Source organism: Microbacterium hydrocarbonoxydans (assembly GCF_000956475.1).
Lineage (GTDB): Bacteria > Actinomycetota > Actinomycetes > Actinomycetales > Microbacteriaceae > Microbacterium > Microbacterium hydrocarbonoxydans_A.
The window spans coordinates 1-115343 of the sequence record NZ_JYJB01000006.1 but is presented as its reverse complement, the minus strand read 5'-3'; the positions used below and the strand labels follow the sequence as shown (position 1 = coordinate 115343).

The 115343-nt window shown below is 69.1% G+C and carries 94 protein-coding genes and 1 rRNA gene (1 of these 95 running past the window's edge); 43 read left to right on the top strand and 52 right to left on the bottom strand.

Translation table 11 applies throughout. From position 1 onward, the window contains the following. Both RS84_RS04205 and RS84_RS04200 read left to right on the top strand, forming a co-directional pair. Window positions 1–169, top strand: partial view of an RICIN domain-containing protein gene (locus tag RS84_RS04205; RefSeq protein ID WP_052676203.1) — the end only. Its footprint begins 1997 nt before the window's first position; only the last 169 of its 2166 coding nucleotides appear in the window; the start codon falls outside the window, past its left edge; its stop codon occupies window positions 167–169. Between the two features lie 109 nt (window positions 170–278). After that, window positions 279–584: a MazG nucleotide pyrophosphohydrolase domain-containing protein gene (locus RS84_RS04200; RefSeq protein WP_045256512.1), complete on the top strand. Its 306-nt coding sequence runs from the start codon at window positions 279–281 to the stop codon at window positions 582–584. A gap of 90 nt (window positions 585–674) precedes the next feature. Here RS84_RS04200 and RS84_RS04195 read toward each other — a convergent pair whose 3' ends face one another. Then, window positions 675–1988, bottom strand: coding sequence for an HNH endonuclease signature motif containing protein (locus RS84_RS04195; RefSeq protein WP_045256511.1), 1314 nt, complete (start codon window positions 1986–1988; stop codon window positions 675–677). A gap of 314 nt (window positions 1989–2302) precedes the next feature. Here RS84_RS04195 and RS84_RS04190 point away from each other — a divergent pair, with 314 nt between their 5' ends. Continuing rightward, window positions 2303–3058, top strand: a complete 756-nt coding sequence (locus RS84_RS04190) for an alpha/beta fold hydrolase (RefSeq protein WP_045256510.1) — start codon at window positions 2303–2305, stop codon at window positions 3056–3058. Window positions 3059–3077: 19 nt separating this feature from the next. Here the strand turns inward: RS84_RS04190 and RS84_RS04185 are convergent, their stop codons facing one another. Next, the gene (locus tag RS84_RS04185) at window positions 3078–4289 is read right to left on the bottom strand and encodes a serine hydrolase domain-containing protein (RefSeq protein ID WP_200891969.1); all 1212 of its coding nucleotides are present in this window, start codon (window positions 4287–4289) and stop codon (window positions 3078–3080) included. A gap of 44 nt (window positions 4290–4333) precedes the next feature. Here RS84_RS04185 and RS84_RS04180 point away from each other — a divergent pair, with 44 nt between their 5' ends. Continuing rightward, window positions 4334–4825 carry a MarR family winged helix-turn-helix transcriptional regulator gene (locus tag RS84_RS04180; RefSeq protein WP_045256508.1) on the top strand — a complete coding sequence of 164 codons (492 nt, stop codon included), beginning with the start codon at window positions 4334–4336 and terminating at the stop codon, window positions 4823–4825. A gap of 28 nt (window positions 4826–4853) precedes the next feature. On the opposite strand, the gene RS84_RS04175 is transcribed toward RS84_RS04180, so the two are convergent. From RS84_RS04175 to RS84_RS04155, 5 genes are all read right to left on the bottom strand, one after another. Further along, on the bottom strand, window positions 4854–7271 hold the full coding sequence (locus tag RS84_RS04175; RefSeq protein WP_082062027.1) for an RICIN domain-containing protein: 2418 nt from the start codon (window positions 7269–7271) through the stop codon (window positions 4854–4856). 80 nt (window positions 7272–7351) lie between these two features. After that, window positions 7352–8695, bottom strand: a complete 1344-nt coding sequence (locus RS84_RS04170) for an ABC transporter substrate-binding protein (RefSeq protein ID WP_045256507.1) — start codon at window positions 8693–8695, stop codon at window positions 7352–7354. A gap of 82 nt (window positions 8696–8777) precedes the next feature. Beyond that, window positions 8778–9677 carry a carbohydrate ABC transporter permease gene (locus tag RS84_RS04165; RefSeq protein ID WP_045256506.1) on the bottom strand — a complete coding sequence of 300 codons (900 nt, stop codon included), beginning with the start codon at window positions 9675–9677 and terminating at the stop codon, window positions 8778–8780. After that, window positions 9674–10576 carry a carbohydrate ABC transporter permease gene (locus RS84_RS04160; protein ID WP_045256505.1) on the bottom strand — a complete coding sequence of 301 codons (903 nt, stop codon included), beginning with the start codon at window positions 10574–10576 and terminating at the stop codon, window positions 9674–9676. Before RS84_RS04160 ends, RS84_RS04165 begins: the two co-directional genes overlap by 4 nt. Then, a complete protein-coding gene (locus tag RS84_RS04155) occupies window positions 10573–12666 on the bottom strand; it encodes a beta-galactosidase (RefSeq protein ID WP_045256504.1) in 2094 nt (697 codons plus the stop codon). The genes RS84_RS04160 and RS84_RS04155 overlap by 4 nt, the downstream gene beginning before the upstream one ends. A 122-nt stretch (window positions 12667–12788) precedes the next feature. On the opposite strand from RS84_RS04155, the gene RS84_RS04150 reads away from it, so the two are divergent. Next, the gene (locus RS84_RS04150; protein ID WP_045256503.1) at window positions 12789–13820 is read left to right on the top strand and encodes a LacI family DNA-binding transcriptional regulator; all 1032 of its coding nucleotides are present in this window, start codon (window positions 12789–12791) and stop codon (window positions 13818–13820) included. A 45-nt stretch (window positions 13821–13865) separates the two neighbouring features. Here RS84_RS04150 and RS84_RS04145 read toward each other — a convergent pair whose 3' ends face one another. From RS84_RS04145 to RS84_RS04135, 3 genes are all read right to left on the bottom strand, one after another. Continuing rightward, complete coding sequence (locus RS84_RS04145) at window positions 13866–17855, bottom strand: Ig-like domain-containing protein (protein ID WP_052676202.1); 3990 nt, start codon at window positions 17853–17855, stop codon at window positions 13866–13868. A gap of 215 nt (window positions 17856–18070) precedes the next feature. Continuing rightward, a complete protein-coding gene (locus RS84_RS04140) occupies window positions 18071–20983 on the bottom strand; it encodes a carbohydrate binding domain-containing protein (RefSeq protein WP_052676201.1) in 2913 nt (970 codons plus the stop codon). Between the two features lie 92 nt (window positions 20984–21075). Then, the gene (locus RS84_RS04135) at window positions 21076–23346 is read right to left on the bottom strand and encodes a glycoside hydrolase family 43 protein (protein ID WP_235281382.1); all 2271 of its coding nucleotides are present in this window, start codon (window positions 23344–23346) and stop codon (window positions 21076–21078) included. Window positions 23347–24114: 768 nt separating this feature from the next. On the opposite strand from RS84_RS04135, the gene RS84_RS04130 reads away from it, so the two are divergent. Continuing rightward, complete coding sequence (locus RS84_RS04130; protein WP_045256501.1) at window positions 24115–24717, top strand: HD domain-containing protein; 603 nt, start codon at window positions 24115–24117, stop codon at window positions 24715–24717. A gap of 149 nt (window positions 24718–24866) precedes the next feature. Here RS84_RS04130 and RS84_RS04125 read toward each other — a convergent pair whose 3' ends face one another. After that, on the bottom strand, window positions 24867–26144 hold the full coding sequence (locus RS84_RS04125; RefSeq protein WP_045256500.1) for an FAD-binding protein: 1278 nt from the start codon (window positions 26142–26144) through the stop codon (window positions 24867–24869). Between the two features lie 74 nt (window positions 26145–26218). On the opposite strand from RS84_RS04125, the gene RS84_RS04120 reads away from it, so the two are divergent. The 5 genes from RS84_RS04120 to RS84_RS04100 all read left to right on the top strand — a co-directional run bounded on the left by RS84_RS04120 (window position 26219) and on the right by RS84_RS04100 (window position 32107). Further along, window positions 26219–27265 (top strand): LacI family DNA-binding transcriptional regulator, encoded by a 1047-nt coding sequence (locus tag RS84_RS04120; RefSeq protein ID WP_045256499.1) that lies wholly within the window; start codon window positions 26219–26221, stop codon window positions 27263–27265. A gap of 102 nt (window positions 27266–27367) precedes the next feature. Continuing rightward, window positions 27368–28705 carry an extracellular solute-binding protein gene (locus RS84_RS04115; RefSeq protein ID WP_082062026.1) on the top strand — a complete coding sequence of 446 codons (1338 nt, stop codon included), beginning with the start codon at window positions 27368–27370 and terminating at the stop codon, window positions 28703–28705. Next, the gene (locus tag RS84_RS04110; protein WP_045256497.1) at window positions 28705–29652 is read left to right on the top strand and encodes a carbohydrate ABC transporter permease; all 948 of its coding nucleotides are present in this window, start codon (window positions 28705–28707) and stop codon (window positions 29650–29652) included. Before RS84_RS04115 ends, RS84_RS04110 begins: the two co-directional genes overlap by 1 nt. Next, entirely contained in the window at window positions 29652–30557 is a 906-nt protein-coding gene (locus RS84_RS04105; RefSeq protein WP_045256496.1) for a carbohydrate ABC transporter permease, read from the top strand. The genes RS84_RS04110 and RS84_RS04105 overlap by 1 nt, the downstream gene beginning before the upstream one ends. A gap of 26 nt (window positions 30558–30583) precedes the next feature. Then, on the top strand, window positions 30584–32107 hold the full coding sequence (locus RS84_RS04100; protein ID WP_045256495.1) for an alpha-N-arabinofuranosidase: 1524 nt from the start codon (window positions 30584–30586) through the stop codon (window positions 32105–32107). Between the two features lie 121 nt (window positions 32108–32228). Here RS84_RS04100 and RS84_RS04095 read toward each other — a convergent pair whose 3' ends face one another. From RS84_RS04095 to RS84_RS04055, 9 genes are all read right to left on the bottom strand, one after another. After that, complete coding sequence (locus tag RS84_RS04095) at window positions 32229–33227, bottom strand: arabinan endo-1,5-alpha-L-arabinosidase (RefSeq protein WP_152641744.1); 999 nt, start codon at window positions 33225–33227, stop codon at window positions 32229–32231. Then, the gene (locus RS84_RS04090) at window positions 33203–34702 is read right to left on the bottom strand and encodes an alpha-N-arabinofuranosidase (RefSeq protein ID WP_045256494.1); all 1500 of its coding nucleotides are present in this window, start codon (window positions 34700–34702) and stop codon (window positions 33203–33205) included. The genes RS84_RS04095 and RS84_RS04090 overlap by 25 nt, the downstream gene beginning before the upstream one ends. Window positions 34703–34809: 107 nt before the next feature. Then, window positions 34810–35757: a carbohydrate ABC transporter permease gene (locus tag RS84_RS04085; RefSeq protein ID WP_082062025.1), complete on the bottom strand. Its 948-nt coding sequence runs from the start codon at window positions 35755–35757 to the stop codon at window positions 34810–34812. Further along, entirely contained in the window at window positions 35757–36689 is a 933-nt protein-coding gene (locus RS84_RS04080; protein WP_082062024.1) for a carbohydrate ABC transporter permease, read from the bottom strand. The genes RS84_RS04085 and RS84_RS04080 overlap by 1 nt, the downstream gene beginning before the upstream one ends. A 55-nt stretch (window positions 36690–36744) precedes the next feature. Continuing rightward, on the bottom strand, window positions 36745–38079 hold the full coding sequence (locus RS84_RS04075; RefSeq protein ID WP_045256493.1) for an ABC transporter substrate-binding protein: 1335 nt from the start codon (window positions 38077–38079) through the stop codon (window positions 36745–36747). A 192-nt stretch (window positions 38080–38271) separates the two neighbouring features. Further along, entirely contained in the window at window positions 38272–39531 is a 1260-nt protein-coding gene (locus tag RS84_RS04070; protein ID WP_045256492.1) for a family 1 glycosylhydrolase, read from the bottom strand. A gap of 8 nt (window positions 39532–39539) precedes the next feature. Continuing rightward, window positions 39540–40409: a carbohydrate ABC transporter permease gene (locus RS84_RS04065; protein WP_082062023.1), complete on the bottom strand. Its 870-nt coding sequence runs from the start codon at window positions 40407–40409 to the stop codon at window positions 39540–39542. After that, on the bottom strand, window positions 40406–41347 hold the full coding sequence (locus RS84_RS04060) for a carbohydrate ABC transporter permease (protein WP_045256491.1): 942 nt from the start codon (window positions 41345–41347) through the stop codon (window positions 40406–40408). The genes RS84_RS04065 and RS84_RS04060 overlap by 4 nt, the downstream gene beginning before the upstream one ends. Before the next feature lie 53 nt (window positions 41348–41400). Continuing rightward, on the bottom strand, window positions 41401–42666 hold the full coding sequence (locus tag RS84_RS04055) for an ABC transporter substrate-binding protein (RefSeq protein ID WP_045256490.1): 1266 nt from the start codon (window positions 42664–42666) through the stop codon (window positions 41401–41403). 167 nt (window positions 42667–42833) lie between these two features. Between RS84_RS04055 and RS84_RS04050 the strand changes: the two genes are divergently transcribed. After that, window positions 42834–43841: a LacI family DNA-binding transcriptional regulator gene (locus tag RS84_RS04050; RefSeq protein ID WP_045256489.1), complete on the top strand. Its 1008-nt coding sequence runs from the start codon at window positions 42834–42836 to the stop codon at window positions 43839–43841. A gap of 21 nt (window positions 43842–43862) precedes the next feature. Here the strand turns inward: RS84_RS04050 and RS84_RS04045 are convergent, their stop codons facing one another. The 7 genes from RS84_RS04045 to RS84_RS04015 all read right to left on the bottom strand — a co-directional run bounded on the left by RS84_RS04045 (window position 43863) and on the right by RS84_RS04015 (window position 52153). After that, window positions 43863–44876: a LacI family DNA-binding transcriptional regulator gene (locus RS84_RS04045; RefSeq protein ID WP_045256643.1), complete on the bottom strand. Its 1014-nt coding sequence runs from the start codon at window positions 44874–44876 to the stop codon at window positions 43863–43865. Window positions 44877–45087: 211 nt separating this feature from the next. Beyond that, window positions 45088–46509, bottom strand: a complete 1422-nt coding sequence (locus RS84_RS04040; RefSeq protein WP_045256488.1) for a hypothetical protein — start codon at window positions 46507–46509, stop codon at window positions 45088–45090. Window positions 46510–46693: 184 nt separating this feature from the next. Continuing rightward, entirely contained in the window at window positions 46694–47827 is a 1134-nt protein-coding gene (locus RS84_RS04035) for a bifunctional 2-methylcitrate synthase/citrate synthase (RefSeq protein WP_045256487.1), read from the bottom strand. A gap of 2 nt (window positions 47828–47829) precedes the next feature. Continuing rightward, window positions 47830–48732, bottom strand: a complete 903-nt coding sequence (gene prpB, locus RS84_RS04030) for a methylisocitrate lyase (RefSeq protein ID WP_045256486.1) — start codon at window positions 48730–48732, stop codon at window positions 47830–47832. A 100-nt stretch (window positions 48733–48832) separates the two neighbouring features. After that, complete coding sequence (locus tag RS84_RS04025) at window positions 48833–50365, bottom strand: MmgE/PrpD family protein (protein WP_045256485.1); 1533 nt, start codon at window positions 50363–50365, stop codon at window positions 48833–48835. Beyond that, on the bottom strand, window positions 50362–51021 hold the full coding sequence (locus tag RS84_RS04020; protein ID WP_045256484.1) for a GntR family transcriptional regulator: 660 nt from the start codon (window positions 51019–51021) through the stop codon (window positions 50362–50364). The genes RS84_RS04025 and RS84_RS04020 overlap by 4 nt, the downstream gene beginning before the upstream one ends. Window positions 51022–51148: 127 nt before the next feature. Continuing rightward, window positions 51149–52153, bottom strand: a complete 1005-nt coding sequence (locus tag RS84_RS04015; RefSeq protein ID WP_045256483.1) for an EamA family transporter — start codon at window positions 52151–52153, stop codon at window positions 51149–51151. 39 nt (window positions 52154–52192) lie between these two features. On the opposite strand from RS84_RS04015, the gene RS84_RS04010 reads away from it, so the two are divergent. From RS84_RS04010 to RS84_RS03995, 4 genes are read left to right on the top strand one after another with little or no spacing between them, the layout of a single operon-like run. Beyond that, window positions 52193–52729 (top strand): CGNR zinc finger domain-containing protein, encoded by a 537-nt coding sequence (locus tag RS84_RS04010; protein WP_045256482.1) that lies wholly within the window; start codon window positions 52193–52195, stop codon window positions 52727–52729. 46 nt (window positions 52730–52775) lie between these two features. Then, window positions 52776–53681, top strand: coding sequence for an ABC transporter ATP-binding protein (locus tag RS84_RS04005; RefSeq protein WP_200891968.1), 906 nt, complete (start codon window positions 52776–52778; stop codon window positions 53679–53681). Next, complete coding sequence (locus RS84_RS04000) at window positions 53678–55288, top strand: ABC transporter permease (RefSeq protein WP_045256481.1); 1611 nt, start codon at window positions 53678–53680, stop codon at window positions 55286–55288. The genes RS84_RS04005 and RS84_RS04000 overlap by 4 nt, the downstream gene beginning before the upstream one ends. Window positions 55289–55306: 18 nt before the next feature. Beyond that, window positions 55307–55777, top strand: coding sequence for a GbsR/MarR family transcriptional regulator (locus tag RS84_RS03995; protein ID WP_045256480.1), 471 nt, complete (start codon window positions 55307–55309; stop codon window positions 55775–55777). A 36-nt stretch (window positions 55778–55813) separates the two neighbouring features. On the opposite strand, the gene RS84_RS03990 is transcribed toward RS84_RS03995, so the two are convergent. Next, on the bottom strand, window positions 55814–58105 hold the full coding sequence (locus tag RS84_RS03990; protein WP_045256479.1) for a glycosyl hydrolase family 95 catalytic domain-containing protein: 2292 nt from the start codon (window positions 58103–58105) through the stop codon (window positions 55814–55816). Window positions 58106–58227: 122 nt separating this feature from the next. Between RS84_RS03990 and RS84_RS03985 the strand changes: the two genes are divergently transcribed. From RS84_RS03985 to RS84_RS03955, 7 genes are all read left to right on the top strand, one after another. Then, entirely contained in the window at window positions 58228–59499 is a 1272-nt protein-coding gene (locus RS84_RS03985; RefSeq protein WP_052676221.1) for an ABC transporter substrate-binding protein, read from the top strand. An 88-nt stretch (window positions 59500–59587) separates the two neighbouring features. Then, window positions 59588–60502: a carbohydrate ABC transporter permease gene (locus RS84_RS03980; protein ID WP_045256477.1), complete on the top strand. Its 915-nt coding sequence runs from the start codon at window positions 59588–59590 to the stop codon at window positions 60500–60502. Further along, the gene (locus tag RS84_RS03975; RefSeq protein WP_045256476.1) at window positions 60502–61356 is read left to right on the top strand and encodes a carbohydrate ABC transporter permease; all 855 of its coding nucleotides are present in this window, start codon (window positions 60502–60504) and stop codon (window positions 61354–61356) included. Before RS84_RS03980 ends, RS84_RS03975 begins: the two co-directional genes overlap by 1 nt. 1 nt (window position 61357) lies before the next feature. Further along, window positions 61358–63268 carry a hypothetical protein gene (locus RS84_RS03970; protein WP_045256475.1) on the top strand — a complete coding sequence of 637 codons (1911 nt, stop codon included), beginning with the start codon at window positions 61358–61360 and terminating at the stop codon, window positions 63266–63268. Further along, entirely contained in the window at window positions 63265–64047 is a 783-nt protein-coding gene (locus RS84_RS03965) for a dimethylmenaquinone methyltransferase (RefSeq protein WP_045256474.1), read from the top strand. The genes RS84_RS03970 and RS84_RS03965 overlap by 4 nt, the downstream gene beginning before the upstream one ends. Continuing rightward, window positions 64017–64946 (top strand): aldo/keto reductase, encoded by a 930-nt coding sequence (locus RS84_RS03960; protein ID WP_045256473.1) that lies wholly within the window; start codon window positions 64017–64019, stop codon window positions 64944–64946. Before RS84_RS03965 ends, RS84_RS03960 begins: the two co-directional genes overlap by 31 nt. Continuing rightward, complete coding sequence (locus RS84_RS03955; RefSeq protein WP_045256472.1) at window positions 64931–65749, top strand: amidohydrolase family protein; 819 nt, start codon at window positions 64931–64933, stop codon at window positions 65747–65749. Before RS84_RS03960 ends, RS84_RS03955 begins: the two co-directional genes overlap by 16 nt. A 109-nt stretch (window positions 65750–65858) precedes the next feature. On the opposite strand, the gene RS84_RS03950 is transcribed toward RS84_RS03955, so the two are convergent. The 3 genes from RS84_RS03950 to RS84_RS03940 are packed head-to-tail and all read right to left on the bottom strand — an operon-like array spanning window position 65859 to window position 71201. Beyond that, window positions 65859–66512 carry a GntR family transcriptional regulator gene (locus RS84_RS03950; protein WP_052676220.1) on the bottom strand — a complete coding sequence of 218 codons (654 nt, stop codon included), beginning with the start codon at window positions 66510–66512 and terminating at the stop codon, window positions 65859–65861. A gap of 19 nt (window positions 66513–66531) precedes the next feature. Further along, a complete protein-coding gene (locus tag RS84_RS03945) occupies window positions 66532–67137 on the bottom strand; it encodes an SGNH/GDSL hydrolase family protein (protein ID WP_045256471.1) in 606 nt (201 codons plus the stop codon). Then, window positions 67128–71201, bottom strand: coding sequence for an Ig-like domain-containing protein (locus tag RS84_RS03940; protein ID WP_045256470.1), 4074 nt, complete (start codon window positions 71199–71201; stop codon window positions 67128–67130). The genes RS84_RS03945 and RS84_RS03940 overlap by 10 nt, the downstream gene beginning before the upstream one ends. Before the next feature lie 264 nt (window positions 71202–71465). Here RS84_RS03940 and RS84_RS03935 point away from each other — a divergent pair, with 264 nt between their 5' ends. The 6 genes from RS84_RS03935 to RS84_RS03910 all read left to right on the top strand — a co-directional run bounded on the left by RS84_RS03935 (window position 71466) and on the right by RS84_RS03910 (window position 79736). Then, window positions 71466–72386 carry a carbohydrate ABC transporter permease gene (locus RS84_RS03935; RefSeq protein ID WP_045256469.1) on the top strand — a complete coding sequence of 307 codons (921 nt, stop codon included), beginning with the start codon at window positions 71466–71468 and terminating at the stop codon, window positions 72384–72386. Next, entirely contained in the window at window positions 72383–73291 is a 909-nt protein-coding gene (locus tag RS84_RS03930) for a carbohydrate ABC transporter permease (protein WP_045256468.1), read from the top strand. Before RS84_RS03935 ends, RS84_RS03930 begins: the two co-directional genes overlap by 4 nt. Before the next feature lie 42 nt (window positions 73292–73333). Further along, on the top strand, window positions 73334–74656 hold the full coding sequence (locus tag RS84_RS03925; RefSeq protein ID WP_045256467.1) for an extracellular solute-binding protein: 1323 nt from the start codon (window positions 73334–73336) through the stop codon (window positions 74654–74656). Between the two features lie 10 nt (window positions 74657–74666). Beyond that, window positions 74667–76481 carry a BNR-4 repeat-containing protein gene (locus tag RS84_RS03920; protein ID WP_045256466.1) on the top strand — a complete coding sequence of 605 codons (1815 nt, stop codon included), beginning with the start codon at window positions 74667–74669 and terminating at the stop codon, window positions 76479–76481. Window positions 76482–76524: 43 nt separating this feature from the next. Then, on the top strand, window positions 76525–78777 hold the full coding sequence (locus tag RS84_RS03915) for an FAD-dependent oxidoreductase (RefSeq protein ID WP_045256465.1): 2253 nt from the start codon (window positions 76525–76527) through the stop codon (window positions 78775–78777). A gap of 68 nt (window positions 78778–78845) precedes the next feature. After that, window positions 78846–79736: a LacI family DNA-binding transcriptional regulator gene (locus RS84_RS03910; RefSeq protein WP_235281381.1), complete on the top strand. Its 891-nt coding sequence runs from the start codon at window positions 78846–78848 to the stop codon at window positions 79734–79736. Window positions 79737–79738: 2 nt separating this feature from the next. Here RS84_RS03910 and RS84_RS03905 read toward each other — a convergent pair whose 3' ends face one another. After that, a complete protein-coding gene (locus tag RS84_RS03905; protein ID WP_045256464.1) occupies window positions 79739–80512 on the bottom strand; it encodes a DeoR/GlpR family DNA-binding transcription regulator in 774 nt (257 codons plus the stop codon). Between the two features lie 143 nt (window positions 80513–80655). Here RS84_RS03905 and RS84_RS03900 point away from each other — a divergent pair, with 143 nt between their 5' ends. Next, the gene (locus RS84_RS03900; RefSeq protein WP_045256463.1) at window positions 80656–81657 is read left to right on the top strand and encodes an acetylxylan esterase; all 1002 of its coding nucleotides are present in this window, start codon (window positions 80656–80658) and stop codon (window positions 81655–81657) included. Here the strand turns inward: RS84_RS03900 and RS84_RS03895 are convergent. The 4 genes from RS84_RS03895 to RS84_RS03880 form a co-directional block, all read right to left on the bottom strand. Then, complete coding sequence (locus RS84_RS03895) at window positions 81654–82016, bottom strand: VOC family protein (protein ID WP_045256462.1); 363 nt, start codon at window positions 82014–82016, stop codon at window positions 81654–81656. The two genes, RS84_RS03900 and RS84_RS03895, sit on opposite strands and share 4 nt — an antisense overlap. 82 nt (window positions 82017–82098) lie before the next feature. Beyond that, window positions 82099–82518 (bottom strand): RbsD/FucU family protein, encoded by a 420-nt coding sequence (locus tag RS84_RS03890; RefSeq protein WP_045256461.1) that lies wholly within the window; start codon window positions 82516–82518, stop codon window positions 82099–82101. A gap of 10 nt (window positions 82519–82528) precedes the next feature. Continuing rightward, window positions 82529–83491 (bottom strand): aldo/keto reductase, encoded by a 963-nt coding sequence (locus tag RS84_RS03885; RefSeq protein ID WP_045256460.1) that lies wholly within the window; start codon window positions 83489–83491, stop codon window positions 82529–82531. Further along, window positions 83478–84767, bottom strand: coding sequence for an L-fuconate dehydratase (locus RS84_RS03880; RefSeq protein ID WP_045256459.1), 1290 nt, complete (start codon window positions 84765–84767; stop codon window positions 83478–83480). The genes RS84_RS03885 and RS84_RS03880 overlap by 14 nt, the downstream gene beginning before the upstream one ends. A gap of 140 nt (window positions 84768–84907) precedes the next feature. Here RS84_RS03880 and RS84_RS03875 point away from each other — a divergent pair, with 140 nt between their 5' ends. The 3 genes from RS84_RS03875 (at window position 84908) to RS84_RS03865 (ending at window position 87739) form a co-directional block, all read left to right on the top strand. After that, on the top strand, window positions 84908–85768 hold the full coding sequence (locus RS84_RS03875; RefSeq protein WP_045256458.1) for a fumarylacetoacetate hydrolase family protein: 861 nt from the start codon (window positions 84908–84910) through the stop codon (window positions 85766–85768). After that, window positions 85765–86556 (top strand): SDR family NAD(P)-dependent oxidoreductase, encoded by a 792-nt coding sequence (locus RS84_RS03870; protein WP_045256457.1) that lies wholly within the window; start codon window positions 85765–85767, stop codon window positions 86554–86556. The genes RS84_RS03875 and RS84_RS03870 overlap by 4 nt, the downstream gene beginning before the upstream one ends. A 175-nt stretch (window positions 86557–86731) precedes the next feature. Beyond that, a complete protein-coding gene (locus tag RS84_RS03865) occupies window positions 86732–87739 on the top strand; it encodes a hypothetical protein (RefSeq protein WP_052676200.1) in 1008 nt (335 codons plus the stop codon). A gap of 100 nt (window positions 87740–87839) precedes the next feature. On the opposite strand, the gene RS84_RS03860 is transcribed toward RS84_RS03865, so the two are convergent. From RS84_RS03860 to RS84_RS03840, 5 genes are read right to left on the bottom strand one after another with little or no spacing between them, the layout of a single operon-like run. Next, entirely contained in the window at window positions 87840–88700 is an 861-nt protein-coding gene (locus tag RS84_RS03860; protein ID WP_045256456.1) for a carbohydrate ABC transporter permease, read from the bottom strand. Next, complete coding sequence (locus tag RS84_RS03855) at window positions 88690–89637, bottom strand: carbohydrate ABC transporter permease (RefSeq protein ID WP_045256455.1); 948 nt, start codon at window positions 89635–89637, stop codon at window positions 88690–88692. The genes RS84_RS03860 and RS84_RS03855 overlap by 11 nt, the downstream gene beginning before the upstream one ends. Further along, window positions 89634–90908 carry an ABC transporter substrate-binding protein gene (locus tag RS84_RS03850; protein WP_045256454.1) on the bottom strand — a complete coding sequence of 425 codons (1275 nt, stop codon included), beginning with the start codon at window positions 90906–90908 and terminating at the stop codon, window positions 89634–89636. Before RS84_RS03850 ends, RS84_RS03855 begins: the two co-directional genes overlap by 4 nt. A gap of 13 nt (window positions 90909–90921) precedes the next feature. Then, on the bottom strand, window positions 90922–92520 hold the full coding sequence (locus RS84_RS03845) for an FAD-dependent oxidoreductase (protein WP_045256453.1): 1599 nt from the start codon (window positions 92518–92520) through the stop codon (window positions 90922–90924). Continuing rightward, window positions 92517–93554, bottom strand: a complete 1038-nt coding sequence (locus tag RS84_RS03840) for a LacI family DNA-binding transcriptional regulator (protein ID WP_045256452.1) — start codon at window positions 93552–93554, stop codon at window positions 92517–92519. The genes RS84_RS03845 and RS84_RS03840 overlap by 4 nt, the downstream gene beginning before the upstream one ends. A 141-nt stretch (window positions 93555–93695) precedes the next feature. On the opposite strand from RS84_RS03840, the gene RS84_RS03835 reads away from it, so the two are divergent. Beyond that, window positions 93696–96308, top strand: coding sequence for a hypothetical protein (locus RS84_RS03835; RefSeq protein ID WP_200891967.1), 2613 nt, complete (start codon window positions 93696–93698; stop codon window positions 96306–96308). A 49-nt stretch (window positions 96309–96357) separates the two neighbouring features. Here the strand turns inward: RS84_RS03835 and RS84_RS03830 are convergent, their stop codons facing one another. Then, window positions 96358–97218: an amidohydrolase family protein gene (locus tag RS84_RS03830; RefSeq protein WP_045256451.1), complete on the bottom strand. Its 861-nt coding sequence runs from the start codon at window positions 97216–97218 to the stop codon at window positions 96358–96360. Between the two features lie 47 nt (window positions 97219–97265). Between RS84_RS03830 and RS84_RS03825 the strand changes: the two genes are divergently transcribed. The 3 genes from RS84_RS03825 (at window position 97266) to RS84_RS03815 (ending at window position 99683) form a co-directional block, all read left to right on the top strand. After that, the gene (locus RS84_RS03825) at window positions 97266–97943 is read left to right on the top strand and encodes a FadR/GntR family transcriptional regulator (RefSeq protein WP_045256450.1); all 678 of its coding nucleotides are present in this window, start codon (window positions 97266–97268) and stop codon (window positions 97941–97943) included. A 32-nt stretch (window positions 97944–97975) separates the two neighbouring features. Further along, window positions 97976–99034 carry a PLP-dependent cysteine synthase family protein gene (locus tag RS84_RS03820; protein WP_045256449.1) on the top strand — a complete coding sequence of 353 codons (1059 nt, stop codon included), beginning with the start codon at window positions 97976–97978 and terminating at the stop codon, window positions 99032–99034. A gap of 142 nt (window positions 99035–99176) precedes the next feature. After that, window positions 99177–99683 carry a glycine cleavage system protein R gene (locus tag RS84_RS03815; RefSeq protein WP_045256448.1) on the top strand — a complete coding sequence of 169 codons (507 nt, stop codon included), beginning with the start codon at window positions 99177–99179 and terminating at the stop codon, window positions 99681–99683. A 110-nt stretch (window positions 99684–99793) separates the two neighbouring features. On the opposite strand, the gene RS84_RS03810 is transcribed toward RS84_RS03815, so the two are convergent. Together RS84_RS03810 and RS84_RS03805 are read right to left on the bottom strand one after the other, a co-directional pair. Further along, window positions 99794–100807, bottom strand: a complete 1014-nt coding sequence (locus RS84_RS03810; RefSeq protein ID WP_045256447.1) for an aldo/keto reductase family protein — start codon at window positions 100805–100807, stop codon at window positions 99794–99796. An 82-nt stretch (window positions 100808–100889) separates the two neighbouring features. Continuing rightward, window positions 100890–101144, bottom strand: coding sequence for a DUF4242 domain-containing protein (locus tag RS84_RS03805; RefSeq protein ID WP_045256446.1), 255 nt, complete (start codon window positions 101142–101144; stop codon window positions 100890–100892). Window positions 101145–101268: 124 nt separating this feature from the next. On the opposite strand from RS84_RS03805, the gene RS84_RS03800 reads away from it, so the two are divergent. Then, window positions 101269–102201, top strand: a complete 933-nt coding sequence (locus tag RS84_RS03800) for an AraC family transcriptional regulator (protein ID WP_045256445.1) — start codon at window positions 101269–101271, stop codon at window positions 102199–102201. 42 nt (window positions 102202–102243) lie between these two features. Here the strand turns inward: RS84_RS03800 and RS84_RS03795 are convergent, their stop codons facing one another. Next, window positions 102244–103797: a DUF4407 domain-containing protein gene (locus RS84_RS03795; RefSeq protein WP_082062021.1), complete on the bottom strand. Its 1554-nt coding sequence runs from the start codon at window positions 103795–103797 to the stop codon at window positions 102244–102246. Window positions 103798–103901: 104 nt separating this feature from the next. Here RS84_RS03795 and RS84_RS03790 point away from each other — a divergent pair, with 104 nt between their 5' ends. Continuing rightward, window positions 103902–104384, top strand: coding sequence for a SixA phosphatase family protein (locus RS84_RS03790; protein WP_052676199.1), 483 nt, complete (start codon window positions 103902–103904; stop codon window positions 104382–104384). A gap of 119 nt (window positions 104385–104503) precedes the next feature. On the opposite strand, the gene RS84_RS03785 is transcribed toward RS84_RS03790, so the two are convergent. After that, window positions 104504–105070, bottom strand: a complete 567-nt coding sequence (locus RS84_RS03785) for a TetR/AcrR family transcriptional regulator (RefSeq protein ID WP_045256635.1) — start codon at window positions 105068–105070, stop codon at window positions 104504–104506. Window positions 105071–105134: 64 nt separating this feature from the next. Here RS84_RS03785 and RS84_RS03780 point away from each other — a divergent pair, with 64 nt between their 5' ends. Next, a complete protein-coding gene (locus RS84_RS03780; RefSeq protein WP_045256444.1) occupies window positions 105135–105764 on the top strand; it encodes an NAD(P)H-dependent oxidoreductase in 630 nt (209 codons plus the stop codon). A 138-nt stretch (window positions 105765–105902) separates the two neighbouring features. Here RS84_RS03780 and rlmN read toward each other — a convergent pair whose 3' ends face one another. Beyond that, window positions 105903–107237, bottom strand: coding sequence for a 23S rRNA (adenine(2503)-C(2))-methyltransferase RlmN (gene rlmN / locus RS84_RS03775; RefSeq protein ID WP_200891966.1), 1335 nt, complete (start codon window positions 107235–107237; stop codon window positions 105903–105905). 69 nt (window positions 107238–107306) lie between these two features. On the opposite strand from rlmN, the gene RS84_RS03770 reads away from it, so the two are divergent. Next, window positions 107307–107834, top strand: a complete 528-nt coding sequence (locus tag RS84_RS03770; RefSeq protein WP_045256443.1) for a hypothetical protein — start codon at window positions 107307–107309, stop codon at window positions 107832–107834. A gap of 67 nt (window positions 107835–107901) precedes the next feature. Continuing rightward, the gene (locus tag RS84_RS03765) at window positions 107902–108651 is read left to right on the top strand and encodes a sulfite exporter TauE/SafE family protein (protein ID WP_045256442.1); all 750 of its coding nucleotides are present in this window, start codon (window positions 107902–107904) and stop codon (window positions 108649–108651) included. 165 nt (window positions 108652–108816) lie between these two features. Here RS84_RS03765 and RS84_RS03760 read toward each other — a convergent pair whose 3' ends face one another. From RS84_RS03760 to hutH, 4 genes are all read right to left on the bottom strand, one after another. Next, window positions 108817–109746 (bottom strand): agmatinase family protein, encoded by a 930-nt coding sequence (locus RS84_RS03760; RefSeq protein WP_045256441.1) that lies wholly within the window; start codon window positions 109744–109746, stop codon window positions 108817–108819. A 72-nt stretch (window positions 109747–109818) separates the two neighbouring features. Further along, window positions 109819–110982, bottom strand: coding sequence for an imidazolonepropionase (hutI, locus tag RS84_RS03755; RefSeq protein ID WP_045256440.1), 1164 nt, complete (start codon window positions 110980–110982; stop codon window positions 109819–109821). An 81-nt stretch (window positions 110983–111063) separates the two neighbouring features. Beyond that, window positions 111064–112719 carry a urocanate hydratase gene (gene hutU, locus RS84_RS03750; protein WP_045256439.1) on the bottom strand — a complete coding sequence of 552 codons (1656 nt, stop codon included), beginning with the start codon at window positions 112717–112719 and terminating at the stop codon, window positions 111064–111066. Next, complete coding sequence (gene hutH, locus RS84_RS03745) at window positions 112716–114281, bottom strand: histidine ammonia-lyase (RefSeq protein ID WP_045256438.1); 1566 nt, start codon at window positions 114279–114281, stop codon at window positions 112716–112718. Before hutH ends, hutU begins: the two co-directional genes overlap by 4 nt. A 52-nt stretch (window positions 114282–114333) precedes the next feature. Between hutH and RS84_RS03740 the strand changes: the two genes are divergently transcribed. After that, window positions 114334–115113 carry an IclR family transcriptional regulator gene (locus RS84_RS03740; RefSeq protein WP_200891965.1) on the top strand — a complete coding sequence of 260 codons (780 nt, stop codon included), beginning with the start codon at window positions 114334–114336 and terminating at the stop codon, window positions 115111–115113. A gap of 112 nt (window positions 115114–115225) precedes the next feature. On the opposite strand, the gene rrf is transcribed toward RS84_RS03740, so the two are convergent. Further along, a 5S ribosomal RNA gene (gene rrf / locus RS84_RS03735) occupies window positions 115226–115342 on the bottom strand. Window position 115343 lies beyond the last annotated feature (1 nt).

Sequence of the window (115343 nt, the reverse complement as noted above, 5' to 3'; positions counted from 1 at the left end):
CGTCTCGACGACGGCGGGTTCGTACGGATCGAAGTCTCTGACCGTGGCCGCCGGTGATTCCGCTTCTGCGTCTTTCAACGCGCGGACGAATGCGCTCGCTGCGGGTTCGGTGCAGCTCACTGTGCCCGGGGCGACGTTCACGGCGGCGTATCCGGCGAAGACGTGCTGAGCATGTGACAGCGATCGAGTCGCGCAGATGGCCCTGTTTCGAGTTGAAGCAGGGCCATCTGCGTGCTTCGAGTCCGCATGGTGTCAGTGGATGCTGCCACCATGCGGGGATGGATATCAGACGGTTGCAGGACGAGATCGAGGCCGTGTCAGCGCTCTATGCCGAGCGATTCGGGATCGATCGCGTCGACGACTGGCTGATGCTCAAACTCGGCGAAGAGGTCGGCGAGCTCACCCAGGCGTATCTCTCGCAATCGGGGCGGTCGCGTGATCGGGGTCGCACGGAGGCCGAGCGCGAGCAGGACTTCCGGTCCGAGCTCGCCGATGTCCTCGCCCAGGTGCTGATCGCGCAGAGGTTCGACGTCGACCTCGTCGATGAAGTGAGTCGCAAATGGCTCGTGCGGCGGCGGGAGTAACGCAGGCCGCGTCCTGCGCAACGTTCAAATGGGGCAACGCTCCGGTGAAGTCCTCGAGAGGCAAGATGCGCGCTCCAGCGCGCCGTTCGTTCAGAAGGGTGGTGGTTGGTCGTCGTTCACCGGTGTGCGGGTGTTCGGTGGTGGGGGTGTGTCGAGGTAGATCTTGCGTGTGGGGCTGGTCCAGGAGAAAGTTCCGCCGTCGAGTTGTTCGACGGTCCAGGGTGTCTGGTGTTTCAGGACGTGGTGGCGCCTGCACAGGGCGCCGAGGTTGTGTGCGTCGGTCGGGCCGCCTGTCGCCGCATCGGTCGTGTGGTCGATGTCGCAGTCCCGGGCGAGGTACCCGCATCCGGGGAACCGGCATCGCTGGTCACGGGCTCGCAGCCACCGCCTCAGCTCGGCGGAGGGCCGGTATCGGTCGACCGCGAGGACGGCGCCGGTGATCGGATGGGTGAGCACACGATCCCAGCCCGGAGCGTCCGCCGCGAGGCGTCGGGCGGTGGCCCCATCGATCGGCGTGCTGCCGTCGAGCTCCGCACACGGCCCGGTCACACCCAGAAGCGCCGTCACCGGGATCGTCACCGACACCGCACCGGTCACGTCGGCGAGCAGCCCGTCCGGGTCGTGTCCGGCCGGCGCGCCGGTGAGCAGCAGATCGAGGGCGAGGTCGGCGCGGATCTCGTCGAGGCAACGATCATCGCCCGCCTCCCGGCGTGCCGTCGCGTCGGAGAGGATGCCGAGCCCCATCGCGGTGAGCCGGTCCGACGCCCCGTGGATCAACGCGGCCGGCCCGAGCACACTGAACTCCGCCATACCGTCGGCCCGGTCCTTCACCCAGATCCTGCGCGCCCTGCGCGCACCGCGGTGCCGGTCTTCGAGGCTTCGCGGGCGACGGCGCTCAGCCGCCCGGCGGGCGGCCCGCCCGACCCGAGACGGAGACAGCCCCGGAACCTGAACAAGGCCGACCATCTCCTCGGCGTACCCGTCGCGGTCGGACTCGTCATCGAGATGAGCGCCCGCGTCGACGATCGCCCTCGCCTGACCGGCGGTGACCACGCCCGCACCCTGCGCCCGCCACACCGCGGGGAACAGCGTCACCTTCGCATCCGCATCCACCATCCGTCGCTGGATGGAACGGTCACTGGACTGCAACGCGACCGCGAACTCCGCAGCGACCGCCCGCGCGGCGAGATCCATCGCATCACCCGCATACGAGTCGGGAAGGCCCGGATCTACGGCAGCCGCCGCATCCGCCCCGATCTCGAACGACAGCCGCGCCCCGACCGCCAGGAGCCCCTCCTTCACCGCGAGCAGCTGGCTGATCGTCCGGTCGACATCGACGAGCATCCCGGTGACCGCGCCCAACACGCCCACCTGCTCGTCGCTCAACTCGACCAGAACCTTCATATCCCCATCATGCTCGGGACCACCGACATCCCCCGCCCAGATCAGACCCGAAAACGCACCCGAAGATCACGGAAACATAACGAACTTCGAACCCATCCGTTTCGTCTCGCTGCGCTCGCTCAACGACCAGGGGCAGGAGACCCGCGCCGACTCACGTGACGAAGTCAGGCGGAACCTGCAGATCGAGACGAATGCGCGCGACCAGCCCTCCCGCTCGGCGTGTCGGCACGTGGGATTCGCGAAGATGTTCTCTGGTTCGCACGCGTCTCCGTGCGCCGCGAGCCCTGGCTTGCAGGAAGAGACAGGAGAGTGCCATGCGTCAGGTGGAATTCGACCACGCCGGAAGCCGCATCCGGTGGACCGAGGTGCCAGGAGCAGAACCCGCGCGGGTGTACCTGCACGGCCTGGGCTCCATGTCCGCGGTGTATCACGCGCATGTCGCCGCACGCCCGGAGCTGTGCGGCCGCCGCAGCCTGTTCCTGGATCTTCCCGGCCATGGGATCAGCGATCGTCCCGCCGACTTCGGCTACACGCTGGACGACCACGCTCACGCGGTCGCCACAGCCATGGACCACGCGGGCGTCGCCGCGGCTGAGCTCATCGCCCACAGCATGGGCGGTGCAGTGGCTCTCGTGCTCGCGCACCGCCGGCCCGATCTGGTGTCCCGATTGGTGCTCACCGAGGCGAATCTCGACCCGTTCCCTCCGCCCTCAGCGGGGAGCAGCGGGATCGCCGCGTTCGACGAGGACGAGTTCGTGGACAGCGAGTTCGCGCGGGTGCTGGAGCGAGTGGGTCCGGAATGGGCCGCGACGATGCGCTTGACCGACCCGCGAGCCCTGTACCGCACGGCGGTCGGCCTCCGGAAGGGCTCCGAGCCGATGATGCGCACCATCCTCGAGGAGGCCGCGATCGATCGCATCTATCTCCAGGGGGAGCAGACAGGGGCACTCGAGGGCCGGGAGGGGCTGGAAGCCGCCGGCGTGCGAGTGGTGACAGTGCCCGATGCCGGGCACAACGTCATGTTCGACAATCCCGACGCCTTCGCTGCGGCGATCGCCGGGCGATTCTGACAGCGGGTGCGACGCCCGGTCAGCGCACGGCGTGTGCCGGACTGTCCACGACCTCGGCAAGTCGAGTGACAGCGCTCACGAGCCCACGGTTCTCGGCAGCGCCGCCTCCGCCGCCTAAGGCGAATCTCCGGCGCGCATAGCTGTAGGCGATGCCCGTCTCCGGATCTGCGAACGACTGCGCTCCGACGGCGCCGCTGTGCCCGAACGCGCGGGGGCTCAGCGAGGGATAGCGGGACGCCTGCGCCTCGAAGCCCAGAAGGAAATGGCCGGCTTCCCCCGTCACGAGATCGACGCCGCTGCCGTGGGGGCGCGTGAACTCCTCGATGGTCTCCGGAGCGAGCAGCGGCCGCCCGCCGTCGATGCCGGTCGTCGCGGCCGCGTACATGCGGGCCACGCCGCGGGCCGTCCCGATGCTCCCCGATGAGGCCGGCCCGCGCCTGTGCACCACCGGATCGTTCCCGAATGCGACCAGATCGGTGGGCTCCGGGGCGTGGAGGTTGAAGGCGATCGCGGTGAGCGAATCCGCCGGTGGCCGTGGGGTCGCACCCCGCTCGGCGGCGGTCAGCGGCGCAGCCTCGAGGAACCTGGGCTCCTCCGCGACCGGGAGGCCGAGATGGAAGTCGAGATCGTGGGGCCGGCGGATGCGCGCGTCGAAGACCTCCTGCAGCGTCTGGCCGGTGGTCCGGCGCACGAGTTCGCCGACCAGGGCGCCGATGACGAACGCGTGATAGCCGTGAGCGGTGCCCGGCGCCCACCACGGCTCCTGGCCGGCGAGGCGCTCGGCGAGCCGACGGTCGTCGGAGAGCTCGTCGACCGTGAACCCGCCTGGCACGCCGATGAGCCCCGCCTGGTGTGCGGCGAGTTGGCGCACCGTGATCCGGTCCTTGCCGGCGACCGCGAACTCGGGCCAGTACTCCGCCACGGGTCGGTCGAGTTCGATCACCCCGTCCTGCACGAGCAGTGCCAGCACGAGGAACGCCGCCCCCTTGCCGGTCGAGAACAGCGCGAGAAGCGTGTCTCCGGTCATCAGTCCCCCGGTCCACAGGTCGGCGACGGGCCGCCCCCGGTGGTACACCGCGAGCTGGGCCTGAAGCCCCGGCTCGTTCGCGGCCGCTTCCGTGAGCGCGTCGCGAAGGGGCGCGAACCCGATAGACGTCCACCCCTGGATCTCGGCTGCAGACACGATCATCATCCACCTCTCGCCGGCGCTCGACCATCGGCGCCTCGTCACGTAGAATATAGTCATATTCAGTGACAGTCAAGAAAGGTGACTAAATGGCGAGACAGAGCCGCAGCGCTCGGAAGAGCCAGGAGCCCGACATCGGGATCCTCGCCGCGCGGATGCTGCATCGCTTCCAGCGGGCGATGTTCGACAGACTCGCGGACGAGGACTTCGGCGATCTTCGACCGCAGCACGGGGCCGTGCTCGCCCACCTCGACGAAGAGGGCAGCCGCGCCGTGGACCTGTCCCAGCGATCCGGTGCCCACAAGCAGGTCGTGAGCAAGCTCGTCGAGGAGCTGGAGGTTCTCGGCTACGTCACCCGGCAGCCCGACCCGGCCGACCGACGGGCGAAGCTCATCGTCCCGACCGAACGAGGGCTGCGACAGATGCGTCGCTCCGACGAGATCGCGGCGAGCATCGAGGCGGGCCTGCGTGACCTGATCGGAAGCGAGCGCTTCACCGCCCTGAAATCCGACCTCCAGCGCCTCGCGTCCGGACCACCGGAGCAGAGTGCGGGGGCAAGAGCGTCGCGCGGGACCCGCTGACAGCCGATCCCGCGCGACGCAGGACTCATCAGCCGCAGGTCTTCGCCGCGAACGCCGCGTCCGCGGCATCCGTCACTGTCACGATGCCCGCCGGCGCCGACGCCAGCCGGGTCGAGAACGACAGGGCCTTCACCGCCCCGGCGGCGATCTTCACCGCGGGCTTCGCTCCGTACGGCGTCGTCACATCCACCGTCACGGCGTCCGCACGCGGGTTTGTCACAGTCACCGCCACCACGACCTTGCCCGCGACGCATCGAGGGGAAGCCTCGGCGGTGAGCGGCGCGGGCGAGGTCGTGGCGACCGCGAACGCGTCCCATACCAGCGGCGACTCGTCGAACTGCACCGCGAGCCGGAGATCCGCACTCGGCGTCAGGTCAGCGGGAAGCGTCAGACTCCCGCGCTGCTGAGCGTCCAGCTGCACCGACCCTACGAGCCGCGCCACCCCCGCCTCGTCAAGCAGGTAGGCGGTCCCGACCGCGGATGCGTGTCGAGGAGCGCCCGAGGCGAACGCGACCGACGCGTCGATCGTGATCGTCGCCCCCGCTGCGACCGTGTCTGCCGGCACCAGATCGGCGGATGCTCGAACCGGGGTCAAAGCCGCGGATGCCGGTGCCTGCTGCACGAGCTCCCACTCCTGGGAGCCGTCTGTCGTCGCGTTCTGCAAGGTGAGGAACGCATCCGTCGTCGACCCGGTGATCAGGAGCGTCGCGTTCTTCGCGGCCTGCAGCTTCATCCGCCCTGCGCCGGCATCCACGACGATCCACGGTCCGGTGCTCCCCTCGTCGACCCACTGCCCGATCCGCTGACCGGCCGTCGCGCTGCCGGTCCAGATGGCGGCCGCCCGGCCGCCCGAGGCGTTGAGCAGGGTCTTCGTGCCGTCCGGCTTGGTGGCGAGGTGCCAGAGCTGCGTGGCATCCCCCGCCCGCGCCGTCTCGAGCCGCACATCGGGGACATCGCGCGCTCCGAGGTTCGCATCGTTGCTGTGCCCGCCGGTTCCGATCACCTGGCCGGTCTTGCGGTTCACGAGCTGGTAGTACGCACCTTCGCTCCGCCCGATGTCGACGTGCGCGCGCTGGATCACCGAACCCGCGGTCGCACCTCCCCAGGTGGCATGCAGGATCACGAGGCGGCCGGTGCCCTCGACGTACTGCATGGTCCGGCTGTATCCGCCGCCGACGGTGGTCTGATACTGCACCCACTGCCCGGTGCTCGAGCCTGAGGCGTTCACCCACACGCTCCCACTGCCCGACGCGTTGTACGCGATCCGCCCGTCGGGAAGCGTCGTGATGACAGGGCTGCCGCCTGTCGAGAGCGTCCTGCTGCCCGCTTCGACCGGAAGCGTCGAGATCGGGATGCCGTCGGCGTCCCCGTCTCGGAAGAACCCCATGGGGTCGTCGGCGATCTTGTAGCGCACGTTGTCGCCTCCGCCGAAGTACTCGAAGGTGAGGAACCACCGGCCGTCGCTCGTCTCGGCGACCGTGGTCATCCCCGGACGCCCCTGGCCGATCACGGTCCTGCCGTCAGGCATCGAGCGGCTGCCGCCGGACACATCCACGACCGGTGCACTCCACGACGCTGCGGTGCCGTCCCAGGTGCGATGCACGAGGATCTGGTTGCCGGAGTCCGGCGCTGTATCGTTGTCGGCGGCGAGCGCCGGCACGCCCGTCGCGGGGTCGTACCCGGTGTAGTCGTTCTCGTCGGAGTAGTAGGCGACCAGCATCCCGTCGCGTGCCAGAAGGTGCGGCTCCCAGAGCGGGTCGACCTGTCTGGCCGTGTTCTTCGCCGAGATCGCCGAACCGATGTTGCCGGCCGAGCCGCCCTGCCATCCTCCGGTGGCGATGATGTCGACGAACGACCAGTCCTGGCCCTCGTCGGTGCTGGCGTAGAGCGCTATCGCCAGATCGCGCCGGTCGCCGTCGTTCGTGGGCTCCCAGTTCGGATCGGCGGCCTTGCGCTCCACGTAGTACTCGTCCTCGCCCGAGACGACGGTCGCGAGCAGCACGGTGCCTGCGGAGAGCGACCCGACGTCCTGCGGCAGCACGTAGAGGTAGGGATTGGTCCAGTTGCTCGTGTACTTCGCGACGGCCGGGTCGTCGGACATGAAGGCCGGGGCCGCCACCTCGGCGAGCGGCTGCCAGGTCTCGCCGTCGTCGTCGCTCTTCATCACGGGCAGCGTCTGCCCGACGGCGGAGCCGGATGCCGGCACGGTCGACTTCTCGTAGGCCATCAGCAGACGGCCGCTGTCGAGCTGCGTCGACTTGGGATAGATGATGCAGTTGCCGCGGCCCTTGAGACACGGGTCCGAGCCGAGAGCAGCCACTGTGCCGGGGGCCGCGTCGTAGGCCTGGGCGGTCGCGACGGGGGCGAGGGATGCGCCGAGCAGCGCTGCGGTCGCACCGAGCGCGCCGAAGATCCGTCGCAGGGGTCGGGACTTCGTCGTCTTCATTGCCTCTCCTTCGAGGTGGTGAGTATTTCGAGATGTGATCGAGAACGGCCCGGGCGGTCTCCCGCCCGGGCCGCCCGGTGCTACTTGTTGACGTCGAAGCCCTGATTGCTGCCGTAGCCGACGAGGTTCTTCTGCCATGCCTCGAGACCGGCGTTGAGGTCGCTGCGGTCGTTGTAGGCCTGGCCCACGGTGTCGGGGAACACGCTGTTCGCGTAGACCTGGAACGGCAGGTACTCCCAGCCCTCCGCGACGTTCTGCGATGCGTCCACGAGCACCTTGTTGATCTCCTGGCCGCCGAAGTACTCCGGCGTCGCGTTGAGGAATTCGTCGTCGTTGAGCTGCGCCACCGTCGACGGGAAGCCTCCGCTGCCGAGGAACACGTCGATGCTCTCGTCCGAGCTGTTCAACCACCGCAGGAAAGCGGCGGCGAGTGCCGGGTTCTTGGATTGCTTGACCACGGACTGCGCGCTGCCGCCGTTCTCGGCCGTCGTCGCCGAGCCGTCGTAGCTCGGCAGCGGAGCGACGCGCCACTGACCGGCGCCCTCCGGCACCGAGCCCTCGAGGATGCCCGGCATCCACGCCCCGGTGATGAGCGTCGCGATCGAGCCGTTGCCCAGGCCCTTCCACCAGTCGTCCGTCCAGGTCGCGATGGGTGACAGCAGCCCGGGCTCGAGCAGCCGATTCCAGGTGTCGGCCCATTTCTTGGTGCCTGCGTCCTGCAGGTCGATCGTGACCTTCGTGCCGTCGGTCTTGTAGGGCCGGCCGCCCGCCTGCCAGATCAGCGGCTGGGCGAAGCCGGGGTCGCCGGCGTCGTTCGTGATGTACTTCGACGGGTCTGCTGCGTGCAGCGCCTCACCTGCTGCGACGTACTCGTCCCACGTCGTGGGGACCTGCAGTCCGTACTGGTCGAAGATGTCCTCGTTGTACAGCATGACCATCGGGCCCGAGTCCTGCGGCAGTCCGTACAGACCGCCGTTCAGGTTCACGGCCGACCAGGTCGACGCCGTGTACTCGTCTTCGAGGTCGGCGAGTCCGTAGCCGCTCAGATCGAGCAGCCCGTCTGAGAGCGCGAACTGCTGCAGGGCGTAGTACTCGATCTGCGCGACGTCGGGTGCGCCGGATCCGGCGCTGATCGCGTTCTGCAGCTTCGTGTACTCGTCGGTGGCCGTGCCGGCGTTGACTACCTTGACCGTGACGTTCGGGTACTCCTTCATGAACGCCTTCGCCTGGTCCTCGCCGGAGGGCGTCCAGGTCCAGTACGTGATCTCGCCGCCCTTCTCGAGGGCGGCATCGAGATCGGATGCCGTGCCGCCCCCGCCGCCGGTGCCACCTGCCGGCGAGCAGGCTGCGAGGGAGAGCGCGGCGACCCCCGCGAGGGCGAGACCGGCGACCAGACGGGTGCGCCGTGAGTTCTTGTCGTGCATGTGCGTGCCTTTCACTTCATCGTGTGCGGGTGCAGGACACCCTTGGGTGTTCCGGACGGATCGGGCTCGTCCGGGAGTCGGCTCACTGCTTGACGCTTCCGGCGCTGAGGCCGGATTGCCAGAAGCGCTGCAGGAACAGGAAGATCGCGACGATCGGGATGATCGTGAGGAGCGATCCGGTGATGACCAGGTTGTAGATCGGCTCAGCCGCGACCCCCGATGCCTGGGCGCTCCACTGGTTCAGGCCGACGGTGAGCGGGTACCAGGCGGGGTCAGACAGCATGATCAGCGGCAGGAAGTAGTTGTTCCACGTCGCGACGATCGAGAACAGCGCGACGGTGACGATGCCGGGGGCGAGCAGGCGGATCGAGATCGTGAAGAACGTGCGCATCTCGCTCGCCCCGTCCAACCGCGCCGCCTCAAGCAGCTCCGTCGGCACCGAATCGATCGTGTACACCCAGATCAGATACAGCCCGAACGGGCTGATCAGCGACGGGATGATGATCGCCCACGGCGTGTTCGTCAGCCCCATCTGGCTGAACAGCAGGAACGTCGGCACCGCCAGCGCCGTACCCGGCACCGCGACGGCGCCGAGCACCACCGCGAAGTACGCTCTGCGCCCCGGGAAGGCGTACTTCGCGAGGGCATACCCGGCGAGCGTGGCGAGCAGCGTGGCACCGCCGGCGCCCACGATCACGTACAGCAGCGTGTTGCCGAGCCAGCGCACGAAGATGCCGTCGCGGTATGTGAGCGTGGCGCCGATGTTGTCCCACAGTGCGAAGCGGTCTCCGAACCACAGGCCGAACGAGCTGAACAGGTCGGCCTGCTCCTTGGTCGCGTTGATGACCAGCCAGGCCAGGGGAACCAGCGCATAGATCAGGAACAGCAGCATCACCACCGTCAGCGCGACAGATTTGCGCGGCTTCGCGACGGAGAAGCGCGACCGCGCCTTCGGGTTGACGGTGCGCAGCGCGGTGGTCATCGGTCCTCCTTGCGGGTGCCGCGCAGCTGCACGACGTACGCGATGATCGCGGTGATGAGCCCCATCACGATCGCGACGGTTGCGGCGTAGTTGTACTGCTGTCCGGCGAACGACAGGTTGTAGGCGTACATGTTCGGCGTGAAGTACGACGTGATCACGTTGTTGGCCAGGGGCTTCAGCACGTTCGGCTCGTTGAACAGCTGGAACGAGCCGATGATCGAGAAGATCGTCGCGATCACGATCGCTCCGCGCACGGCGGGCAGCTTGATCGCCTTGACCACCTGCCAGCCCCGCGCCCCATCGATCTCCGCCGCCTCGTACAGGTCGACCGGGATCGTCTTGAGCGCCGAGTAGAAGATCAGCATGTTGTAGCCGACGAACTCCCACGTCACGATGTTGCCGATCGACGCGAGGATCCATGAGGCCGAGAAGGGACGGATGACATCGGCCCCGAGAAGATCGTTGAGATCGGCCGCGAGGCCGAAGTTGCTGCCGTACATGAAGCCCCAGATCAGCACCGCGACGACGGCCGGCACCGCGTAGGGCAGGAAGATGACCATGCGGAACAGCCCAGACGCGTACAGTCGCGCGCTGTCGATCGCGAGCGCCGCGATCAGCGCGAGCACCAGCATGATCGGCACCTGGACCAGCAGGAACAGGAGCACGCGCACGAATCCGTCCCAGAACTGCGCATCGCTCAGCACCGCGACGTAGTTGTCGACGCCGACGAAGCTGTTGCCGCCGATCAGCCGATTCTGGAACAGGCTCAGATACAGCGCGTAGGCCAGCGGGGCGATGAACACGATGAGGAACACCACCGCGAACGGACCCGCGAACTGCCAGCCGCGCCACTCGCGACGCGGGCGGCGGAACGCACCGGCATCCGTCTCCACCGTCATCGCGCCTGCTCCTTCTCCGTGCGCAGCACGCGCGCGCCCCACGCCGGGAGCTCGATCGAACCGCCGGCCGGCTCCCCCGTGAACGCATCGGAGGCCGGCGCTGCGAGCGCGACCACCTGCGGCTCCCAGCCCCAGTTGAAGACGAACCAGAAGCGCGACTCGTCCGTTGCGCCCGAGGAGACCGTGACCGCGTCAGGCCGAGACTCGAGGATGCCGAAGCTCGGCGCCCCGATCGCGTCGGACACGATGCGGGCGATGAGATCCGGTGAAGGCACCGTGCCCACGACCGTGATCCGGCCGGCTCCGTGCCGGTTGGTGGTGACCGCGGCGAAGTCCGAGAAGCGAGGGTGGGCGTAGCGCGCGGCGACCTCTGCGGCCGTGGCGATCAGGCCGTCGGCCCACAGACGCGCGCCGTCTGCGAGGCGCACGGCGCCCCCGACGTCGACCGGCACCGGCTGCTCGAGGTTCGAGAACTCCTCGTAGCTCACGCCCGCGGCGGCAGCCAGCCCTGCCGGCGCCACAGCCACCCGGGCGCGGGCTTCGTCGTCGGCGTACGCGGTGCGCGGCCCGAGGATCAGGTGTCCGCCGAGGCGGGCGTACTCGAGCAGGAGGGCGATGTCCTCATCGGTCGCGATGTACGCACCGGCCGCGATCACCACAGGGTGCCGCAGCAGCTCCTCCGCGCCGAGCACGCGCGCCTGCTCGAGGTGCATGATCCGCGCCTGGGCCCCCGCGTCGATCACGCCACGATGGAAGGCGTCGACGATGCGCTCGTACGACTCGTCATCCGGGCGCCCGTCCTTCGCGAAGGGTGGCATGAACTGCATCGCATAGCGGCTCGAGGTCGACCAGAGCACGGCGACGTCGGCGTCCGGAACGTACCCGTCGAGGGCGTCGCCGAGGGCCTTGAGCTCCGCGCCGATCCCGCTCACCTCGCGGTACACCCGACCGGGGATCAGACTGTGCGGCAGCACGCCGCCCCAGTATGTCTCTGCTCCGTACGGCAGCGTGTGCCAGTGCCAGTACTCGATCATCGCCGCCCCCCTCGAGATCAACGCGAAGGCTGCCTGCCGCAGCTGCCCGGGGTACGGCGGGAAGTTGCTCTCGGCCGCATCGATCGCCTGCGCGTTCGTCTCGGTGACGAGATAGCGCTCCTGCTTGGACGAGTACATCCGGTCACCCTGGCGGAACAGGCCCGCGACACCCGACGTGGTCCAGTAGTTGAGGGCATCGAGCTCGGCCGCGCGATCGAGCCGGTCCTGCATCCCGTAATAAGGGTTGCCCGAGGTGATGTCGAGCGCCTCGAAGACCGTGCGGTCGTCGACTCCGCGTCGCGGATACTGCAGACAGGTCGTCACGAACTGGTCGTGTCGGGAGTACTCGCGCACGATGCCCGCCTGCCACGCGATGAAGTCGGCCGTCACCTGAGCCTGATATCGCCGCCAGGCCAGGTCGTACTGCGGAAACGTGTTGCCGTCGGGGCGCCACAGCTCGCTCCAGTCGTCGATGCGGTGGGACCAGTACGTGAGCCCCCATTCGCGGTTGAGAGTCTCGACGTCTCCGTAGGCCTTCTTGAGCCAGCGGACGAAGCCCGTGAACACGCCGTGGTTGTGCAGGAGCTCCAGGCCCGGCTCGTTGTCGACCTGGAAGCCGATGACGGCCGGGTGTGCGGCGTGTCGCTCCATGATGCGGCGGATGACCCGCTCGGCGTGGAAGCGGAAGGCCGGATGCGAGTAGTCGATCTCCTGGCGGGCACCCCAGGCGACCCGCTCGCCGGTGCGCCGCTCCGCCGCGATCTCAGGGTTGGCGCTCTGCAGCCAGGGCGGGACGGCGTAGGTGGGCGTGCCCAGGATCACGCGGATGCCGCGCGCATGCGCCTCGTCGAGAGCGGGGGTGATCCACTCCAGGTCGAACTCGCCGTCGCGTGGTTCCCAGGTCGACCACACCGACTCCCCCATGCGGATCACCGTGATCCCGGCCGCGACCATGAGATCGAGATCCTCGATCAGGCGGTCGGACTGGTGGTACTCGGGGTAATAGGCGACGCCGAAGAGGACCTCGGCTGGCAGTGCGGGCTTCGTTGCGGTCATGCGGTGATCTCCGGTGATGTCACTCGAACTGTTCTCGATAACAGTTTGGGTCGAGTGTTATTGTTCTCGATAACAGTCCGGAACGCAAGAGCCGGATCGAGATTCTTCGAGACGAGGTGCGGATGCCGGATTCTCAGGCCCCACGGCGCAAGGCGACCATCTACGACATCGCCCGCGAGGCAGGCGTGTCGCACCAGTCGGTCAGCCGCTTCGTGCGGGGCATGGACATGCGCGCGTCGACGAAAGAGAAGATCCGCGCCGCCATGAAGGTGCTGGACTACACGCCCAACCTCTCGGCCCGCGCGCTCATCACCGGACGATCGACCCGCATCGGCGCCCTCACGCACGAGCTCCACCAGGTGGGTCCCGCCACCGTCATCCAGGGTGCCACGGCCGCCGCCCGCGAGGCCGGCTACCTGCTCGACGTGTTCACGGTCGACATGGGCGACGCCGAGGAGATCGCCGAGGCGCTGCGGATGCTGCTGCAGTACGACCTCGCCGGCATCGTCGCGTTCGCCTCGACCGACGGCATCCGCGAAGTGTTCGAGCAGACCGCCTTCACCGTGCCCGTCGTGATCGCGAGCGAGACCGACGAGCCGGAATCTGTCGACGCCGCCCGCGCGGCGACGCACGGCATCGACGACCTCGTCGGACACCTCGCCGGCCTCGGGCACCGCTCGTTCGCGCACATCGCCGGCCCCGAGGACTGGGCGGCGGCCCGAAACCGTCTGCACGCCTACGAGGCGGCCATCACGCGGCGTGGACTCCGTTCACGCGGCATCCTGCATGGCGATTGGTCGGCGAAGTCCGCCCACGAGCTCGTCATGGCCGTGCCGGACGACGAGCTGCCCACCTCGTTCGTGTCCGCCAACGACCAGATGGCTCTCGGTGCGATGCACGCCCTGCACGCGCGGGGGCTGCGCGTGCCGGAGGACGTCAGCGTCACCGGCCTCGACGACACCCCTGAGGCCGCCTACTTCACGCCCGCGCTCACCACGGTGCGTCTGGACTTCAGGTCGCAGGGGCGCGATGCCGTGCGGGGGCTTCTCCAGCGCATCGACGGCACCGACCCGCTCGGCGCTGCGCCGGAGGCCCCTGACACACCGCGGCCGGTCATCCGCGAATCGACAGGGCCGGCGCCGGCCGCGCGCTGAGGGGGCAAGTCCCGTCTTCGTCACGCGGAAACCGGGATGTCGCCGCTACCCGCAGGTCTTCGCCGCGAACGCCGCATCAGCGGCATCCGTCACCGTCACCACCCCCGTCGGCACCGACGCGAGCCGAGTCGAGAACGTCACCGTCTTCGACGCTCCTGCCGGGACCGACACCGAGGACTTCGCGCCGTAGGGCGAGGCGACGTCGATCGTGGCCGCCTCGGCTCGCGGATTCGTCACCGTCGCCGCGAGCACCACCTTGCCCGCCACGCAGCGCGTCGCGACCGTCGAGGTCAACGGCTCGGGCAGCACGTCGCCGGTCGCCGCGACCCACGACAGCATGGGCGACTGCGCGTTCGTCGCCGTGAGCGACAGGGTCACGGCGCCCTCAGCGGCCAGCTCGATGTCGTAGCTCAGCACCTGCGAGGGGCTCGCGGAGTTCAGCGTGACCGTGCCCACCTGGTGCGTCTGCCCGTCGTACGTGAGCGAGACGTTCGCCGTGCGGGAGTTGCTCGCCCACCACGAGTACGACCCGGCGGTGATGGTGTGCTTCCCGGCGGGAAGCGTGAGCGTATATCCGAGCGATGCGCCGACCTGATCGCTCGTGTAGATGCCCGTCGTCGAGGTCTTCGAGTAGGGCCCCGCGACGATGCCCTTGTAGTTGACGACGCTGCTGCCCGCCGCGTTCTTGCCCCAGTGCCCCCATGATGCTCCATCGGCCAGCTTCTGGTCTGGCGTGCCGTTGATCAGCTGATCGCCGAGCAGACCCTTCACGGCGAGATACGCCGGCGAGTCGTATCCGAGAGAGCCGGATGCGGTGCCGTTGACGTCGGCGAAGAACACGGTCTCCGCGGGCACGACCTCGACGCGGGCCGTCGTCGTCGCCGAGCCGTACGATCCGGTCACCGCCACGGTGCCCCACGTCGCCGAGAAGTCGACGCCGTCGAGGTTCCAGGTGATCGGCACCTCGTGCGTGCTGCCGTCGGCCATGGTCGCCGCGAGCGTCCCGGGCAGCGCTGGAGGCTCTCCGGCCGTCGTCGCGAGCGTGGGCTGCGGAAGCGAGGAGATCTGCGCGGCGAGAGGGAAGGATGCCGTGCGCAGACGCGACGCGAGCTGCAGCGCGCCTTCGCCGTCCAGGCGGTACGCGGCGGGGTCATCGACCGCGGCCCGCGCGTCGGCGAGCGTCTCCTGGAGAAGCGCCCAGTCGGCGTCGGTGTAGTCCTCGGTGCGGGTGATGGCGGATGCGTCGTCCACAGCATCCGCGAGCGACGCTGTCGGCGCGGTTCCCGCGGCCGCCGTGCTCGCGACGGCCACGGCGTCGAGCGCGAGCGTGCCCGAGACCACCTCGAAGCGCACGGTGTGCTCGCCCCACGGGAGGCCGCGCAGCGAGTACGCCGCCTGGAACGAACCCGCCGCCTGCGTCGCGGCGCCCCGGACGAGCTTCTGCCCGTCGACCGTGACGTCGAGGCGCGCCGACCCGTCGCCGGGGGCGAGCAGATCGACTCCCGATCCCGTGAACGTGTAGCTCACGCCCGAGCCCGCGGCCGTGTTGCGCGACAGCGAGCGCTGGTACTCGAACATCCCGCCGCCGTTCGCGTGCGTCCAGCCGCCGTCGTAGACGAGCTTCGTCTGGGGCGTCGACGAGAGGTCGTTCATCTCGAGCCCGTCGAGGTACTCGCCGTAGGCGGGCATCCATCCGTCGACGGAGGCGATGCGCAGGTCGTCGAACTGCGTGTTGTAGAAGCCGCTGGCGAGATCGACGTAGCCGGAGAGATACGGATTCGCGTCGGTCCAGTCGAACACCTGCGTGCCGTCGACGGCTCCGACGATCCGGCCGCCGGTCGCGGTGATCGACAGCGTGTGCCAGGCGGATGCCGACCAGGTGCCCGCGACGGTGCCGCTCGCGATCTGCGTGCCGCTCCGCTGGAACACCCAGGTGCCCGCCGAGTTCAGGCGCAGCGCGTAGGGCGTTCCGTTCAGCGTGTGCGAGTTGCTGCCGCCGCTCGAGCGCGCGCCGATCGCGGCGTAGTTGTCGGATGCCGCGGCGCGCTCGAAGCGCACGTCGACCGAGGCCGTGTAGTTCGTCCAGCGCCGGTCGCCGACCGCGGTGATCGGGTCTCCGTTGTTCCAGGCCCCGCCGACGCCGGTCGTGGTGCGGTCGATCTGCTGCCTGAGCACGTATCCGGCATCGGCGGTCTTGTACGCCTCGAAGGCGCCGTTGCGGTCCCAGGTGTAGAGGGGCGTCGCACCGGTGTCGCCACCGCGCGAGGCGATGAACGGCTCGGTCTCGGCCGTGGGCTCGCCGTTCTCATCGAACACCGCGACCGTGCGGTCGGAGTAGTCGAAGTCGTCGCTCCACAGATCGCCGTCCGCGGCGCCCTCGTCGAGCACCGTGCGCTCGCCCTCCACCGGCAGCGGCGCCGTCCAGTGCTCATCGCCCGAGACGTCGAGAGTGGTCACCGTGGCGATCGAGAACGGCTTCACCGTGACCGTGTAGACACCGGCATCCGCCTGCACGTCGCCGACGTGCTGCTTGTAGTTCGCGTTGAACGGCTCTCCGGCGTCCGCCGCCCTGGTCTCCCAGACCGCGAGCCTCTGCGCGGCGTCGAAGGTGAAGTTCGACGGGGTGACGCGGTAGCTGATCGTCTTCTCGGAATCGTTCACGAACACGGTCGAGAAGTCGGAGCCGTCGGGCGCCGCCAGCGTCATGTAGTTCTGCAGGCCGTTGCGGCCGTTCACCGGGTTGGTGCCGGTCGCCGTCGTGGCGCTGGCCGAGGGCACTGCGCGCCAGATGCCGGCGGTGTTGTCGGAGTTCTCCCACCCGGTCTCCGCGAAGCTCGTGAAGTGCTGCAGCACGGCGAGGGCGCCGTCGTAGTGGATCCACCCCGACCACGGGTCGCTCGCGCTGACGAGCGACTTGAACGAGTACTGACCGCCCTCGTAGAACGAGGCGATCGCCGGCTGGTAGATGAAGTTCGTGCGGTTCGAGTTCACGAATCCCTTGACGATCGTGTTCGCCATCTCGAGCGCGCTGCCGGTGCCGCCGAAGCCTGTGCCCGGCGTCGTCGGGTCGGCCGTGTTGTTGTTGGGGCGGAAAGAGGAGTTGCTGAACGTCGCCTGCGCCTCGCTGTTCCACACCTCGATGTCATACTCCTGCGCGAGCTTCTTGAAGCTGCCGGCGCCGTCGTCGTCGGTGTTGTAGTGGAAGCCGGCGACCTGCACGGCGTCGCGGAGCGCGGCATCCGCCACCATCTCGTCGCCGAAGGTGCCTGTGCCCACCTCGTCGGAGATCACGGTCTTGATCCGGTGGAAGAGCTCGGCTTCGCCGTCGCGGAAACCGGAGAGATCGGGGTTCGGGCTCACGTAACCGGTCGTGTCGGTGCGCACCCGGTTCGAGAAGTCCTTGGTCCATGTCAGGTCGGCCGCGTGCTCGTTGACCCCGGGGTTCACCGAGTCGACCATGTAGCCGTACTCGCGGTAGGCGGCGAGGATCGTGTTCTTGTACCAGAGGTAGATCTTGTCGTTGGTGTTCGCCCAGGCGGGGGCGTTCCAGCGCAGGATGCTGACCTTGAGGTCGGGATTGATCCTGAAGGCGTCGGCGGCGAGCTGGAATCCCGGGTGCCGGGTGACGTTCGCCTCCTCGTCGGCCGTGCGCATGGTCGCGACGTCGGAGCCGGTCGAGTTGTTGCGGTCGTCGCCCATCTCGATCTTGACCTGGTTCATGAGCGGATGCTCGCCGCCGAAGAGCACGTGCAGCAGCTCTGCGTACTTCTCGGGCTGCTGTGCCTTGTAGTCCATGAGCAGCGCGCTCGTGCTGTTGGCCGACAGCGTGCCGAAGCCCTTGAACGTGAGGCCGTTGACGTTGTCGGCGGCGATCTTCGTGGCGTCGATCGCCACGTCGTAGGTGGCGTCGCTCTGCACGGCGGACACGGCGGTTCCGCCCGGTGCCGCGGATGCCGGAAGCGGAGCCGCGGCGATCACGCACGTGACCGCGACCAGCGCGGAGAGAGCGGCCGTGCAGGCTTTCAGACGGAACATCGTTTCCCTTCCCGGTGCCCTGCCGCGACGGTGCGGTTACGGTCGACCATGACCGTATGGACACAACGGGAACAGATTACGATCGTTTAGCTGTTAGCGCTACCAAGATTGCAGTATCGACCAGAAACGATCAACAGGTGGAATTCGCGCCTGAGACATCGATCCGCGCGTGAGACCCATCGACAGGACGTGGGTCTCGCGCGCGGATCACGGTCTCAGCCGCAGCTCCTGGCGAGGTACGGAGCGGATGCCGAGTACGTGCGGTCGCCCGCGGAGCCAGTCACCTGCACCTCCCCCGCGGCGAGCGCCGACGATCGCACCGCGAACGGAAGCGAGATCGTCTTGCCGGGCTCGAGATCGACGGTCTTCGCCCCGAACGGGGTGTCGATCGCGACCTCGGCGGGCACGGCATCCGCGTTGCGCACCGAGACCACCAGCTGCACCTTGTTCGCCACGCAGCGCGAACCCGTCGACACGACGAGGTCGAGCGCGGCGGGAGCCTCGCGAAGCGTTCCCAGCCGGGCCAGCTGATAGCTCAGCGCGCGCTCGGGCGCGTCGATCTGGTTCTGCGTGCCGAATGTCGACGCCGTCGCGGTCTCCGCCTGAGCCAGAGCATCCTGCATACTCGCCCAGGCGTCCGCCGGATACTCGCTCGCGTCCAGCGAGCGGGCGTGCGCGATCGCCGCGTCGAGCGCGCTCTCGTCCAGCGGACGATCCTGCGCGGTCAGCGTGTCGCTGAGGAGGAACTCGTCGAAGTCGACGTGACCTCCCGTCTGCTGCGTCGCGTAGGAGAACAGCCCCACGCGGTGCCCCATGAAGTGGGTGAGGCTCCCGTCCAGACTCAGCGGCCCGACCGGACCGCCGAGGGCCGTCCAGGTGATCCCGTCGAGGCTGTACGAGAACGCGGTGTACAGCCGGCCAGGGGAGCTCGCGAAGTCGAGATCCGCCTTGAGGTGCACCTGCGCAGTGTCTCCGAGGACCGCCGAACGACCGGGGAGGAAGCTCTCCACCGCGGCCTGATCGATCGTCGCGGAGAACGGCTGCCCGCGATGCACGACTCCGACCGTGTTCACCCCGTCGATCCGTTTGACGGCGATGTACGAGAAGTCGCGGTTGTACGCCGCGAGCCCCGCCACGTCGCCGTCCTTCATGCCCGAGACGTCGAGCGTGGTCTCGACCGACTGCCGCGGCCCGAAGGTGCGCTGCGACAGGGTGTTGCGCGCCTCCTCGAGCCAGGTGAGCTCGCCGCCTGACCGATGCGAGTAGGCACCGGTGACGACCCTGCCGTTCGTGAGGCGCAGCCAGCCGTCCCGATCGGTCAGCGACCAGTACCGGTTGTCCGGCGCGTGGTTCCACTCCCACACGAGGTCGAGATTCGAGCCGTTCGGCGCGATCTCCGCAGGATCCGGCGCTTCGGTCGCCACGGGGTGCCCGACCAGAGAGGCGTCGTCGATCGTGAAGTCCATGAGGTGCTCCTTCGGCGCCGCGGCGGGATCCGCCGTCCACGGCGTCTCGACGAAGACACGCACGTCGGCGAGGGTCTGCGAGTCCGGCACGGTGAACGACCCCGACACCAGGCCCCACTGACCGCGGGTGAGCGTGGTCGCGCTGGTCAGGTTCTTGTAGGTCGTGGATGCTCCGCCGAAGCGCGCGGTGATGTAGAACGGCTTGGTCGCAGGGCTCTCGGGGTCGTCGTACTTCACCCACGCCGAGACGTCGTACGTGACGCCGTGCTGGAGTCTGCCGGTGATGTCCTGCGCGGGGCCGGAACCGGTCGTCGTGCGCCCTGTCACGGCAAGCGCCGAGGCGCCGCCATGGGCTGCGTCGGTGGGCGTGAGAGTCGCCGTGTCGTTCACGATCCATCCGTCCGTGCCCGATTCCGCGCCGGGGTTGCTCAGCAGCTCCACGCCGATCAGCGACTGATCGAGTTGAGGGCCTTCCGGGATCTGCCACTGCTGATCCTGATAGGCGCGGTGCGGTGCATCGTTGCGGAAGTCGTCGGAGGCGACCACGCTCTTCTGCCGCTCGAACCGCTCCTGCTCGGGCGTGAGCCGGATCGGCTTGGGGAAGGAGCCGTTCACGGGCACCACTCCGCCGTCGCCGAACGTCGGCCAGCCGTCGGCCCAGGTCGCGGGGATGAGCGCCGGGATGCGGCCGATCGGGAAGGTGTCGCGGAAGAAGAACCCCTGCCAGGTGTCGTTGCCTGCGCTGTCGGCCACCGGCACGAGGCTGCCCTGCGCGAAGCCGTTCGAGTTGAGCACGCCGCGCGACTCGTAGGGAGCAGGCGTCTCGGCAAGGCGTCCGAGCAGTTCCGATGACCGGAACATCGCGACCTGCCGGCCGCTCGACGGCCACGTGATCATCACCACGTAGTAGTAGCCGTCGATGTAGAAGGCCTGCGCGCCTTCGAACAGCCCTGTGCTGCCGACGTAGCTCTCGTCGGCGTACTCGCTGCGGGGGATGATGTCGGCGAAGTCCTGCTCGATCGCGGTGAGCGTCGGGTTCAGCCGAGCGGCGTTCACGCCTCCGTAGAGGATGTAGGGCGTCCCGCCGTGGGCGTCGTCGAAGAACAGCGAGGGATCGTGCAGGCTGCGGCCGAGCGATGTGCGCTCCCAGGCCCCGTTCTCGATGTCGTCGGTGCGGTAGATGAACGCGCCGCCGAGGTTGAGCGAGTTGACCAGCACGTAGTAGGTGCCGTCGTGAAAGCGCAGGGAGGAGGCCCACTGCCCTTGCCCGTAGGAGCTGGCGCCGTTGCGCAGGGAGTACGCGTCGCCGATGTCCATCCGGTCGAACACGTAGTTCACGATCTCCCAGTTGACGAGATCGTAGGACTTCATGATCGGCGCCCCCGGACTGAGCTGCATCGTGGTGCTGATCATGTAATAGATGTCGCGGCCCTCGTCGTTCTCGGCGGCCGGTACGCGCTCCACGCTGACGTCGGGAACGTCGGAGTTGAGAACCGGCACGGTGTACGTGCCGTCACCGGCATCGGTCGAGGTGTATGAGGGTTCGGGGTTCCAATCGGTCGCCGCTCCTGCCGCGGCCGAGGGCACCAGTAGGCCGACGCCGGCCAGCAGGCCGGACACGGCGAGCGAAGCGAGCTTCAGCGCGCGCTGGGGAAAAGACACGAGTACTCCTTATGAGATGGGTATGCCGCTCACCGAGCGGCCCTCGATCGGATGGGCGAGAGGGCCCGGGTGGCGCCCGGGCCCTCCGTGCATCAGCCGCAGGATGCTGCCTGGGTGGCGACCTGTCGCGACACCTGCACCTGTTCGCCGCCGACGGTGGCCGTCGCCGTGACGGTCACCGTTCCGGCCGCGAGCTCGGACCTGCGCGTGTTGATCGACGCGGAGCCGCCGCGGTCGGCTTCCACGACGCCGAGGTCGCGGCGCCCGAACTCGGACTCGGCCGTGAACGTGATCGCAACGGCATCCGCGTTGTGCACGCGCACGGTCTGCACCAGGTTCTTGCCGGCGACGCACCGCGTCGTGACCTCGGCCGAGAACGCGAGGACATCGGCGGCCGCGAACGCCCAGTTGTCGACCTCGACGAGGTCGGCATCCGCTGCGGCACCCTCGGGTGCGGCGAAGACGAAGAACACGTCGTGCTCCCCGGTCGCTCCCGTGACGTCGGCCTGCACGGTCGTCCATTCGCCCAGGGCGCCGTCGACGGCGACCTCGGCCACGACCGGCCCGTCGACGTCGTCGAGGCGGACCTGGATGCTGCCGCCGGCGACCAGCGGCTTCACCCGCGCCGAGACAGACTTCGCGCCCGCGCCGAAGTCGACCCCGGAGAGCGCGGCGAAGTCGCCGTCGTCCACGCTCGACAGCACCATGTTGCCGCCGCCGTTGTGCTCGGGGAACTCGACCGAGGCGGCATCCGTCTTCGTCGTGCTGACGCCGAGCTGCCAGGCGAGGGTCTCCGCCTCGAAGGTGCGGTACGGGTCGAAGCTCTCGACCTGCGCGACACCGGCGCGAGTGCCGACGATCGGCTTGATCGTGCCGTCGGCGTTGAACTCGAGCTTGTCGATGTGCACCGAGCGGTAGCCCTGGGTCGCCCCCGGCGTGCCGAGCGCAGCCGCCCACGCCGCACCGCGCGTCTGCGCGTGGTACGTGAAGTACGTCTCACCCTTGAACGTGAACATGTCGGAGTGGTTGTTGCCGCCGTTGCCCGCGCCGAAGAACGTGCCCTGGTTCTGGAAGGCGACGCCGGCATAGGCCGACGCCGTCAGGTCCATCGGGTCGTCGGTCATCATGTACGCGATCGCGCCGCGCGAGGGATACTGACCCGGCACCTCGTTCACCTGGAAGTTCGACGAGTACGAGTAGTAGTACTTGTCGCCGTGCTTGAACATGCTCGACGCCTCGAACATGCCGGGGCCGTCGATCTCCACGGGGTCGCCGTCGAGGGTGACCATGTCGTCCTTCAGCTTGACCACGCGGGTCGACTTCGGGTTCTGCGGACCCTGCACGTCGGGTGCGGTGCCGATCTGCGAGTTGCCGCCGAAGTACAGATAGCCCTCGCCGTCGTCGTCGATGAACACCTCGGGGTCGAACAGCCACATGCCGGCGGGGAAGCCGCCTCCCGCGATGTACTCGGGCGAGACGGTGTCGGGGATGATCTTCTTGCCCAGCGGATCGGTCCACGGTCCGAGCGGCGACCCGCCCACGACGACCGCGGTGCCGCTGCCGTTGTCGCAGAAGTAGAGATAGACCTTGCCGTCCTTCTCGATCGCGGCCGGAGCCCACGAGTTGCGCGACCAGGGTGCGGCCCCGCCTTCGCGCGAGACCGGGATCGACCCGTGATCGACCCAGTTGACCATGTCGCTGGTCGACATCACGTTCAGCCGCGTGATCGCGCCGTAGCCGTTGGACTGCGTGGGCAGCCCGTTCGCGTCCTTGCTGCTGGCCTCGTACTGCTGCGTGTCATCCGTGGAATAGATGTAGAGGCGGCCGTTGTAGATGAGGTGATGCGGGTCGGCGCCGAACTTGTGCCCGACGAGCGGGTTGTGGTCGCCGACGGGCTTGGTCTGCACCTTCTCGAGACTCGTGAACGCCGGCTGCGCCGGTGCGTCCGCGATCTTCACGAGCGACAGCTCGTCGACCGCGAAGTCCTGCAGCGCGTTCGAGCCCCAGGGCGTCTCGATGAAGAACCAGCCGGCGGCGGCGTGCTTGGCCTCGGCCGTGAACTGCTGCGAGAACGTGCCCCACTCCCCCTGCGTGAATGTGTGCCCGTAGTCGGCGCACCCGTTGAAGTTCGTGGGGCAGAACGTGAAGTTGAACTGCTGCGTGGCGTTGCCGGCGGTGTACTTCAGCTTTCCGGTCATGCGATACGTGGCGCCGACCTCGATCTTGCCGGAGACGTTCGCGAAGGGGCCCGACTGCGTGTTCTGGCGCGCCGTCACCTGCAGCGAGTGCGCGCCGCTCGCGGCGTCGTCGCTGAGCGAGAGCGTGCCGCCGCGGGTGTTCGTCCACCCGGTCGAATCGGACACGAAGCGACCCTCGGGCAGGAGATTCCCCGGCACGGCCGGAGGCTCGGTCACCGCTGCGGCGCTGATGCTTCCGACCGGGTCGGCGTATGCGGCGCTCGCGCCGGCGGCCGTGACGGACGACGCGATGAGGGCCGCGACGCCGAGCAGCGCCGCGGCACGGGATGCCGGTCGCCTCCGATGCCGAGAGACGTGTGTGTGTGTGGCGATGTCATGTGCTCACTCCTTGTTTCTTGGGTCGCCGAGGGCGCGCTCGAACAGCGGTATCGACGGATGCCGCTGCACCGACCGCCCTCGGCGGGGGTGTGTCGTGTGCGACCGGAGACGCGGCCTGCGGTCGATCACCGCGGGCGCGTCGTCGGTCTCCTTTTGGGTCTGGGAACGGAAGCGGTTGTCGCCCGGCAGGTGCGCGGGCACGCCGAGCACCGCTGTCGAGCGCGAATGGCGCTCGCGGCGATCAGGTCCGGTTCAGCTCAGGCGTGGTGCCCGGCGAATCACCGCTCTCCGCGTTCCGATATCGTTTTCGTAAACCGCATAGTGCACTCTCCTCCTTGAGGTACGGGGGAACCAATATGTGCGACGAGACCACTGAGACTGGCACTGCCACGTCAACCGCCTGCCTGATGTTACCGGGAACAATTCAGTGAGTGCAAGACCTGTCATGAGCTGACCGCGTTCCCTCTCGTTCGAATCGCGCGAATGGCAGAATTCCGCCGGATCCTGTCACCATTCGCGCGATTCGGATGCGGGCCGGTTCACTACTCTGGCCCCATGCGCATCTCCGACTTCGCCGTGCCCGACACCCCCGCCGCTCGGGGAGCCCGCGAGCTGATGCACGAGTACCACTCCCCTGCGCTGATCAACCACGTCGTGCGGTCGTGGCTGTGGGCCGAGGCCTTCGCGGTCGTCGAGGGGCGCGCCGACGTCGACCACGAGCTGCTCTATGCGGCGGCGCTGCTGCACGACATCGGGCTCGCGCCCGCATTCGACAACCACGTTCTCGGCTACGAAGAGGCCGGCGGCCATGTCGGCGAGGCGATGGCAGCGGGCGCGGGCTGGCCCGTCGAGCGCCGGCGCCGCATCAACGAGGTCATCGTGCGCCACAACTGGCCCGAGGTGGACCCGGCGTTCGATCTCGAGGGCTACCTGCTCGAGACCGCCACGGGTCTCGACATCGCGGGCCGCCGCGACGCGGAGATCCCGCTCGAGTTCCGCCGCGAGGTGCTCACCGCGCACCCGCGGCTCGGCCTCGCCGAGGAGTTCGGCGCGGGCGTGCAGGAGCAGGCGGCCCGCAAGCCGCACAGCCATGCCAGGCGTCTGCTCGACGGCGGCGTCATCGACAAGCTCGCGAAGAACCCGCTCGAGCGGGTGTGACCCCGCGAGTTCCCGATTCGCACGCGAGCTCCGGAATCCCGCGTGGCCTCCCGCTTTGCGCATGAGGCCCACGCGGAGGACGCGGATCTCATGCGCGGATCAGGAGGTCAGCCGCGCGAAGCGGCGGCGCCGCGTGACACCGCAGAGCGTCAGAGTCCCAGGCGCTCCAGGTACTCGTTCACGAAGCGGCGCTCCGGGTCGTGCCGCGCGACCAGAGCCGCGAAGTCGTCCCAGCGCGGGTAGCGGGAGCGCGTCTCCGCGCCGTCGAGAGTGAACACCTTGCCCCAGTGCGGGCGGGCGGATGCCGGCAACGCGGCCTCGATCGTCGGAAGCAGCTCACGCACGGCCACCTCGTCGGGCTTCCACGTGAAGTGCAGGCCGACGGCATCCGTCCCATACGAGGAGCTCAGCCACAGGTCGTCGGCGCGCACCGTGCGGATCTCGTTCACGAGCAGCAGCGGCGCGATGCGGTCGGCGAGCGAGCGCACGGCCTCGATCGCGGCGACGGCGTCGATGCGAGGAACCAGGTACTCGCTCTGGATCTCGGCTCCGGCCGAGGGCGTGAACTCGAGCTTGAAGTGCGGCAGCCGCTGGAACCACGGGCCCGCGACCCCCTCCTGGTCCGTGCAGGCCTCGGGATCGACGCCGATGATCGGATGCCGCTTGCCCTCCGCAGGCGCGGCGCCGAGAGAGGCTGCGAGCGCCGCCCGGCCGGCCTCGAGCTCGCGAGCATCTGCCCTGGTCGCTGCCACGCGCTGCTTGATCCAGATCTGGTCGGCGACGTCTGACTGCTGCCAGGTCGAGAAGATGCTGACGCTGGTCCCGGCGCCCGTGACGGCCCCGAGGTCGCGGAGGATCGCGTCCCACGACGGCTTCTCGAACACGTGCTGGGCGACCTGGTAGCTCGGCTCGACGTCGAGCGTGAGGTCGACGACGACGCCCAGTGCGCCGAGCGCGACGACGGCGCCATCGAAGCCCTCGTCGCCCCGCGCGAGGGAGAGCGTCTGTCCGGAGGCGGTGATCAGCGTGAGCGCGCGGACCGCGCTCGCGAGCGATCCGATGCCGTCGCCCGACCCGTGCGTTCCCGTCGCCACGGCCCCCGCGACGGAGATGTGCGGCAGCGACGCGAGGTTCGCGAGCGCCAGGCCCTGCTCCTCGAGCGCCGGGGCGATGTCGCCGTAGCGGAGCCCCGCGGACACGCGCACCGCGTCACCCGCCGGCGAGACCTCGGAGACCTGCGGCATCCGGTCGAGGGCGATCAGGATGCCGGTCGTGTCGGCGATGTCGTTGAAGCAGTGCCGGGATCCGAGCACGCGCACGCGCCCTCCCCGGGCGAGCAGCTCGCGCAGCTCGTCGATCGATTCGGGGTGCTCGACGGAGGATGCCCGGTACGCGAGGTTTCCCGCCCAGTTGCGCTCGATGCTCATGGCGCCAGCGTAGTCGCTGGCCTGCATCGTTGTAAGTTACGGCCGCCGCAGGGCACCCGGGATAGTCTGACCCCATGACTGCGCCGCCCTCTCCTCGCGCGACGATGAAGGATGTCGCGGCCCTCGCCGGAGTCTCGCCGAAGACCGTGTCGAACGTCGTGACGGGCACGGTCGCGGTGCGGGAGGAGACGAGGGCGAAGGTCGAGGCGGCCATGGCCGAACTCGACTTCGTGCCGAATCTGAGCGCCAGGGGCCTCCGCAACGGCAGGAGCGGGATCATCGCCGTCGCCCTGCCCGATCTGGGCACGGCCTACTCTGCCGAGCTCGTGCATCGCATCGTCGCCGCCGCGCACGAGCGGGGTCTCGCGGTTCAGGTCGAGGAGACGGCGAGTGAGCCCGAGCGGGAGAGGGAGCTGCTCTCGCGTGCCAGGGCGCATCTGATCGACGGGCTGATCCTGAACCCCATCCGCCTCGAGGACAGCGTCGTGAAGTACGCCGACCGCCTGCCGCCGGTCGTCGTGATCGGCGAGGTGGAGCAGAACAGGACCGATCACGTGCGCATCGACAGCCGTCTGGCCGCCGCAGAGGCCACGCGGCATGTGATCGCCCAGGGCGCCAGGCGGATCGCGGTGCTCGGGGCCGACGCCGATCCCGCGTTCGCGACGGCGACCAGCCGGCTGCGACTCGCCGGCGTGCACGACGCGCTGCGCGAGGCGGGGATCGCCCGTGATGAGCGGCTCGAGGTGAGCCTGCTGCCGTGGTCCATGGCCGGGGGTGCGGATGCCGCGCGGACGCTGCTCGCGCGCGAGGTGGAGTTCGACGCGGTCGTCGCGTTCACCGACTCGATCGCGTTCGGGGCGATGCACGCGCTGCACGACGCCGGCATCCGCGTTCCCGACGATGTCATCGTGACCGGCTTCGACGACGTCGAGCTCTCGGAGTTCACGTCCCCGTCGCTGACGACCGTGGCCTTCGACCTCGGCGCCTTCGCGGAGGCGGCGCTCGGCCTGCTCGAGTCGCGGATGGACGATCGCGTGTCGCCGCCGCGCGGCATCGTGCTGCCGCACCGGCTCGTCACCCGCGCGAGCACCTCGGCGTCTCCCGCCGGCTATCGTCCCTGAGCCCGCGCTCGGTCGCGAGGGGACCGGATCTCGGTCTTGCGTCAGGATTACCACGATGTAATGATGGGTGCGCCCCTGACGCAGTCACAAAGGAGTGACCCGATGACACCCCCGCTCGATCTCTCGCGAAGGCAGTTCCTCACCGCTGCCTCGCTCACCGCGGCCGCGGCGCTGCTCGCGGGCTGCGCCCCCGGCTCCACACCAGGCACCGGGCCGCAGACCCTCCAGTTCTGGCACCTGCTCTCCGGCGGCGACGGCGTGACGATGTCGCAGCTGCTGCAGAAGGTCAACGACGCGCAGAACGCCTTCCGCATCCGCCCCACGGTCCTCGCCTGGGGCACGCCGTACTACACGAAGCTCGCGATGGCCGGCGCGGGCGGGCGCGCCCCCGATGTCGCGATCATGCACGCCACCCGCACCGTGGGCTGGGCTCCTGGCGGGCTCCTCGACCCGTGGGATCTCGACAGGCTCGCCGATCTCGGCGTCGACGACTCGACCTTCCCGAAGCCGATCTGGGAGAAGGGGTTCGTCGGAGAGCAGATGTTCAGCGTCGCCCTCGACGCACACCCGTTCGTGGCGATGTTCAACACCGACATCTGCGATGCCGCCGGCGTGCTCGACTCCGACGGCGCCTTGCAGCAGACGACCTCGCCCGAGGAGTTCCTCGAGCAGCTCCGCGCGATCGGCGGTCAGGCGAGCGGGCACGCGCTGTCGTACGGCTACCTGGGCGACGGTGCGCAGATGTGGCGACTGTTCTACACGCTGTACTCGCAGCACGGCTCGCCCATCGAGCTGCCCGCCGGCGGGAAGGCCGTGATGGACAAGGACGTCGCGGTCGAGTCGCTGTCGTTCATGCGCACGCTCCTCGACGGCGAGATCGCGGCGGCGCAGGCCGACTACGGCACGGCGGTCGCCGAGTTCTCGACGGGTAAGAGCGGGATGCTGTTCACCGGGGTGTGGGAGCTGCGCACCATGCAGAACGCGAAGCTGCCGTTCGACGCGACCATGATCCCGACCCTGTACGGCACCCCGGCCGTGTACGCCGACTCCCACTCCTTCGTGCTGCCGCACCAGACGCACGCCGATCCGGTGAAGCGAGACCTGACGTACCAGTTCGTCGCTGACATGCTCAAGGGCTCGTTCGGGTGGGCCGAAGCGGGCCACATCCCCGCCTTCCTTCCCGTCACCGAGTCGCCGGACTACGCCGACCTCCTCCCCCAGGCGCACTACGCCGAGGCGGCGAAGCACGTCGTCTACGACCCGACCGCGTGGTTCACCGGCTCCGGGTCGAACTTCCAGGGCGAGTTCGGCGCCGCCGTGCAGAACGTGCTGCTGAAGGGGGACGATCCCGTCGCCGCGATCGATCGCTTCGAGGAACGCGTCAACACGATGCTCGCGCAACCGAACCCCGCCGATCCTGAAGGGACGTTCGGCTCATGATGACCGCAGCCACCGACTCCACCCGCACGATCGTGACGGGCACCCGCACGGCCGCACCCGCGCGTCGCGCCGGCTCCCGTCGCCGCGAGCAGCTCGTCAGCTGGGCGTTCCTCGCCCCGTTCCTGATCGCCTTCGCGCTCTTCCTCGTCTGGCCGATCATCCACGGCATCGTCCTCAGCTTCACCGACGCCTCCCTCACCGGCGCCGGCGGCGGATTCGTCGGCTTCGCGAACTACGCCGAGGCCCTGAGCGACCCGGTGATGTGGCGATCGCTGTGGAACACGATCTGGTTCACGCTGCTCTCCACCGTGCCGCTCGTCGTGATCGCCCTGCTGATGGCCGCCCTCGTCGACCGCGGTCTGCCCGGTCAGTGGCTGTGGCGGCTGTCGTTCTTCATGCCGTACCTGCTCGCCTCGACCGTGATCTCGCAGATCTGGGTGTGGATCTTCAACCCGCAGATCGGCGCGGCCAACAACATCCTGAAGGCGTTCGGACTCGAGCCGCTCGCCTGGCTGCAGAACCCCGAGACCAACATGCTGTCGATCGTGATCGCCACGGTGTGGTGGACAGTCGGCTTCAACTTCCTGCTCTATCTGGCGGCGATGCAGAACATCCCGCCGCAGCAGTACGAGGCGGCATCCCTCGACGGCGCGGGCGCCTGGCGCCAGTTCTGGTCGATCACACTCCCCCAGCTGGGACCCGCGACCGTGCTGATCCTGCTGCTGCAGATCCTCGCCTCCCTGAAGCTGTTCGATCAGGCGTACCAGATGCTCGGCGGCGTCGCGAGCGACACCACCCGCTCGATCGTGCAGTACATCTACGAAGCCGGATTCGTCAGTTACCGGTTCGGCTACTCGGCCGCCATCTCGTACGTGTTCTTCGCCCTCATCGTCATCGTGGGTGTCGCGCAGGCTCTGGTCACGCGCCGCCGGAAGGAGCAGCTGTGATGTCCACCGCGACCCTCACCCCGACCGAGGCGGTCGTCACCGCCACGCCCCGGCGCCGCTCGCACCTCCCCGGCCAGAAGCCGTTCGGCCCCCTGCGCGTGGTCGCGTTCGCCGTGCTGCTGCTGCTCGCCATCGGGTGGCTGCTGCCGTTCCTCTGGGCGGTCGCGACCGCCTTCAAGACCGAGCCGGATGCCGCATCCGGCGATCCCTCCTGGATCGGCGCCTCCGGTCCCACCGTCGACGCGTTCGCGGCGATCCTCTCGCAGGGCAACGTCTACACCTGGGCGTTCAACAGCCTGTGGACCGCCGCAGCGGTGACCTTCATCACCCTGACGATCTCGGCGCTCGCGGCCTACGCGTTCTCCCGGCTGGACTTCGCCGGGCGCAAGTGGCTGTTCGTCGTGATCATCGCCGCGATCGTGGTGCCCCCGCAGGTGCTGATCATCCCGCTGTTCTACCAGATGCTCGCCTTCAACATGATCGACACCTACTGGGGCCTGATCCTGCCGCAGGTGGTGGCACCCGCGATGGTGTTCATCCTGAAGCGGTTCTTCGACGCGATCCCGATCGAACTCGAAGACGCGGCCCGCGTCGACGGCGCCAGCCGCCTGCGCATCTTCTGGTCGGTGGTGCTGCCGCTGTCGCGGCCGATCCTGGCATCCGTCGCGATCTTCGTGTTCATCGCCGCGTGGAACAACTTCCTCTGGCCGTTCCTCGTGATCAACGACACGCAGCTGATGACGCTGCCGGTCGGACTGCAGACCGTCATCAGCGCCTACGGCGTGCAGTACGCGCAGGTCATGGCGCAGGCGGTGCTCGCGGCCCTCCCCCTCATCGTCATCTTCCTCATCTTCCAGAAGCAGATCGTCAAGGGCGTCGCGACCAGCGGCTTCGGCGGTCAGTGACCACCCCACCCCACAACAGGAGAACCATGGCTGACGCCCGCATCACGATAGACCGCGACTTCACGATCGCCGACGTCCCCCGAAGACTCTTCGGGTCGTTCGTCGAGCACATGGGCCGCTGCGTCTACACCGGCATCTACGAGCCGGGGCATCCGCAGGCCGATGAGCGCGGATTCCGGCGCGACGTGCTCGAACTGGTGCGCGAGATGGGTCCGACCGTCATCCGGTACCCGGGCGGGAACTTCGTCTCGGGGTACCGGTGGGAGGACGGCGTCGGCCCCGTCGGCGATCGCCCGCGTCGCATCGACGGCGCGTGGCACACGATCGAGACCAATGCCTTCGGCCTGCACGAGTTCGTCGACTGGGCCCGCGAGGCCGACGTCGAGATCATGGAGGCGATCAACCTCGGCACCCGTGGAGTCGAGGAGGCTCGCGCGCTCGTCGAGTACTCGAACCACCCCGGCGGCACCTACTGGTCGGACATGCGGCGACGCAACGGCGCGGAGGACCCGTTCGGCATCAAGCTCTGGTGCCTCGGCAACGAACTCGACGGACCGTGGCAGATCGGCCACAAGACGGCCGCCGAGTACGGCCGGCTCGCGCAGGAGACCGCGAAGGCGATGAAGCTCGTCGACGACTCGATCGAGCTCGTGGCGGTCGGATCGTCGAACCGCGGCATGCCCACCTTCGGCACGTGGGAGCACACGGTTCTCACGCACGCCTACGACGAGGTCGACTACATCTCGATGCATGCGTACTACCGCGAGCTCGACGGCGACGCCGAGTCGTTCCTCGCCGAGGCCGTCGAGATGGACGCGTTCATCGACGGCGTGATCGCCACGATCGACGCCGTCAAGGCCGCGGGCAAGCACACCAAGCAGGTCAACATCTCGTTCGACGAGTGGAACGTGTGGGACTTCGACCGGTACAACAACGAGGAGGAGGCGGCGATCGCCGCGGCCGGATGGCGCGAGCATCCGCGCCTGATCGAAGACACCTACAACGTGACGGATGCCGTCGTCGTGGGCACGTTCCTCAACAGCCTGCTGCGCCACGGCGACCGCGTGCACATCGCGAATCAGGCGCAGCTTGTCAACGTGATCGCCCCGATCCGCTCCGAGCAGGGCGGCGCGGCCTGGCGACAGACGAGCTTCTGGCCGTTCGAGCGGATGGCGCGTCTCGCGCGCGGGCGCGTCCTGCAGCTCGCCGTGTCGGCGTCGCAGATCGCCACGAAGCAGTACGGCGACGTCGATTCGGTCGACGCGGCCGCGACCTTCGATGAGGAGACAGGCCGCGTGGTGCTGTTCGTCGCGAACCGCTCGCTCGAGTCGGCGAACGACCTCACGGTCGACCTGCGCGGCTTCGACGGATTGCGCGTCGTCGGGGCCGAGACGCTCACGATCCCCGAAGGCGGCGACCGGTTCACCTCGAACCTCGAGACCACTCCGGATGCCGTGCACATGGTGCCGCTGTCGGCCGCCGAGGTCGTCGACGGATCCGTGCGCGCGACCCTTCCTGCGCTGAGCTGGTCGGTGATCGAACTCGCCTGACGCGCGTCCGTCTGCAGTCGCTTCCAGGCCCTGGGTCCCTGAGCTTGTCGAAGGGCCCAGGGCCCGGGCGCTTCGACAGGCTCAGCGACCCACCAGAAGGGTCAGCGACCCGCCAGAAGGGTCAACGAGCGACGGTCGGCCAGCCGTCGCGCCAGGTGATCGGCCGCAGGCCGAGAGTCGGGATGCCCGCAGCATCCGCGTCGTAGAAGTGGAACGCCAGCGTCCCGTTCGAGACCGACTGGCCGCCGGGTCCGATGCGCGACCCCTCCGATCCGAGCACCACCGTACCGCCGTCCTCGAGCAGCGAGACGCCGTCGCGGTCGAGATAGGGACCCGTCACGTCGCGCGACCGCCCGACGATGATCTCGTAGGTACTGTCGACGCCCCGGCAGCAGAAGCCGCGTGAGGCGAACAGGTAGAACCATCCGTCGTGCGCGACGATGTAGGGCGCCTCGATGGCGTTCTCGGCAGTCCCCCGGTCGGCCAGCCGCAGCGGCTCTGCGTCGTCGGCGCGCAGGCCGCTCGGCCACTCCAGCTCGACCATGCGGATGCCCGACCAGAATGAGCCGAACGACATCCACGGCACGCCCTGCGCGTCCTCGACGATGCCGGCGTCGATCGCGTTGAAATCCGTGCCCTCCGAGCCGATCACCTCGCCCCGGTCGACCCACTCGTAGTCGGGGTCCGCAGGGTCGAGCGTCGAGTTGGTCGCGAGGGCGATCACCGAGCGGTTGCTGCCGAAGGTGGATGCCGCGTAGTACATGTACCAGGTGCCGTCGTGCTCGTAGAGCTCGGGCGCCCAGAGGTTGTCGACGCCGGGCACGGCATCCGACAGCCACTCGGGCTTCGTCTTCCAGACCTCGCCGACGTGCTCCCAGCTCGCACCGTCATCGGAGCGGCGGATCTGGACGTTGCCGTCGCCGACCTGGCCGTTGCCGGTCGAGTACACGAAGTCGCCGTGATCGGTGTGCACGTATGCCGGGTCGTGCACGAACACGTCACCGGACAGGGATGGTGCGCCCGAGCATCCGACCAGCACCGCCGCCACTGCGACGAGCGCAGCGGCGGCGGCAGCCGGGCGTGAGCGGCGGGAGATCACGAGAGCGCGAGCGCCGACCACGAGACGGGCGGAAGGGTGACCGTGACGACGCCGTCGGCGAGCGCCGCGCCCTCGAGCTGCTTGAGCCCGACGCGGTTCTGGTCGGCGAGCGTGTTCTTCGCATACACGTCGTCGTCCCACACGGTGACGGCTTCGTCGATCGAGGTCGCGCCGAGTTCGGACACCGCGATCTGCACCTCGATCGACTCGGTCTGGCTGCGGTTCACGAGGAACACCGCCGAGTTCGAGCCGTCAGTCGTCACGACGGAGTCCACGAGCGGCGCCGCACCGTACACGGCCGTTTCGTAGGTGCCCACGTCGATGCGCGGCTTGACGATCTCGCCCTTGGCCAGACGCGAAGTCACCGAGAACGGGAAGAACGTGGTCTGGCGCCAGGCGTCGCCGCCCGGCTCGGTCATGATCGGGGCGATCACATTGACGAGCTGGGCGAGGGATGCCGAGGCGACCCGGTCGTGGTTCTTCAGCAGCGTGATCAGCAGGTTGCCCAGCACGACCGCATCCGCCACGGAATAGACGTCCTCGAGCTGGCGAGGAGCGATGCGCCACTCGTCGTTGACCTCTTCCGACTCGCGGTGCTCGTCGAGGTACCAGATGTTCCACTCGTCGAAGGAGAGCTTGATCTTCTTCGACGACTTGAGCTTGTTGCCGACGTGGTCGGCCGTGGCGACGACGGTCTCGATGAAGTACTGCATGTCGAGCGACGAGGCCAGGTACGAGGCCAGGTCACCGCCGCGCTCCTGGTAGTACGCGTGGCAGGAGATGAAGTCGACGTGCTCGTAGGCCTGCTCGAGAACGGTGCGCTCCCAGTCGCCGAAGGTCGGCATCGACGAGCTCGACGAGCCGCACACGACGAGCTCGAGGGTCTTGTCGGCCGCCTTCATGGCCTGCGCCGTGCGGGCCGCGATCTTGCCGTAGTCCTCGGCGGTCATGTAGCCGGTCTGCCAGGGGCCGTCCATCTCGTTGCCGAGGCACCACATCTTGATGTCGTGCGGCTCCACCGTGCCGTTCGCGATGCGCTGGTCGCTCAGCGCGGTGCCGGAGGGGTGGTTGCAGTACTCGAGCAGGTCGAGGGCCGCCTCGATGCCGCGCGTGCCGAGGTTGACCGCCATCATCAGCTCGGAGCCGGTGAGCTTGAGCCAGCGGGCGAACTCGTCGACGCCGACCTGGTTGGTCTCGATCGAGTGCCAGGCCAGGTCGCGGCGCACGGGGCGCTGGTCGCGCGGGCCGACCGAGTCCTCCCAGCGGAAGCCCGAGACGAAGTTGCCGCCGGGGTAGCGGATGGTGCTCGAGCCGAGCTCGCGCACGAGCTCGACCACGTCGAGGCGGAAGCCGTCCTCGTTGGCCGTGGGGTGGCCGGGTTCGTAGATGCCGTCGTAGACGCAGCGGCCGAGGTGCTCGACGAACGAGCCGAAGATGCGCCGGTCGATGGGGGCGACGACCGCCTCGCGGTCGATGGAGATGCGTGCCTTGGTCACGGGGGTTCCTTCTTGAACGGGCCGGCTGCGCGCAGCGCGGCGAGGTCGGGGCAGGTCGTCCTGCGCGCGACGGCGCAGGACGAGCGGATGTACGGAGGCGGATGCGGCTACTTGACGCTGCCGAGCGTGAGCCCGCCCTGCCAGTAGCGCTGCAGCAGCAGGAACGACAGGAGCAGCGGCAGCACCGAGATGAACGCGCCGGAGGTGATCAGGTTCCACACCTGCTCGCCGCCCGCGCCGGCGTTCGACAGGGCGAGCCAGCGGTTCAGGCCGACCGTGACGGGCAGCGTGTCGGGGCTCGTGAGCATCGCCAGCGGCAGGAAGAAGTTGTTCCAGGTGCCGACGATGCTCAGCAGCAGCACCGTGACGATCGCGGGGCGCAGCAGCGGCACCACGATGGTCATGAACGTGCGCCACTCGCCCGCGCCGTCGATGCGCGCGGCCTCCAGCAGCTCGTCCGGAACAGAGTCCTGTGTGTACACGCGCATCAGGTAGACGCCGAACGGGTTCAGCAGGGAGGGCAGGATGACCGCCCAGCCCGTGTTGATGAGGCCGTACTCGCTCAGCAGCATGAACTGCGGGATCACGAGGGCGGTGAGCGGAACCATGACCGAGCCGAGGATCATGCCGAACACGAACCCGCGTCCGCGGAACGCGTACTTCGCGAAGCCGTAGCCGGCCAGCACCGCGACCACGGTGGCCCCGATCCCCGATACGAATGCGTAGAGGAAGGAGTTGCCCAGCCAGCGCCAGTAGATGCCGCCCTGGTGCTCGAAGAGGCCCGCGATGTTCACGAAGAACTGGCCCGGGTCGTCGAACCAGAAGGCGCCGCTTCCGAAGAGGCCTCCGGTGCTCTTGGTCGCCGCGACGAAGAGCCACCAGATCGGGATGACGAAGTACAGCGCCAGGACGACGAGCAGCACGTGCGAGCCGATGCGGCGTCCGCCGTGAGCTGCCCCCTTGGCCTCGCGGCGCGGGGCACGGGAGCCGGTGACGATGACCCGCGTGCTGTCGCTCGTGGGTTCGGCGGAGCGTGATGCGGTGGGGATGGCCATCACTTCAGTCCGTTCTGCTTGCGTGTGAGGAAGAGGAAGCCGAAGGAGCCCACGAACACGACCAGCGCCAGCGAGAACGCGATGGTGGACGCGTAGTTGAACTGGCTGTAGCTGAACGCGAGCGCGAAGGCGTACATGTTCGGCGTGTAGTCGGCGGGCAGGGCGCCGGAGGCGATCGAGCGGAGCACGGTCGGCTCCGTGAAGAACTGCAGCGTGCCGATCAGGGCGAACGTGATCACCATGACCATCGACGAGGCGATCATGGGGACCTTGATGCGCGTCGCGATCTGGAACCCGTTGGCTCCGTCGATGCGCGCGGCCTCGTAGATGGCCGGATCGATCGAGCGCAGCGCGGCGTAGATCACGATCATGTAGTACCCGGACCACTGCCAGGTGACCACGTTGACCAGGCTGAAGAAGATCGAGTCGCTGGAGAGGAAGTTGGGTGCGTCCAGTCCGAACAGCTCGAAGATCGTGCCGGTGGGGCCGAAGCGCGGGCTGTAGAGGAAGCTCCACATGAGAGCGCCGATCACGACCGGGATCGCGTAGGGCGCGAAGATCAGCAGCCGAGAGAGCTTCGACACCCAGGTGGCGAGGTTGTCGAGCACGAGCGCCGCGACCAGCGCGACGAGCAGCTGCGCGGGGATCATCACGATCGCGTAGAGCGCGACGCGCCCGATGCCGCCGAGGAACAGCGGGTCGGTGAACGCCTTGGCGTAGTTGTCGAGGCCGACGAACTTCGTGCCGGTCGCGAGCGTGGAGCTGAACATGCTCATGCCGAAGGCGTAGATCAGCGGGAAGATCAGGAACGCCGCGAAGACGACGAGGAACGGGGTGACGAACAGCCACCCGATGCGCTGGCGGCGGGCCACACCACTGGTGCGGCGACGCGCGGGCGGCGCAGAGGGGGCGCTGACGGCGTGCGTGGTCATGAGTATCTCCGTAGTGGTGGGTGGGCCGGCCCGGGATCGGGCCGGCCCACCGCGGTCACTTCAGTTCGAAGCCCTGCTCGGTCGCGTACTTCTCGAGCGAGGCCTGCAGGTCGTCCAGCGCGGTGGCGGAGTCCTTGCTCTTGTCGACCACCACGGCCGTGAGCTCCTCCTGCAGCTGGTCGTAGGCGTAGTTCTGGAACGGGCTGAAGGTGAATCCGGAGTATCCGGATGCCGCACCGAGGAACACGTCCTTGTTGATCTGCTGTCCGCCGAAGAACGGGTACTCCAGGTCGCGGAAGTAGTCGGACTCCAGGATCGGCTTCCACAGCGGGAACAGCGCGGCATCCTCGATGCCGATCTTCCACGCCTCCTCGGTGCCGAAGATCTCCTTCGCGACGAGCGCTGCCGCCTTCTTGTCCTTGGCCTGGCTGGTCACGGCGAACGCCGAGCCGCCCCAGTTCACCTGGACCGGGTTCGCGGCATCCCACTGCGGAAGAGGAGCGGCGCGCCAGACGGCGCCCTCGTCAGCGCCCTCGAGTCCCTGCAGGTAGCCGGGGCCCCACGCTGCGGCGAGGTAGATCGCGTACGATCCGTCGACCAGCTTGGTGTTGTAGTCGGCGGTGAACGCCTCGTCGACCGCGACGGCGCCCGAGTCGGTCAGCGCGGTCCAGTACTCGAGGACGTCCTTGGACGCCTGGTCGTTCACATCGATGCCGATCTCGAGCGGCTTCGCGCTGTCGTAGTCGAACGGCACGGATCCGGCCTGGGCGAACAGCGCCTGAGTGAACGCGCGGCCGTTCGGCGGGAAGTTCGCGAGCACGCCGGGCGCGCCGGCGGCCTTGAGCTGCTCGGCTGCGGCGGCGAACTCGTCCCACGTGGTGGGGGCGGCGATGCCGTACTCATCGAGGATGTCCTGGCGGTAGATCATGCCCATCGGGCCGCCGTCGACGGGGATGGCGTTCACCGCGGATCCGGACGAGACGTCCTTCCACGCACCCTCGGTGTAGTCGCCCTTGACCTCATCGGCGCCGTACTTCGACAGGTCGACCAGCGCGTCGCGGATCGCGAAGCTCGAGAGCACCTCGGACTCGAGCATGATGACGTCGGGGGCGCCGGAGCCGGCCTCGATCGCGGTCGAGAACTTCGTGTACTCGTCGTTGCCCTGGCCCGCGTTCGTCCAGCAGATCTGAACGTCGTCGTGGTTCTTGTTGAACAGGTCGACGACCTTCTCGAACCCGGGGTACCAGGCCCAGACGCTGACCTGGGTCGCGTCCTTGTTGACGATCTTGTTGGTGCAGGAGTCGCCGGCCTCGGCGCCTCCGCTGCAGCCCGTCAGTGCCGCCGCTGCAACGGCGATGATGCCGGCTGCGGCGAGGATCTTCCTCTTCATGCGCTGTGATTCCTCTCGGTGTACGGGACACCCTTGTCTCGGGAAAGAGGGGCTCGAGGCCGCGCGCCGGGGAGGCACCTCATCGGACCCAAGTCTCTACAACGTTGGAAAGTAAACGTTGTAGAGCCATTGTGGCAACCGCGTACGGCTCTGTCAAGCGTCGATATGCCGCGCTGCGCCGAGGCCGCTCCTTCAGGCGGGGCGAACCGCGGCATCCGCTCTGAGCCGGAAGGCCTCGGCGACGGGCGTCGGCCGACGCTCGAGGCCGTCCGGCCCCTCGACGAGCTCGAAGAGACCCATCGGCAGCCGGTGCTCCTCCCGCGATCCGGTGCCGTGCCGGTAGGTCCACTCGTACATGTCGAACAGCGGCCACCAGGTGTAGCCGACTACCGGCAGGCCGTCCGCCCGCAGCCGGTGCACCTCGGCGACGGAGGAGTCGAGCCATTCGATGCGCTCGGCGGCCGTCCCCGTGACGCAGGTCTCGGTCACCATCACGGGCGCCCCGTATCGCTCCGCGTACGTCCGCAGGGTCTCGGCGAAGCCGGTCAGCCCGTCGTCTCGCGTCGGGCGCGGATCTGCGAAGCCGCCGGCATGGTGCACGCCCGCCTCGAACAGCTCGGTGGAATGCCGGGGGTAGTAGTTGACGCCCATGATGTCGGGAAGGGCGGGTCGGTCCCGCAGCTCGGCCAGCAGGTTCTCGTCGGCGCCGTGCGCCCTGAGCATCGGAAGAAGCGGATGCCGGTCGTCGACGCGGCCCGTGACCAGGTCCTCCACGAGGAACGCCTGATGGCGCAGCCGCTCGGCGTTCTCACGGTGCTCGGGCGCATCGATCGCGCCGACGTACCTCATCGTGGCGTCCACGTGCACGAACGTCGCGCGCTCGCCGAGCACCTCGCGGATTCCGTGCTGGGTGCGCTGGAAGCCGTCGGCGATCGCGAGCGACAGCCGCGCGGCACCTGCCGCTCCCTCGAGGTACGGCGGCCAGTACGCGTACTCCCCGCAGAACAGCACATGGATCATCGGCTCGTTCACCGGCGTGTAGTCGGTGACGAGGTCGGCATAGCGTTCGGCCGCAGTCACCGCGTACTCGGCCACGCGCGCGGGATAGTCGGCAGCGGCGAACTGCCCCTCGAGCCACAGCGGCGTGCCGTAGTGCAGCAGGTCGATCACCGGGCGGATGCCGAGCTCGACCATCCGGCCGATGACGCGGTCGGTCCAGTCCCAGTCCCACTCCCCCGGCGCCGGGTTCACCCGATGCCAGGGGATGCCCCACCGCAGGAACTCCGCACCGACGCCGGCGGCGAGCTCGAGGTCGCCGCTCCAGTTGCGGTAGTGCTCGGTGAGCTCGTACTCGTCGATCGGGCGCTGCCCCGGTGCCCCCTGCGGCACGAACGTGTTCTCGATCCCGAGCCCGAATCGCAGCGGCCCCTCGGTGTACCAGCGTGATCCCATCGAATCTCTCATTTCAGTCCGGTCGAGGCGACGCTCTCGATGAAGCGCCGCTGCACGAGGAGGAACATGATCACGAGCGGAAGCACCGCGATCAGGGAGCCCGCCATCATCACGCCCTGCGGGATGATGCCGCCGGGGCCTGTCAGCAGCGTGAGCCCCGACGTGATCGTGCCCATCTCGGCATCCGTGGTGAACACGAGCGGCCAGAGCAGGTCGTTCCAGTTGTTGACGAAGGTGAAGATGGCCAGAGTCAGCAGCGCGGGCTTGGCGTTCGGAATCACGACGCTCGTGAAGATCCGCCACTCCGAAGCCCCATCCAGCCGCGCGGCGTTGTCGAGATCTCTCGGCAGCGACAGGAAGAACTGCCGCAGGAAGAAGATGCCGAACGCGTCGGCTGCACGCGGGGCGATGAGGCCCGCGTAGCTGTTCACCCAGCCGAGATCGCTCACGAGCTGGTAGATCGGCACGAGCGTCGCCTGGAACGGGATCATCAGGCTCGCGATGATCGCGATGAGCAGGACGCGGCTGCCTCGGAAGTCCAGTCGCGCCAGCGCGTACGCGGCGAGCGAATCGAAGACGAGTGCGAACGCCGTCACTCCGCCGGCGAAGACGAAGCTGTTCAGGATCAGCCGCGCGAACGGCAGCTCACGGAAGATCGCGATCAGGTTGTCGAGCGTCCAGTTCTCGGGCAGCAGCGTCGGCGGGTAGGCGTTCACCTCGCCGACCGGCTTGAACGCCGTGAAGACGATGACCGCGATCGGCAGGAGCACGACGGCGCTGGCGACCAGCGCGGCGATCAGGAGCAGGATGCTGGACGCCCGCGCACGTCCTCGACGACGCGGCGACGGCATCCGTCCTCGGTTGGCGACGGCGGTCATTGCGCGTCCTTCTCTCGACGGCCGAAGAATCGGAACTGGATGAGGCTGAGCACGAGCGTGATGAGCAGCAGCACGTAGGAGAGCGCGGAGGCGAAGCCGAGCTCGAGCTTCTTGAATCCGGAGGTGTAGATCTCCATCACGACGGTCTGCGTGGTGCCGTACGGGCCGCCGCCCGTCATCACGTAGATCTGGTCGAATGCCTGGAGCGCGGCGATGAGGGCGACGATCATGACGAAGGCGAGGGTGTTGCTCAGCATCGGCAGCGTGATGTGCCGGAAGCGCTGCCAGGCGCTCGCCCCGTCCACGCGTGCGGCCTCATAGAGAGAGCCGGGGATCTCCTGCAGCCCGGCGATGAAGATCACGAGATAGAACCCGAAGCTCTTCCAGACCGCGACGAGCGCCACGGCGGGCATCGCGAGGACCGGATCCTGCAGGACGTTGCCGAGCTGGATGCCGGCGCCTCGGAGCCAGTGATTGAGCAGGCCGATCTGCGGATCGAGCAGATACGACCACGCGAAGGCCGCCACCGCGAGAGACACGACGAACGGCACGAACAGAGCCGTGCGGAACGCCCCGCGCCACGGGAGGAGCGGATGGTTCACGAGGAGGGCGAGCACGAGCGCGATCACGATCGCCGCGGGGGTGAAGAGGATGGCGTAGTAGGCGGTGTTCCCCATCGCCTGCAGCACGTCGGGGTCGGTGAAGACACGGACGTAGTTCTCCAGGCCGACGTACTCCTCCCGCCCGAATCCCGATGCGTCGGTGAACGACAGCCGCAGCGCCGAGAGCATGGGCCAGGCGACGAAGACGGTGAGGATGACGAGCGCCGGAGAGAGGAAGGCGAGCGCGATCAACGAGGTGCGCCGGGTCGAGCCCACCGGCGTGCGTCCGCCGAGGGGCGCCGCCGGCCGGTACCGGGGTCTGGTGATGCGGGGCATGATTCTCCCTGGGGCCGCGGATGCTGGTCCGCGGCCCCGTGTGTCAGAAGGGTCTACTTCAGTGCGCTCTGGACCGCGTCCTGCGCGGTCGAGAGCAGGCCGTCGATGTCTTCACCGGCGACCGCGCGCTGCGTGAGGTCGTCGATCGCGTCCAGCACGTCGACGCTGTTCACGACGCCCGGAAGAAGGGCCCTGCTGGTGGGCGCGATGTCGGTGAGGGCGACGACGGTCGGGTTGTCGCTGACGGCATCCGCGGCGATGTCTGTGCGCAGCGGCGGCCAGCCCGATCCCAGCGACCACTCGGTCGCGACGTCTTTGCCGAGGAAGTACGAGAAGAACGCCTCCGCGCCCTCGACCTTCGCGTCGTCGGCCTGCGCCGTCACGCCCATCGCGACGCCGATGGCAGAGGCCGCCTGGTCCGCGGGCCCTGCGGGCAGCGCCGCGATGCCGTAGTCGATGCCGTTGTCCTTCGCGATCGACGCCATCCACGGCCCGCCCACGTGCATCGCCGCCTTGCCCGAGCTGAACAGCTCGTCCGCCCCGATGCCGTCGAGGCCCGTCGGAGAGATCTTGTCGTCGCGGATCGCCGAGACCCAGTAGTCGAGAGCCTCGCGGTTCTCCTCCGAGTCGACCACGGCGGTCTTGGCGTCTTCGACGAGATCGCCGCCCGCCCCGTAGAACAGGCTCGGCCACAGCCCGTTCGCGACGGTGTCGTGGTCGGGAAGAGCGAGTCCGTACTGCTCCGGAGTGCCGTCGCCGTCGGCGTCGACCGTGAGCTTCTTCGCGGCATCGAGCCACTCGTCCCAGGTCGTGGGCGCGTCGGTGATGCCCGCCGCGGCGAAGAGCGTCTTGTTGTAGAAGACCGACAGCGGCACGAAGCCCGTCGGCACGCCGTACGGCGCACCGTCGACCGTGACCATGTCGACCGCCTGCTCGTTCAACGCGGACGTGCCGCCGTCATCCGAGCTGTACCAGTCACCGAGGTCGGCGAACGCACCGCGGTCGGCGTACACCGGCATCCGCTCGCCGGGCATGGCGACGATGTCCGGCCCTTCATCGGCTGACAGCGCAGGAAGCAGGGTGTCGTCGATCACGGCCCAGGTCTTCACCTCGGTCTTGATCTGCACCTCGTCCTGAGAGGCGTTGAAGTCGTCGACGATCTTCTGCAGCACATCGCCGTCGGCCTCGGTGTAGCCGTGCCAGAACGTGAGCTGCACGGGTCCTTCGGGCTCGGCGGCGGCCGAGCATCCGCTCATCGCGGCGCCGGCGAGGGCGAGCACGGCCGCTGCGGCGGCCGCCTTCGCGGGGTTTCGGTTCATGGGAAGCACTCCTTTGTGACTGCGGGATGACGTGTGCGAGCGGTTCGGGTCGCTCGGTAGGTAATCGATGAAGGTAATCGATGTAAATGGATTGAAGCACCTTCACGCATGGCGCGTCAAGAGCGTCATTCATCGATGTACTATGGGGCGGTGCCGAGGACCAGCCGATGACGCAGCCGACGATGCAGGACGTCGCCCGGCTTGCCGGCGTCTCATCGAAGACCGTGTCCAACGTCATCAACGACCGCCCGTACGTCAGCGCCGAGACCCGGGCGCGGGTCGAGCAGGCCATCGCCGAACTCGACTACAAGCTCAATCTCGCGGCCCGCAATCTGCGCTCCGGCCGCAGCGGGGTGATCGGGCTGGCGGTGCCGAGCCTGACGGTCGCCTACTTCGCCGAGCTCGCCGAAGCCGCCATCGTGGCAGCGGAGGAGCACGGACTCGTCGTGCAGATCGAGCGGACCGGCAGTCTGGAGCGCGAGCGCGCACTGCTCGCGAGTCCGCGGCTGCAGCACATCGACGGGCTCATCCTCAACCCGATGGACCATCGATCGGAAGAGCTGGCATCCGTCGAGCTGACCCTGCCGACCGTCGTGCTCGGCGATCATCCGGTCGGCGGAGCCGCCGTGCACATCAGCACGGATCAGCGCGCGGTGGCCTCGCTCGCCACCGAGCATCTGCTGCTCACCGGCCGGCGACGCATCGCGGTGATCGGCGCCAGGCACGGCGACCGGCACGGCTCCGCCGCGCATCGATTCGAGGGCTATCGCTCGGTCATCGAGCGGGCGGGCATCGCCTACGACCCCGCCCTCGTCGCCGAGGCCGACCCGTGGACCCAGGTCGACGGGTCGGCCGCGATGCGCGAGCTGCTCGCCAGGGACGTCGCGTTCGACGCCGTCCTCGCGTTCAACGACAGCCTCGCCTTCGGCGCCATGCGCGCGCTGGGCGATGCTGGACGCCTCGTGCCCGGCGATGTCGCGGTGATCGGCATCGACAACGTCGCGGAGGCTGCGTACTCGATGCCGAGCCTCACCACCGTCGATCTCGGCATCCGCCGCACGGCCGAGACCGCGGTGCAGCTGCTGGCAGCGCAGTTCGCCGAGTCGTCGCCTCCCCCGCAGCAGCGCCTGCTCGTCGAGTTCGGTCTGGTCGAGCGGGAGTCCACCGCCCGATGAGGGTCTGAGCGGCCGCGAGCGTCAGCGGACGGCCGGTGCCGACTCACGCTGGAGGATCTGGAAGTCCGCCAGCAGGGTGCGCGGCTCGGCGTCCGCACGGCCGGCGATGCGCTCGAGAAGCGTCGCGACCGCCGTCTTCGCGATCCAGTCGCGCCCGGGATCCACCGTCGTGAGGCTGGGGATCGAGTACTCCGCCTCGTCGAGGCCGTCGAAGCCGAGCACCGCGACGTCGTCGGGAACCCGTCGTCCCTCCACCTGCAGCACGCGCATGGCGCCCAGCGCCAGGGTGTCGTTGAGACCGAACACGGCGTCGAAGTCGACGCCTCGCGCGAGGATCTCGCGCATCGTCTCGGCGCCGTTGGCGCGGTGCCACAGCGTCGTGTACCCGACGATGTCGTCGTCGTAGGGGATGCCGGCGGCCTCGAGCGCCTCGACATAGCCCCGCAGGCGCAGCGCAGCGGAGCCGATGAGCTCGCCCTCGTGGGCGCCGACCACCGCGATCCTGCGCCGGCCGGCGGCGATCAGGAACTCGGTCGCAGCGCGGGCCGCATCGATGTTGCGCATCGTGACGTGATCGGTCGGACCATCGAAGATCCGCTCGCCGAGCAGCACCATCGGGTACGCGACATCGAGGGCCGCGACATCGTCCTGACCCATGCCCAGCGGGCTGAAGATCAGTCCGTCCGTGAGCTTGAGGCGCGGACTGCGCAGCAGCTCGAGCTCGCGATCGCGGTCTCCGCCGGTCTGCTCCACCAGAACCACGACGCCTGCGGCCTCTGCCGCGGCGATCACCTCCGCCGCCAGCTCGGCGAAGTACGCCAGGCTCAGATCGGGAACCGCGAGCGCGATGGCTCCGGTGCGGCCCGAGCGCAGATTCCGAGCGGTGAGGTTGGGCGTGTAGCCGAGCTCGGAGATCGCGGCCTCGACGCGTTCGCGTGTCGTCGGCCGGATGTGCGGGTAGTCGTTGATGACGTTCGAGACGGTCTTGATGGACACGCCGGCGAGCCTCGCCACATCGTGCAGTGTCGCCGCCATGAGCATCGCCCCCTGATTCCGTGCTTGTTCAACAACGTTGCAGAAGCACTCCGATTCCTCGCTCACTCTAGCGGCGCACGTCCGCTGTCCGGTGCAGAGGGAAGCGGATGCGCCGCACGTCGCGGGCGCCGGGCGCCGGATGACAGAGAGCGGGGCCGACCGGGTGCTGCGCGTCGCAGCCCGGTCGGCCCCGCTCCTCATCCGGGTGCGATCACTCCCAGATGACGGCCGGCGTCTCGGCCGAGAAGTCGACCTTGGGTGTCAGGATCTCTCCACCGAACAGGACTTCGAAGGGCTCGGTCGACGAGCCGTTCGACGCCTGAAGCGTGATGTCGACGCTCCAGTAGTCATAGGTGGTCACGATCGCGCGCTCGCTCACGTACGGCTCGAGGTTGTCGAGAGTCGACTGGTTCTCGGCGTCGATCGTGCGGGTGACCGTGCCGTCGACCGGCGTGTAGCCGTCCTGGCTCATGGTGCTCGTGTTCATCCCGCACGGAGTGTCGAGCGTCTTCATCGCGAGGCACTCGGCGAAGGACGCCTTCACGAGCTCGCGGAACGACGCGGTGCCCGCCTCGCTGAGGATCGGCTTGACCTCGTACAGCGCCTCGGTGTCCTCGTCGTTGGCGACGACGACGGTGCTCTCGCCCTCGATCGCGAATTCCTCTGGTCCCACCGCGAGCTGGTACGTGCCGGGGAAGACGTACTGGGATTCTGTCGACGCCTCAGCGCCGTTCACCGTCAGTCCGAGGCCTTCGAAGCCGTACAGGCCCGAGAACGAGACCAGGCCGTCGATGATCGTGAGCTCCGTGCCGTCATAGTTCGCACTGACGTCGAAGGTGCGGTCGACCTTGGTGTCGCCGATGGTGAACGTGACCGGCACCTCGGTGTCGCCATAGTCGCCCTCCGACACCTCGCCCACCTTGATCTTGTCGATCTTGCCGAGCTTCAGCGACTCCTTGAGCACGTCGGCGGTGAGGAGGTCGTCGCCGCCGTAGTTCTCGACGTAGGTCAGCGCCTTCTCGGCGTCACCGTCGGCGAGCGCCGTCAGATACTCCTCGACGTAGTCGGACGCCGAGAGCTTGGGCGGGCGCGTCACGATCGGGACGATCACGGCGGCCGCGATCGCGAGCACCACGACGGCGCCTCCCGCGATGAGCCCGATCAGCAGCCCCTTCGGCATCGGCTTCTTGGGAGCCGGCGTGAAGCCGGCCGCGGGGTATGCGCCGGGGTAGGGAGCGTTGGGATCGCCGGGGCCTGCAGACCCCGGCGCCGCAGCCCCCGGATACGCCGGAGCCGCACCCGGGTAGGCGTTCGGGTCAGCAGGAGCGCCAGCACCGGGATACGCAGGAGCAGCACCCGGATACGCGTTCGGATCAGCAGGAGCGCCAGCACCGGGATACGCAGGAGCCGCACCCGGATACGCGTTCGGATCAGCAGGTGCCGCATAGGGGTCTGCAGGCGCGGCCGGCTGCGCGTTCGGATCGAACACGGGGGGCTCCGCCTGATACGGAGCGGGCGGCTGAACCGGCTCTGGCTGGTACGGAGCAGGAGGCTGAACCGGCTCGGGCTGGTACGCCGGCGGCGGAGTCGGCTCGGGCTGGTCGGGTCGCGGGTTCTCCGGCGTCTCGTTCATGGCTGCTCTTCCTGGACGCCGCTGACGCGGCATCCGCTGTGCTCTTCGTCACCTGGAAGAGGTGACCCCCTCCCCGTCGCCGTGCGCGCGACCGGGAACCCCTTCAGAGTACCGCCCGGCCGGGCGCCCACCAGGCCCCTCACCTGGGGAGATCTGCCCATGGTGAGGGGCTGCGGGAAGAGGCTCAGCGCTCTACGTGCCGCTCGTCGACCCCGTCGTAGTGCGAGAGCGGGCGGATGAGCGCGTTCGCGCCGGCCTGCTCGATCACGTGGGCGGTCCAGCCGGTGACCCGGGCGGCGACGAACAGCGGCGTGAAGGTGAGGGTGTCGAATCCGATCAGGTTGTACGCCGGGCCCGAGGGGTAGTCGAGGTTCGGGTAGATGCCCTTGCGAGCGACGAACTCGCTTTCGAGAGCGTCGTACAGCTCCGCGACGTCTTCGCGCCCGTAGTGCTCCACGAGGGTGTCGAGCGCGGCCTTCATGGTGGGCACACGCGAGTCGCCCTTCTTGTACACGCGATGTCCGAAGCCCATGATCTTGCGTTTCTCGGCGAGCGCCGCATCCAGCCAGGGCACGACGTTGTCGGCCGAGCCGATCTCGTCGAAGATGTGCAGCACCGCCTCGTTCGCACCGCCGTGCAGCGGTCCCTTGAGCGCGCCGATCGCGCCCACGACCGCGGAGTACAGGTCGCTGAGCGTCGAGGTGATCACCCGCGCCGTGAACGTCGAGGCGTTGAAGGAGTGCTCGGCGTACAGGATCATCGAGCGGTTGAACGCGTCGACGACGACGGGGTCGGGCTCTTCGCCGAAGGTCATCCAGAGGAAGTTGGCCGAGTAGTCGAGGTCGTCGCGCGGAGCGATGATGTCCTCACCGCGACGACGGCGCTGACCGTAGGCGACGATCGCGGGCAGGGCGGCGAAGAGGCGGATGCTGCGCTCGAGGTTCTCGGCAGGGCTGCCGCCCGCGTTCAGCACCGAGCCGCCGGCGCCGGGGTCGGAGGCGCCGATCGCACTGACCGCCGTGCGCACCTCGTCCATCGGGTGCGCGCTGAGGGGGATCAGGTCGATCACGGCCTTCACCTCGGCGGCGAGAGCACGATGCGCGCGTTCGGTGGCACGCAGATCGGCGAGCTGCGCGGCATCCGGCAGCTCCCCGTTCCAGAGCAGGTACGCGACGGCCTCGAACGGCTGCGTCGCGGCCAGCTCCTGCACGGGGTACCCGCGGTACAGCAGGCTGTTGGTCTCGGGATTGACCTTCGAGATCGCGGTCGTGTCGACGACGACTCCTGCGAGGCCCTTCTTGATGTCCGGCTCGGTCATGGTCACTCCTTCGTGAGTGTGAAGTTGAAGACGCCCGAGTCGAAGTGGTTGTACGACTCGTAGTCGATCAGGTCGTAGAGATCGGCGCGGTGCTGCATCTCGCCGAGCTTCGAGGTCAGATGCCCCTCGTCGTTCAGCGTATCCAGCGCACGACCGGCGGCGCCCATGGCGATGCGCAGCAGCGAGACCGGCCAGATCACCATGTTCACGCCCGCACCGCGCAGCTGCTCGACCGAGAACAGCTCGCTCTTGCCGAACTCGGTCATGTTGGCGAGGATCGGCACGTCCAGCGCGGTCGCCATCGCCTCGAACTCGTCGAGCGTGCGCATCGCCTCGGGGAAGACGGCATCCGCCCCGGCGTCCACGAGCGCCTTGGCCCGGTCGATCGCGGCATCCAGCCCCTCGATCGCGCGGATGTCGGTGCGCGCCATGATGAGGAAGTTCTCGTCGCGGCGGGCGTCGGCTGCGGCGCGGATGCGCTTGATCGCCGTGTCCTCGTCGACGACGCTCTTGCCGTCGAGGTGGCCGCAGCGCTTGGGGTTGATCTGATCCTCGATGTGGGTGCCTGCGAGGCCCGCATCTTCGAGCTCCTGGATCGTGCGGGCCACGTTCATGGGCTCGCCGAAGCCGGTGTCGGCGTCGACGATCGCGGGGAGGTCGGTCATCCGGGCGATCTGCTTCGCCCGGCCCGCGACCTCGGTGAGGGTCGTCAGGCCGATGTCGGGGAGCCCGAGATCGGCGGCCAGCACGGCGCCCGAGATGTAGACGCCGTCGAAGCCCTTCTCCTCGATGAGCCGAGCGCTCAGCGGGTTGAACGCCCCCGGGAAGCGCAGCAGCTCGCCGCTCGCGAGCCGCTCGCGGAACAGTCGCCGCTTCTCGGCGGGGGTGACGGTGGAGTACAGCATCAGCGACCGCCCTTCACCTGGTCGCAGAATCGCGACGAGGTCGCAGGGATTCCCGAGATCCCTGCGACACGAGAGAGATTCTGCGACGCGACGCCGGTCATCAGAACAGCCCCTTCGGAGCATCCGCGTCGACCGACTCGAGCAGGCCGGGCCTCGCCACGATCGACAGCTCGGCGACCTCGTCGGCCGTGAGCTCGGGCAGTCGCTGTACGAGCTCAAGGAAACGCTCGATCTCGGCGGGCTCGAGCACGGGCTCGGCGAGCAGGCGGAACTTCGCGATGTAGTTCTCGCGGGCGAACGGACGCGCGCCGAGCGGATGCGCGTCGGCCACCGCGATCTCGTCGACCACCGTCGTGCCGTCGGTCAGGCGGAACTCGACGCGACCGCCGAACGCCTTCACATCGGGATCCTCGGAGTGATACCGGCGGGTCCACTCGGCGTCCTCCGCCGTGGTGATCTTGTGCCACAGCTCGACCGTGTCCGCCCGCGCGGCCCGCGACGGGGCGTACGAGTCGACGTGGTGCCATCCGCCGTCCTGCAGCGCGACCGCGAAGATGTACGGGATCGAGTGGTCGAGGGTCTCCCTCGAGGCGGTCGGGTCGTACTTCTGCGGGTCGTTCGCCCCCGAGCCGATCACGTAGTGCGTGTGATGGCTGGTGTGCAGCACGATGGATGCGATGTTCGCCGGGTCGCGAAGGGCCGGGTTCTCGGTGCCGAGCTTGCGCGCAAGGTCGATCCACGCCTGCGCCTGATACTCGGCCGAGTGCTCCTTCGTGTACGAGTCGAGGATCGCGCGCTTGGGCTCGCCCGCCGCGGGCAGCGGCACCTCGTACGCGGCATCCTTGCCGTCGAGCATCCACGCGATCACGCCGTCTTCGCCTTCGTAGATCGGCGAGGGACTGGTCTGACCGCGCATCGCCCGGTCGACCGCTTCGACGGCCATCTTCCCGGCGAAGGCGGGAGCGTGCGCCTTCCAGGTCGAGATCTCGCCCTTGCGGCTCTGGCGGGTGGCGGTCGTGGTGTGCAGGGCCTGGCCGACCGCCTGATAGATGCTCTCGGCGTCGAGGCCGAGCAGGGTGCCGATGCCCGCCGCGGCCGAGGGGCCGAGGTGCGCGACGTGGTCGATCTTGTGCCTGTGCAGGCAGATCGCGCGGACCAGATCCATCTGGATCTCGTAGCCGGTCGCGATGCCGCGCACCAGCGCGCGGCCGTCCTTGCCGGCGTGCTGCGCGACCGCGAGGATCGGCGGGATGTTGTCGCCGGGGTGCGAGTACTCCGCGGCGAGGAAGGTGTCGTGGTAGTCGAGCTCGCGCACCGCGACGCCGTTGGCCCAGGCCGCCCATTCCGGGCTCGTGCGGCGCTCGAGCGCGGCGCCGAAGAGGTTCGCGCCGTGGCCGCCGCTGGAGACGGGGTGGCTGAACGCCTGGGCGCGGGCCGCGATGATCGGGGCGCGGGTGAGGGATGCCGCCGCGACGGATGCGTTGTCGATGATGCGGTTGATGATCATGTCGACGACGGCGGGCTCGACCTCGACCCGGTCGACCGCGACCTCGGCGATCTTCCAGGCGAGCTGGTCGGAGCGTTCGAGGTTCTCGTCGCTGCGGTGGACGCGGACGTGGTGGGTGACGGTCATTTCTGTCCTTCGTTGAGGGTCTCGAGGATGCCGGTGAGCGCATTGTGCAGGTGCACGTGCGTGGCGTGGGCGGCCAGGTCGCCGTCGCGGGCGGCGAGGGCCTGGGCGATCGTCCGGTGCTCGGCGGCGGATGCTGCGAGCCGGGCGGGCTTGTCGCGGGCCATCCGTCGCACGCGCACGAGGTGGGTGCGCACGGTGCGCAGCGCCGAGGCGATGTAGTCGTTGTCGACCGCGGCGTCGAGTGCGGCGTCGAAGCGCGCGATGAGGGCGTAATAGGCGTCGCGTCCTGCGGCGGCGGAGAGGTCGACGTGCGCGAACTCCTCGGCGAGCTCGGCGAACAGACCGGCATCGCCGCGGGTGGCGGCAAGCCGAGCCGAGGTCTCCTCGAGTGCCCGACGGATCTCGAAGAGGGCGCGGATGTCGCCGGCATCCAGATCCGCCACGACCGTGACGCGAGGAGACTGCTGCACCACGAGCCCATCGGCGGCGAGCCGGCGCAGGGCCTCGCGCATCGGTGTGCGGCTGATGCCGAGGCGGGCCGCCTGCTCGACCTCGCCGAGCACGAAGCCGGCGGGAAGGGCGCCGGATTGGATGCCGTCGAGCAGGTCCGCGTACGCGCGATCGCTCGCAGTGACGCGATCCGCAGCGAGGGTCATGGGGCCAGTGTATACACAATCCGCCCTACCCGCCATGGTTAGCGCACGAAAGGCGTCTCCGGTATACATTCCGCGACGGGCCCACGACGGACTCCGGCGTGCACGCGCCGGCGAGGCGGGGGCGGCGTCAGCGGGAGACCCGCGGAAGCTCCTCGGAGGGAACGGGTTCCACCGTCGGCGCCGGCGCAGCGGCATCCGTTTCGCCGAGCTTCACGACGACCACTCCCGCGAGCACAAGGGCTCCGCCGACCGCCTGCGCCAGACCCGGGACCTGACCGAGCATCAGGGCGCTGAACACCATGGCCGCGACCACCTCGGCGAGCGCGACGAACGACGACAGACGCGAACCCAGCATGCGCGTCGAGGCGATGCCGAGGAAGTACGCGAGGGCCGTCGCGATCACGCCCATCGCGACCACGGGCACGAACCACGGCACGCTGCCCACGCTGTACTCGACGTCAGCCGTCGTCCATTCGAACGGGAGCACCCCGACCACTCCGGCGACCGTGAGACCGATCGCCCCGGTCAGCAGTCCGAGACCGGCGAGAGCGATGGGCGGCAACCCGGTGTCGGCCTTGGCTGAGAGCACGAAGTAGGTCGCGGCTCCGACCATCGCCCCGAGGGCGAACAGGATGCCGCCGAGGTTCACCGTCGCGCCGGTGAGGATGTCGAGCATCAGCACGAGCCCGATGAAGGCGACGGCTGCGCCGAGCAGGCTGCGCCTGGTCGGCTTCTCCCCGCGGCGGAACCACAGCCACAGCACGACCGCGATCGGGGCGGTGTACTCGATGAGCAGGGCGATGCCGACGTCCATCACCGCCACCGCCTGGAAGTAGCACAGCTGCGCAGCCGTGACCGCGAGCAGTCCGTAGACGACGATCATGCCGGCGTGCCGACGGACCATCCCCCACCTGCCGCGCAGCGCCACGAGCGTGGGTACGAGCAGCACGAGAGCGGCGACCCACATGCGCACCGTGACCGCGGCGCCGGGGCTCCACCCCGCATCGATGAGACCCCGGGCGAAGATGCCCGACATGCCGAACGACACGGCGGCGCCGAGCGCGGTGATCAGCCCGAGCCCCGTGCCACCGCGAGGCGCGACCTTCACCATGTCATCCGCAACTGCGCTCATGACATGTGACACTACTTGGAGCTGATGTAAGATGTCAACATGATCTTCACCAATGACACGGAAGATGCGCTGCGCTCCGCCGTCTGGCTCGTGAACACTGCGGAGGATCCAGACACGATGACGGATGCCGCGGACGAGGAGGCCTTCCTCGCCGAGTTCCCCTTCACCGGGCGCGTGGATCGTGACGCCGCCGAGATCGCATCGCTGCGCGATCTGCGGCCGCAGCTGCGCGCGATGCTCATCGCTCCGCGCGACGAGATGGCGGAGGCCGTCAACAAGGCCCTCGCGTCGGCGATCCTGACACCGCGGCTGACCACGCACGACGGGCTCGACTGGCACCTGCACGCGGTGGCCGACGATCGACCGCTGGCCGAGCGCGTGCTGATCGAGACGACCATGGCGCTGATCGACGTGATCCGTGCCGACGAGGGCTCGCGCATCTCCATCTGCGCCGACGACACGTGCCAGGCCCTGGCCCTCGATCTCTCGCGTAACCGCTCGAAGCGCTACTGCTCCACCACGTGCGCCAACCGCAACGCGGTGGCGGCCTATCGGGCCCGCCGCGCAGACAACTGAATTCACACTCTTCACAAACTTCTGAAATCGGCGTAGCGTGCCGTGCATGGACACAGTGATCCGCACCAGCGGCCTCGCGAAGCACTACGGCCGCGTGCACGCGCTCGACGGCCTCGACCTCTCCGTCACGGCGGGCCAGGTGCACGGGTTCCTCGGGCCGAACGGCGCGGGAAAGACGACCACCATCCGCATCCTCCTCGGGCTCGCACGCAAGACGTCCGGCTCCGTCGAGGCGCTCGGTCGCGACCCGTGGAAGGACGCCGCCGACCTGCACCGCCGCATCGCGTACGTCCCCGGCGACGTCAGCGTCTGGCCCAACCTCTCGGGCGGCGAGGCGATCGACCTGCTGTCTCGGCTGCGCGGCGCGTCCGTGAAGAGCGCCGCCTACCGCGGCGAGCGCGAGCGGCTCGAGACCGCGTTCCAGTTCGACCCGCGCAAGAAGGGACGAGCGTATTCGAAGGGCAATCGCCAGAAGGTCGCCCTGATCTCGGCGTTCGCCGTGCCGACCGACCTCTACATCCTCGACGAGCCCACGAGCGGCCTGGATCCCCTGATGGAGGTCGTGTTCCGCCAGGAGATCGCCAGGGTGAAGGATGCCGGAGCCACCGTGCTGCTGTCGAGCCACATCCTGTCGGAGGTCGAGCTGCTGTGCGATCGGGTGTCGATCATCCGCGCCGGCCGCATCGTCGAGTCCGGCACGCTGGCGCAGCTGCGGCACCTCACCCGCACCGAGGTGTCGTTCGAGGCGTCCGATGCGACAGCCGCCGACGGGATCCCCGCGGCGCACGACGCGACGTTCGGCGAGGGCCGCGCTCGGTTCACGGTCGACAGCGACGCCGTGGCATCCGTCCTCCCGATCCTCGCCGAGCGTCAGGTGACGGGCCTGCGCGTCGAACCGCCCTCCCTCGAAGAGCTGTTCCTGCGCCACTACGGGGATTCGAGCGCATCATGATCCCCCTCCTCCGCCAGCGCCTGCGCCGCGACTGGCTGCAGCTCGCGCTGTGGATCGTCGGCGCCGTGCTGCTCGCGTATGCCGGCTACGTCGGCGTCACCGAGTCGTACAGCACGATCGCCGACCGGCAGGAGGTGCTCGCGGCCGTCGCCGCGAACCCCGTGATCCTGATGTTCCGCGGCCTGCCGTCGGGCACCTCGGTCGGCGCGTTCCTCGCCTTCGAGGACCTCCCCTGGCTCGCGATGCTCGCCGCGCTCATGAGCACGTTCCTCGCGGTGCGGCACACGCGCGGAGACGAGGAGGCCGGACGCAGCGAGCTGGTCGCGGCGACTCCGGCCGCGCGCACTCTGCCGCTGCTCGCGACGATCACCCACGGCCTCGGGGCGAACCTCGTGATGGCCGCGCTGATCGCCGTGTCCCTCATCGGGGCGGGGATGGATGCTGCGGGGTCGTGGCTTCTCGGAGCGGCATCCGGCGCCACCGGCATCGCCTTCCTCGGCATCGGCCTGGTCGCGGCCCAGCTCATGCGCACCTCGCGCGGCGCGAATTCGCTCACGGTGTGGCTGCTCGTGTCGACCTTCCTGATCCGGGGCATCGGCAACCTCGCCGGAACTCCGAGCGACGACCTGAGCCGCATCGACAGCGCCTGGCCGGTCTGGCTGTCGCCATTCGGCTGGGCCGAGCAGATCCGCCCCTTCGACGAGAACGCACCGTGGCCGCTGATCCTGGGCCTCGCGTTCGGCCTCGTACTCGCCGCCGTCGCCACTGTGCTGCAGTCGGCACGCGATCTGGGCGCGAGCTTCATCGCCCAGCGCGCGGGACGCGCCACCGCCCGAGCCGCGCTCTCCTCGCCGCACGCTCTCGTGTGGCGGCTCACGTGGGGGTCGATCGCGGGGTGGGTGATCGGCGGCGCCCTGACGGGCATCCTCGCCACGACCCTGGGCGGCGCCGCTGGCCAGATCGCGGGGAAGAACCCCGCCGTCGCGCAGATCCTCGAGCGGATCGCGCGCGCCGGTGATCTCGACGAGGCGATGATCACCGTCTTCTTCACCATGCTCGGCATCCTCGCCGCCTGCGCGGGCGTGCAGACCATCATCCGCGCCCGCCAGGAGGAGGCGCACGGCACGGCCGAACCGGTGCTCGCCGCCGCGGTCGGACGCGTGCGCTGGTTCGCGGACTACACGATCGTCGCGACCATCGCGGCAGCCCTGGTCGTGGCCGCGGCCATGACCGCGGCCTACGCGGGTCTCGCCGCGAACGGCTCGCCGAGCGAGCTCTTCCGCGTCGTCACGGTGACGGGGCTCGGGCAGTTCGTCGCGGCATCCGTGTTCACCGCCGTGACGGCACTCGTGTTCGCCCTGGCTCCGCGCGCGACGCTGGGCGTCGGCTGGGCACTGGTCGGCGTGGCCGCCGTGCTGGGCATGTTCGGCCCGCTGATGGGGATGCCCGACTGGCTCACGAACGTCTCGCCCATCGCGGTCACACCCGTCGTCTCGCACGGGGAGGTCGACCTCCGCGGACTCTGGTGGCTGCTGATGGCCGTCGTGGGCGCCGGCGCGGCCGCGCTCTCTCTGATGCGCCGCCGCGAGCTCGCGTCCGACGGCTAATCTGGGGCTGAGGAGCGCATGGAACACCGAGGAACAGAAGCAGCAGAGCAGGCCGCCGCCATGATCACGGCGGCCGGCATGCCGAGAATGCCTGCGCGGGTGCTCATGGCGCTCGTCGCCGCTCCCGCCGGCGGCTACACGGCCGCAGAGCTCGCCGAGCGCCTCGAGGTGAGCCCGGCCGCGGTGTCGGGCGCCGTGCGCTACCTGCAGGACGCGCACTTCGCCAGGCGCCTGCCGAGCGCGGGCCGTCGCCGCGACCGCTACGACCTCGTCGCCGACTCCTTCCACTCCGTGGTCATCGGCAACCTCCCGGTGTACATCCGCATGGCCGACTACGTCGAGAAGATCGCCGCGGCGACCGGAGACGAGCCGGCGGCGGCCGAGCGCGCCGCGCAGATGGCGGGGTTCCTGCGCTTCATGGCCGAGCGGATGCCGCAGCTCGTCGACGAGTGGATCGCTCAGCGCGACGCGAACCCCACCGGCCCCTGAGCGAGGACGCGCGCAGCGCGACCGAGACGAAGGGCCTCAGCGACTCCCGAGACGGAGGACGCCGGGCACCTCGGCCTCGACGACCCGATCGCCCCAGCGGACCCGGTGAACGCCACCGGCGCCCGGATGATTCGGAGTGAGGGTCGCGGTGATCCCGTCGTCGCCCCAGGCCAGGTCGACCGTGATCCCGGGCCTTGCGATGATGCCTCGGACGCTCCCCGCGCCGAGCGACGCCGGCCACGCGGGCAGCAGCTCGATCTCACCCCGATGGGACTGCACGAGCGCCTCCGCGAGCGCCCCGACCACCCCGAGGTTGGCATCGATCTGGAAAGGCGGGTGGGCCGCGAACAGGTTGGGATACAGGCCGCCCGAGAACGCGCCGCGGTCCTCGGCCATGTCGCGCATGAGCATCGCCAGCAGCCGCTCGACCGCCGGCGCATCGCGCAGGCGCGCACGCAGCGCCATCTTCCACACCAGCGACCAGCCCGTCGACTCGTCGCCGCGGCGATCGAGGAAGCGCGCGGCCGCGGCGACGAGCTCGGGCGTCGGTTCGTCGGCGCCGGGGTAGAGGAAGACCAGAGGCGAGAGATGCCGGTGGTGCGGATCCGCGGCGACCTGATCGCCTCCCCACTCCGCGACCGATCCCTCACGGTCGATGCGCGGCGGTTTCAGCAGCGCCCTCGCCCGCGCGGCGTCCGCGACCAGCGAAGAGGACTCCCCCGCATCCGCCGAGAATTCCGCGAACCGGTCGAGCAGCTGAGCGATCAGGGAGAGGTCCATGGCCGAGTCGACTGACAGCCCCGACGTGCCACCCGGTACGACGAAGGTGTTCTCCGGTGAGGTCGACGGCGAGGTGCCGAGGCGTCCCTCGTCGTCGGCTCTCAGCCACGACAGCACGAACTCGACGGCTCCGCGGAGCAGTGGACTCAGCCGCTCGCGCAGGTGGTCCGCTGCGCCGAAGGCCAGCGCGTCGCACAGCTGAACCAGCAGCCACACCCCGCCGAGAGGCCAGAAGACGTATGCGGGGTCGTGTCGGCCGTGACCGATCTGCTGGGTGTACGCCCAGGCGTCGGAGTTGTGGTGCAGCACCCACCCCGGCGCCCCGTACAGTCGCTCCGCCGTCTCGGCACCGCCTCGCGCCGCGGCCTCGACCAGGTCGAGCACCGGCTCGAGAAGCTCGCTGAGCCCGGTGACCTCGGCGCCCCAGTAGTTCATCTGCAGATTGATGTTGACCGTGTAGTTCGAGCTCCACACCGGCGGCAGATCCTGGTTCCAGATGCCCTGCAGGTTCGCAGGGAGCGTGCCCGGTCGTGATGAGCAGATGAGCAGATAGCGCCCGTAATGGAAGAGCAGCGCGGCGAGCGCCGGATCGCACTCGACGCCTCGCTGCACGGCCTCCAGCCGTGCGGGAGTGTCGCGGTCGAGGCCGTCGAGCACGAGTTCGGTGCGGTCGTAGAGCACGGAGTGGGCGGCGACGTGGTCGCTGTGCAGGTCGACGGTCGTGCGGGCCGCGGCCGCCTCGGCACGAGCGGATGCCGCGGCGAGCGCCGCCCGCTCATCTCCCTCGGCCGGCCGCCCGAGGCGGGTGTAGGTCGTCTGCGTGGCGAGCGTCAGACGCACGGTCCGCACCCCGTGCAGCACGCCGGCGTTCTCGACTCCGTCGTGCTCGATGCGGCAGACGACGGCCGCCCGAAGGGAATCGCCCCCATAGCGCACCGGATCGTCGGCGGCGTCATGCGGCGGGGCGACGTCGCTGGGAAGCCGGATCGTGATCGACCGCAGCGGACCGGTCTCCACCGCATCCACAAGCCGCAGCGGCGTGCCGAGCAGGACGCGGACGGACACCGGATTCGTGCACGAGATCTCGTGCACGAGCACGCCGTCGGCCGCGCTGACCCAGCTGCGCCGCTCGATTCCGGCGCCCGCGACCGAGCCGCGCACCGTGTGCGTGGCGGTGCGCAGGTCCAGCATCCGCTCGTAGCCCTCGGGGGCGCCCGCGGGTCCCACGATCTCGACCGCGAGGTCGGCGAGCGGCAGATAGGCCTGAGAGTGGCGGTGCTGGATCGCGCGCAGCGCGCGACCGGCGTCGTCGTATCGCCCCTCCGCGATCGCGAGCCGCGCGGTGTCGATCGCGTCCGCCCCGTCGACGAGGGGCGGCATCCGCTCGCTGTCCGCGCTCCCCGACCAGGCCGTGTCGTCGTTGAGGGCGATGCGCTCGGAGAGCAGACCCCCGAAGCACATCGCCCCGAGGCGGCCGTTACCCAGCGGCAGCGCCTCGACCCATTCGCGGGCGGGCTCGGGGTAGCGAAGCACGTGCAGGTCAGCCATCTCGGTTCCAGTCTGCTCGAGGAGGGCGTACGGGTAAACGGATTCCCCGAACACTTCACAAACGATTATCGATTAGTGTAATGTCCCAGTTGCCCCTCCCGTGCATCAGGAAAGGATCGATGATGATCAGAACCCGGCTTCTCCCCGCCGTCGGCATCGCCGCCGCGGCAGCACTCTCTCTCAGCGCATGCTCCACCACCCCGGCGAGTGACGGCGACTCCTCGTCAGACGAGAAGGTCACGCTGCGCATGCTCGTGAACGTCACGCCCAACCTCACCGAGGACTACTGGAACGAGCTCGTCGCGCCGTTCGAGGACGCGCATCCGAACATCGACGTCGTGATCCAGAACCCCGGCGCCGAGGGCGTCTCGGCCGCCGTCCCCCGCCTGCTCGCCGCGGGCGATGCTCCGGACGTGGTGCAGTCGATCGCCCCGACCACCAAGCTCGCCCCCGAGCTCGTCGACCTCTCCGACTACGAATGGGCGACCGAAGGGCCGCTCGCCGAGCAGTACTCGATCGACGGCAAGTACTACATGGCGGGCATCGGCGTGCAGCTGCAGAGCCTGTTCTTCTACAACAAGACCGCGTTCCAGGAGGCCAGCATCGACGAGGTGCCCACCACGATCGACGAGCTCACCGAGGATCTCGGCAAGCTCAAGGACGCCGGCTGGACTCCGATCCAGACCGGCGGCGACTGGATGACCAGTCACGCCCTTCAGGCCCTCGCCCTGCCGAGCGTGATCGCCGAGGACCCGAAGTGGTTCCAGGACGTGTCCTCAGGCAAGGTCACGTTCGGCGACACCTACGGCGACGCGATCGAGACCTACGCCGACTGGGTGGCCGCGGGATACATCCCCACAGAGGCGCTCGGCATCAAGTACCCCGACGCCGAGCAGGCGTTCCTCTCCGGCAAGGCGGCCGTCTACCCGATGGGCAGCTGGTTCGCCGGCACCCAGGCGAAGGCGGGCGATTCCGCCGACATCGGCGTATTCCGCGCCCCCGCGGTGAGCGCGAAGGACCAGCCGGCGATGGGCGCGAACATCGCGAGCCCGTACTCGATCCTCAAGGCCACCACGCACCAGGATGCCGCGGCCCAGCTCGTCGAGTTCCTCGTCACGGACAAGGATGCGGTGACCTCCCAGCTCGCGGTCGACGGCAACTTCCGCGACGGGTACGAGTACGACATGACGCCGCTCGGAGAAGAGCTGCTGCAGATCGTCGCCGACACCCCGGCCGACGCCTACACGCCCACCGGAGGCGGCTACGGCGAGCGCACCCTGCCCGACGGATACTCGGGAGAGATCAACACCCAGACCCAGGCCCTGATCGGCGGCACGCCCGCTGCCGATGTGATCAAGGCCATGGACGACTGGTTCGCGGCGAACGCGGGCTGATCCCGCCGCTCCCGCTGCGTGCTCGGGGCGGGCATCCCGCCCCGAGCACACGATCTCTCACCCACCCGAACGACAGGAGCGTCGACGCATGAGCTCGACCATCGCCCCGCGCCGGCGCACCGCGCTGCAGCAGTGGCGGCATCGCCTCCCCGGCATCCTCATGGGCGGCCCGGCCGTGGCGGTCTTCATCGCCATGTTCGTGATCCCGATGATCCTCGCCGCCGTGCTGAGCTTCACCGACTGGAACGGCTACAGCCTGAACTTCCAGTTCATCGGCTGGGAGAACTACGCCAAGGCGTTCCGGAGCCCGCGGTCGGTGCAGGCCGCCGTCTTCACGGGCGTGATCGCCGTCGTCGGCACGGTTCTCTGCAACGCGGTAGGCCTCACGATCGCCGCCCTGATCGCCGGCCCTGGGCGATCCAACACGCTCCTGCGCACGATCTTCTTCTACCCCTACGTGATCAGCGCTCTCATCATCGGCTTCATCTGGTCGGCCATGCTGTCGCCGAACGGCGCCGTGAACGGCCTGCTGACCGGACTCGGCGCCCCGGCGATGCCCTTCCTCACTGAGCCCGCATTCGCCAAGGCGAGCGTGATCTTCACGATCGTCTGGTCGCACTTCGGGTTCAACATGATCCTCTTCCTCGCGGGCATCAAGTCGGTGCCCGCCGAGTACTACGAAGCGGCGACCGTCGACGGCGCCTCGCGCTGGCAGCAGTTCCGCTCGATCACCCTGCCCCTGATCGCGCCGGTCTTCACGGTGAACCTCGTGCTCACGCTCGTCGGCCTGCTCAAGGCGTACGACGTGGTGCTCTCGCTCACCGACGGCGGGCCGGCAGGGTCCACGCAGACCATCGTGTACCAGATCCTCAAGGACTCGTTCGCGAACTCGTCGCTCGGCTTCGGCGCCGCCCAGTCGATCCTGCTGCTGATCGTCACCGCGGTCATCGGGCTCGCCGTGACCGTCGTGCGCCGTCGCGCAGAGCAGAAGGCGACCGACTGATGAAGCAGACCCGCAACCGTCCGGCGCTCATCGCCCGCATCCTCCGATGGGTCGTGCTCGGCGTCGTCGCGATCACGATGCTGATCCCGATGTACACGATGGTGATCAACGCGTTCAAGCCGCAGGCCGACATCATCGAGAACCCGCTGCTGATCACTCCGCAGAGCTTCACGTTCGACTACCTGTGGGCGGCGATCACGAGCAGCAAGTTCAACGTCATCGCCGCCTACGGCATCACGCTGCTGTTCGTGGTCCTCGTGAACGTCTGCTGCATCGCGCTGGCAGCCCCTGTCGCGTACGTGATCGCCCGCGGCCGATCGAAGTGGCACCTGGGGCTTCTGCTGCTGTTCGTGTCCGGGCTCTTCATCCCCGGTCAGGTCACGCTGATCCCCGTCGTCTTCGTCCTGCGGGTGCTCGGGCTCATCAACACGATCCCCGGATTCATCCTGTTCGAGACCGCAGCGACCCTGCCTGTGACGATCTTCCTGTTCACCGCCTATCTGAGAAGCGTCCCGCGCGACATCGACGAGGCCGCGGCCCTCGACGGCGCGGGACCCATCCGCGCGTTCTGGTCGTGCATCTTCCCGATCATGAGGCCCGTGGTCGCCACCATCGTCGTGCTCAACTCGATCGGCGTCTGGAACGACTTCGTGAGCCCGCAGATCATCCTGGGACCGAGCTCGGGCATCTACACCGTCACCACCGGGGTGTATGCCGCGGTCGGTCAGTTCTCCACCGACTACACGCAGGTCTTCCCGACGCTGCTGCTCGCGGTGCTGCCGGCGATGGCGTTCTTCATCATCATGCAGCGCCACATCATCGGCGGCCTCGTCGCCGGAGCGACGAAGGGCTGACATGACCGACGAGACCTTCACCTCTTCTCTGCGGGCGATGCCCGCGTGGGCCGTGCTGCAGCGGCGTCTGTTCGCCGAGATCGACGAGGCTCGGCGCGTCTTCCGCGACCGGTACACGCTCCCCGACGGGCGCCTGCGCGGCGTCGCCGAGTTCGTCGACCGCGACGGCGTCGACGATCTGTACGAGCCGTTCTTCAACTGGCCCGCGTTCTACCTGCTCGGCGGTCCGGACGAGGTGCTCGCCGACGCAAAGCGCCACTGGGAGGGCGTCACCGCGCAGCTCACCGAGGCCGGCATGCTGACCGACGAGTACGACAACGGCTACGACTGGTTCCACCAGGGCGAGTCGCTGCTGTTCCTCGCCGGCATCTGCGCGGCCGACCCGGCCGATGCCGCCTTCGCCGATCGCGCCTCCCGCTTCGCCGCCCTGTTCACCGATCCCGCGCGTGGCAACTACGACGCCGAGCTCAACATCATCCGTTCTCCGCACAACGGCGCCCTCGGCGCCCGACCCGGCCTCGACGACGTCGTCACGCCGTACTCGGCCGACCGAGCAGAGATGCGCCCCTACGGGCTCCCGATCCAGGGGCTCGACGGAATCCGGACCTGGGACGACCTCGCCGACCCCGCGAAGGCGCGGTTCATGGCCGAGGAGATGCAGCGCAGGGCCGCAGGCGACGTCGCCGTGAACCTCGCGGCGACCTCCCTGGTCGCCAACAGCTGGCTGTACGGCGACGACGAGCACTCTGGCGCCTGGGTGCAGCGGTATGTCGAGGGATGGATCGTCAGGGCCGCAGGCGGGATGCTGCCCGACAGCGTCGGCCCCGACGGTGTGCCTGGATCGCTGCAGGAGGGCCGCTGGTGGGGCGGCCACTACGGGTGGGCGTGGCCGCACGGGCTGCACTCGGTCGGGATGAGCGCCCTGATCGGCGCCCTCAACCACGCGATGGTCACGGGGCGCGATGACGCCCTCGACCTCGTGCGCACCATGCTCGACACCGTGCTCGCCGAGGGCCGAACCGGCGCGGTCGCCGACTCGGCCTACAGCCTGCGCGGGGGCTGGATGGCACGGCTGGGGGCTGCGGCATCCGATCCGGGCCTGCTCGTGCCGTACCGCTTCGGCACCGACGGATGGTTCGACCACGGCCCGCTGCAGCTCGACCTGCCGACGTGGCTGTGGTGGTGGTCGCGGTCGGATGCCGATCGCGAGCGCCTCGACCGTGCCATCGCCGGCATCCCCGACTCGGCCGACCTCGTCGCGCCGTTCCGCGACAAGGAGGAGGCGGGGCACGAGGCCGGATGGATCGCCTTCCTCGACGGCCGCCTGCCCGAGTACCCCGAGCGCGCTCTCGAGATGGCGCTCGGCCAGGTGGCGCGGCGCACCGCGATGATGCTCGGCGACGAGCAGGATCCGGATGCCGCGCACCTGCACTTCTGGCAGCGCGTGAACCCGGTCGTGACCGAGGTGCTGACGCAGCTCGTGGGCGGGGCGCCGCAGGTGCTCTACAACGGCGGGATCGGCTTCACGGCGCTGCGCTACGAAGACGTCGACCGCGCGCGGCCGGGCCTGCCGCCCGACGTGGCGGCCCTCGTGCACCGCCTCGACGAGGACGGAGCCGGAGTGCACCTCGTGAACACGTCGACCGTGCACGCGCGCACGGTGCGGCTGCGCGGCGGACGGTTCGGGCTCGACCGCATCACGCGCGTCACCGCGACCTTCGAGAAGCCCGGCACCTATCCCGGAGCATCCGGCACCTACGCGGCACCGGTCTCGCCCGAGCTGACCCGCACCTGGGACTGCGACGACGACCTCGTCGTGACGCTCCCGCCGGCGCACCGCGCCGACCTCGACCTGACCATCGCGCGCGCGTCAGGAACGCCGCGCCACCTCACCACTGGAGGAGCCGCATGAGCGACACCCTGATCCGACCCGACTTCGCTCTGCCCGTGCGGGGAGCCGCCTATCAGCGTCCTGCGGCCGAGGTCGTGGACTCGTTCGAGACGATCTCCTCCGCCACGGCATGCGCCAAGCTGCATGAGCTCGGCATCCGTCGCAGCTACATCGACGGCCCTGAGCCTCTGTCGACGGGGCAGCGCGTCGTCGGATCCGCCCTCACGCTGCAGTTCATGCCTCAGCGTGAGGACATGGCTTCGGGCGCGGGGCAGGAGTACGCCGAGCGGCACACCGCACTGTGGCACGTGCTCGAAGCCGTGCAGCCGGGAGACGTGCTCGTGATCCAGGCCTACGGCAGCCGCTTCTCCGGGTGCATCGGCGACATCCTCGCGCGCTACTTCGCTCGCAAGGGCGGCGCGGGCATCGTGGTCGACGGGCGGATCAGGGATGCGGCCCGCATCCGCGAGCTCGGCATCCCCGTGTGGTCGACCGGCACCACCCCCCACTACGCCTCGCAGTCCGAGCTGGTCCCCTGGGCCTACGACGTGCCGGTGGCCGTGGGTGGCGCTCTGTGCATGCCCGGTGACCTCGTGGTGGCCGACGACGACGGGCCCGTGGTGGTTCCGCAGGCGATGGCGCCGCGGGTGGTCGACTCGGCGCGAGATCATGAGGAGTGGGAGGTGTTCAGCCGGCTCCGCCTCGACGGCGGCGCGCGGCTGAGCGACTACTACCCGCTGACCCCCGACAGCCGCGAGGAGTACGAGGCATGGCGTTCCGCTCAGAGCTCCGTCCGCTGAACCCCGGCGTCGTCTTCCGAGACGACGCCGGTCTCGGCTGCGCGCCGATCGGCAATCTCTTCTCGCGTGTGCCGGATGCGGATGCCGTCGCCACCGTCGAAGCCGCGCTCGCCCGCGACGTGCGGTTCTTCGACACGGCCCCGCTGTACGGCTCCGGCGAGAGCGAGCGCAAGCTCGGCCTCGCCCTGCGAGGAGTGCCGCGAGACGACTACCTGATCGCGACCAAGGTCGGGCGCATCTTGATCGACGATTCCGGGGCGCCGGTGCGCGGAGCCGCGAGCGGGCACGACTCGGTCGTCGACCTCAGCCGCGACGGCGTGCTCCGAAGCCTCGAGGGGAGCCTGGCCAGGCTCGGCGTCGACCGCGTCGACGTGCTGCACCTGCACGATCCGCTCGACGTCGAGACGGCCCTTTCCGCGTCGTTCCCGGCGCTCGCGGAGCTGCGCGAACAGGGCGTCGTCCGGGCGATCAGCGTGGGTCTCGGCAAGCTCGATCCGCTCGAGCGCATCGCCGCCGAGGCGCCGCTCGACGTGCTCATGGAGGCCGGGCGGCTCACCCTGCTGGACCGGACGGCGCTCGATCGCCTGCTGCCTGTCGCCGCGCGTCGCGGCATCGGCGTGATCGCCGCAGGCGTGTTCAACTCCGGCATCCTCGTGGATCCCGTCGCCAGCCCGTTCTACGAGTACAAGCCGGCGCCGGCCGATGTGGTCGAGGCCGCTCTGCGGCTGCGCGACATCTGCGCGTCGTTCGGCGTGCGCCTCGCGGACGCCGCGGTGCAGTTCCCGCTTCGGGCAGGGGCGGATGCCGTCGTCGTCGGGGCGCGCACGCCTGCCGAGCTCGACGCCTTCGTCGACGGCCTCGACTCCGAGATGCCACCCGAGCTGTGGGCGAGACTCTGAGCGTCCGCATCGTCGACGCCCATGTGCATCTCTGGGATGTCGACGCCCTGCCGATCCCGTGGTTCCGCGATGACCTCGGCCTGCCACGACGCGCATCGGCCGCGGATCTCGGCCTCGCGATGGACGAGGCGGGCGCCGAGGCGGCGATCGCCGTGCAGGCGGCGGATTCCGCTGTCGAGGCCGAGTGGCTGCTCGACATGGCGCGCACGGATCCGCTCGTGCGTCGGGCGGTGCTGCAGTACGACCCGACCCGTTTCCCGGGTGCGGGCGAGACGGATGCCGCCGGCATCCGCGCCGCCGTTCCCCAGTTCGCCGCCGACCTCTCCGATGTCGCACGGCTCGACGACCTCGCCGATGTGCTGGGCGCTCGTGGGCAGGTGCTCGAGCTGCTGATCCGCCCCGAGCAGCTTGTGGCCGCCGGTGCGCTGTCGCGCCGGCATCCGTCGACCGCGATCGTGGTGTGCCATCTCGGGCTGGGCGCGGGGAATCCGGATGCCGCCTGGCGCGATGCGCTGACGGACGCCGCGACGGCACCACGACTGCACGCCAAGGTCTCGGGACTCGCGCTGCCGTCGCGCGATCCTGATGAGGCGCATGCTCTCGTGCGTCACGCGTTCGATGCGTTCGGCGCCGACCGGCTGCTGTTCGGCAGCGACTGGCCGATGTCGGTGCGCTCGTGCACCTACGCCGGAGTGCTCGACTCGACGCGCACCGCCCTCCCCCACGGCCTCGACACCCCGGCGTTCTGGTCCGGCACTGCCTCGCGCCTCTACCGCCTGCCTCCGGCTCAGCATCAGCCGTGACCTCCCCCTCCGCGCGTGAGACCCACCGCCAGCACAGACGCCACCCGCAGACCAGGACCTCACGCGCAAACCAGCACTTCACCGGCCGCCGCGCGATGCGCCCGCAGCGTCAGGAGTCGAGCAGAGTTCCCGCCGCGTGACTGCGGAACAGGGCCGACGCGGCATCCGCATCTCCCCGCTCGAGAACCTCGAGAAGTCCGCGGTGCCAGTCGGCGACCTCATGCCAGTCCCCCGTGAACTTCGGGTCTCCCAGCACGTGCATCGACCGGAGACCGGGCTCGAGCAGGTCCCACATCTTGGGCAGGTAGGCGTTGCCGCTGGCGTCGATCACGGCGCGGTGGAACGCGAAGTCCAGCTCGCGAAAGCGTGCCAGATCCTGCGCCTCGGCGGCCGTGTGCATCTGGTCGATCATCGACGCGAGCTCATCGCGCCGTGACGCCGTGAGAGCCCCCGATGCCAGCCGCCCTGCGAGCGCCTCGAGCTCGACGCGGGCGACCTTGGCATGCTCCGCCTCCTCAGCCGAGTAGCTCGCGACGAAGTTGCCCTGATGGCGCACGTGCGAGACGAGACCTTCGTGCGCGAGACGCTTGAGGGCATCGCGCACAGGCGCCTGGCTCACCTGCAGCTGCCGGGCCAGCTGCGACTCCACCAGCTGCTCGCCCGGGGCGAGCGTGGAGTCCTTGATCATCGCCTTGATCATCTCGTAGATCTGGTCAGACAGCAGTCCTCGCTGCAGACCGGCCGTGGCCAGAGCATCCGTCATGAGTGTCATTCTACTTCCATTATCGACTATCGCTAATGGATGCTGCGGCGAGCCATGCATCCGCGATCAGACGCGAACCGTACGGCGTCGGATGCACGCCATCGGGGGCGAGCTCCGAGAGCGGACGAGCGGATGCCGCGCCGGTGAACACCTCGTGCAGCGGAACGAGAGCGGCGTCGAAGTCGCGCGCGAGCCGACGCACGACCGCACGCTTGCCATCGAGGTCGTCCAGCCACCCGGCCTGCGCGGGTGTCACCGGCAGGAAGTACGGCTCCATCAGGATCAGTCGCGGGGCGTGAGCGGCGACGACCCGCTCCAGAAGCGGCCTCAGCGTCGCCTCGAAGTCCTCCGCGGTCGTCGGGTCGTCGCTGTCGAAGCGCCGCCACATGTCGTTCACGCCCACGTACACCGTGAGCAGCTCGGGCGCGGTCGGCAGGAGCTCCGACTCCCACCTCGACGCGAGATCCGCTGCGCGATCGCCGGCGATCCCGAGGTTGCGCACGGTGGCGCCGGCCGCGATCAGGTCGGGCGCCAGCAGCGACACGTACCCGTCGCCGAGCGAATCAGGGTCGCTGCGGTCACGACCGGCATCCGTGATCGAGTCTCCGATGAACGTCACTCGCATCGCGGCACGTCCTCCACGTCGTCTTTGAGCTTGGGGCGCACCGAGATGTCGAGCGTGACCGTGGCGCCTTCGTGGGTCACCGTCAGCGTCTGGCGCGGATGCACCTTGGCGCTGTCGAACCCGCTCACCATATCGGCTGTCACCTGCTGAGTCGTCGTCGAGCCGTCGCTCCAGAGCACGCCGAGGATCATGCCGGTGACATCGAGCTCCTCGCCGCGCACGTAGCGGGTCTTCGGGTCGGACTCGGGCGCCCAGCAGATGCCGGTCACCGTAGCGGGCGGCGGAGTCGGGCGCACCGTGAAGGTGTTGGTCTTGCCGTAGTGGTAGATGTTGAAGAAGCCGTCGGCGCCGATGCGCAGGTTCTGCCTCGCATCGAGCACGTTCCACACCGTGCGGTCGTCGACCCGCAGCACCACGCGGGTGCCGCCGGACTCGGCGATGGCTCCGAATTCGACGCGGTGCGTCGAGTTCGGCGCGATCACGGTGTTCGGGATGACGTCGAGCAGGGTCTGTCCCGGGCTCCAGCTCTGGAACTCGATCGTGTCCTCCTTGATCACCACGAGGTAGCCCGTGTTGGAGTTCTGCCACGCGGGCAGCCCCGTCTGATCCGATCGCACCTGGAAGCCGTACCAGCCTCCGTCGAAGGCCGCGAAGTCGGCGTCGACCTGCAGCAGGGCGTCGCCGAAGCGCTCGGCCTCGTATCCGTGCACGCCCTGACCGCTGATGTGCACGCCGGTGTCGTCGACCGCGATCACATCGGAGGTGGTCCAGTTCGCGGCGTCCTTCAGCTGCGCGTCCAGACGCACCGTCGGGTAGGCGGCATCCGCCACCGTCACCGTCAGGCTGGCGCTGAGCGAGGGGTCGGCGACCGAGGTGGCCGTGACGGTCGCGGTGCCCGCGGCCACGCCGGCGATGCGACCGTCGACCACGGTCGCGACGGCGGGGTCGGCACTGGTCCAGGTGACACGAGCATCGCTCGCGTCCTCAGGGGCGACGGATGCCGTCACGGTCCGCCGCTCGCCCACGTTCAGAGCGACCTGATCGGCGTCGAGCACGACGCCCGTGACCGGCACACCCGAGAGCGAGAATCCGATGTCGTCGAAGTCGAGCGAGGCGTAGCCCTCGACGTAGAAGCCCACGCGTCCGGCCTTCCCAGGTCCTGGGTCCGCCCCCTCGAGGACGACCTGCCCGTTCACGACGATCCGGATCCGCCCGTCCTGCACGGCGACCCGCACGTGCGAGGTCGCACCGGGCGCGAGGCCCTGGTCGGCCGGCAGCACCTGCTCGGCCACGGGCTTCCAGTTGTCGTCGAAGATCGTCCAGGTCGGACCCGCGGCGGCGTTGCGATAGCGGATGTATCCCCCGCCCTTGCCGTTGCGGTCGTAGATGATGAGCCCTGAACCCGTCGCGGCGGCGCCGGCCGGTGTCGTGACGTCGACGTCGAGGATGAACTCGGTGAAATCGCGCGGCAGCAGCGAGTTCGCGCCCTTCACGATGCGGTAGACCCTGTCGCCGTCCGCCGCCACCTGAATGCTGCGGTTCGGGTCGGTCGGCCAGCCGTTCGCCCCCGACTCGAAGTCGGTGAAGTGCAGGACGCCGTCGCCCTCCTCGACGACCACCTCGATCGTCGCGGTCTTGGACGGGTCCGACTTCGCCGTCGCCGTCACCGTGGTCGTGCCGGGCCCTGCCCCGAGCACCACGCCCTTGTCCGAGACGGTCGCGACCGCCGCATCCGCAGAGGCGTATGAGACCGCTGCGTCGTCGGCATTCCACGGCAGCGGCACGGCGCGCACGCGCACCTCGTCTCCCGCGTCGAGCGTGAGCCGGCTGCTCTCGAAGGCGATGGCCTCGAGAGGCACCGTCTGCGGCTGCTGGGTCTGCCCGATCACGCCGTCCGTGCCGATCGCGGCGAAGTCGATCGCCTCGAATCCGGGGATCTGCGCGAAGACAGCGGCGTCCGCCTTGAGCGTGTAGTCGCCGTGCGCCGCGTCGACGAAGCCGGGGTCGGCGCCCGCGACCCAGTTGGTCTCGTAGTTCAGCAGGTTCTTGCCGTCCTTCGCGCCCTGGTCGTTGATCCCCGCGATCGGCGTGCGGTTCGGGTTCCAGACCACGTTCTTCGCGAAGGTGCTGTGATTCGGGAAGTAGTGGTCATCCTCGAAGAAGTGCGCGAGCTCGGGGTACTTCTCGAGGTACGGCGTGCCGACGAAGTCGTTGTTGTCGGCGAACACCTGACGCCATGCAGGCATGTAGTCGCGGTCGACCACGTTGCCCTCCTGGTTGCCCATCCACTGCTCGTAGTTGTCGTACGGCGCGTAGGCGTCGACGAAGATGTTGTTGCGCGCCTCGATGTAGTCGGCCGAGCCGCTCTTGATCGCGCTGTTGCCCATGTTCACGAAGATGTTCTTCTCGATCTGCAGATCCCACGTGAAGTTGTCGGCGTAGATGCCCTCGACGCCGCTCATGCCCACGCCGATGTCGTGGAAGTAGTTCTCGCGGAAGACGTGCCCGCGCTGCTGCGGCGTCTTGCCCGAGTTCATGTAGATCGCGCCGAGGTCGTGGAACATCTTGCACACGTCGTACACCTCGTTCTGCTCGAAGAGGTGGTCGTTGCCGTGCACGATGATGCCCGGGTGCGGGGCGTCGTGGATCTCGTTGCCGCGGGCGATGTTGCCGACGCCGTCGAACATCACACCCGGGTTGTAGGCCTTGTGGTAGTAGGCGAAGTCGGCGATCTCGGAGTTCTCGACGCGGTTGCGCCCCGGCTCGAGGGTGGTCTTGTCGCCGCCCTGCAGCACGACTCCGACGCCGCCGATGTGGCGCAGCCGGCTGTCGGTCACCGCGTGGTCGCGGCCGCCGCGGTTCACCGGGATGCCGTCGTAGGTGTAGCGCCCCGGGGAGTTGATGAGCACGCCGCCGTCGCTGAAGTTCTGGATGGCGCTGTGCGAGATCGTGACGTGGGAGCCGCCGAGGATCACGGCGGCCGTCGCACGCCCGTACTCGAGCACGAGGTCGTCGAAGTTCACGTACGAGGCGCCGTCGGCCCGCAGCATCGGCTCGTCGAGGGTCGTGACCGTGATGTCTCCGCGGCCGGTGGTGAACGCGGCGTTCGGGATCAGGTACAGCTTCCCGGTCGCCCGGTCGATGTAGTACTCACCCGGGGCGTCGAGCTCTTCGAGCAGGTTCTGCGCGAAGTGGAAGTCGGGGAACCAGCTCTTCATGATGCCCGACATCTCGCCGTAGCGCAGCGTGATGGTCTTCGCCTCGGTGTCGATGGACTGGATCTTGTTGTACGACCATTCCCAGCTGTAGCCGAAGATGCCGTCGAGCCAGACGTCGTCGGCGTTCGTCCAGTACTTCGGCCGGTCGTATCCGTACGTGAATGTGCCGCCGCGGTCCTGCAGATCCGCATCCTTGCGAGTGGGCCCGGGGTCGACGATGTCTCCCATCTGCACGGTGGGCGTCGCAGCGTCGGCGTTGGGCCAGCGTGCGAGGGTCATTCCCTGACCGTCGATGTAAAGCTCCATCGGAGGCGTCGTGCTGACGTCGTTCGCCTTCCAGTAGCCGTGCCGGCTGAGCTGACCGTAGTCGCTCAGCCCCAGGGCGGCGAGGTCGATCTCGAGAACCCGGTCACGAGCGGATGCCTCGACGATGCGGTTCTTGACCGCCTCCTCGGCCACGGGAGCGAAGCCGTCGCGAGGCAGGTCGCGCCCTCCCGTGAGGGTGGCGGTCTCGCCGGGATAGGACCGATACGTGATCGGGGAGTCGGCGGTGCCGGAGTCGGACTCGCCGATCTCGAACGATGCCGTCCGCTGGTACTCGCCTTCGCGCAGGTAGACCGTGAGCCCGTCTGCGGGAAGCCCGGTCGCCTGCTTGAGCTGCCTGATGCGATCGCGTGCGCCTTCCAGCGTCGCAAGCGGCGCATCGATGGCTCCGGATGCGGTGTCGTCACCTCCCGGCGCGACGTAGAGGGCCGCGTCCTCCGCGGCGACGGCGGCCGAGGGGGCGGCGGCCAGAGCAGATCCGAACACCGCCGCGAGGGCGATGGTTGCCAGCACACGCTTCATTGCGTCTCCGAGACTCTTCGTTGATGCGCGTGGGGGTTCGCGCACAAGCCGCCCGAGCGGCCCCTCAGAGCGTACCTAATCGATAATCGAGTATCAAGCATCGATCTACGCATATTCTGTTGTTCCCACTTTCGAACAGAACCTCTCAAGTCTGACCGATTTGCGTTCACGGTTGACCCCGACCGGATTCTCCGGAAATACTGAGAACACCCGCCCGCACCGTGTGTTGTGCACCTCATCACCCCAAGGCCAAGGATGACCTAGATGACAGAACAGATCATTTCCTCACAGTTAGGAACAGATCGGAAGCCGCGACGCCTCAGCGACGGCATGTTCGCCCTCCTGCTCACGGCCCCTGGCCTCGCGCTGCTCGCGGCTGTCGTGGTCTACCCGCTGATCACCGCGCTGATCACGGCATTCTTCAAGCAGAGCCTGGTCGAGCCCGGCCGCGAGTTCGTCGGCTTCCAGAACATCGTCGACATCCTCACGGGCGACTTCTTCCCGCTGCTGCAGCAGACCCTGGTGTTCACGATCGGCACGACCGTCGCCCCGTTCGTCGTGGGCTTCGGCCTCGCGCTCGCCCTGAACAGCCGCATCCGCGGCGCCAAGGTGATGCGCGGCCTCATGCTGATCCCCTGGCTGATCCCGGGCGTCGTGGTCTCGTTCCTGTGGATGTGGATCTTCAACGCCAACTACGGCGTGCTCAACGCCGTGCTCCAGGGCATCGGCCTGATCGACGAGCCGCAGGCCTGGCTCGCGAACCCCACGACCGCGATGGTCGCCGTGATCGTCGCGAAGACCTGGCAGTCGTTCCCCTGGATGATGGTCATGCTGCTGGCGGGCCTGCAGACCGTGCCGATCGAGCTGCACGAGGCAGCCGAGATCGACGGCGCCGGCACCATCCGCCGCTTCTTCTCGATCACGGTCCCGCAGATGCGCGGAATCATCGGCCTCGTGCTGCTGCTCGAATTCATCTGGAACTTCCAGCACTTCGACATCATCTACGTGCTCACCGGCGGAGGACCCGCCGGCTCCACCCAGACCTTCGCGACGGCCGTGTACGAGACGGCGTTCGACGGCTTCGACCTCGGTCACGCCGGTGCCCTCGGGCTGCTCTGGATGATCCTGCTGATGGGACTCGTCGTCGTGTACGTGCGCATGTCCGAGAAGGGAGAGAAGCGATGACCGCTGTCCTGACCCCCGAGAGCGTGGCCCCGGCATCCGTCCCGCCCGCTCCGCAGCGCCGTCGCGGCCGCAAGCGGGCCGATCGACGTGCCGCGACCGTGAGCGCCTGGATCGCCGTCGTGGTGTTCGGCGGCTTCGCCCTGCTGCCGGTCTACTGGCTGCTCGCCACGTCGCTCACGCCAGGATCCGAGGTGTTCTCGTACCCGCCCAAGCTGTTCCCCGCGAATCCGACCTTCGAGGCCTACGCCGAGCTCGCGAACAACCCCGCCCTGTTCGGATACCTTCGCAACAGCATCCTCGTCTCGGTCATCACGGCGGTGCTGTCGGTGATCGTCTCGGCCTACATGGGCTACGCGTTCTCGAAGTTCCGCTACCGCGGCCGACGCAGCCTGATGTACTTCGTACTCGCCTCGCAGATGTTCCCGCAGGCGCTGCTGCTGATCACGCTGTACGCGGTGTTCGCGGCCTACGGACTGCTGAACACCTACACGGCACTGGTGCTGTCCTTCACCACCTTCACGCTGCCGCTGTGCGTATGGATGCTCAAGGGATTCTTCGACACGATCCCGGACGAGCTCATCGAAGCCGCCCGCGTCGACGGCGCCAGCCGGATGCGCATCATCCACTCGATCGTGATGCCGCTGGCCGCCCCCGGTCTGGTCGCCGCAGGGCTGTTCGCCTTCGTGCGCGGCTGGAACGACTTCATCTTCGCCCTGACTCTCGCCGGCCCCGACAAGCAGACCCTGCCGCCCGGGCTTGTCAACACCTTCATCGGCGAAGCATCCACGGCGTGGCCGGAGCTGATGGCGGCATCGCTCGTCGTCTCCCTGCCCGTCGCCATCGCCTTCATCGCCCTCCAGCGCTTCCTCGTCGGCGGTCTCACCGCCGGCGCTGTGAAGGGCTGATACACCCGAATCCCGCAGTCCCTCGAAGAAGAGAGAACACCCATGTCCGAGAGCACCTCCCTCTCCCGTCGTCACCTCCTCCAGTTCGCCGGTCTCGGCGCCGCCGGCCTGCTCCTGGCCGGATGCATGCCCAGCGGCGGCACGGGCGCGGGCTCGCCCTCGGCGAGCGCCGGCTCCGGTCTCGCGCCGGGCAAGTTCACCGCGACCGACTTCTCATTCTCGAGCTGGTCGCTCACCGAGGAGGCTGCGGCCCCCGCCATCCGCGCGCTGCTCGACGGCTACAAGAAGAAGAGCAAGGTCGACATCACCGAGGTCTCGTTCCCGTACAACGAGTACTTCAAGCAGCTGATGCTGCAGGTGCGGGGCGGGCAGTTCACCGGCGCCGCGCACGTCGACGTCGCCTGGCTCGCCTCGCTCGCAGCCCTCGGCAAGCTCGAGGATGTGTCGGGTCTCACGAAGGACCGCGGATACACGGCATCCGCGCTGAAGGCCGCGCAGTACGACGGCACGCAGTACGCCTTCCCCTGGACGATCGGCGCGATCGGGCTGGTCACCAACTCCGAGATCATGGACAAGGCGGGCGTCTCCGAGTTCCCCACGACGATCGACGGCTTCGAGAAGACCCTCAAGAAGCTCAAGGGCCTCGGCGGCGGACTCATCCCCTACGCCGCATCCACGAAGGCCGCGCAGCTCAAAGACGTCCTGATCTGGATGCAGACCTTCGGCAGCGACCTGGTCAAGGGCGGCGAGGTCACGATCGGCGACGACGCGAGCATCGAGGCCGTCACCTGGTACAAGTCGCTGTACGACCAGGGCCTGATCGCCCCCGACGTCGATCGCTTCGACGCGCGCTCGCTTTTCGCGCAGGGTCGCACCGCGATGTACGACGACGCGCCGGTGGGTCGCGGCGCCGTCACCAAGGACTCCCCCGATCCCGATCTCGCCTCGAAGCTCGTCGCCGAATCGCGCCCGGTGCTGAAGAAGGGCGACACCCCGCGCGCCCTCGTCTGGGGCGGCGCGATCGTGGTCGTCGGCGGAGACGAGGGCACCCGCACGGCCGCGGACTTCGCCCAGTGGGCGACCAGCGACCTCGACGCGGTGCTGGCCGACTACGAGCTGCGCGGTCTGCCGCCGGCAACCGAGGAGGCGCAGTCGTCGAAGGCAGTCGCGTCGGATGCCTTCGGATCGCGCTTCGCCGAGAAGATCACCGCGACCGCCACGAGCAACCCGTTCTGGCAGTTCCCCGAGTACGCCCAGATCGAGACCGCGATCGCCGAGCGCGTGCAGGCGGTTCTCGTCGGCCAGCAGAGCGCGAAGGACGCCATGACTCAGGCCGGCGAAGCCGCGCAGAAGCTGATCGGCTGAGGCTGCCGTCATGTCCCTGCTCACGAAGGCGGTCGCGACCGCCGCAGCAGTCGTCGCCGTGCTCGCCACCGCCGCACCGGCTCATGCCGGAGTGCATCCGGCCACCGTCGAGACGGTTCCGGTCACGGTCGACAGCTCCAACCAGTCGGGCTGGTGGAATCCGCTGGCCGTGGTCGACGGCGTCACCTATTTCGCCTACAACGTGCCGGGCTCGGCATCCGATCGTCATCAGGTGCATCTGGGCGCTCGGGCAGCCGACGGCACGTGGACCTCGGGGTGCCTGCGCACGGCCGCGGGAGCATGCGCCGACTTCCTCGACGACAACGGCCACAACCAGCCGTCGATCGCGGTCGACGGCAACGGCATGATCCACGCGTTCGTCTCGATGCATCACGAGCCCTGGCACTACTTCCGCTCGACCACGGCGGGCGATGTCACCTCGCTCGTCGACGTCTCGAGCGAGATGCCGGATGCCGGTGCGGCGATCTCCTATCCGGTCACCGCTCCGGGTGCGAACGGCGACGTCTGGCTGATGGTGCGCGTGGGCGCCGACCCTCAGGGCCGCCGCGACGGCGTGCTGTATCACTACGACCCGGCGACCGCCGCCTGGTCGCGCGAGACGGTGATCGGCGCGGCCACGGGGCACTCGTTCTATCCCGACGACCTCGAGGTCGATGCGACGGGTCTCGTGCACGTGCTGTGGGAATGGGGTCCGTGGCCGGCCGATCCGTATCGGCACCTCGGCTCCTACGCGGTCTACGATCCGGCGGCGCACGCGTTCAGCGACATCTCCGGAGCCGCTCTGCCGACGCCGATCCGCCCCGACACGGCCGGTGCCGTGATCTGGCGGCCGTACGCCCCCGGCGAGGGAATCGGCGACGCGGTGCCTGCCGTGCAGACCGCGAAGATGTCTCTCGTCGACGGCGAGCTGGTCGGCATCGCCTATCGCTACGCCGCCGACACCGAGAACGACTTCGACGTGATGTGGGCGACGTGGGACGGCACGTCGTGGAGCAGCCAGAGCCTGATCGACGCCACAGCACTCGGCACCGGCGTGTCGACCATCGCGGCCCTCGACACCACCTCGTTCGGCTCGAAGACGCGCGTGTACGCCGTGGTCGCCCTGCAGGACTGCGGCGTCGTGAAGAGCCAGGCCGTCATGCTCGAGTCGGCGGACGGCCGCACCGGATGGTCGGCCGAACCCGTGGGCGACGCGCTGACAGGACAGCAGCGGCTGCGCGCCGCGACGACGGATGCCGGCACCGACGTGCTGTACCTGAGCGCGCCGGCGACGCCTGGCGGCGGAACGCTGCGTTACGCCGAAGTCCCGCGCTCAGGTCAGAAGCGCGAGGGCGGCTCTCTCGCTGACATCGTCTCGGCACTTCGAGGCGACTCGGGCGGAGTCGACCTGGCGCGGACGGGCACGGCGACCGCCTCCTCGCAGCTGCGCGCCGACACTGGTGCGGAGAAGGCGATCGACGGCGGATGCTCCGACGCGAGCCGCTGGATCTCCGCAGCATCCGACACCCACCCCTCGATCACGGTCGAATGGGCGAGCACGGCGCCGCTCGACGTCGTACGAGTGCGCAGCGGCTATTCGGTGGGACCGGCCGCAGCGTCCGTGCTGCGGGACTTCACCGTGCAGGTGCGCACATCGGCCGGCTGGGTCGCGATCGGCTCGTTCGACGACAACGCCCTGAACACCGTGGTCGTCGACGCGCAGGGACTCGCGGCCGACGCCGTGCGCCTCCTGATCACCGACCCCTCGGCATCCGACACCGACGTCGCCCGCGTCTACGAGATCGAAGCGATCGCCGCGCCCTGAGCGCGCCGCACCCGCACCCGCACTTCCCGAAAGGACCCCAGAGATGCGCACCCAGACCGTCGAAGCCGACATCATCGTCGTCGGCGGCGGCCTCGCCGGAGTGAGCGCGGCCGTGGCCGCCGCACGCCTCGGCCGACGCACCGTGCTGATCAACAACCGGCCGGTGCTGGGCGGCAACTCGTCCTCGGAGGTGCGGGTGTGGGTGTGCGGGGCGACCGCGCACGGCAACCAGCGCTGGGCGCGCGAGACCGGCATCATCGGCGAGATGTACCGCGAGAACCAGTTCCGCAACCCCGACGGCAATCCCGTCTACTGGGACGACGTGGTGCTCGACACCGTGCGACGAGAGCCGAATCTCACCCTGTTCCTCAACACCGAGGTGATCGAGGCCGAGGCCACGGGTGAAGACGATGCGCGCCGCGTGATCTCGGTCACGGGGTGGACCATGGGGTCCGAGATCCGCACGGTGTTCCGCGGGCCGATGTTCCTCGACTGCACGGGCGACGGGCTCGTCGGCCGGCTTGTCGGCGCCCGCCACCGGCTGGGCAAGGAGAGCCACGACGAGTTCGGCGAGGAGTGGGCGCCCGAGCATCCGATCCGCGAGTTCCTGGGCTCGACCCTGCTCTTCTATACGAAGGACGTCGGGCACCCGGTGAAGTACGTGGCGCCCGAGAGCGCGAAGGACATCTCGACCACCCCGATCCCCTCGTCGCGCATCATCCGCAGCGGCGACAGCGGCGCGCACTACTGGTGGATCGAGTGGGGCGGCCAGCTCGACATCGTCGACGACAACGAGCGCATCCGCGACGAGCTGCGCTCCGTGATCCTCGGCATCTGGGATCACATCAAGAACTCGGGAGAGTTCGACGCCGACAACCTCACCCTCGAGTGGATCGGCAACCTCCCCGGCAAGCGGGAGTACCGCCGCTTCATCGGCGACCACACCCTGCGTCAGCAGGACGTCCTCGAGCAGACCTCCTTCGACGACGGCGTGGCCTTCGGAGGCTGGTCGATCGACCTTCATCCGGCCGAGGGCATGTACGCCACGGGAGCCGGAGCCGTGCAGCGGTTCTCCGACGGCGTCTTCGAGATCCCGTTCCGCTCGCTGTACTCGGCGAACGTCGAGAACATGCTGATGGCGGGTCGCAACGTCTCGGCCACGCACATCGCGTTCGGCGCCGCCCGGGTGATGGCGACCTGCGCGGCCATGGGCGAGGCCGCCGGCACCGCCGCGGCGATGTGCCTCGACCTCGGCGTCACACCGCGCGGACTCTACCGCGAGCACCGCGAAGACCTCCGCCAGACCCTGCTTCGCGCCGATGCATCCCTGATCGGCGTCGCCAACGCCGATCCCGACGACCTCGCCCGCTCAGCGTCCGTGACCGCCTCGAGCACCCTGCGGGCACTGGCGACGGACGATGCGGACGCCGAGTCCCTCACCCTCGTCGACGACCTGGGGATCGTGATCCCCGTGCATCCGCGGCTCGAGACCACCGATCTCCTGCTCTCGGCCGAGGGCTCGACCACCCTGACCGCCGAGGTGTGGTCGACGGGTCGTCGTCAGAACGTCGTGCCCTTCCGTCTCGAGCACCGCACCGAGATCGAGGTGCCGGCGGGAGACGCGCGCTGGGTTCGCGTGCCGACCCCCTTCTCCCCCGATGAGCCGCAGAACGCGGTGGTCGTGCTGCGGGCGAATCCGCAGATCGCCGTGCACACCACGGAAGCCCTTCCCCCCGGTGTGCTCACGCTCGTGCACCGGGTCGACAACGACGACCGCAACGTGGAGGTCGACCGCGACGGGCTGCTCGTGCAGTGGCCCACCAAGCCTCTGCGCGGCAAGAGCGTGGTCTTCCGCGCGCTGCCCGAGACAGAGGCCCTCGCGCCCGAACGCGCCACGAGCGGTTTCAACCGGCCCTTCGGCGGACCGAACATGTGGGCCTCCGATCCGGCGGGCAACGGACCGCAGTGGCTGCGGCTCGACTGGGCGGAGCCGGTCACGGCATCCGAGATCCGTCTCGTCTTCGACGACGACGTCGATATCGAGCTGAACACCCTGCACCACCACCGCAACCCCGACGAGGTCATGACGACCCTGGTGCGCGACTACCGGCTCGAGGTGCAGACCTCGGCCGACGGCGCATGGCGCGCGGTCGCGGAGGTCAGGGACAACCGGCACCGCCTGCGGGTGCATCCGCTCTCCGCCGACCTCGGCCCGTTCTCCGCCGCGCGGCTCGTCGTGGAGAGCACGAACGGCGCTCGGGAGGCCCGCGTGGTCGCATTCAGGGTGCAATCGTGACCGAGGGCGCTAACGTGAAGGGCATCCGTCGGGCAGCCGGCGATCGTCGTCCACACAGGAGGCCGCAGGTGACCACCTCTTCGACCGATCGTGCCGTGCCCGTCGCCAGGGCCACGCGCACCGGGCTCATCGCTCTGGCGGTGCCCCACCTCGAGGAGCCGTACTTCGCCGAGCTCGGCTCGCGGCTCGTTCGGGGTGCGGACGAGCGCGGCCTCGCGGTGCTGATCGTGCAGACCGAGGGCGACCACGCTCGCGAGATCGACGTCGCCAACGGGGTCGGCCTTCCTCCTGTCGACGGCCTCATCCACATCCCCCGATCGCTCACCGTCGCCGACCTCACGCGCCGCACGGCGCCGGGCCCGCTCGTGCTGCTCGGCGAGCACATCCAGGTGAGCCCGTTCACGCACATCACGATCGACAACCGCGCCGCCGCCCGCACGGCCACCGAGCATCTGCTGACGGTCGGATGCCGGAAGATCGCGTTCATCGGCCGACGCGACTCGCGGCCGTCGGATGCTGCGGACCGCCGCCATGCGGGATATCTCGAAGCCCTCGACGCGGCGGGCGTGCGGATCGACCCCGCCCTCACCGCGCAGGTCGACGCGTTCACGTCCGACGAGGGCGAGCGCGTTGCGGCGCAGGTCGTGTCATCGGTTCCCGATCTCGACGGCATCGTCTGCTCGAACGACTCCATCGCCCTCGGCGCCCTCGCGGCTCTCCACGCTGCCGGGCGGCGGGTGCCGGACGACGTCGCCGTGATCGGCATCGACGACATCAGGGCGGCGCGCTTCGCGGTGCCTGCGCTCAGCACGATCGCGCCCGATCACGAGCAGCTCGTGGATGCCGCCTTCACAGAGCTCGAGCGGCAGCTCACCTCTCCCCCCGGCGCCGATCTGCCGGTGCGGCACGTCACGGTCGGCGCCCGGCTCGTGCTCCGAGCGAGCACCGCGAGGCGATGAGCTCAGCCGATCGCGGCGAGGTGCAGTGCTCCGACGTGGGCGGCGAGCTGCTCGCGCGCCCCGGCGTCGAGGCCTTCGTCGGTGACCAGGCGGTCGATGTCGGTCAGGTCGGCGACGGTCGTGAGCCCGACCACGCCCCATCGGGTGTGATCGGCCAGCACCACGACTTCGCGGGCTGCGGCCATGAAGGCGCGGTTGGTCTCGGCCTCGAGCAGGTTCATGGTCGTGATGCCGGCCTGCACATCGAGACCGTGCGCGTCGATGAACACGAGATCGCAGTGCAGGTGCTCGAGCGCGCGCACCGCCACCGGGCCGACGAGGGAGCCTGCGGGGGTTCGCACGCCGCCGGTGAGCACCACGGTCTGGGTGTACGGCGCGTCGGCGCGCTCGGGCGGCGAGAAGAGATCGGAGACGGCGAGCGAGTTCGTCACGACGGTCAGCTCCGGCACGCGCACGAGTTCGCGGGCCAAGGCGAGAGAGGTGGGGCCGCCGGAGATGCCCACGGCCATGCCCTGCTCCACGAACGATGCGGCATGCGCGGCGATCGCGCGTCGCTCGGCGGTGGTGGCGGGAGCCGCCGCACTCGTGCGCGTCGCCGACGGCATCCGCACTCCTCCGCGCACCCGCTCGACGATCCCCTCGTCCGCGAGCAGCTCGATGTCGCGTCGCACGGTCATCACGCTCACCTGGAGAGCCGCCGCCAGATCGCCGATCGAGACGGTACCGCGTTCGCGCGTCAGCTCGAGCATGCGTTCGCGGCGCTCAGTGACCAGCACGCGCTCTCCTTCCGGTGGAGCCTCCAGTCTGCCACGCGCACGCACGCGCTCAGGTGCGATTCGCCGGTCCCCCACGTCGCTTCGCCACCGCACGACGCAGGCCACCCCGCACACCGTCCGGCACACAGAGAACAGGCCATCGCATGACGTTCGCCGCCCCTTTCGACAACTGGTTCCCCGACGCCGCCTTCGACGGCAGCTACGGCCACACGCTCGAGACGCTCCGGCAGGTGAAGCCCCTCGCGCCGCCTGCCGGCTTCGAGGAGCGCTGGCGGCGCTGGCGGTCCGAGACCGCGCAGCACGACGCCGCGGTCGCCGTGCTCTCGACTGCCTCGCGGTCGGGTCGCCAGATCTCGATCGTCGAGCACAGCGGTGCCGACGGCATCCGCCTTCGCGCCTGGTTCGTCTCCCCCGTGGCCGGGCGCACCGCGCGCATCGGCGTCGTGCACGGCCATGGCTACGGCGGGCGGGATGACATCGAGCTCGCCAGGGTGCCGGACGACGCCGCGGCGATCTTCCCCGTCGCACGGGGTCTGGGCTCGCTGAACGCCGGCGTCGGGGCGCCGGAGCCCAGGCCCGAGCACGTGCTGGCCGGCATCGGCGACCCGGAGACCTACGTGATCGGCCTGTGCGCACGCGATCTGTGGCTCGCCGCCGATGCCCTGATCGAACTCGCAGGTCACGTGCCGCTGTACTACGTCGGCGAGAGCTTCGGAGGAGGGATCGGTGCGCTCGCGGTGCCGTGGGACGACCGCTACGTCGGCGCCACGCTCATCGTCCCCACCTTCGGGCAGCATGACGAGCGCCTGTCGGTCGAGTGCCTGGGCAGCGGCGAGGATGTGCGTCGGCATGTCGCGACGCACCCCGTGGCGCGCGAGGTGCTGCGCTGGTTCGACACGTCCACGAGCATGCAGTTCGCCGATCTCCCGGTGCGCGTCGAGGCCGCGCTGTGGGATCAGTACGTGCCGCCGCAGGGGCAGTTCGCGGTGGCGTCAGCGGTGCGCGACCTCGATCTCGAGGTGCTGCCAGCCGGGCACGCGGAGTACCCGGGGCTGGATGCCGTGACCGCCGCCGCCGAGCGCGGCGGCCTCGCCCACCTCGAGCGGTCGCTCGCCGCCCGGTCAGTCGCCGCTCACCGCGCCTAACCGCCCACGACGCCTTCGAAGAGCCCGATGTGGTTGCCGTCGGGGTCGACGATCACAGCCCACCAGCTGCTGTCCGTGATCGGCTGCTTCCCCTGCGCGACGCTCGCCCCGGCATCCTGAGCCTTGGCGATCGTCTCGTCGATCGAGTCGACCTCGACGTACGAGCGCGGCTCGACGAAGCCCTCGCCTCGCGGCGCGAGCCCGCCGCCGGAGATGCCGTTGGGCGCCTGCCACATCGGATAGCCCTCGAAGCCGGGCATCTCCGCGATCTGCCAGCCGAACAGGCTCGAGTAGAACTCGGTCGCGGCTTTCATGTCGCTCACCGGGATGTCGATGTGCGTGATGTCTCCATGCGCCATGATGGACCCCTTTCGTCGTGCTCTTCGTCGTGCGGACGCGGCCAGTCTTCTCGCCCGACGAGACGACTTCAAGGGGGTGTGCTCACTCCGATGGGTGACCGACCACACCCTTGCGCAGCAGCGCGTTGCCGTACTTCCGGGTCTCGCCGGTGCGCACCATGAGATAGGCGCCCTCGGCGACCTCGTAGTAGGCGAAGCGCTCGACGAACCGGGTCGTGTCGAGCTCGGTGCCGGCAGCCTCCATCAGCTCGCGCTGCACCTCGAGCACATCGCCGTCGGCCGAGGTCATGAGGTCCACACCCGGCGCATCGTCCAGCGGCAGCACGGTGCGGATGGCCGCGACGACCTCGGGGGTCGTGGTGCCGGGCAGGTCGATGACGCGCTCGCCCAGCGCCCATGCAGGGAAGTGCGCGTCGGCGATCACGACCGCGTCGGAGTGCCCCATCCGATCGAGGTGCAGCAGAAGCTCACCGGTGAGCAGGGGGTGGATTCCTTCGAGCATGGGGCTCCATTCAGGGGATCAGGCCCTCGGCGGCGAGGGTCTGCCACAGAGACGCGGGGATGCTGACGGCAGCGTACTCGACGTTCTGCACGAGCTGCGCGGGGCGCGAGCCGCCGACCACCACCGAGCGCACCTCGTCCGCCTGTAAGGGGAACTGCAGCGCCGCCGCGGGCAGCGGCACGTCGTGATCGGCGCAGATGGCCGAGATCCGGACGAGACGGTCCCACAGCTCCTCGGGGAGCTGCCCGTACTCGTAGCGGCCGTCTCGTCGGGGCTCGGTCTGTGCGAGCAGCCCGGAGTTGAACACGGATGCCGCGACGATCCCGGTGCCCTTCTCCCGGCACGCCGGAAGCACCTCGGCCGCGGCGGGCTGCTCGAGCAGCGTGTACCGCCCCGCGACCATGATGAGGTCGAGAGCGGCCGTGCGCACGACGGCGGTGAGAGCATCCGTCACCATCGATCCGACGCCGATCAGCGCGATCTCGTCGTCGGCGCGCAGCCGCTCGAGTGCCGGCAGCGCCTCGGCGAGCGCGAGGTCGAGGTCGTGCCGCTCCGGATCGTGCAGGTAGAGCAGGTCGATCCTCTCGATGCCCAGGCGTTCGCGCGACTCGTCGAGAGACGAGCGGATGCCGTCGGCGGAGAAGTCCCAGACGCGCTGCAGGTCGTCGGGCACGTGGAAGTCGTTGGCGGTGTCGAGCCCGCCTGCCTCGTGATCGGGGTTCGGCCGCAGCAACCGACCGACCTTCGTGGAGAGGAAATACTCATCACGCGGCTTGGTCGCGAGGAACGCGCCCAGCCGGCGCTCCGAGAGGCCGAGCCCGTAGTGCGGTGCCGTGTCGAAATGGCGGATGCCGGCATCCCAGGCGGCGTCCAGCACCGCCCACGCCTCGTCATCCGTGAGCGGGCGGAACAGGTTTCCGAGGTTGGCTGCGCCGTAGCCGAGACGCGGAATGCTGCCGTCAGGCGAAGACATGCTGGCCCTTCCAGGTGTAGTCGGCGATGCTGCCCGCCTTCATCTCCATGCCGTTGCCCGGCGTCGACGGCGTCATGTACGAACCGCCGCGGATCACCGTCGGGGTGACGAAGTGCTCGTGCAGGTGATCGACGTACTCGATCATGCGCCCCTCGCGGCTGCCGCTCACGGCGACGAAGTCGAACATCGACAGGTGCTGAACAGCCTCGCAGAGCCCCACGCCGCCCGCGTGCGGGCACACCGGCACGCCGAACTTCGCCGCCAGCAGCAGGTTGGCGATGTTCTCGTTGACCCCGGCCACGCGCACCGCGTCGATCTGCATCACCTCGATCGCATGCGCCTGCAGGAGCTGCTTGAAGATCATCCGGTTCTGCGCGTGCTCGCCCGTAGCCACCCGGATCGGAGCGATCCCGCGGGCGATCTCGGCGTGCCCGAGGACGTCGTCGGGGCTGGTCGGCTCCTCCACCCAGGCGGGTCGGAACTCGGCGAGCGCCCGCACCCACTCGATCGCCTCCGACACCTCCCAGCGCTGATTCGCGTCGATCGCGATCGGGAAGTCGGGTCCGCACACCTCGCGTGCCTTGCGGAAGCGGCGGATGTCGTCGTCGAGGTCGGCGCCGACCTTGAGCTTGATCTGTGTGAACCCCTCCGCCATGGCCTCTCGTGCCAGTCGCTCGAGCTTCTCGTCGGAATAGCCGAGCCAGCCGGGGCTGGTGGTGTAGCCGGGGTAGCCGGTGGCGAGGAGCTGCTGCTCCCGCTCCGCGCGTCCGTTGTGTGCGGAGCGCAGGATCTCGAGCGCGTCCTGACGCGTGAGCGCGTTGGTGAGATAGCGGAAGTCGACGAGGTCGACGATCTCTTCGGGGGTCATTCCGGCGAGGAGCTGCCAGAGCGGAAGGCCCGCACGCTTCGCCTTGATGTCCCACAGCGTGTTGATGACCGCGCCGATCGCCATGTGCATGACCCCCTTCTCGGGGCCGAGCCAGCGCAGCTGGGAGTCTCCGATGAGCTCGCGGAACGTGCCGCCCATGTCGTCGAGCAGCGGCTCGAGCTCGCGGCCCACGAGGTGGCCCGCGAGCGCGTCGATGGCCGCCACCTGCACATCATTGCCGCGCCCGATCGTGAAGACGAACGCGTGACCGGCATCGCCGGCGTCGGTTCTGATGATCGCGTACGCCGCCGAGTAGTCGGGGTCGGGGTTCATCGCGTCGGAGCCGTCGAGGCTCAGCGACGTCGGGAAGCGGATGTCTGCGGTGTCGAGGGCGACGATGCGGCTCACGGGATTCCTCTCAGCGTCGGTTCGTAGCACCGACCTCTTGGAGCATAAACATCGGATGTCTATACTGTCAACGAGCCGGAGTAACGCGGCGGCGATCACTCGCCGCCCCTTCGGCATCCGCAGAGTGATCGAGGAGAAACATGAAGTTCGCGCGGCTGGGAGACCCAGGGGCCGAGATCCCCGTACTCGTCGACGGTGACCGCCACCTTGACCTGAGGTCGGTGACATCCGATGTAGACGGCGACTTCCTGGCGTCCGACTTCCGGGAGCGGGTCACCGCGGCACTCGACGCCGACGCACTGCCGGAGGTGCCGGATGCCGCCTCGCTGCGCATCGGCGCCCCGATCTCGCGCCCCAGCGCCGTGATCTGCATCGGACAGAACTACGCCGCTCATGCGCGCGAATCCGGCGCCGAGCCGCCGACCGTGCCGATCCTGTTCCTGAAGACCCCGAACACCGTCGTGGGGCCGAACGACGCCGTCACCATTCCGCGCGGCAGCGAGAAGACCGACTGGGAGGTCGAGCTCGGCGTCGTGATCGGCGCCCGCGCGGCATACCTCGACTCGCCGGAGGAGGCGGATGCGCACATCGCCGGGTACGTCGTCGCGAACGACGTCTCCGAGCGCACCTTCCAGATGGAGGTCTCGGGCGGGCAGTGGTCGAAGGGCAAGATCGCTCCCGGCTTCAATCCGACCGGCCCGTGGCTGGTCACCCCCGATGAGGTCGATGTGCAGAACCTGCGCCTGCGCAGCTGGGTGAACGGCGAGCCTCGCCAGGACTCCGACACCTCCGACATGATCTTCGACGTGCGCGTGATCGTGCATCATCTGTCGCAGTACGTGACCCTGGAACCGGGGGATCTGATCCTCACCGGCACACCGCAGGGCGTGGCGTTCGGAGGGAAGTTCCCGTACCTGAAGGCAGGCGACGTCGTGGATATCGAGATCGAGGGGCTCGGCCATCAGCGGCAGGAGTTCGTGGCATGGAAGGCACAGGCATGAGCAGCACGGTTTCGGACCCCGAGTCCCTGAGCCCGTCGAAGGGCCCCCTGGCCGGCATGGTCGCGATCGTCACCGGCGGAGCATCCGGAATCGGTGCAGCGGTCGCGCGCCGCCTGCACGCCGACGGCGCGCAGATCGCGGTGCTCGACCGGGACACGTCGGGAGCGGATGCCGCATTCGCCGCATTCACGGCCGATGTCTCCGACCGCGCCTCGGTCGACGAGGCGGTCGCAGCCGTCGCCGAGCGGTTCGGACGCATCGACATCGTCGTGAACAACGCGGGCATCGGCGCACAGGGCGACATCGCAGCCAACGATGACGACGAGTGGGCGCGCGTGCTCTCGATCAACGTCACAGGCATCGCGCGGGTGACCGCCGCGGCGCTCCCCTGGCTGCGGCGGTCCCCCGCGGCATCCGTCTGCAACACGGCGTCGATCGCGTCGACGACCGGGCTCCCCCAGCGCGCGCTGTACTCGGCCTCGAAGGGCGCCGTCTCCGCGCTGACCCGCGCGATGGCCGCCGATCATCTGCGCGAGGGCATCCGGGTGAACGCCGTCAACCCCGGCACCGCCGATACCCCGTGGGTCGGACGGCTGCTCGATTCGGCATCCGACCCCGCAGCCGAACGCGCAGCCCTCGAGGCACGCCAGCCGCACGGACGCCTGGTCAGCCCCGACGAGGTGGCCGCCGCCGTGGCCTACCTCGTCTCCCCCGCGTCAGGATCGACGACCGGCACGTTCATCGAGGTCGACGGAGGCATGGCGCAGCTGCGCCTGCGGCCCGAGTAGGTCGCCCGCGCCCGCCTCCCCCGCTCCCTCCTCACGCCCGCTCCCGTATGAATTTCTGTCGCGAATCAGCGAATCTCACGACAGAAATTCATACGGGAGCGCTTGGAGAGGGCTCCTTCGCAGCGGGTGTGGATAACCGGAGGCGTGGATGCGCGGGCGATGCCAGGATGAGCGGATGCCGTCGAGACGCCCCCTGCCGCCCGAACTCGGACGGGTGTTCAGCGTGCGCGCGGCGCTCGACGCCGGAGTGACGCCCGGCCGCCTGCGCGACGGCGGCCTCGACCGCCCCTTTCACGGAGTGCGATCGCGCCCGTTCCCCGCGCCTGGCGCACCGCAGGCGACGGAGCCGTCGGCGTATGACGTTCAGGCGCAAGCGCTTCGCGCCGCGGCCCGCGCCTATGCCCCGCGCATGCTTCCGCGCCAGTTCATCAGCCACCGTTCGGCGGCCGCGATGTGGCACGCACCCATGCCGCTACTGCGTGTTGATGACGACGAGGGGAAGATCGTGGGCGCTGCCGACATGCCACTCGACGTCAGCACCTTCGGCGACGGCCATCTGCCGCGACTGAAGGGGGTGAAGGCGCACCGAGCCCGGGCCCGCACATCGAGAGTGGTCCAGCTCGACGGCGTCCAGGTCTCCGACGCCGCGACCACCTGGGCCAGCCTCGGCGGCACGCTCTCGCTCATCGACACAGTGGCCCTCGGCGACTTCTTCTGCCGGGAATGGACGCCCGGGGCAGGGCGGCCGAACGTCGGCATGCGACCGATCGCGACCGTCGATGATCTCCAGCGCGCGACGGATGCCGGTCGAAGAGTCGGCGTCCGGCGTCTGCGCGAGGCCCTCTCGCTGATCCGCACCGGGTCGTGGTCTCCGCGAGAAAGCGCGGTGCGCTGCCACATCGTGTTCGCGGGACTGCCTGAGCCCGAGTTGAACGTCGACGTGTTCACCGCCGAGGGGCATTTCCTCGGGTGCGTCGACCTCGCCTACCCCGAGCTGAAGATCGCGATCGAGTACCAGAGCGTTCTGCACGCCTCTCGCTACTCGCAGGACGTCGAGCGGATCGCGGCTCTCCGCGCCGCCGGCTGGGAGGTGATCGAGGTCACCGCGACGCTCCTCGCCGACCCGGACGCGATGGTCGCCCTCATCCGCCGCGCGATCGCTCGCCGCCGCGCGACGCTGTGAACTCCCTCGGCTGAGTCATGCTCGTTCCCGTATGAGAATCTGTCGCAGATTCCGCGATTCGACGACAGATATTCATACGGGAACGACCAGGAACGCCGGCTCAGCCCTTCAGGCCCGAGTGGGCCAGGCCCTCGACGAACTGGCGCTGAGCCACGATGAACACGATCAGCATCGGCACCACCGTCATGGTCGCCGCAGCGAGTTGCGTGTTCCACATCTGCCCGCCGTAGGCGTCGGTGTACCGGGTCAGCGCCTGCGGCAGCGTGAACAGCTCCGGCGAGGTCAGATACACAGTCGGCTCGAGGTACAGGTTCCATGACGCCAGGAAGGTCAGGATCGCGACGGCCGACAGCGCCGGCTTCGACAGCGGCAGGCAGATCCGCCACCAGATCGCCGGCCGCCCCAGCCCGTCGATGCGGGCCGCCTCCTCCAGCTCCACCGGCAGCGACAGGAAGAACTGCCGCATGATGAACGTCGCGAGCACGCACGGCGCGGCGAGCGCGGTGACGAGGATCAGCGGCCAGTGGGTGTTGATCATCCCCCATTGCGTGAACATCTGAAAGAGCGGGACGATCGTCACCTCCCCCGGCACGAGCAGACCCACCAGCACCACGAGGAACAGTGCGTTGGCACCGCGGAACGGGATGCGCGCGAAGGCGTAGCCGGCGAGGCTCGAGACGACCATCACCACCGCCGTGACGATGACGGCGATGTACACGCTGTTGAAGTACTGCCTCGCGAAGGGCTGGAACGCGAAGGCCTCGGCGTAGGCCTCGAGCGTCGGATTCTCTGCGAACAGCGCGGGCGGCGAGCGGAAGATCTCGGCCAGCGGCTTGAACGACGAGGTGATCATCCAGATCGTCGGGATCGCGAAGGGCACCGCGAGCACGATCAGGCAGGCGATCAGGATCACCCGGCGGATGCGGTGACTCGCCGTCGCCCGTCGGCTCTCAGTCTTCATAGAACACCCACTTCCGTCGCAGCTGCCACTGCAGCAGCGTGAGCAGCATCACGAACGTCAGCAGCATGAGGGCGAGCGTCGAGCCGTAGCCGATGTCGTTGAACTCGAACGCCTGCTGGAACACGTAGTACACGAGCACCGTCGTCGACAGGCCGGGACCTCCCCCGGTGAGCACGGCGATATTCGCGAACGCCTGCAGCGCCCCGACGATCGTGATCACGGCCGTGAGCATGAGCGTGGGCGAGATCAGCGGCAGGGTGATGCGGAAGAAGATGCGACCGGGGCCGGCTCCATCGATGCGCGCCGCCTCGTAGAGCTCCGAGGGCACACCCTGGAGAGCGGCGAGGAAGAGCACCATGTTCACGCCCACGCTGCGGATCACCTGTGTGACGATGACGGAGATCATCGCGGTGTCTCCCGACAGCAGCCAGTTCGCTCCGTCGATCCCGAAGACGGCCAGCAGCGCGTTGATGCCTCCGTTGTCCTGCAGGAGGAAGCCCCAGACCAGCGTCCATGCGACAACCGACACGACCACCGGCGAGAAGAACACCGTGCGGAAGAAGGTGACGCCGCGGAACCGCCGGTTCAACAACACCGCAAGCCCGAGTCCGAGCGCGATGTTCAGCACCACGATGCCGAGTGAGAAGATCGCGGTCGCGCCGAGCACGGCGGGAAGCTGCGGGTCGCTCAGCAACGCGGCGTAGTTGTCTCCGCCGACGAAGGTCAGTTCGCCGCGGAAGATGTTCCACTCGTTGAGGCTGTACCAGACGCCCAGCCCCACAGGCACGAGCACGAACAGCACGACTCCCGCCAGCTGCGGCGCGATGAAGAGGTAGCCGGTGAGCTCATCGCGTCGCCTGGTGGTCCAGAACGGTCGCCGCTGGTCCCGAGGCGCCTGCGCGCCCCTGGTCTCGACGACCGTCTCGACAGCGGTCACTTCGACAGCAGTGGGGTGAGTGCGTCGCAGGTGGCTCCGAGCACGGCCTTCACATCGGCATCCGCCACCCACATCGCGTCGAGCGCGGTCTTGCCTGCCGCCTTGATCTCGGCGGGACCGGTGTGGTTCGGCAGCGTCACCGCGTCGGGCAGCCGGTCGACCACGACGCTCTGCAGCTGCTGGGCCGTGAGCTTCGGGTTGTTCTCGGCGAGCTTGTCACCCGTGAGCAGCGACTCACGGGGCGGCGGGAAGTACTGCGCGAGCTTCTCGGCGTTCTCGGGGTTCGTCAGGAACGCGAGGAAGTCGGTGGCCTCCTGCACGTGCGGGCTCGAGGCGAGCACTCCGACGCCGGCCTGGCCGATCACCGAGTAGTCACCCTCCGGCCCGCTGGGCAGCGGGATCACGTCGTACGCGAACGATCCATCGAGCAGGGCTGCACGCGACACCTGCGCCACCGTGAACGCGGCGTCGCCGGCGAAGAAGTCGGCCGTGGTACCGGGGCCGGGCATCGACTGGTCGACGAAGGCGGCGTCGTGCAGGAACGTGAAGGCGTCCACCATCTCGGGACTGTCCATGGTGCAGGTCGTGCCGTCGGCGCTCCACGCGCTCGCCCCCCAGCCCGTCCACACCGTGGCGAGCTGGCCCCAGTTGGCGTAGTCGAAGTCTCGGATCACGAAGCCGGCCTTGCCCGTGCCCTGATGCACCGCGGCACCCAGCTCGCTGATCTTCTCCCAGGTGACCTCGTCGTCGAGCGCGACGCCGGCCTGCGCCAGAAGGTCCTTGTTCACGTAGAGCGCGAAGGGCGAGTTCGAGAACGGATACGCGTACAGCTCGTCGTCCGCGCTGAACTCGGCGGTGACGCTGCCGAGCAGATCGTCATACCCCCAGCCCTTGGTGTCCTTCAGCGCCTCGGTCAGCGGAACGAGCGCGTCGGCGTCGATGAGATCGCGCGACAGATCGCCCATCCATGCGAGGTCTGGCGCGTTGCCGCCCGCGATCTGCGTGGTCAGCGTGGTGTTGTAATCCGCGAACGGCAGCGACTCGTAGGTGATGTCGCCGATCTCGGGGTGGTCGGCCTTGTACGCCTCCGCGATCGCGTCGAACAGCGCGAGCTGATCCTCGTTCGAGGTCCACACCGACATGCGCAGGTCGACGCTGCCGGGTGCGGCCGTGGTCTCGACGGGTTCGGGAGCGGATGCTGCGCACCCGGCCAGAGCCAGGCCCATCGCGGTGACCGCGGCCACCGCACCCAGCTTCTTTGCTGATGTCATGCTCTTCTCTTCTCTAGTAGCCGATGATCTCGGGCCAGTGGATCTCGATGCCCGACTCGACGAGTCGGGCCTGGAATTCGCCGACGAGCTCGTCGTCGTCGGCGACCAGGGCGGGTTCGATCGAGCGCTCGACGCAGAACGCCGCGAGCTCGCCGGCCGATTCGCCGATGTTCCATTCGACGGGGTGCAGCCGGTAGGCGCCGTTGGTGATGTGGGTGGTGCCGATGTTCTTCGCGGCGGGGAGCAGGTTGCGCATCCGCACGGGGATCAGCGCGCCGAGCGGGATCTCGAACGGCGCGCACTCGACGTCGATGTAGTTGTCGCCGCCGGTGGAGGGGTGGATGTCGATGCGGTACATGCCGACGCCGACGGTGTCGTCGAACGTCGCAGGCCCTCCATGCCCACGCAGGCGCACGGAGATGTCCTGCTCGACGATCGTGCGCCGGGCGACGATGCGCCGGGACTCGCGGATGTACGGCGCCTGAGCGAAGCCGTCGTCTGTGCCTGCGATGTCGGGTCGCAGACGCAGCCCCGGGAACCCGGTTCCGCCGTCCGGGCGGGGCGCCTCGGTCTGCAGCCAGTACACGTAGGAGCGGGCCAGGTCCTTGGCTCCGGCGAGGTGGGCCCCGGCATCCGGGACGTCGATGATGGAGCCGTCGAGGTAGTCGAGCATCGGCCAGTTCGCCACCACCACGTCGCTGTCGAGAAACCCCGGGCGGAAGTTCTCTCTCGCGAGGATGCGGCGGAACTCCCACAGGTCGCGATCGCCGGCATCCGTGCGCTGGTCGGATGCCCCTCGTTCGACGAGCGGCGGGTTCACGTGCATGGTGCGGACGACGGGCTCCAGGGTGCGTGGATCCGGCGCGGTGAACGAGAGCAGCGGCGCACCCCAGAAATCGGGCTCCATCCGCCGGAAGCGCTCGTACTCGGCCGGGCGCTCGACCGTGTGGTCGGCGCCTTCGTCGTGATCGAACGCGAAGCACCACGTGATCGCCTGCACGTTTCGCGGGTCGGCGATCTCGGCCGCGCTCGGCTCGCCGGTGTCGGCCCGCGACTCGGCGCCGACCACGTACTCGGTGCCCGTGAGCGGGAGCAGATCGCCGGTCTCGGTGGCGTCGAGGACGAAGGATGCGGTGATCTCCCGCCTCACGCCGTCATGGTCGACGGCCACCGACGTGACGGTGTCGCCGTCGACCGAGGCTGCGACCGGGATCGCAGGCTGCAGCACCGTCAGGCGGCCGCCGGCCCGGTACGGCGCGAGCATCGCCTCGATCACGGCGACCGCCACGCGCGGCTCGTGGCAGAGCCGGCTGACCCTGCCAAGGCCGGGGTTGAGGTGACGGGCGGCGCGAGCGCTCTCGGTGAGCGGGTAGTGCTCGCGGTAATAGTCGCGGATGCCGTCGCGAAGAGCGCGATACGACGCCGTGATGCCGAACTGCTCGACCCAGTACGCCTCATCGGGAGGCACGATCTGCGAGGTCAGCTGCCCGCCGAGCCACGCGTACTGCTCGGTGAGCACGACGCGACGGCCGCGGCGGAGTGCGGCGAGCGCGGCCGCGACACCCCCGAGCCCGCCGCCGACGATCAGCACGTCGGTCTCGATGTCCGTCATCTGCGCACCTCGTGCAGGGTCGCGCCGTCGACGACCTCGCCGGCGAGAAGCACCTGCTTCTGCAGATCGGCGCTCTCTGCGGGGTCGGCGAGCACGATGTCCTGCAGCAGCGACAGGGCCCGCGAGGCGACCGCCTCTCGGCGCAGATCGAATCCGCTCAGCGGCGCGGATCCGATCGAGTGCCCGGCGACGTCGGCCAGGGCGACGTAGCTGAACGACGTCTGCGCAGCGGCGCTCGCCAGAGCGGCTGCGGCCGCCTCGGTGAGGAAGGAGTCCTCGGCGATCACGGCGGTGACATCCGCCTCGACGACCCGTCGGGCGATCGCGTCGGCGTCGAGTCCGCTGACGTCGACGGAGGTGACGGCGATGCGCAGCCCCGATGCCGACTGGGCGATTCCTGAGCGGCGATCGGCGGCCGCCGGCGCGATCGTGCCGTGGTGCAGGTAGATCGCCCGCTCGTGCCCGAGCTCGTCGAGCCGGCGGATGATCCGGCCCGTGAGCGAGAGGTAGTCGATTCCGACGTAGGGCACGTCCGGCTCGTCTCGACGCCCGATCGCGACGAAGGGGAAGTCCTCGGCGACCAGGCGCGCGAGCTCTGCGCTGTTCATCTGCTGTCCGAGGAGAAGGCAGCCGTCGGCCAGACGGAACCGCGTGTTCTTGTGGAAGAGGCTTCGAGAGCCGTCGACGAGAGGAGACGCCGTGAAGAACAGCAGATCGCAGCTCAGCCGCTCGGCGGCGCGCTCGATGCCGTTGAGGAGCGGGCCGTAGAAGTCCATGCTCTCGGCGGAGAGTGCCGGTTCGTACGTGAAGATGCCGAGGATCTTGTTGTCGAGGCCCGCGAGGCGGCGGGCGGCGGGGTCCGCGACGTAGGTGGTCTGCTCGATCGCCCGCATGACCCGCGCCCTCGTGGCCTCGGGGATGCGGACGTTGGAGTAGTCCTTGTCGTTCAGCACCATCGACACGGTCGCCTGGCTCACGCCGGCGATCTTCGCGATCTCACGCTGAGTGACTCGCCCGTTCTTGTTCGTCGTCATCGACCTCTCCTGATAGTTCGGATTATCAGAATCCGAAACTGACCATAACAGACCATGGCGGATCCGTGTCAAACACTTGTGCACCAAATGCCCTGGGGTGCATAGTGCTCTGATAATCCCTATCATCACGGAAGGACGACGATGTCCCCTGATCCCCTGCACCTCAACCTCTCCCGCCGCCATTTCCTCGGCGCCGGCATCCTCGCGGGAGCGCTGATCGTGCTGCCGCCCAGCGTCGTGAGCGCATCGGCGGCCGCGCGCGACGTCACGCTCACCGCCGACGGCATCCGCGTCGTGGCCTCGGTCGGCGGGCGCATCGCCGTCTACTCCGGCAGCGGCGCGCTGCTCATGGCGGGCTCGCGCTTCCAGACCAAGGACACCGTCTACGGCACCCAGACCTCCACGGGAGGCACCCCCTCGTTGACGAGCGTGGATGGCCAGCCGGCGATCCGGATGGACTACACGATGCCCGCCTCTGCCGGAGGGGTCGTCGTCTCGGCCCTCATCCGCGTGCAGACCGCTCAGGTCCACCTGGAGTGGACCGTGTCCGGGTCGACGACCCTCAACCCCGCCGGGTTCATGTTCAGTCGCGCAGTGAACGCCCCGACGGCGCCCGATGAGTACATCCCCACCTCGGAGTGGCAGCGAGACGGTGCGGGCGGAATCCCCTACGAGGTCCCGACGGGTGTCGTGTATCGCTCGTCCTGGGCATCCGGCCATGGCCTGCTGCTTCTCGCTTCCAGCCGCAGGGCATGGACCACCGCCACCTGGGTGCATGCCCCGGGAACCCTGGTGGATGCGACATCGGCCGTCACGACCGCCAGCCTGATCCTCACCGAGGCGCGGCCGGCCTCAGGTGCCGCGATCGGACGTGGCGACGGCATGGCCGTCGAGCTCTCGACGACCCGCCCGTTCAACGTGTGGGATGCGGCCGGCGATGCCACGGCGACAGTGACGGTCACGAACGCGGGCGGCGCCGACGAGGTCTTCGCGCTCACGTGGTGGGCGCGCGACGACCGGGGCACGGTCGTGACCTCCGGCACGACGTCGCTCGCCGTCGCCTCACTGTCCGCCTCCGATGCGACGATCACGGTGCCGCTCGAGGCAGAGGGGATCGTGCTGCTCGAGGCCACGGCCACGAGCACCTCCGGTGACAGCGCGTTCGCGCGCACCACGCTGGCGGCGCTCGCGCCGTTCGCCTACACGGCAGGGTCGTCGAGCATGTTCGGCATCGCGAACTACCCGTGGCTCCTTAACGCCGGCGAACAGGCCACCCTCGACCTCTGGCAGAAGGTCGGCATCCAATGGGTGCGGATCGCTTACGACGGCGGTCCCGGCCTGCCTCCGGCGTCGTACGACGCCCGCGGCATGGATCACAATCTCGAGCTCCAACCCGATGTCACGGCGACGGATGCTGTGCTCGTCGCGTGGGCCGAGACCAGCTGCACCACCGCGAGCGCAGCCGGGGCGTCGTGGTTCGAGGTCGGCAACGAGCTGAACCGCCCGTTCAACAGCGGCGACGCCGCGCCCGGCTACGTCGAGCGCGTGCTCAAGCCGGTGCACGCCGCGCGTGCGGCGCAGGGCGGAACCTTCCAGCTCATGAACAACGGCCTCGCCGGCATGGATCGTCCGTGGATCGAGGCGTTCCACGCGGCGGGCGGCTGGGATCTCGTCGACGGCATCGCCTTCCACCCCGGCCGAGGCAACTTCACACCCGACTTCATCCCCGATGGAGACGGGGGCGACTGGAGCACGGGCGCCACCGGCACGTACTGGAACTTCCTGGGCGGGCTCCGCCAGCTCAAGGAGCTGATGGCGGAGTACGGCGAGAAGGAGATCTGGCTCACGGAGGCCTACGCGTGCACGAGGCCGAACGCGTGGTGGAACGACACCTATCGGCACGCCGCCGAGAACGTGCTGCTGTCGCTCGTCCTCGCCAAGGCCGAGGGCGTGCGGGCCGTGTGCTGGTACCAGTTCTTCGATTCGTACACGATCAGCCCGATGGGCGCGAGCCCTGAGGACACCGAGTACCACTTCGGGCTCGTGAACCGCGATCTCGGCCCCAAGCCGTCTCTGCTCGCGTACACGACCGCTGCTCGTGCGCTCGATCAGGCGACCTTCGTGCGCTGGGTGCATCTCGACGACGGCACGACGCACGGCCTGCTGTTCTCCACCCCGGACGGCCCGCTCACGGTGCTCTGGAACCGCGCGGACGGCTACATCCTCAACACCGAGGGGACCCGCACCGACTGGCGCTTCCCCGAACCCGAGATGTGGCAGGATCCGTGGCCGACCAAGACTCAGGTGACGCTGCCGGCCGGGCCCGCGGTGACTGAGACGGACTCCTTCGGTCGCACCCGGCAGCTCACGACGTCGGGCGGTCAGGTCCAGCTCACCATCGACGGCGCTCCGCGGATCTACCGCGGCCTCCTCCTCGATGGCGCAGACGCCGGCCCCGTTCAGACATCGGAGGGCGTGACCGTGCAGGCGATCCGCGACGAGCACGACGCAGCGCTCGTGGTGACCGTGCAGGGTGACGCTGCCCGCGACACCGAGGTCCGCGTCACGACGCCCTTGGGCTCGGATCGGATCGCACGGCTCCCTGCCGGCGAGGCGCGATCGATCACCTTCCGCGCCGAGGGCCCCGCGCTCGCATCCGGCACGGCCTCCGTCCGCACGCACGTGCGGGGATCGGGCAGGCCGCACACGAGGTCGATCCCGTATCCCGCGTTCGATGCGCGCCCGATCGGCTGACGCCCAGTAGTGGCCTCCGGCCGCGTCATCCTCTTCCGTCGCGGCTCGCTCAGCGGATGCCGTAGAAGGCGAGCGGCGTCGACCAGAACAGCGCCTCCGCGGAGACCCCGCGCGACGCGGACCAGTCGCGCACTGCACGGAACCAGCGCGCTCGGGCTCCGGCCTGATAACCGACGCCGATCGACGACACCGGCCAGTCGCTGCCCCACATCAGCCGATCCGGGCCGAAGGCGTCGAGCGCGGCATCCAGGAAAGGCGTCATCTGCTCCGGCGACCACTCGCCCGCGGCCTCCGCAGGAAGCCCGGAGAGCTTGACGTGGGTGAGCGGCCGCGCGGCGAAGCCATGCAGGTCGCGCAGCCACTCGGCCGAGGGCCGCAGCGGACGCTCCGCCGTGCCGACGGCGGGTTTGCCGAGGTGGTCAAGCACGATGCGCAGCTCGGGCACGGCCGCAGCGAGCGCCGTGACATCGGAGATCTGGTGCGCCCGCACGCAGGCATCGAACGTCCATCCGCGATCGGCGACGAGACGTGCGCCGGCGACGAACTCCGCCGAGGCGGCGAGACCGGCACGCTCCCCCTGCAGGAGGTGGCGCACCCCGACGACCCTCTCGTGCTCCGAGAGCCGTTCCAGAAGTTCGGCCGCCGCCGCACCGCGATCGAGGCGTGCGCCGGCCACGATCGCGACGACGCGCGCAGCATCCGCGATCTCGTCGACCCACGCCACCTCGTCGACGAACGCGTGCTCGACCGTCTCGGCCTGGACGAAGATCGCGACCTCCTCCGAGACGCCAGGCAGCTGCTCCTCGAACAGCTCCTCCTCGGCGAAGCGCCCGAGCATGGGTCCCTCGAGCCACTCGTACTCGAGGTCCCACGGATCCCACAGGTGCAGATGGCTGTCCACGACGCGCATACCCCCATCCTGCCCCAGACATCCGATCAATGTGCGAGGATGACGCCATGGCTGTGACGGATGAGGCGATCGAGAAGATCAAGGCGATGATCGTGTCCGGCGAGCTGTCGCCCGGCGACCGGCTCCCCCCGGAGAAGGAGCTGTCCGAGCGGCTCGGGCTGAGCCGCAACTCGATGCGCGAAGCGGTCAAGGCGCTCGAGGTCATCCGAGTGCTCGACGTCCGCCGCGGCGATGGCACCTACGTCACGAGCCTCGAGCCGCATCTCCTGCTCGAGGCCATCGCCTTCGTCGTCGACATGCACGACGACGACTCGATGCTCGAGATCTTCGCGGTGCGGCGGATGCTGGAATCCCAGGCCACGGGGCTGGCTGCCACGCTCGGCACCGACGAGGAGATCGCCGAGCTCATTCAGGAGGTCGACGGCGTCGACGCCTCGGTCGGCATCGAAGAGCTCGTCGAGCACGACATCCGCTTCCACCGCGAGATCGTGGCGATGGCCGGCAACGCCTACCTCGCCAGCCTGATCGAGCATCTCAGCAGCCAGACCGTGCGCGCGCGTGTCTGGCGCGGCCTCACGCAGGGCGGCGCCGTCGAGCGCACACTCTCGGAGCACCGCGCGATCGCCGACGCGATCGCTCAGCGCGACTCGGCGCTCGCGACCTCGCTGACCACGGCGCACATCGCCGGGGTCGAGCGCTGGCTGCGGCAGGCCGCATCCGCCTGACCGGATGCCGCCGCCCGGGTACCCTCGGAACCATGACCTCCTGGACCAGCACTGCGATCGCCCTGCTGGAGGCCGACGCCAACCGCAGCGCCGACACGCATCTGCACCTGTTCCCGCTGCCGGCCGACTGGGGCATCGACCTGTACCTGAAGGACGAGTCGGTGCATCCGACCGGCTCGCTCAAGCACCGCCTCGCGCGCTCGCTGATCCTCTACGGCCTGGTCAACGGCCGCATCCGCGAGGACACCGTGCTCGTGGAGTCGTCGAGCGGATCGACCGCCGTCTCCGAGGCGTACTTCGCCCGGATGCTCGGGCTCACCTTCATCACCGTCGTGCCGCGGTCGACCAGCCAGGAGAAGATCGACCTCATCGAGTTCTACGGCGGCCGCTGTCACTTCGTCGACCGGGCGGAGGACATCTCGCCCGAGGCCCGGCGGCTCGCGAGCGACTGCCGCGGCCACTACCTCGATCAGTTCACCTTCGCCGAGCGCGCGACGGACTGGCGCGGCAACAACAACATCGCCGAGAGCGTGTTCAGCCAGCTCTCCCAGGAGCGGCATCCGATCCCCCGCTGGATCGTGGTCGGCGCGGGCACCGGCGGCACAAGCGCGACCTTCGGCCGCTATGTGAAGTACCGCAGGCATGAGACCCAGGTCGCGGTCGTCGACCCCGAGGGCTCGGCGTTCTACGACGGCTGGGCGGGCACCCCGGATGCTCCGGCCGGCCGCCCGAGCCGCATCGAGGGGATCGGCCGGCCCCGCGTCGAGCCCTCGTTCGTGCCGAGCGTGATCGACGAGATGCTGCGGATCCCCGACGCCGGCTCGATCGCGGCGATCAGGCTGCTCAAGGAGCGCACGCTGCACTGGGCAGGCGGCTCGACCGGAACGAACCTCTACGGCGCGTTCCAGCTCATCGCGCGCATGCGCGCCGCCGGAGAGACCGGCAGCGTCGTCACGCTCATCTGCGACAGCGGAGTCCGCTACGCAGGCACCTACTACTCCGACGAGTGGGTCGCCGAGCAGGGGTGGGACCTCGCACCGCACCGCGCGCGCCTAGAGCGGTTCCTCAAGACCGGCGACTGGATGGAGTGAGCGGTCCCCGACGTCCACAACTCAGGATGTTCGCGCACCGTCGAGGCGAATCAGCCGTTCTCAGCCGGCTCCGACAGCCATCTTCCTGAGTTGTGAACAGCGACCAGGCGAGACCGACCGTCGGCGGGGCTACGCTGTCGCCATGACAACTCTGATCCTCACCGTCGCGGGTGCAGACCGTCCTGGCCTCGTGGCCGCCGTCGCCGACGTCGTCGACGCCCACGGCGGAAACTGGGAGAACAGCAGCCTGGCCGAGCTCGCGGGAACCTTCGCCGGAGTGATCGAGGTCTCGGTCGCGGCCGACCGTGCAGCCGAGCTCGAGCAGGCGCTGCATGCTCTCGAAGGACTGCTGACCGTCGCAGTGCTCACGGGATCGGATGCCGCAGCCGACGACGACCGTTCGCTCGGGATCCAGGTGCTCGGCAACGACCGACCCGGCATCGTGCGCGAGATCTCCGGCGTGCTGAACGCGCACGCGCTGAGCATCGAGGAGCTCGCGACCGAGACCCGCGACGCGGCCATGGCGGGCGGGCGCCTGTTCGAGGCGTCCGTGATCGCGAAGGTGCCGGCATCCGTCGACCTCGACGCCCTGCAGGCGGATCTCGAGCGCCTTGCGTCCGAGATCCAGGTCGACATCACCGTCGGCTGAGTCGCCCGGCACCTCGAGACCCCCGCTTATTGCCGAGACCCCCACCTGCTGACGTCAGCAGGTGGGGGTCTCGGTGACAGATGGGGGTCTCGGTGCGAGGACCCCGGCGCTCAGACCAGGCGGGCCTTCGGCGACACCGAGTACGTGTGCTCGGCGTCGCGGTTCGGCACGTCGCCGAGGGCGGTGTCGATCGCCGCCATCGTGTCGGCGTCGAGCGTCACCCCGGACGCCTTCACGGTGTCGGCGAGCTGCTCCGGGCGCGAAGCGCCCACGAGGGCCGCCGCCACGTTCGGATTCTGCAGCACCCACGCGATCGCGAGCTGCGGCATCGTGAGCCCGGCCTCGGCGGCGATCGGCTTGAGCCGCTGCACCGCCTCGAGGATCTCGTCGCGCAGGAGGCCCTTGATGAAGTCGGCGCCGGAGTGCGGGTCGGTCGCGCGCGAGCCGTCGGGCACCGGCTGACCGGGCAGGTACTTGCCGCTCAGCACGCCCTGCGCCATGGGCGACCAGACGATCTGCGAGATGCCGAGTTCCTCGGACGCGGGGACGACCTTGCCCTCGATCACGCGGTGCAGCATCGAGTACTGCGGCTGGTTCGAGATGAGCTGCACGCCCAGCTGCTTCGCGAGCGCGTGTCCTTCGCGCAGCTGCTCGGCGGTCCACTCCGAGACGCCGATGTAGAGCGCCTTGCCCTGACGGACCACGTCGGCGAATGCCTGGAAGGTCTCCTCGAGCGGCGTTTCGTAGTCGAAGCGGTGCGCCTGGTAGAGGTCGACGTAGTCGGTGCCGAGGCGCTTCAGCGAGCCGTTGATGGACTCGAGGATGTGCTTGCGCGAGAGCCCTGTATCGTTCGGGCCCTTCGGGCCGGTCGGGAAGTAGACCTTCGTGAAGATCTCCAGCCCCTCGCGGCGCTGCCCCTTCAGCGCATCGCCGAGCACGACCTCGGCGGCCGTGTTGGCGTAGGTGTCCGCCGTGTCGAATGTGGTGATGCCGGCATCCAGGGCGGCGTGCACCGTCTTGACCGCCGCGTCGTCGCCGACCTGCGAGGCGTGCGTGACCCAGTTGCCGTAGGTGATCTCAGAGACCTTGAGACCGCTGTTGCCGAGATAGCGATAGTTGACCATGATTCCACGCTACCGGCGGGAGCGGATGCCGGGGCCGGATTTCCGTGACCGGTCTCATCCGCGCCCCGGCACGTCCGCAGCCTCAACCGCCTTCGACCACTTCGAAGATCCTGTCGGCGACGAGCCCGTGCGCCTCGCGGTGCACCGCGATGGCGGATTCGGCATCCGGCGCCTCCACGAGGCAGAACGCCTTGCCGCTGGATTCGTCGACCCAATACCGGCGGTAGTTCACGCCGTACTGCTCCTGAAGCGACAGGTCGGCCGTGTGCGCTGCCGCGACGTCGCCCGCCGTTGCGCCTTCCGGGAGCTGTTCGTGCACATCGATGAAGAGAGGCATCTCATCTTTCCTTCCACTCGGGTTTTTCTCTGTCACACTGAGTCTCATGAAGGGCGGGTCTGTTGACCATGACCGCGCCCCCGCCGCTCCTGACCGGGAACCCGCTTTCTCTCTCGAAGAGGCATTGGGGCGTCTGCGACTGCGCGGAGCGATCTTCCTGCGTGGCGAGTACAGCGAGCCCTGGGCGTACGAATCGCTGCCGCCGCAGGATGTGACCGCCATCCTCGCCCCGGGCGAGCGCCAGCTGGTGCTGTTCCACGTCGTCGCGTCAGGACGCTGCTGGATCGAGGCAGGCGGCGAGCGCCATTGGGCCCGCGCGGGTGACGTGATCGTGCTGCCCTACAACGACCAGCACCGGATGGGCGGCTCCGACGATGCGACACCGGTGCCGATCGCGCAGATCCTCGAACCGCCCCCGTGGGAGCGCCTGCCGGTCATCAGACACGGACTCGGCGGCGCCGCGACGGAGGTCGTCTGCGGCTACCTGAGCTGCGACGACGCGCTGTTCGACCCTCGCCTGCGCGTCTTCCCGTCCGTCTTCGTGACCACTCCCCCGCCGGGGCCCGCCAGAGAGTGGGTGAACGCGAGCATCGCCTACGCGCTGCAGCAGACGACCCGTGTCACGGCCGACCGCGTGGTGTCGCCGACCTCGGTGCCCGAGCTCCTGCTCGCCGAGATCCTCAAGCTCTACCTGGCTGCCGCGCCCGCGTCGACGAGCGGCTGGTGGAAGGCTCTGCGCGACCCGGTGCTCGCCCCCGCCCTCGCCGCGATCCACTCCGCTCCCGAACGGAAGTGGAGCGTCGAGACGCTCGCCCGAGAGGCGCACGCGTCGGCGAGCGCCCTGGATGAGAGGTTCCGGGTCGTGCTGGGCCTTGCACCGATCCGCTATCTGACGCTGTGGAGGATGCACCTCGCGGAAGAACTGCTGCGCACTCCGGACATGGGCCTGGTCGCTGTGGCCCACCGTGTGGGGTACGAGTCCGAAGAGGCGTTCAGCAGGGCCTTCAAGCGCGAGCACTCCGCCTCGCCGAGCGTGTGGCGCGTGAGGCGCCGCTGAGGCCGGCCCCGCATGCCGGGCGGAGCGGGCGGATGCCGGCGCTCAGGTCGCCTGCGCGGGAGATGGAGCCGGGGCTGGTGCCGGGGAAGAGCCCGGAGCGCCTTCCGCCGTCGCCGAGTCCACGGCCTGAGACTGCGCGGACACGATCTCGGCACGGTCGCGGAATCCCTCGGCCGTCACCTTGTCGAGCGACACCTGCTTGCGGATGGCCGCGGCCTTCTCGTACAGCGTGGGCTCACCGTACGAGGTCAGCACCTTCACGAGCACGGGCAGCAGCTCGATCATGAAGAACAGGGCGGCGATCAGCCAGTGCGCCCACAGGATCGTGGGCTCCTTCTCGCTGAGCCGGTTGAGTCCGCTGATCTGGCTGAGCAGGCCCGTCGCGCCCGCGTTGCCCTGGGCGACGGCATCCGCCCTCGCGTTGTACGCGGCGAGCGCCGCGTCGTACGTCTTCTGCGCCGCCGGAAGCTGCGACTGCGCCTCCGCACGGTTCTGCTTCTCGGAGCTGGCGGTGTTCTCCTTGGCCGAGGTGCCCGCAGCGGCGAGCTCCTCGTTCGCCGTGCGCAGCTGAGCGGCCAGCGCGTCGTAGGTCTGCTGGGCTTCGGCGAGCTGGGTCTTCGCGGCATCCGAGCTCGCGCCCTCGCCGTTCACGCCGGTGCAGCCGGGAACCGTGCCCGCGCCCTCTCCCGTGAGCTCGCACTGGTACAGCACGCGCGCCTGGTCGATCACAGCCTGCTGAGCCGTCATCTTGGCGGTGAGGTCGTCGACCGTCGCCTGCGCGGCGGACTCGCTCGCGGACGCCGAATCGGTGCCGGCGACGATACCCGTGGCCGCCTGGTTCTGCAGCTCTGCCAGATGCTCTGAGGCCGCATCCAGCGCCTTCTTCTCCGGGCCGTTCTCGAGAGCATCCTGATCGGACTGCGCCTGCGTGATGTTGGTGGATGCCACCTCACGGGCGATGTCGTTGTGGAAGATCTGCAGCACGAGCGGCTCGGCGACCACGAATCCGATGATCGCGGCCATGATCACACGCGGGATCGCGAGCCCGATCAGTCGCCACACGTTCTTGGTCGACGCCATGGTCGAGGTGAGGAACCGATCGAGGTTGAAGATGATCAGGGCCCACACGATCGCGAGCGGCACGGCCAGCCAGATCACGGCGCCCACGCCGGTCGTCAGCGCGAACAGCATCGAGATCGCCGAGACCAGCGCGGTGCCCGCGAGCACGAAGAACATCTGCACGAAGCGCGGGGTCTCACCGGGCACCCGATCGAGGATCTCGCCCTCGGCACCGCCGAGGATCGCGAGGGTGCGCAGGCGCGAGCCGGGCACGCGCGGCTTCTTCTCGCGCTTGGGGCGCGGTGCGCGCTGCTTCTTCTCGCGAGGAGCGGATGCCGGAGCGGGCTCCCCCTCGAGCGGGTCGATGACGGCCGTGGGCTGCGTCGCGGTGTCTGCGGAGGACTCGCTGCCCGACGGCTCGAACGCCCGCAGGAAGTCGAGGTCGTCGTCGGTCACGGAGCCCTGAGGGGCGTCGGTGTCGAACGAGATCCGCCCCTGGGAGTCCATCCGGCCGGGGCGATGCGCGGAATAGGCCATCCTTCGAGGGTAGGGAACCACGCCTGTGCATCCCCCGGACGATCCCTGCGAGGCGCTCACAGGTTCGGGATGCGGACGGTCGCTGACGATGCCAGGCTTGAGCTATGAAGACCCTGCTGCTCGCCCGTCATGCGAAGTCCGACTGGGGCGTGCTCGGCCTCGCAGACCACGACCGGCCGCTGAACGCCCGGGGCCGCCGCGACGCTCCGGCGATGGCGCGGAGACTCGTCGACGAGGGCGTCCGCGTCGACGTGATCGTGTCGAGCACCGCCGTCCGCGCACGCAGCACCGCCGAGGAGTACGCCGCGGCGTCCGGTGCGGAGATCATCGAGGAGCCGTCGTTGTACGCGGCATCCGCCCGGGCGATCCTGGCCATCACGGCAGCCCTGCCGGACGATGCCGACGTCGCGATGCTGGTCGGACACAATCCCGGAATGACCGACGCGGTCGACGAACTGACCGGCGCCTACGCGGAGCTTCCGACGGGCGCCGTCGCTGAGTGCGCTGTCGACATCGGCTCCTGGGCCGAGCTCATCGAGGGCGCAGGGCGCCTGCTGCGGGTGCGCGCTCCCCGCGACGGAGTCTGAGCCCAGGCGAATCCGCCGAGTGCACGGCAACGTGCCGAATGCACGGCCTCCAGACGTCGACAAACAGTGAACTCGTCGACGAGCAGTGAACTCGACGCTGAGCGGGCGAGCGCTCAGCGTCAGAGGGGCAGCATCCGCCGGATGCTCGCGTCGTATGCGGCGAGCGCGGCATCCAGCGGGAAGTGCCCGGCGGCGCACAGCGTTCCCAGGCCGTGCATCAGCCCCCACACGCCGAGGAAGGCGTCGTCACCGGACAGGCCCGCCGCTGCGGATGCCGTGCCGAGGAGGTTCTCGAGCTCGGCGATGAGCGGTGCCATGATCTCGCTGGGAGCTCCGGGGATGCAGACCGTGGGGTCGTAGATCACGTCGAAGCCGTTGGGGCGTTCGACCGCGAAGCGGAGATACGCTGCACCGCCCTCGATCAGAGCGCTGACCGCGTCGACGTCGGCCGTGGCCGCGCGCACTTCGGCGACGAGGTCGGCCATGCTCCGCTCGGCGAGGACCTTGAGCAGTCCGCGCCGGTCGGCGAAGTGGTGATACGGAGCGTTGTGGCTGACGTCCGCGGCGCGCGCGACTTCGCGCAGGCTGATCTCCTGCGCGGGCTTCTCGGCGAGCAGCTGCATCGCCGCATTCTCGAGCGCCTGCGCGAGATCGCCGTGGTGATACCCCGCACGAGAACTTGACACGAGCAACATCCTCTCCTATCTTGACAGTGTCCACCAAGTTGACACTGTCCAGATAGGAGCACTCATGGCATCCGCACTCATCATCGACGGCCACCCCGATGCACGATCCCTCACGGCAGAACTCGCCCGTCGCTACGCAGACGCCCACGGCGATGCCGAGGTGCTCGCCCTGCGCGACCTCGAATTCGACCTCTCATTGCGCTTCGGCTACCGCGAGCGGATGACTCTCGAGCCCGATCTCGTCGACGCCAAGCGGGCGCTGCACGAGGCGCAGACGGTCGTGATCGCGACCCCGCTCTGGTGGGGGTCGGTGCCTGCTGTGCTCAAGGGATTCTTCGACCGCGCGCTGCTGCCGCAGCAGGAGTACCGCTACACGAACCTGGGGCTGCCCGTGGGCATGCTGCCTGCGCGGCGCGGCCGGCTGCTGCTGCTCGCCGACACGCCCTGGTATGCGGCGCCCTTCACCGGCCTGCCCGCGCAGACGCAGATCGCCCGCAACACGATGCGGCTCTGCGGCATCCGCTCGGTGCGCACGCACCGGATGCTCGGAGTGAAAGACGCTTCGCCCGCCCGGATCGACTCGTGGCTCGCACGCGCCGCGACCCTGGGCGCGCGTGACGGCATCCGCGACGCGGCGCACCGCACAGACACGCCGCTGAGCGTGCGGGAACTCGCCGACAGCACGGCATCCTGACCTCGACCCGCCGCTCGGACGTTCACAACTCCTCATATTTCCGGCGCACGAGCGCAGAACGGGCCGGATCCGCAGGGATCCGGCCCGTTCTTGAGGAGTTGTGAACCACTCGCCGTCGAGAAGCGAGACGGGGCGAGCTCAGCCGATCGCTGCAGCGGCGGCCTCGTCCTCGGTGGTGGCGACCAGCTGGCCGCATGCGCCGTCGATCTCCTTGCCGCGGGTGTCGCGCAGGGTCGTCGGGATGCCGGCGTCGTTGAGACGGCGCACGAACTCGTTCTGCACGTCCTTGTCGGACGAGGTCCAGATCGAACCAGGCGTCGGGTTCAGCGGGATCGGGTTCACGTGCACCCAGCCGCGACCGCGGGCGTTCAGCTTCTCCGCCAGGAGGTCGGCGCGCCAGGCGTGGTCGTTCATGTCCTTGATCAGCGCGTACTCGATCGAGACGCGCCGGCCCGTCTTCGCGTAGTAGCCGTACGCGGCGTCGAGCGCCTCGTCGACCTTCCAGCGCGAGTTCACCGGGATCAGCTCATTGCGCAGGTGGTCGTCCGGTGCGTGCAGCGAGAGCGCGAAGGTCACCGGGATGCCCTCGTCGGCGAGCTTGTTGATCGCCGGCACCAGCCCGACGGTCGAGACCGTGATGCCTCGGGCGCTCATGCCGAGGCCGTCGGGCTGCGCCGCCACCATGACGCGCACGGCATCCATCACGCGCTTGTAGTTCGCGAGCGGCTCGCCCATGCCCATGAAGACGATGTTGCTGACGCGCTCCATCGAGTGGTCGTCGGCCTTCTTGCCTCCGAGTCCGCCCTCGGCGATCAGGCGGTTCGCGCGCACGATCTGCTCGATGATCTCGGCGGTCGACATGTTGCGCGTGAGGCCGGCCTGGCCGGTGGCGCAGAACGGGCAGTTCATGCCGCAGCCGGCCTGGCTCGACACGCACAGCGTGATGCGGCCCGGGTAGCGCATGAGCACCGACTCGACGAGCGCGCCGTCATGCAGCCGCCACAGGAACTTGATCGTGTCGCCGCGGTCGGTCTCCAGGCGACGCACCTCGGTGAGCAGCGAGGGGAGCATCCCGCCGACGAGATCATCGCGGATGCCGGCGGGCAGATCCGTCATGTCTGCCGGGTTCGAGGTGTAGTGCGTGAAGTAATGCGTCGACAGCTGCTTCGCCCGATAACCCGGCAGCCCCAGTTCCTTGACCTTCTCGACGCGCTCAGCGGGGGTGAGGTCGGCGAGGTGCACGGGCGGCTTGCCGCGCTTCGGGCTCGCGAACTGCAGCAGCGGGCGTCCTTCGGCGTCTTTCTGCTGCGTCCAGCCCTCCGTCTTGGGGCGCACCTGGGTTTGGGCGCCGGCCCCTTGGGAGCCGTTCGCAGAAAGGGAATCAGGACGCACCTGGGTGCCGGTCGCGCGGACCTTCCCCTGCGCGGGCGCTGTCGCGGGGCGCGTCTCGCGCGCGCGGGGATTCTCGGTCATACCCTCCAGGGTACGCGGTGCCGGGTGGGAAGCGCCTGGACCGTGGACGGCCTGCCTAGACTGAGCCTCATGGAGCTCCTGCTGCTGGTCGGCATCGTCATCGTGGTCATCGTCGGCCTCATCATCCTCGTCGCGGCGCTGCGCGGAATGCGCCCGAAGGAACCCGAGGCGCAGGTGTACACGCCGTCGCCCACGATGGCGCGCACGGCTCCTGCCACCTCGGCGTCGAGCCCGGCATCCGGCCTCACGCCTACGGCGATCGCCGAGATCGATCGGCTGGTCGCAGCCGGACAGAGGATCCATGCGATCAAGCTGTACCGTCAGCACACGGGCGTCGGCCTGAAAGAGGCGAAGGACCGCATCGACCACTGGTCGATCAGCACGACCGCGCCGCACCTGGCCGCCGTCTCGCACGCGTCGGCCGCAGCGACGTCTGTCACGTCGGGCTCCCCGCGCTCGATGCTGCCTGTGTCCGCAGCCGCGCAGATCGACCACCTCCTCAGCGCCAACCAGCAGATCCAGGCCATCAAGCTGTTCCGCGAGCACACGGGTCTCGGGCTCGCGGAATCCAAGCGCGCGATCGACCACTGGCGGTGAGCTCTGGCGGTGACGCGCCCCTCGGCATCCGCGGGAGAATAGGGACATCCCCCTCGAAGGAGCCCCGATGATCGATCTCGGCGTCTGGGCGTGGATCGCTCTGGGCCTCGCCGCTCTCGTCACGGGACTGTCGAAGGCGGCCGTCCCCGGCGGCGCGACGCTCGCCGTCGTGCTGTTCGCCGCGGTGCTGCCCGCGCGCACGTCGACAGCCGCGATGCTTCTGCTGTTCATCGTCGGCGACGTCTTCGCGCTGATCGCCTATCGCCGACACGCGCACTGGCCGACTCTGCTCCGGCTGGCACCGGCCGTGATCGCCGGTCTGCTCGCGGGGTTCCTGTTCCTCGCCCTCGCCGACGACGGCATCGTGCGTCGCGCGGTGGGGGTGATCCTCCTGCTGATGATCGCGATCACGCTCTGGCGACGGTGGAGACAGAACAGAGCGGATGCTCCGCCTCCGGTGCACGGCGGCGTCGTGCTGTCGTCTACCTACGGCGCGCTCGGCGGATTCACCACGATGGTCGCGAACGCGGGCGGACCCGTCATGGCGATGTACTTCCTTGCGACGCGCACGCAGGTGCAGGTGTTCCTCGGCACCTCGGCGTGGTTCTTCGCGATCGTCAACCTCGTGAAGGTGCCGTTCCTCGCGGGGCTGGGGCTGTTCACGCCTCAGGTGCTGCTGATGGATCTGGCGCTCACGCCGCTCGTGGTGGCGGGAGCGCTCGTGGGTCTGCGCATCGCGAAGCGCATTCCGCAGCAGCTGTTCGAGAGGCTCGTGATCGTGCTGACGATCGTGGGAGCGGCGTACCTGCTGTTCTGAGAACCTAGCGCCCCGCCAACCCCGCAAGCAGTTCCAAGGCACAGGCGTCGGTCCCACGTCAGCGCCCCGCCAACCCGCAAGCAGTTCCAAGACGCAGGCATCGGTCCCGCGTCAGCGCCCCGCCAACCCCGCAAGCAGTTCCAAGACGCAGGCATCGGTCCCGCGTCAGCGCCCCGCCAACCCCGCAAGCAGTTCCAAGACGCACAGTGCGGCGAGACGCACGGTGCGCTGATCCTCCGTGTCGGCAGTGGCGTCGACCTCGGCGAGATCGGCGCTGACCAGTTGCTCGCTCCCGGCGAGCGCGCGCACCAGCGCCCGCAGCTCCCAGGCGGCAAGACCTCCCGGCACGCTCGCGGGGCATCCCGGTGCGACCGAGCGGTCGGCGGCGTCGACATCGACATCGAGGTGGATGCGGGAATCCGCTCCGGCTCCGGCGATCTCGAGAGCCTCGGCCGCGACATCGACGATGCCCCGACGGCGCAGCTCGTCGAGCGTGATCACGCGGATGCCCCACTCCGCTGCGCGCCGAGCGTAGGCGGCCGAGTTCGCGAAGTCGGCGATGCCGATCTGCACGATGCGCGTCGGGTCGATGCGCTCGGCCGCAGGCGCATCCTGCACCAGACGACGCACGGGCGAGCCGTTCGACACCCCGTCGCGCAGGTCGAAATGCGCGTCGATCGTGATCAGTCCGGTGGCCCCGGCGCCTCTGGCGACGGGATAGGTCAGCGAGTTGTCGCCTCCGAGCGCGATGACGAGGGGCGCGGCATCGGCGAGCTCGGCCACCCGCGCGATCGTCGCGGCGATGCCGTCATCGCCGTCGGGTTCGTCGATGTCACCGGCATCGACGATGTGCAGCGCCTCGTTCAGATCGATCACCGGCGGCCCCATCAGGGTCGCGCTGTAGCGCGGCAGCGCGTCGCGGATCGCGGCCGGCGTCGCATGCGCACCCGTCGGCGACAGCGACGTACGCCAGGCCGGGACGCCGAGGAGCACGGCATCCGCCTTCTCCCCGGCGGCGAAGGCGGGCCAGGATCCTGCCCGCGGCCAGAGTTCGTCGTGAGCCAGCGGCGCACGCACGCTATGAGTCAGTGCCATGATTCTCCGTTCCCGCGGGCGCTGCCCGCGCTGCTCCTCTGCTCGCTCGCGCACGTCGACAGCGCGCACAGCTCAGGCGACCTGCACGCCGTCCTTCCACACCCGCTCGACGAGCGGCACCCCTGGCCGGTAGGCCAGGTGAATCCGCGACGGCGCCCTGAGCAGCACCAGATCCGCCCGGTACCCCGGCGCGATGACGCCGATGTCCTCGCGCCGGAGAGCCCTTGCGCCCCCCGCGGTCGCGGCCCAGACGGCCTCGGCGGGGGTCATGCCCATGTCGCGCACCGCGACCGCGATGCAGAACGGCATCGAGCTGGTGAAGCTCGAGCCCGGATTCGTGTCGCACGCGAGTGCCACCGTGACCCCGGCATCGATCAGACGGCGCGCGTCCGGATACGGCTGACGGGTCGAGAACTCGACCCCCGGCAGGAGAGTCAGCACGGTCTCGGACGCGGCGAGCGCCGCCACGTCGTCATCCGTCAGATAGGTGCCGTGGTCGATGGATGCCGCGCCCAGCTCGACCGCAAGCTGGACCCCGCCCCCTGGGCCGAGCTGGCTGGCGTGCACCCGCGGTGCGAGCCCGCGGGCGATGCCGGCCTCGAGCACGCGCCGCGACTGCTCGACGGAGAAGGCGCCGGTCTCGCAGAAGACGTCGATCCACCTCGCGTGCGGCGCGCACGCCTCGAGCATCGGCCCCGTGACGAGATCGACATAGCCCTCGGGGTCGTCGGCGTAGTCGGCCGGCACGACGTGGGCCCCAAGGAAGGTGACCTCGGGCGTCACCTCGGCCGCGAGACGAACGAGTCGCTCCTCGGTCTCGACGTCGAGACCGTAGCCGCTCTTGATCTCGACGGTCGTGGTGCCCTGTGCGTGCATCTCGTCGAGAAAGCCGCGCAGTCGTGCGCGCAGTTCGTCGTCGGTGGCGGCGCGGGTGGCTGCGACGGTCGAGCGGATGCCGCCTGCCGCGTACTTCTGGCCTGCCATCCGCGCCTCGAACTCGGCAGCGCGGTCACCGCCGAACACCAGGTGGCTGTGGCTGTCCACGAAGCCGGGGATCACGGCGCGGCCCTCGGCGTCGATGATCTCTTCCGCACCGGGCGCCTCATCAGCCCGGCCGACCCAGGTGATCAGACCGTCCTCCATGAGCACAGCCGCATCCTGCACGGCGTGGTGCGGGGCCGCAGAGCCTGCTGCGTTCGTGGTCAGCTCGCCGATGTTCGTGATGAGTGTGCGCATGTCGCCTTCGCAGATGGGTGCGTCCCACTCTGCTCCGTGAAGTCCCCCGACCGGAAGAGCAGAGCGGGACGCGGTCCGGTGTCAGAGTCCCATCGGGACCTTGAGTCCGCGCTCCCGCGCGATGTCTTTCGCGTGGTCGTAGCCGGCGTCGACGTGACGCATGACTCCGGTGCCCGGATCGTTCGTGAGCACGCGCTCGAGCTTCTCGGCCGCGAGCGGCGTACCGTCTGCGACCGTGACCTGACCGGCGTGGATGGAGCGGCCGATTCCGACGCCGCCGCCGTGGTGCAGCGACACCCAGCTCGCACCGGATGCCGTGTTCAGCAGCGCGTTCAGCAGCGGCCAGTCGGCGATCGCGTCCGAGCCGTCCTTCATGGCCTCGGTCTCGCGGTAGGGCGAGGCGACGGAGCCCGAGTCGAGGTGGTCGCGGCCGATCACGATCGGAGCGGAGAGCTCACCCGAGGCGACCATCTCGTTGAACTTGAGGCCCGCGAGGTGGCGCTCCTTGTAGCCGAGCCAGCAGATGCGGGCGGGCAGCCCCTCGAAGTGCACCTTCTCCCCTGCCTTCTCGAGCCAGCGGTGTAGGGCCGCGTCTTCGGGGAACAGCTCGGCGATCGCGCGGTCGGTCTTGCGGATGTCCTCCGGGTCGCCCGAGAGCGCGGCCCAGCGGAACGGACCGCGGCCCTCTTCGAACTGCGGGCGGATGTACGCGGGCACGAAGCCGGGGAACTCGAAGGCCCGGTCGAAGCCGCCGAGCACTGCTTCGGCGCGGATCGAGTTGCCGTAGTCGAACACCGCGGCGCCGGCATCCTGGAAGGCGACCATCGCCTCGACGTGCGCGGCCATGGACTCGCGCGAGCGACGGGTGAACTCCTCGGGGTCACGCTCGGCCTCGGCCTTCCAGTCAGCGACCGCGATGCCGATCGGCAGGTAGGCGAGCGGGTCGTGGGCGCTGGTCTGGTCGGTGACGATGTCGATCGGCACACCCCGGCGGAACAGCTCGGGGAACACCTCGGCGGCGTTGCCGACGATGCCGACCGACAGCGCCTCGCCGGCCTCCTTGGCCGCGACCGCACGGGCGATGGCCTCGTCGAGGTCGGTGTAGTAGACGTCGAGGTAGCCATGGTCGACGCGGCGGGCGAGACGGCTCTCGTCGACGTCGACGATCAGCACGGCACCGTCGTTCATGGTGACGGCGAGCGGCTGCGCGCCGCCCATGCCACCCGCGCCGCCGGTGAGCGACAGGGTGCCCTTGAGCGACTCCCTGCCCAGCGACCGCGCGACGGCAGCGAAGGTCTCATAGGTGCCCTGCAGGATCCCCTGCGATCCGATGTAGATCCACGACCCGGCCGTCATCTGGCCGTACATCATGAGGCCGAGCTGCTCGAGGCGGCGGAACTCGGGCCACGTCGCCCAGTCTCCGACGAGGTTCGAGTTGGCGATGAGCACGCGCGGTGCCCACTCGTGCGTGCGGAACACGCCGACCGGCTTGCCGGACTGCACGAGCAGCGTCTCGTCGGGCTCCAGCTCGTCGAGCGTGCGGACGATCGCGTCGTACGCCTCCCAGCTGCGGGCGGCCCTGCCGGTGCCGCCGTAGACCACCAGGTCCTCGGGGTGCTCGGCGACCTCGGGGTCGAGGTTGTTCATCAGCATCCGCTTGGCGGCCTCCGCGCCCCAGCTCTTGGCGGTGCGCTGGTTGCCGCGCGGCGCCCGGATGTTCGTGTGGGTCGTGCTCATTTCACGTGCTCCTTTGCGATGCGTGCGATGGCGCCGGACTGCACGAGCGCTGTCACGGCCTCCATGTCGGGAGAGAGGAAGCGGTCCGGACCGGGACCAGCGGCGACCGTGCGGACGAGATCGCGCACGGCGCCGGTGGCGGGGCCCGCTTCGAGCGGCGCGCGCAGGTCGAGTGCGCGCGCGCCGGTGAGGATCTCGATCGCGAGCACCCGCCCCAGGCCGTCGATCGCGCGGCGGAGCTTGCGGCCGGCGGCCCAGCCCATCGAGACATGGTCCTCCTGCATCGCCGACGACGGGATGGAGTCGACGGATGCCGGTGCCGCGAGCCGCTTGAGCTCCGACACGATGCCGGCCGCAGCGTACTGTGCGATCATGAGGCCCGAGTCGACCCCGACCTCGTCGGCGAGGAACGGAGGCAGTCCGTGGTTGCGTGCGGGGTCGAGTGCGCGATCGGTGCGGCGCTCCGAGACCGAGGCGACATCGGCGACCGAGATGGCCAGGAAGTCGAGCACCGCGGCGACCGGTGCGCCGTGGAAGTTTCCGTTGGATTCGATGCGGCCGTCGATCGTGATGATCGGGTTGTCGATCACGCTCGCGAGCTCACGACCGGCGATGGTCGCGGCGTAGCCCATCGTGTCACGAGCGGCGCCGTGCACCTGGGGCGAGCAGCGCAGCGAATACGCGTCTTGGACCCGCCCGTCCTCGGGGCCCTTGTGGCTGTGCACGATCGGCGAGTCTCCGAGGAAGGCGCGAAGATTCGCGGCCGACGCGGCCTGCCCGACCTGCGGACGCAGTGCCATCAGATCGGCGGCGAAGACGGCATCCGTCCCGAGCTGCGACTCGATCGACATCGCGGCCGCGATGTCGGCGGTGATGAGCAGCTCTTCGAGATCGTGCAGCGCGAGCACGAGCATGCCCAGCATCCCGTCGGTGCCGTTGATGAGGGCGAGGCCCTCCTTCTCGACGAGCGTGAGCGGCTCGATGCCGGCGGCGGCGAGAGCCTCGGATGCCGGAACTGATTCCGTCTCGGTTCGCTCACTCGATGACCGGAAGTCATGAACGCGGACCTCGCCCTCTCCCATGGTCGCGAGAGCGATGTGGGCCAGGGGGGCGAGGTCGCCCGAGCAGCCGAGCGAACCGTACTCGCGCACGATCGGCGTGATGCCGGCGTTCAGCAGCGCCGCGTAGGTCTCGACCACGACCGGCCGCACACCCGTGCGCCCAGAGGCGAGCGTCTGCAGGCGAAGCAGCTGCAGCCCGCGGACGACCTCACGCTCGACCTCTGGCCCGGTGCCGGCGGCGTGCGACCGGATGAGGCTCGCCTGCAGCTGCCGGCGGCGATCCGGAGCGATGAAGGTCGTCGCGAGAGCGCCGAACCCGGTGGAGACGCCGTAGTGCGGGTTCGGATCGGCGGCGAGACCGTCGATCACGCTGCGGGTCGCGGCGACGCGCTCGAGTGCGTCGGGGGCGATGACGACAGGTGCGCCGTGGCGCACGACGGCGACGACGTCGGCGGGGCTCAGCGGTGCGGTGCCGACCAGGACTGCGGGCAGATCACTCATATCTCGATTCCACACCGTGGAGGTCGCGCGAGGCAGGGGATCGTGTCATCCTTTGTCTGTGATCCCAGACATTTCGGATGCCGGCTCCTCCCAGGTGCCCGCGGCCGAGAACACGTTGCGCATCCTGCGCTACCTCGCGGGCCGCCCGGCGCCGGTCGCGGCATCCGCCATTGCGAGAGAGCTCTCGCTCCCGCGATCCACCGTCTATCACTTGCTCACCACGCTCGCGACTCACGGGTTCGTCCTGCACCTGCGCGAAGATCGCCGATGGGGGCTGGGAACCTCTGCGTTCGAGCTCGCCGGAGGGTACGCAAGACAGCAGCCGCTCGCGCGAGTAGGACGCCCGCTGGTCGCGGCGCTCTCCGACCGTCTCGGCGAGAGCGCGCACCTGGCGGTCATGAGCGGAGGCGACGTCCTCTACATCGTCGAGGAGCGCGCCCCGCGACGGCCAGCCCTGATCACCGACGTGGGAGTCCGGCTGCCGGCGCATCTCACCGCGTCCGGACGGGCGATGCTCGCCTCACTCCCGCGCGAGCAGGTGCGCGCCCTGTACCCCAGCGCCTCCGCGTTCCCTGACCGCACCGGGCTCGGGCCTCGTACGCCTCGCGAACTGCGCGAATTGCTGCGCGAAGTCCGCGCCCGCGGGTACGCGACGGAGGACAGCGAGGTCGCCGACGGGCTGCGCAGCGTCGGAGTCGCAGTGCACGATCATACGGGCTGGCCGATCGCCGCGGTGGCGGTGACCTGGGCCGACGGCGACCTCGACCAGGGCGCACTGGCGGATGCCGTCGGATCGACCGCCGCGACTCTCGAGACGCGACTCAAGCGCTGACGGAACGACAGCCGTCGTTGCGCAGCGAATCCTCACGTTGCTCGTGCGGCGTTTGCACCGTTAACGCAAGAAAGACCACCCAGCTTTGGGTGGTCTTTCTTGTTTAAAAGAAGTCCGGCGGTGTCCTACTCTCCCACAGGGTCCCCCCTGCAGTACCATCGGCGCTGTGAGGCTTAGCTTCCGGGTTCGGAATGTGACCGGGCGTTTCCCTCACGCTATGGCCGCCGAAA

Excerpts from the sequence above, each read along its gene's own strand:
- RS84_RS04120 (WP_045256499.1), top strand. The coding sequence starts at position 26,219 with ATGACTGCGCCGCCCTCTCCTCGCGCGACGATGAAGGATGTCGCGGCC.
- RS84_RS04010 (WP_045256482.1), top strand. The coding sequence starts at position 52,193 with ATGATCTTCACCAATGACACGGAAGATGCGCTGCGCTCCGCCGTCTGG.
- RS84_RS04190 (WP_045256510.1), top strand. The coding sequence starts at position 2,303 with ATGCGTCAGGTGGAATTCGACCACGCCGGAAGCCGCATCCGGTGGACC.
- RS84_RS04005 (WP_200891968.1), top strand. The coding sequence starts at position 52,776 with ATGGACACAGTGATCCGCACCAGCGGCCTCGCGAAGCACTACGGCCGC.
- RS84_RS04045 (WP_045256643.1), bottom strand. The coding sequence starts at position 44,876 with ATGGCGGCGACACTGCACGATGTGGCGAGGCTCGCCGGCGTGTCCATC.
- RS84_RS03985 (WP_052676221.1), top strand. The coding sequence starts at position 58,228 with ATGATCAGAACCCGGCTTCTCCCCGCCGTCGGCATCGCCGCCGCGGCA.
- RS84_RS03925 (WP_045256467.1), top strand. The coding sequence starts at position 73,334 with ATGTCCGAGAGCACCTCCCTCTCCCGTCGTCACCTCCTCCAGTTCGCC.
- RS84_RS03835 (WP_200891967.1), top strand. The coding sequence starts at position 93,696 with ATGTCCCCTGATCCCCTGCACCTCAACCTCTCCCGCCGCCATTTCCTC.
- RS84_RS03815 (WP_045256448.1), top strand. The coding sequence starts at position 99,177 with ATGACAACTCTGATCCTCACCGTCGCGGGTGCAGACCGTCCTGGCCTC.
- RS84_RS03810 (WP_045256447.1), bottom strand. The coding sequence starts at position 100,807 with ATGGTCAACTATCGCTATCTCGGCAACAGCGGTCTCAAGGTCTCTGAG.
- RS84_RS04175 (WP_082062027.1), bottom strand. The coding sequence starts at position 7,271 with ATGAAGACGACGAAGTCCCGACCCCTGCGACGGATCTTCGGCGCGCTC.
- RS84_RS03820 (WP_045256449.1), top strand. The coding sequence starts at position 97,976 with ATGACCTCCTGGACCAGCACTGCGATCGCCCTGCTGGAGGCCGACGCC.
- RS84_RS04055 (WP_045256490.1), bottom strand. The coding sequence starts at position 42,666 with ATGAACCGAAACCCCGCGAAGGCGGCCGCCGCAGCGGCCGTGCTCGCC.
- RS84_RS03915 (WP_045256465.1), top strand. The coding sequence starts at position 76,525 with ATGCGCACCCAGACCGTCGAAGCCGACATCATCGTCGTCGGCGGCGGC.
- RS84_RS04100 (WP_045256495.1), top strand. The coding sequence starts at position 30,584 with ATGGCTGACGCCCGCATCACGATAGACCGCGACTTCACGATCGCCGAC.
- RS84_RS04020 (WP_045256484.1), bottom strand. The coding sequence starts at position 51,021 with ATGACCCTCGCTGCGGATCGCGTCACTGCGAGCGATCGCGCGTACGCG.
- RS84_RS03975 (WP_045256476.1), top strand. The coding sequence starts at position 60,502 with ATGAAGCAGACCCGCAACCGTCCGGCGCTCATCGCCCGCATCCTCCGA.
- RS84_RS04065 (WP_082062023.1), bottom strand. The coding sequence starts at position 40,409 with ATGACCGCCGTCGCCAACCGAGGACGGATGCCGTCGCCGCGTCGTCGA.
- RS84_RS04070 (WP_045256492.1), bottom strand. The coding sequence starts at position 39,531 with ATGGGATCACGCTGGTACACCGAGGGGCCGCTGCGATTCGGGCTCGGG.
- RS84_RS04025 (WP_045256485.1), bottom strand. The coding sequence starts at position 50,365 with ATGACCGTCACCCACCACGTCCGCGTCCACCGCAGCGACGAGAACCTC.
- RS84_RS03990 (WP_045256479.1), bottom strand. The coding sequence starts at position 58,105 with ATGGCTGACCTGCACGTGCTTCGCTACCCCGAGCCCGCCCGCGAATGG.
- RS84_RS03900 (WP_045256463.1), top strand. The coding sequence starts at position 80,656 with ATGACGTTCGCCGCCCCTTTCGACAACTGGTTCCCCGACGCCGCCTTC.
- RS84_RS04125 (WP_045256500.1), bottom strand. The coding sequence starts at position 26,144 with ATGAGCATCGAGCGCAACTGGGCGGGAAACCTCGCGTACCGGGCATCC.
- RS84_RS03890 (WP_045256461.1), bottom strand. The coding sequence starts at position 82,518 with ATGCTCGAAGGAATCCACCCCCTGCTCACCGGTGAGCTTCTGCTGCAC.
- hutH (WP_045256438.1), bottom strand. The coding sequence starts at position 114,281 with ATGAGTGATCTGCCCGCAGTCCTGGTCGGCACCGCACCGCTGAGCCCC.
- RS84_RS04195 (WP_045256511.1), bottom strand. The coding sequence starts at position 1,988 with ATGAAGGTTCTGGTCGAGTTGAGCGACGAGCAGGTGGGCGTGTTGGGC.
- RS84_RS03875 (WP_045256458.1), top strand. The coding sequence starts at position 84,908 with ATGAAGTTCGCGCGGCTGGGAGACCCAGGGGCCGAGATCCCCGTACTC.
- RS84_RS03865 (WP_052676200.1), top strand. The coding sequence starts at position 86,732 with ATGCCGTCGAGACGCCCCCTGCCGCCCGAACTCGGACGGGTGTTCAGC.
- RS84_RS03920 (WP_045256466.1), top strand. The coding sequence starts at position 74,667 with ATGTCCCTGCTCACGAAGGCGGTCGCGACCGCCGCAGCAGTCGTCGCC.
- hutI (WP_045256440.1), bottom strand. The coding sequence starts at position 110,982 with ATGCGCACACTCATCACGAACATCGGCGAGCTGACCACGAACGCAGCA.
- RS84_RS03965 (WP_045256474.1), top strand. The coding sequence starts at position 63,265 with ATGAGCGACACCCTGATCCGACCCGACTTCGCTCTGCCCGTGCGGGGA.
- RS84_RS04130 (WP_045256501.1), top strand. The coding sequence starts at position 24,115 with ATGCGCATCTCCGACTTCGCCGTGCCCGACACCCCCGCCGCTCGGGGA.
- RS84_RS04035 (WP_045256487.1), bottom strand. The coding sequence starts at position 47,827 with ATGACCGAGCCGGACATCAAGAAGGGCCTCGCAGGAGTCGTCGTCGAC.
- RS84_RS04200 (WP_045256512.1), top strand. The coding sequence starts at position 279 with ATGGATATCAGACGGTTGCAGGACGAGATCGAGGCCGTGTCAGCGCTC.
- rlmN (WP_200891966.1), bottom strand. The coding sequence starts at position 107,237 with ATGACCGAGAATCCCCGCGCGCGCGAGACGCGCCCCGCGACAGCGCCC.
- RS84_RS03930 (WP_045256468.1), top strand. The coding sequence starts at position 72,383 with ATGACCGCTGTCCTGACCCCCGAGAGCGTGGCCCCGGCATCCGTCCCG.
- RS84_RS03935 (WP_045256469.1), top strand. The coding sequence starts at position 71,466 with ATGACAGAACAGATCATTTCCTCACAGTTAGGAACAGATCGGAAGCCG.
- RS84_RS03950 (WP_052676220.1), bottom strand. The coding sequence starts at position 66,512 with ATGACGGATGCTCTGGCCACGGCCGGTCTGCAGCGAGGACTGCTGTCT.
- RS84_RS04060 (WP_045256491.1), bottom strand. The coding sequence starts at position 41,347 with ATGCCCCGCATCACCAGACCCCGGTACCGGCCGGCGGCGCCCCTCGGC.
- RS84_RS03765 (WP_045256442.1), top strand. The coding sequence starts at position 107,902 with ATGATCGATCTCGGCGTCTGGGCGTGGATCGCTCTGGGCCTCGCCGCT.
- hutU (WP_045256439.1), bottom strand. The coding sequence starts at position 112,719 with ATGAGCACGACCCACACGAACATCCGGGCGCCGCGCGGCAACCAGCGC.
- RS84_RS03980 (WP_045256477.1), top strand. The coding sequence starts at position 59,588 with ATGAGCTCGACCATCGCCCCGCGCCGGCGCACCGCGCTGCAGCAGTGG.
- RS84_RS03825 (WP_045256450.1), top strand. The coding sequence starts at position 97,266 with ATGGCTGTGACGGATGAGGCGATCGAGAAGATCAAGGCGATGATCGTG.
- RS84_RS04150 (WP_045256503.1), top strand. The coding sequence starts at position 12,789 with ATGCCGGATTCTCAGGCCCCACGGCGCAAGGCGACCATCTACGACATC.
- RS84_RS03760 (WP_045256441.1), bottom strand. The coding sequence starts at position 109,746 with ATGGCACTGACTCATAGCGTGCGTGCGCCGCTGGCTCACGACGAACTC.
- RS84_RS04155 (WP_045256504.1), bottom strand. The coding sequence starts at position 12,666 with ATGACCGCAACGAAGCCCGCACTGCCAGCCGAGGTCCTCTTCGGCGTC.
- RS84_RS03790 (WP_052676199.1), top strand. The coding sequence starts at position 103,902 with ATGAAGACCCTGCTGCTCGCCCGTCATGCGAAGTCCGACTGGGGCGTG.
- RS84_RS04145 (WP_052676202.1), bottom strand. The coding sequence starts at position 17,855 with ATGTTCCGTCTGAAAGCCTGCACGGCCGCTCTCTCCGCGCTGGTCGCG.
- RS84_RS03940 (WP_045256470.1), bottom strand. The coding sequence starts at position 71,201 with ATGAAGCGTGTGCTGGCAACCATCGCCCTCGCGGCGGTGTTCGGATCT.
- RS84_RS03960 (WP_045256473.1), top strand. The coding sequence starts at position 64,017 with ATGGCGTTCCGCTCAGAGCTCCGTCCGCTGAACCCCGGCGTCGTCTTC.
- RS84_RS03970 (WP_045256475.1), top strand. The coding sequence starts at position 61,358 with ATGACCGACGAGACCTTCACCTCTTCTCTGCGGGCGATGCCCGCGTGG.
- RS84_RS04165 (WP_045256506.1), bottom strand. The coding sequence starts at position 9,677 with ATGACCACCGCGCTGCGCACCGTCAACCCGAAGGCGCGGTCGCGCTTC.
- RS84_RS04050 (WP_045256489.1), top strand. The coding sequence starts at position 42,834 with ATGACGCAGCCGACGATGCAGGACGTCGCCCGGCTTGCCGGCGTCTCA.
- RS84_RS04105 (WP_045256496.1), top strand. The coding sequence starts at position 29,652 with ATGTCCACCGCGACCCTCACCCCGACCGAGGCGGTCGTCACCGCCACG.
- RS84_RS04015 (WP_045256483.1), bottom strand. The coding sequence starts at position 52,153 with ATGAGCGCAGTTGCGGATGACATGGTGAAGGTCGCGCCTCGCGGTGGC.
- RS84_RS03885 (WP_045256460.1), bottom strand. The coding sequence starts at position 83,491 with ATGTCTTCGCCTGACGGCAGCATTCCGCGTCTCGGCTACGGCGCAGCC.
- RS84_RS04110 (WP_045256497.1), top strand. The coding sequence starts at position 28,705 with ATGACCGCAGCCACCGACTCCACCCGCACGATCGTGACGGGCACCCGC.
- RS84_RS04115 (WP_082062026.1), top strand. The coding sequence starts at position 27,368 with ATGACACCCCCGCTCGATCTCTCGCGAAGGCAGTTCCTCACCGCTGCC.
- RS84_RS03840 (WP_045256452.1), bottom strand. The coding sequence starts at position 93,554 with ATGACGACGAACAAGAACGGGCGAGTCACTCAGCGTGAGATCGCGAAG.
- RS84_RS03860 (WP_045256456.1), bottom strand. The coding sequence starts at position 88,700 with ATGAAGACTGAGAGCCGACGGGCGACGGCGAGTCACCGCATCCGCCGG.
- RS84_RS04170 (WP_045256507.1), bottom strand. The coding sequence starts at position 8,695 with ATGCACGACAAGAACTCACGGCGCACCCGTCTGGTCGCCGGTCTCGCC.
- RS84_RS03995 (WP_045256480.1), top strand. The coding sequence starts at position 55,307 with ATGGAACACCGAGGAACAGAAGCAGCAGAGCAGGCCGCCGCCATGATC.
- RS84_RS03870 (WP_045256457.1), top strand. The coding sequence starts at position 85,765 with ATGAGCAGCACGGTTTCGGACCCCGAGTCCCTGAGCCCGTCGAAGGGC.
- RS84_RS04080 (WP_082062024.1), bottom strand. The coding sequence starts at position 36,689 with ATGACCACGCACGCCGTCAGCGCCCCCTCTGCGCCGCCCGCGCGTCGC.
- RS84_RS03770 (WP_045256443.1), top strand. The coding sequence starts at position 107,307 with ATGGAGCTCCTGCTGCTGGTCGGCATCGTCATCGTGGTCATCGTCGGC.
- RS84_RS04000 (WP_045256481.1), top strand. The coding sequence starts at position 53,678 with ATGATCCCCCTCCTCCGCCAGCGCCTGCGCCGCGACTGGCTGCAGCTC.
- RS84_RS04075 (WP_045256493.1), bottom strand. The coding sequence starts at position 38,079 with ATGAAGAGGAAGATCCTCGCCGCAGCCGGCATCATCGCCGTTGCAGCG.
- RS84_RS04160 (WP_045256505.1), bottom strand. The coding sequence starts at position 10,576 with ATGACGGTGGAGACGGATGCCGGTGCGTTCCGCCGCCCGCGTCGCGAG.
- RS84_RS03845 (WP_045256453.1), bottom strand. The coding sequence starts at position 92,520 with ATGACGGACATCGAGACCGACGTGCTGATCGTCGGCGGCGGGCTCGGG.
- RS84_RS03830 (WP_045256451.1), bottom strand. The coding sequence starts at position 97,218 with ATGCGCGTCGTGGACAGCCATCTGCACCTGTGGGATCCGTGGGACCTC.
- RS84_RS03895 (WP_045256462.1), bottom strand. The coding sequence starts at position 82,016 with ATGGCGCATGGAGACATCACGCACATCGACATCCCGGTGAGCGACATG.
- RS84_RS03780 (WP_045256444.1), top strand. The coding sequence starts at position 105,135 with ATGGCATCCGCACTCATCATCGACGGCCACCCCGATGCACGATCCCTC.
- RS84_RS03945 (WP_045256471.1), bottom strand. The coding sequence starts at position 67,137 with ATGCGAGTGACGTTCATCGGAGACTCGATCACGGATGCCGGTCGTGAC.
- RS84_RS04180 (WP_045256508.1), top strand. The coding sequence starts at position 4,334 with ATGGCGAGACAGAGCCGCAGCGCTCGGAAGAGCCAGGAGCCCGACATC.
- RS84_RS03850 (WP_045256454.1), bottom strand. The coding sequence starts at position 90,908 with ATGACATCAGCAAAGAAGCTGGGTGCGGTGGCCGCGGTCACCGCGATG.
- prpB (WP_045256486.1), bottom strand. The coding sequence starts at position 48,732 with ATGCTGTACTCCACCGTCACCCCCGCCGAGAAGCGGCGACTGTTCCGC.
- RS84_RS03805 (WP_045256446.1), bottom strand. The coding sequence starts at position 101,144 with ATGCCTCTCTTCATCGATGTGCACGAACAGCTCCCGGAAGGCGCAACG.
- RS84_RS03795 (WP_082062021.1), bottom strand. The coding sequence starts at position 103,797 with ATGGCCTATTCCGCGCATCGCCCCGGCCGGATGGACTCCCAGGGGCGG.
- RS84_RS04040 (WP_045256488.1), bottom strand. The coding sequence starts at position 46,509 with ATGAACGAGACGCCGGAGAACCCGCGACCCGACCAGCCCGAGCCGACT.
- RS84_RS04085 (WP_082062025.1), bottom strand. The coding sequence starts at position 35,757 with ATGGCCATCCCCACCGCATCACGCTCCGCCGAACCCACGAGCGACAGC.